Here is a 113,559-nt window from a genome sequence, read left to right as displayed (position 1 = left end):
CCGCGCCAGGGCGAAGGCCGCCGCCGAGGCGAAGCGCAAGGCCGAGGCCCGTGCCAAGGAGATCCGCGAGGCCAAGGAGCACGCCGCCCGTGAGGCCGAGCGCAAGCGCCTCAACGCCTTCCGGCTCCCCGTCGCCGGTTCGCACGTCACCACCGGCTACAAGGCCGGCGGTTCGCTCTGGTCCTCCGGCAGCCACTCCGGCGTCGACTTCCGTGCCGCGTCCGGCAGTTCGGTTGTGGCCGTCGGCGCGGGCACCGTGGTCGAGGCAGGCTGGGGCGGCGCGTACGGCAACAACATCGTGCTCCGGATGAAGGACGGCTCGTACACGCAGTACGGCCACCTGTCCTCCATCAGCGTCTCCGTCGGGCAGAGCGTCGCCGCGGGCCAGCGGATCGGTCTCTCGGGCTCGACCGGCAACTCCACCGGGCCGCACCTCCACTTCGAGGTCCGCACCACCCCCGAGTACGGCTCGGACATCAACCCGGTCGCGTACCTGCGCGCGCACGGCGTGAACGTCTGACCCCCTTGCGACGCGTCTGTTCCCGCGCACACACCGAAGGCCCCGGCCCCTCGCCGGGGCCTTCGGCGTTTGGGGCCTCCTGGCCAAAAGATATCCATGGATTCCGGCCTGCCATCGGAAAATGCGGCTCACTGCAATAGAGTCACTGAACAGACGTCAATCGGCTGCGTTTCGCGCGGATTAAAGCGGAGGTTCGGTCATGCGCATTCCCGCGCACTCGGTATGTACGGCGATCCGCGACGACATCGTCTCCGGTGTATTCGAGCGCGGCAGCCGGCTCACCGAGGAGCAGCTGGCCCGCCGCTACGGCGTCTCCCGCGTCCCGGTCCGCGAGGCCCTGCGCACCCTGGAGTCCGAGGGCTTCGTCACCACGCGCCGGCATGCCGGCGCGTGCGTCGCCGAGCCCACCGAGCAGGAGGCCGCCGACCTGCTGGACATCCGGATGCTGCTGGAACCGCTGGGCGCGGCGCGGGCCGCGCAGCGGCGCACCGAGGCGCATCTCAAGGTGCTGCGTGGCCTGGTCAGGCTGGGGCAGGAGCGGGCCAGACGCGGCCAGGGCGAGGACCTGCGCTCACTGGGCGGCTGGTTCCACGAGACGCTCGCCCAGGCGTCCGGCAGTCCGGGTCTGATCGCCCTGCTCACCCAGCTGCGGCACAAGATCGCCTGGATGTACTCCGTGGAGCAGCCGGCCAAGCCGGTGGAGTCCTGGGCCGAGCACGGCGCGATCGTGGACGCCGTGGCGCGCGGCGACGTGGAACGGGCGCGGGCGCTGGCCACGTTGCACACCGAGCGTGCGACGGCCGCGCACCGGCTGCGGATCCCCGAGCGGGTGAGGACTTCGCAACATGCCGTAAACACCTCCAGCGTCCGCAATTAACCATCGCGCCGTATACAAAGGGAAGCAATTCGCGGCCCGAGTGGCCTTCCTTTCGTGTGCCCGAATTCTCAGTGCGTTCTGCCGGGGGAAAGCAGGAGCCGCGGTCACCCGAATTCGGGCGGCCGCGGCTCCTGCTTTTCGATGACCAGATTCAGACGGTTTCCGGAAGCTCCTCGAGCCCCTCGGCGACCAGCTTGGCGAGACGGTCCAGGGCGGCGTCGGAGCCGTCCGCGTCGGAAGCCAGCACGATCTCCTCGCCGCCCTGCGCGCCCAGGCCGAGCACGGCGAGCATGGAGGCGGCGTTGACCGGGTTGCCGTCAGCCTTGGCGATCGTCACCGGAACGCCGGAGGCGGTGGCGGCACGGACGAAGATGGAAGCGGGGCGGGCGTGAAGGCCCTCGGCCCAGCCGACGTTGACGCGGCGCTCAGCCATGGTGTTGCCCTTCAAGTCTCAAGAGGTTGTCTAGACCAGTCTCTCATGCGCTGCGGCGTGCTCCCAGCGACCCCGCACACTGCCCGGGACACTGCCCGAGCGGGTGCGGGGTCACCTCAGACTGCCGCGCGCCAACGGCCCACGCGACCGGTGGGTGAGCCGTACGCTTTCAGGCATGCAGACCCAGCCGGACCACGCCTACCCCGATCACTGGGAAGCAGACGTGGTGCTGCGCGACGGCGGCACCGCGCGCATCAGGCCCATCACCGCCGATGACGCCGAGCGTCTGGTCAGCTTCTACGAACAGGTCTCGGACGAGTCGAAGTACTACCGCTTCTTCGCGCCCTACCCGAGGCTCTCCGCCAAGGACGTCCACCGGTTCACCCATCACGACTATGTGGACCGGGTGGGTCTCGCGGTCACGGTGGGCGGGGACTTCATCGCGACCGTCCGCTACGACCGGATCAACGCGGACGGCCGGCCCGCGAGCGCCCCGGCGGACGAGGCCGAGGTGGCGTTCCTCGTGCAGGACGCGCACCAGGGGCGCGGTGTCGCCTCCGCCCTTCTTGAGCACATCGCCGCGGTGGCCCGTGAGCGGGGAATCACCCGCTTCGCCGCCGAGGTCCTGCCCGCGAACAACAAGATGATCAAGGTGTTCCGGGACGCCGGCTACACGCAGAAGCGCAGCTTCGAGGACGGCTCCGTCCATCTGACCCTCGACCTGGAACCGACCGCCGAGTCCCTCGCGGTGCAGCGCGGCCGCGAGCAGCGCGCCGAGGCGCGCTCCGTCCAGCGCCTCCTCGCCCCCGGATCGGTCGCCGTGATCGGCACCGGCCGCGCGCCCGGAGGGGTGGGCCGGACCGTGCTGCGCAACCTCCTCGAAGGGGGTTACACGGGCCGTACGTACGCCGTGAACCGCGCCTTCGCCGAGGACCGGCGCGAGGTGGACGGCGTTCCCGCCTTCCGTTCCGTCGGCGAGATCGGCGAGCCGGTCGATCTCGCCGTGGTCGCCGTCCCGGCCGAGCGCGTGCCGGACGTGGTGGCCGACTGCGGCGAGCACGGCGTCCAGGGCCTCGTCGTCCTCGCGGCCGGATACGCCGAGAGCGGCCCGGAAGGCCGGCAGCGCCAGCGCGAACTGGTCCGGCAGGCACGCTCGTACGGCATGCGCATCATCGGCCCCAACGCATTCGGCGTGATCAACACCTCGCCCGGCGTCCGGCTCAACGCGTCGCTCGCCCCGCACCCTCCGGCGAGGGGCCGGATCGGTCTCTTCACCCAGTCCGGCGCGATCGGCATCGCACTGCTGTCCGGGCTGCACCGGCGCGGCGCCGGTCTCTCCTCCTTCATCTCCGCGGGCAACCGCGCGGACGTCTCCGGCAACGACTTTCTGCAGTACTGGTACGAGGACCCGGACACCGACGTCGTCCTGCTCTACCTCGAATCGATCGGCAACCCGCGCAAGTTCACCCGCCTCGCGCGGCGTACGGCGGCGGTGAAGCCGGTCGTCGTCGTCAAGGGCGCGCGCCACAGCGGCAGCGAGCCGCCGGGCCACGCGGTGCCGGTGACCAGGATCCCGGACGCCACGGTCGGCGATCTGCTCCGCCAGGCGGGCGTGATCCGCGTCGACACCGTCACCGAACTCGTCGATGCGGGCCTGCTGCTGGCGGGCCAGCCGCTGCCCGCGGGCCCGCGGGTGGCGATCCTCGGCAACTCCGAGTCGCTCGGCCTGCTGACGTACGACGCCTGCCTCGCGGAGGGCCTGCGCCCGCTGCCGCCGACCGACCTCACGACCGCGGCCACGCCGGCGGACTTCCGGGCTGCGCTCGCGCGGGCGCTGACGGACGAGGGCTGCGACGCCGTCGTGGTGACGGCGATTCCCTGGGTCGGGGACAACGGCGTGACGGAGTCCGGCGATGGCGAGGTCCTCGCGGCGGCCCTCCGCGAGGCGGCGGCGACGTCCCCGGCGAAGCCGGTCTCGGTGGTCCATGTGGAGCTCGGCGGCCTCGCGGACGCCCTGGCGGCGGCGGGCACCACGCGGCCCCGCGCTTCGGTACCCGCGGGTCTCGGGGCGCCCGTGTCCGCGGGTCGGCCGCCCGCGCCCGCGGCTGAACAGGCACCGGCCGCCGGCCGTGACCTGGCCGGCGGCGACGTGGCAGCCGCGCGTCGCGAACCCGGCGCGGAGTCCGGGGGAGTGCGGCCCCCAGCCAGCCCCCGCCCGCCCGTGGCGGCCGGACCGGCCCGGGGCGGCCCACCGGCTGCGAGCCCGGCTCCGGGCTCGAGCGGCCGGGCACCGGCAGGCGCCGAGGCTGATCGGCCCGGGGCCGATCAGCGCCGGATTCCCGCCTATCCCGCCGCCGAGCGGGCCGTGCGCGCACTCGCCGAGGCGGTGAAGTACGCGCAGTGGCGTCGGCACGCCGCCGAGCCCGGCAGAGTCCCCGAGTACGAAAACATCGACGAGGCCGGGGCTGCCGCCCAGATCGACGGTCTGATCGGGGAGGACACCGGCTCCCGGGGGATCACTCTCGCGGCCGGTGACGCGCGCGAGCTCCTCGGGCGGTACGGGATCCTCGTCCGGCACACCCTCCCCGCCCCCGGTCCCGACGACGCCGTGACCGCCGCCGAGGCGCTCGGCTATCCCGTCGCTCTCAAGACCACCGCCCCGCACCTGCGCCACCGCGCCGATCTCGGCGGCGTTCGGCTCGATCTGGCCAACGAGGCTCAACTCCGCCAGGCGTACGAAGAGTTGACCGAGGCCTTCGGCAAGCCCGAGGAGCTTCAGCCCGTCGTGCAGGCGATGGTCCCGCGCGGTGTGGACACCGTCGTACGGGCCGCGATCGATCCCGCCGTCGGTGCCGTGCTCTCCTTCGGTCTCGCCGGCGCCCCGTCCGAGCTGCTCGGCGACACCTCCCACCGTCTCGTTCCGGCCACCGACCGTGACGCCGCCGAGCTGATCAGGGCCATCCGGACCGCGCCGCTCCTCTTCGGCTGGCGCGGCTCCGCACCGGTCGACACCGCCGCGCTCGAGGAGCTGCTGCTGCGCGTGTCACGCCTGGTCGACGATCACCCGGAAGTGGTCGGAATCAGTCTCGAACCGGTCGTCGTCGCTCAGCGTGGCCTCTCCGTGCTCGGTGCGTCCGTACGACTCGCCCCGCCCGCCGCCCGCACCGATCTCGGACCGCGACGTCTCCCCAGCTACTGAGGGCGGCCGGAGCGTTCCCGCCCCGTAGGATGGGGCCCATGGCGAAGACCGGTACGACGACCCAGGGGCTGCGAGCGGCGATCGAGCGCAGCGGCTACTACCCGGCCCTCGTGGCCGAGGCGGTGGAGGCCGCTGTCGGAGGCGAGCAGATCGCGTCGTACCTGGTGCATCAGGAGACCACTTTCGACGCCAATGAAGTCCGCCGCCATGTCACCGTGCTCGTCCTGACGGCCAACCGCTTCATCGTCAGCCACACGGACGAGCAGGCCGCCGACTCCAGCTCGCCCACGCCGTACGCCACCACCTCCACCGAATCGGTCAAGCTCGGCCGGATCTCGTCGGTCGTGGTCAGCCGCGTCGTCGCCAACCCGGAGTCGTACACCCCCGGCACCCTGCCCCGCGAGGTCGTCCTCACCATCGGCTGGGGCGCCGTCTCCCGTCTCGACCTGGAGCCCGCCGCCTGCGGCGACCCCAACTGCGAGGCCGACCACGGCTACACCGGCAACTCCACCGCGGACGATCTCAGCCTGCGCGTCAGCGAGGCCGGCGACGGCCCCGACGCCGTCCGGCAGACCCTCACCTTCGCCCAGGCGCTCTCCGAAGCCACGGCAGCCACGCGCTGATGGCTCAGCCCGCTGCCTGGTCGGACGACCCCATCCCGCTCGCCGTCGGTTCCGCGCCCGTCCCCGAGTACGGCTTCGGATCACTCTCGGAACTGCTGCCGACGCTCGCCGCCGGACAGGGCGTGCCGGATCTCGCGTACTCCATGCCGGAGCTCACCCCCGCCGACCGGAACTGCGTCTTCCTGATCGACGGTCTCGGCTGGGAGCAGATCAAGAACCACCCGGACGAGGCCCCGTATCTCACCTCGCTGCTCGGCACCTCGCGCGGCGGCACCGGGCGGCCCATCACCGCCGGCTTCCCGGCCACCACGGCGACCTCGCTCGCCTCTGTCGGCACGGGACAGTGCCCGGGCGCGCACGGCCTGCCCGGCTACACCGCGCGCAACCCGCAGACCGGTGAGCTGATGAACCAGCTCCGCTGGAAGCCGTACACCGATCCGAAGACCTGGCAGCCGTACCCGACCGTCTTCCAGCTCGCCGCCGAGGCGGGCGTGCACACCGCGCAGGTGTCCTCACCGGGCTTCGAGCAGACCCCGCTGACCCAGATCGCACTGAGCGGCGGAACGTTTCACGGGCGGCTCTCCGCCGAGGAGCGGATGGACCTCGCGGCCGAGCAACTGGCCGCGGGCGACCGGTCGCTGGTCTACACGTACTACAGCGAGGTCGACGGCAAGGGCCATCGCCTCGGCGTCGACTCCGACGCCTGGCGCGGCCAGCTGATGTACGTCGACCGGCTGGTGCAGCGGCTCGCCGAGCAACTGCCGCCGCACGCGGCGTTGTACATCACCGCGGACCACGGCATGATCGACATTCCCTTCGACGAGCAGTCGCGCATCGACTTCGACGAGGACTGGGAGCTGCGCGCCGGAGTCGCGCTGCTCGGCGGCGAGGGCCGGGCCCGCCATGTCTACGCCGTCCCCGGGGCCGAGGCCGATGTGCTCACCGTCTGGCGCGAGGTGCTCGGCGAGCAGTTCTGGGTGGCGAGCCGCGACGAGGCGATCGCGGCGGGCTGGTTCGGCCCGCGGATCGACGAGCGCGTGTACGGCCGGATCGGCGATGTCGTCGCCGCGGCTCACGACGATGTGGTGATCATCGCGTCCGTCAACGAGCCGAACGAGTCCGCGATGGTCGGGATGCACGGCTCCATGACCCCCGTCGAGCAGCTCGTCCCGCTCCTCGAAGTACGCTCGTAACCTCCCGCCTCCCGGCCGCCCGACCCGAAAGGTCCTCAACTTCCCATGCCCGAGCTGGTGTTCTTCAGCGGAACGATGGATTGCGGGAAGTCGACCCTGGCTCTCCAGATCGAGCACAACCGCTCGACCCGCGGCCTGCAGGGCATGATCTTCACCCGGGACGACCGTGCGGGCGAGGGCAAGCTCTCCTCCCGGCTCGGCCTGGTCACCGATGCCGTCGAGGCCGCGGAGGGCTTCGACTTCTACGCGTATCTCGTCGACAGCCTCTCCCAGGGCGGTCGTTGCGACTATGTCATCGCCGACGAGGCGCAGTTCCTCGCCCCCGAGCAGATCGACCAGCTCGCTCGCGTCGTCGACGACCTCGAACTGGACGTCTTCGCCTTCGGCATCACCACCGACTTCCGCTCCAAGCTCTTTCCCGGCTCGCAGCGGCTGGTGGAACTGGCCGACCGGGTCGAGGTGCTTCAGGTCGAGGCGCTGTGCTGGTGCGGGGCGCGCGCCACGCACAACGCCCGTACGGTCGGCGGCGTGATGGTCGTCGAAGGCGCACAGGTGGTGGTCGGCGATGTGGGCGCGGGCGACGAGGTCGGCTACGAGGTGCTGTGCCGGCGTCACCACCGTCGGCGGATGACCGCCGCGTCTGCCCGCGCGGCGGCCCTCTCACCGGACGTGCTGCCCGTCGAGGTCACCGATCGGGCGAACGGCCGGCCGACCGTACGATCGTGAACACCGCGCCCTCCGGGTCCGCGACCGTCGCCAGCCGCCCCGCGGCCTCCTGCCTCGGCGGTTCGATCACATGCCCGCCGAGCGTGGCGACCTTCTCCGCGGCCTGATCGGTGTCCTCGACCTCGAAATACGTCATCCAGCGCGTGCCGCGGTGGCGCGGCAGCGCGGTGCCGACGCCGCGCAGGGCGGCCACCGGGCGGTCGTCGAGCAGCAGCGTCACATAGTCCTCGTCGGCGTCCTCGTCGGCGTCCTTGTCGGACGGGGCGGCCGGCTCGGCCTTGTAGCCGAAGACCGCCTGGTAGAACTTGACGACCGACGAAGTCTCCGCGGTCACCAGCTCGTTCCACACCGGCGTGCCGTGTGTGCCGTGGATCGCGATGCCGCTGTGCGCGGCGGCCTGCCAGATGCCGAACACCGCGCCTGTCGGGTCGGTCGCGATGGCCATCCGGCCAGCGTCGCCGGCGTCGAGCGGGCCGACGCCCACCGTGCCGCTGTAACTCCTGATCGTTTCCGCGGTGAGATCCGCGTTGTCGGTCGCCATGTAGGTCGTCCACGCGATCGGCAGATGCCGGTCGGCTGGCAGCCGACCGATGCCCGCGACCTCCTTGCCGTCGATCAAGGCGCGGACGTACGGGCCGAGCTGTTGCGGCCCTGGGGAGAACTCCCAGCCGAACAGCGCGCCGTAGAAAGCCTGGGTCGCGTCAAGGCCATGCACCATCAAGCTCACCCAGCAGGGTGTGCCGGGTGTCTGCCGAGTCGCCTCGGTCATTGTCACTCTCTCCTCGGACCATCGTCGTGGCCGTGCGGGGGGACCGGGTCCGCGCCGTTGTGCGGAACGGTCGCGTGCCCCGACAGATGCTTTCACCACCTGGCGTCCCGTGCGCCCCGGCCGCGCCGCTTTTGGCGGGTTCCCGATGGAGGATGCCCGTTTTGGCGCGGGACATCCGCTTCGACGGCGTTACGGGAGAGGCTCCTGCTGCGCGAGGATGGCTGTCATGAACCCCATCATCACCGCGGCCGATCTTGCGAACGAACTCTCCGGACCCCGCCCGCCGGTCGTGCTGGACGTCCGCTACCAGCTCGGCGGGCCGCACGGCCGGCCCGACTACGAGGCCGGCCACATCCCCGGAGCGGTCTTCGTCGACCTCGACGCGGAACTGGCCGACCTGCCCGGCGACCGCGGCCGCCACCCGCTTCCGGACCTGGCGGCCTTCGGCGCGGCGATGCGCCGCGCCGGAGTCTCGGCCGGGACGCCCGTGGTCGCCTACGACGCGGCGCAGGGCTGGTCCGCCGCCCGCGCGTGGTGGCTGCTGCGGTGGACGGGCCATGCGGACGTACGCGTCCTGGACGGCGGCCTGTCCGCCTGGACGGGTCCTCTGGAGACCAAGATCCCGGACCCGGCGGAGGGCGACTTCAGGCCAACTCCGGGCGCTCTCCCGCTGCTCGACGCGGACGCCGCGGCGGACCTGGCCCGTACGGGCCTGCTCCTGGACGCCCGCGCGGCCGAGCGCTACCGCGGTGAGGTCGAGCCGATTGACGCGGTGGCGGGCCACATCCCCGGCGCGGTCTCGGCCCCGACGACGGAAAACCTCGACGAGAGCGGCCGATTCCTCCCGCCGGAGAGCCTGACGTCCCGCTTCCGCGCCCTGGGAGCCACGGACACGGCCCAGGAGGTCGGCGTCTACTGCGGATCCGGCGTCTCGGCGGCCCAACAGGCCCTGGCTCTGGAGATCGCGGGCTTCACCCCGGCGCTCTATGCCGGCTCCTGGTCCGAGTGGTCCCGCGACCCCGAGCGCCCGGTGGCAACAGGCCCCGAACGGGGCTGAGTCGGTCCGCCCGCGGCCGAGGCGCCGACCTCCCGCCCGAGCGGGTTGGGCGGCGGCTTGAGCGTGAGCGCCGCGCCGGCGCAACGCCCGCACCAGCAAGGCCCGGCACGCTCAGCGTGCCGGGCCCTGTCGTCCTGCGAAGCGGCTAGTCCTGCTTCTTGCGGCGCGTGCCGAAGACGATTTCGTCCCAGCTCGGGACCGCCGCGCGGCGGCCCGGACGGACGCCGTCGGCCTCCGCCTGGCGGTCCGTCGTGCCGGTCAGACGGTCGCGGTGGCCCGCAACCGACCGCGGCATCAGCACATCCGCGTACGCCGATCCCGCACCCGCCGACGCCGCAGGAGCAACCGGCTCCTCCGCCTCGGGTTCCTGCACGGGCTCCGCGGCCGGCGGCTCCGGCGGGGCCGGGCGTTCCGGCACCACCATGTCGCCGCGGAAGCTCGGCACCGCCTCCAGCAGACTCGTCAGCGAGTCCCGCTCACTCGTCCCGTTCCCGTTCCCGTCCGCGGGCGCCGGCTCCGCCGGGCGCTCAAGTGCCCGGTCCAGCGGCCGGTCCCGCGGCAGCCGTGCGATGCGCGGCACGAACGGAAAGCTCGGCTCCGCGGCCGCGATCGTGTCGTCCGTCTCGCCGATCAGCGCGCGCGCCTCGTCGTCGACGGCCTGGACCAGCCGCCGCGGCGGGTCGTAGGTCCAGCTCGCCGAGTGCGGTTCGCCCGCCACCCGGTAGACGAGCAGCACCTCCCACGTGCCGTCGTCACGGCGCCAGGAGTCCCACTGCACGGTGTCCTTCTCCGCGCCGCGCAGTGTCAGCCTCTCCTGCACCGCCTCGCCGAGCTGCGGCCCCGTGTTCTCACCGGGCCTGCGTACGGGAGTCTTTCGGGCCCGCTCCGCCATGAAGGCCCGCTCCGCGAGCACCGGACCCTCGAAGCGCCGCACCCGGTCGACCGGAATTCCGGCGAGCTGTGCGACCTCTTCGGCGGAGGCTCCTGCGCGTATACGTGCCTGGATGTCCCGGGGGCGGAGATGGCTCTCCACCTCGATCTCGATCTGGCCGAGGCGGGCGCGGTCATTGCGCACGGCAGCGCGCAGCCGCTCGTCAATCGGAAGGGTGTACTCCGTGCTGTCCGCAGCTTTGAGCACCAGTCGTGTGCCGTCGTTGGAGACGGCCACGACACGCAGTTCGGGCATGGGGACCTCCCGGGTGGTGCCTGCCGACGTCACGTGCGTCGCTGCTTCCGCTAGTCGAGTGTGGCCTGCCCGGGTGCAGCCTGCCACAACCTTGCCGAGTTGCCCGGCGTGTCGGGCACAGGCCCTGGATCGCCGTTATGGCACGGTTACCTATTTGCCACTCAGTGTGACGAGTTGGTCACTCTGAGTGCAGGCATCCGTGCGGTACCGCGACGCCGCCGGATCGAGCGCCGCTTTCGGCCCCCTACCTGGGGTCCGAACGCCCGAGAGGGAGGCCGGGCCCAGGGCTCGCCACAGTACTCCATTCGGGCGTTCGGGGTGGACCGCCGCGCCGCCGAACTTCTCGCTGCGTACGGGAGTTGGGCGCGGGGACATGGTGACAGGCGTCTTGATTCACAGAATCTTCGCAAAGGGAATTATTCGCTTCGCTCATTCGCCCCTCTGTTACAGGAGTGACAGAAGGGCAAGTAGCGACCGCGAATGCTCAGTCGCCCAGCACCCGCCGCAGGTAGTCGTTGCCGAACAGCCGTTCCGGGTCCAACCGGTCGCGCAGCGCGGTGAATTCGCCGAACCGCGGATACGCCTCGGCGAAGTACTCCGCGTCCCGCGTGTGCACCTTGCCCCAGTGCGGCCGGCCGCCGTGCGCCGTCATGATCCGCTCCACCGCGGTGAAGTACGACTGATACGGCGTGCCGCGGTACAGATGCACCGCGATATAGGCGCTCTCCCGGCCCGACGCAGTGGACAGTGTGATGTCGTCGGCCGGCGCCGTCCGCACCTCCACCGGGAAGCCGACCCGCAGCGGCGAACGTTCGATCATCGCCTTCACCTCCCGCAGCGCCCCGACCACGGCCTCCCGCGGCAGCGCGTACTCCATCTCCACGAACCGCACGCGGCGCGGAGAAGTGAAGACTTTGTACGGGATGTCGGTGTAAGTACGGGCGGAGAGCGCGCGGCTGGAGATCTTGGCGATCGTCGGGATGGTCGCCGGGACCGCCCGGCCCAGCGAACTGACCACCTGGAACAGGCCGTTGGAGAGGAGCTCGTCCTCGATCCAGCCGCTGATCGCTCCCGGCGGCGCGGCCGGTCCGGCGCTGCGGTTGTTGCGCTTGGTGTTGCAGTTGCCGGTGTGCGGGAACCAGTAGAACTCGAAGTGCTCGTTCTCCGCGTGCAGGGCGTCGAACTCGGCCGTGACTCTGTCGAAGGCCATCGGCTCCTCGCGGGCCGTCAGAAAGAAGATCGGCTCCACGGCGAAGGTGATCGCGGTGACAACGCCGAGCGCGCCGAGCCCGATCCTGGCCGCCGCGAAGACCTCGGGATTCTCCTTCTCCGAACAGGTCAGCAGCGAGCCGTCGGCGGTGACCAGCTCAAGTTCCCTGATCTGAGCGGCAATCGAGGCCGAGTCGCGGCCGGTGCCGTGCGTGCCGGTGCTGGTAGCGCCGGCGACCGTCTGCTCCATGATGTCGCCCATGTTCGTGAGCGACAGTCCTTCTCGGGCGAGCGCCGCGTTCAGCCGCTTCAGCGGAGTGCCCGACTCGACGGTCACCGTCATCGCCGTACGGTCGATCCGCCGGATTCCGGTGAGCAGTTCGGGACGTATCAGCAGTCCGTCGGTGGCGGCGATGGCGGTGAAGGAGTGACCGGCGCCGGCCGTCTTCACCCTGAGGCCGGCCTCTGCCGCCTGCCGTACCGCGTCGGCCACCTCTTCGGCGGAGGCCGGCGAGACCTCCCGGGCCGGACGGGCGGTGACGTTCCCCGCCCAGTTACGCCACGTGCGCGTCGTGCTCGTCGTGCTGATGGTGCTCATCGGCCCGCTGCCCCTCCCGCGTCGGCACCGGCCTGCTCAGCCGGCGGTACCCCAGGAACGCCACTCCGGCCGCGACCGCACCCGCAACAGCGGGCACCACATACCCCGCGTCCGCCCCGGACGCGTCGACGACCCAGCCGGCGGCCGAGGAGCCCAGCGCCACGCCGACCGCGAGCCCGGTGCTGGTCCAGGTCATGCCCTCGGTCAGTTTGGTGCGCGGTACGTGCGCTTCGACGAGGGCCATCGTGGTCACCATCGTGGGTGCGATGGACAGGCCCGCGACAAAGAGCGCCACGGCAAGGAACGGCAGGTTCCCGGCCAGTTGGAGGGGGATCATACTCACGGCCATCGCACACACTCCCACCAGCCACCTTCGTCCGGCCGGACCCTTGAGATGCAGCAGCCCGAAGACCAGTCCGGCCAGGCAGGAGCCGAGCGCGTACACCGCGAGTACCAGGCTCGCCGCGGCCTTGTGGCCCTGCTCCTCGGCGAAGGCCACGGTGACCACGTCCACCGCGCCGAAGATCGCGCCGGTCGCCACAAAGGTGACCACCAGGACCTGCAGGCCCGGGGAGCGCAGCGCGGAGCCGCCGCTGTGGGATTCGCGGGGATGCGGCACCGGCTCGGTCGCCCGCTGAGCGGTCAGCCAGAAGACGCCGATCAGCAGGAACGCGGCGGCGAGCAGCGGGCCCGCCTCCGGGAACCAGGCGGTGGAGAGACCGATCGAGACGATCGGGCCGAAGATGAAGCACACCTCGTCGACGATCGACTCCCACGAGTACGCGGTGTGCAGCTCGCGCGGCGAACCGCGGTAGATCTCGGCCCAGCGGGCGCGGATCATCGAGCCCACGCTCGGCACGCACCCGGCGGCCGCGGAGAAGACGAACAGCGTCCAGTCCGGAGCGCCTTGCTGCGCGCAGATCAGCAGGCCCGCGACCGCGGCGACCGCGGCGAGCGTGGCCGGCCGCAGCACCTTGGCCTGGCCGTGCCGGTCGATCAGCCGGGAGATCTGCGGACCCATCACCGCGGCCGACATCGCCAGCGTCGCGCAGAGCGCGCCCGCCAGCCCATAACGCCCCGTGAGCTGGGAAATCATCGTGACGATGCCGATGCCCATCATCGACAGTGGCAGTCGGCCGAAGAACCCTGCGGCGGAGAACCCCTTGGTGCCGGGGGCGGCGAAGATGGCGCGGTAGGGACTGGGCAAGGAGCGCTCCGGTAAGGCGTATCAGTGGCGTTGACAGGTTACGTCCGGGCACCCGCCGCGCGCACCGCGGTTTTCCGGCTGTCTGCGGCTGGTGGCAGGATCGTTGCCATGTCAGATCAGCGTGACCCAGTGCCTTACGACGCCCTGCTGCTGCTCTCCTTCGGCGGCCCCGAGGGCCCCGACGACGTCGTCCCGTTCCTGGAGAACGTGACGCGCGGCCGCGGCATCCCCAAGGAGCGGCTCAAGGAGGTGGGGCAGCACTACTTCCTGTTCGGCGGCGTGAGCCCCATCAACGACCAGAACCGCGCGCTGCTGGACGCTCTGCGCAAGGACTTCGCGGAGAGCGGCATGGATCTCCCGGTCCACTGGGGCAACCGGAACTGGGCGCCGTATCTGACCGACACCCTGCGCGAGATGGTCCAGGAGGGCCACCGGCGCATCGCCGTCCTCGCCACCAGCGCGTACGCCTCGTACTCGGGCTGCCGGCAGTACCGCGAGAACCTCGCGGACGCGCTGGCCACGCTCGAGGCGGAAGGCCTCCAACCGCCCCGCGTCGACAAACTCCGGCACTACTTCAACCATCCCGGCTTCGTCCGCCCCATGATCGACGGCGTCCTGAAGTCCCTCGGCGACCTTTCCGACGACGTGCGCGCCGGAGCGCATCTCGCCTTCACCACCCACTCCATCCCGACGGCGGCGGCCGACGCCTCGGGCCCGGTGGAGGGCCACGGTGACGGCGGCGCGTATGTGCGCGAGCACCTGGACGTCGCCCGGCTGATCGCCGACGCCGTACGGGACGAGACGGGCGTCGAGCACCCCTGGCAGCTCGTCTACCAGTCGCGCAGCGGCGCACCGCACATCCCGTGGCTGGAGCCGGACATCTGCGACCACCTGGAGGAGCTGCACGCCTCCGGCGCCCCGGCGGTCGTGATGGTCCCGATCGGCTTCGTCTCGGACCACATGGAGGTGCTGTACGACCTCGACACCGAGGCCACGGCCAAGGCCGCCGAAATCGGCCTGCCGGTGCGCCGCTCGGCGACCGTCGGGGACGACCCGCGGTTCGCCGCCGCCGTGCGCGACCTGCTGCTGGAGCGCGTGGCGGCAGAGCGGGAGCTGCCCGTCGAGCGCTGCGCGCTGGGCTCTCTCGGCCCCTCGCACGACCTCTGTCCGGTCGGCTGCTGTCCGGCCCGGGCGCCCAAGCCCGCGGCCGCCGGCGCCGACAGTCCGTACGCGTAAGGAATCGCTGTGACCGAGCCTCTCCTGTCCGAACTGCTCGACCTCGCGCTGGAGGCCGCCCGCCGGGCGGGAGAGCTGCTGCGCGACGGACGCCCCGACGATCTGGGCGTCGCGGCCACCAAGTCCAGCCCCATCGACGTCGTCACCGAGATGGACATCGCGGCCGAGAAGCTGATCACCGGCTTCCTGACCGAGCGCCGCCCGGACGACGGCTTCCTCGGTGAGGAAGGCGCGTCCGTCGCGGGCACGAGCGGCGTCCGCTGGGTCATCGACCCGCTCGACGGCACCGTGAACTACCTCTACGGCCTGCCGACCTGGGCGGTCTCCATCGCCGCCGAACGGGACGGTGAGACGGTCGTGGGCGTCGTGGAGACCCCGATGCGCCGCGAGACCTGCCGGGCGGTGCTGGGCGGCGGCGCGTATCTGAACGACAAGCCCGTCCGGTGCCGGCCCGCGCCGGAGCTGGACCAGGCCCTGGTCTCCACCGGCTTCAACTATGTGACGTCCGTCCGCGCCCACCAGGCCGACGTGGCCCAGCGGCTGATTCCGCGCCTGCGCGACATCCGCCGCAGCGGCTCGGCGGCCGTGGACCTCTGCGACGTCGCCGCGGGCCGCCTGGACGGCTTCTACGAGCGCGGGCTCAACGCCTGGGACTACGGAGCGGGTGACCTGATCGCGCGTGAGGCGGGGGCGCTGGTGGGAGGCCGGCCCGGTGAGCGTCCTTCGTACGAACTGACGGTGGCGGCGAGCCCGGGCGTCTTCGAGCCGCTGCAGTCGCTCCTGGAGGAGCTCGGGGCGTGGCACGACTAGAGGCAGCTGCCGCACATGACCTGCTGCGCATGAGCTGTACATGACCTGCTGCACATGAAAGGACCCCGGCGCCGTCCCGCGGCGTCGGGGTCCTTCCATGTCCGGGAAGGTGCCGGAAGTGCGGCGCTATACGGCGCCGACCTCCACACCATGCTCGGCGGCGAGGCGATGCAGGTCGTCCAGCTCTGCCTGCTCGACATCCGCCAGGAAGTCGTCGCCCGTTTCACGAGCGTGCGTGAGGTCGGTCTCCGCGGCCTTTATGCGCTGCAGCAGTCCTGCGGTGAATGCGTCCATGTGCGCCCCCTCGTCGTGGGTCGGTGGCACGGGGGTGTGCCTGGGGTCTTCTTCCCCTGCCGCAGCAGGGGACGGGTGATCAACCCTGGAACAGGTCGTGGTGTGCCACATACAGGGCGTGATCGCGGGTGTGAAGTCGTCCTCCCCAGCCCTTCCCTCAGAGAAACCTCAACTCCGCCGAGAATCCCGTTATTTCCCGGCCGCCCAGGTCGGGCGTTTGCGGGCCGCTTCGCCTTACCGCCGGTTTACGCGCGTAACGGGCAGGATGTATACGCACAGCCAGTGCACACACCTGCCCTGATCATGGCTTCATGGCCGACGGGCCCAGAGGAAGGAACGCGACGTGCGCGTACTCGTCGTCGAGGACGAGCAGCTGCTCGCCGATGCGGTGGCCACCGGACTGCGCCGGGAGGCCATGGCCGTCGACGTCGTGTACGACGGCGCGGCCGCGCTGGAACGCATCGGCGTCAACGACTACGACGTCGTCGTCCTGGACCGCGACCTCCCGCTCGTCCACGGCGACGACGTCTGCCGGAAGATCGTCGAGCTGGGCATGCCGACCCGGGTGCTGATGCTGACCGCGTCCGGGGACGTCAGCGACCGTGTGGAGGGCCTGGAGCTCGGCGCCGACGACTATCTGCCGAAGCCGTTCGCCTTCACCGAGCTCACCGCCCGGGTACGTGCGCTCGGCCGGCGTACGACGGTGCCGCTGCCGCCCGTGCTGGAGCGCGCCGGGATCAAGCTCGACCCCAACCGTCGCGAGGTTCACCGCGATGGCAAGGAGATCCAGCTCGCGCCCAAGGAGTTCGCCGTCCTGGAGGTCCTGATGCGCAGCGAGGGCGCGGTCGTCTCGGCCGAGCAGCTGCTGGAGAAGGCCTGGGACGAGAACACCGACCCGTTCACCAATGTCGTGCGCGTGACCGTGATGACCCTGCGCCGCAAGCTCGGCGAGCCCCCGGTGATCGTCACCGTGCCCGGCTCCGGCTACCGGATCTGACCCGGTGACCGCCGCCCCGGCGCCACCCGCGGCGCCTCCGAAACCGACCTGGGACCCCAGGGACCCGGTCCGTCCCCTGCTCCGTCCGACGATCCGGATACGCCTGACGCTGCTGTACGGCGGCATGTTCCTGATCGCCGGCATCCTGCTGCTGTCGATCATCTATCTGCTCACCGCGCAGGCGCTGCAGGTCAGAGTCAGTGATCTGCCATTCGAGATCCAGTCCGGCCAGGTGGCGGCCACCACCGACTGGTGCGTGCTTCCCCGGCAGGGAACCGGGGAGCAGTTCAACCGCGCCATGGTGGCCTGTCTGCAGCACCAGCGCGAGATGGCGCTGGACGATCTGCTCCGCCGCTCGCTCTTCGCACTCCTCGGGCTGAGCATCATTGCCTTCGCCTTCGGCTACGCCATGGCCGGGCGGGTGCTCTCGCCGCTCGGCCGGATCACCCGCACCGCCCGCCAGGTGGCCGGCTCGGACCTGTCCCGGCGCATCGAGCTGGACGGCCCGGACGACGAGCTCAAGGAACTCGCCGACACCTTCGACGAGATGCTGGACCGCCTGGAGCGCGCCTTCTCCGCGCAGCAGCGGTTCGTCGCGAACGCCTCGCACGAGCTGCGTACCCCGCTCGCGATCAACCGCACGCTGCTGGAGGTCCATCTCTCCGACCCGGGAGCGCCGGTCGAGCTCCAGCAGCTCGGCAAGACCCTGCTGGCCACCAACGAGCGCAGTGAGCAGCTGGTCGAGGGCCTGCTGCTGCTCGCCCGCAGTGACAACGAGATCGTCGACCGCAAGCCGGTGGACCTGGCCGAGGTCGCGTCCCGCGCCGTCGACCAGACACGGGCCGAGGCCGAGGCGAAGGGCGTGGAGATCCGCGGCGAGCGCGCACCCGCCGTCGTACAGGGCAACGGCGTCCTGCTGGAGCGGATCGCGCTGAACCTGGTGCAGAACGCCGTGCGCTACAACGTCCCGGACGGCTGGGTCGAGGTCACGACGGAGACCGAGCAGGGCCAGGGGGTGCTGGTGGTCTCGAACACGGGACCAGTGGTTCCCGCGTACGAGATCGACAACCTCTTCGAGCCGTTCAGACGGCTGCGGCAGGAGCGCACGGGCAGCGACAAGGGCGTCGGCCTGGGCCTTTCGATCGCCCGCTCGGTTGCCAGGGCCCACGGAGGCCGTATCATCGCGGAGCCTCGCGAGGGCGGAGGCCTCGTGATGCGTGTCACCCTTCCTGTCTGAGATGCTGATCGGCATCGCGCGCTTTGTTCGCTTTACGCGGAATTACCGGGACCCGTGCCCGAGTAGGGCGTGTGGAATCGATCACATGGGCGAATTTCAGGCCATCTACTCTCCGTGATCAAGAACCTTGCCAAAAAACCGGGAAAAGTCCTGGTTTCCGGGGGTCGAGATCACGGGAAGTACACGGGGTGGCGCTTGTGAAGTGCGACGTTCGGACCGTGTACGGTCCCCATCGCCAGCCAACTCGATCACTCTCGAGGGATCCGGTTGGGTGTCGATTGAGTAACAGACCTTGATGTGAGGCAAAATCTCCGCCTCGGGTCGGGCACAAGTCCGGCCTCTCACGCGTTACGTGCGCTGGAGACACCGCAACCACCCAGAGGGGGAGAGCGACATGGCAACGGATTACGACACCCCACGCAAGACCGATGACGACGTCGATTCCGACAGCCTTGAAGAACTGAAGGCCCGGCGGAACGACAAGTCCACCTCGACCGTCGATGTCGACGAGTTCGAGGCCGCCGAGGGCATGGAGCTGCCTGGCGCGGACCTGTCCAATGAGGAGCTGGCCGTCCGGGTGCTGCCCAAGCAGGCGGACGAGTTCACCTGCATGAGCTGCTTCCTCGTCCACCACCGCAGCCAGCTGGCTCGTGAGAAGAACGGCCAGCCGATCTGCCGCGACTGCGACTGAGGACAGGTCGGCCGTGGCAGGCGAGACACCGTCCAGGAAGCGGCGTTTCCGGCGTCTGAAACCGCCGGAGACGCACCGGGGCGGTACGGGAGCGGCAGAAGGCGCCACGGCCTCTGCCGAGCACTCGGCCGCCCTCCTGCCCCACGGCGCAGGAGCCGACGACGAGCGGGGCCACCCGGCCTCGCTCGAAGCTCTCGAGGCCCGCTCGGCACTCGAAGCCCTTGAGGCGGCGGACCGGGCCGAGCCCTCGGTCAGGGCCCGGCGTCTCGAGGCAGTGCGCCGGGGCATCCGTAAGAGCGGCGCGAGCGCCAAGGCGGTGCTCGGCTACATCGCCGACCGGATCATCGAGAACGCGCCGCGCGTCCCGGTGCGCGATCTCGCGACCCTGCGCAGGCAGTTTCCCGGCCTGGGCCCCGAGGAGCTGGCCGACAAGCTGGTGGCGGGCGCTTCCAACGCCACCTCCACCGTGGGCGCGGGCATCGGCGCCGCGGTGATGATGCCCGTACCGCCGGCGATGCCGGCCGCGCTGGCGACGGAGATCGTCAGCGTCGCCGTGATCGAGCTGAAGCTCGTCGCCGAGCTTCACGAGGTCTACGGGATGCGACCGCCCGGCTCGCTCAAGGAACGCAGCAGCGCGTATCTGATGGCCTGGACGGAGGAGCGCGGAATCGACATCACCAAACCGGCGAGCATCAACGCCGCGCTCGGCGGGCAGGTCAATCGCGAGCTGCGCCAGCAGATCATGAAGCGCACGGTGCGCAATCTGCCGAACCTGATGCCGTTCCTGGTCGGCGCGGCCGTCGGCGCCGTGATGAACCGGCGGGACACCAGAAAGCTCGCGGACCGGGTCCGTAAGGACATGCGGCGTCGCCAGGTCCCCTGGGACGCGCTGCCATCACTCCCGCCGCTGGAGCAGCCCCAGAAGCCGCTGGACACCGGTCAGGGGCCGCAGGAGCTGGGTCACTGAACCTCAGGCCGCCAGTGCCGCGGCCAGCGCCTTCGGATTGCGCGTCGACAGATAGAGATACGGCGTCGGGTCCTCGGGGTCCGTGACCTCGACCCGCAGCGCCGTAGGGACATAGCTGCGCAGCAGCATGAAGGCCCGCGCGTCGGCCTTGTACGAGCGCCAGGCCCGCGCTTCCTCCGCGTCCAGGACCTCCACCGGGCCGAGCGCGCTGAGCGGGATCCGGGCGTCGCCCGCGACCAGCGAACCGGCCACCACGCGGATGCGGACCGAGCCGTAGGCGCTCACCAGGACCGCGGCCAGCGCCGTCGCGCCGATCAGACCGCCCAGCATCGGCAGCGTGCCGAGCGGCAGCGTGATCAGACCGCCCGAGAAGCCCACGAGTGCGGTGATGAGCCACCACGAACGGGGTGCGGTCAGACGTTCTTCGTAGCGCGGGGCGGAAGGCTGCATGTGCCCAAGCTTGGCACGGTGCGGCCAGGTGGCGGCCGCGCGGGTAAGGTCTGCGCCTGTGAGCAATGCGAAATCCCAGGGGGAGGCCCCCGGACCGTCGCGCCGGGCCGCGACCATGATCCCTCCGGCCAACGCCATACCGCCGGTACGGCACCCCGAAGCCCCCGCCCCCGGCGAACTCCTCGGGGCGCACTACGAGCACTGCTTCGGCTGCGGCGAAGGCCAGCCCCACGGACTGCACCTGCAGGCGCGGGCCGGCGAAGGCGTGAGCGTCAGTGCCGAGTTCACCGTGAAGTCCGCCCACCAGGGCGCGCCGGGACTCGCGCACGGCGGCGTGCTGGCCACGGCCCTGGACGAGACGCTCGGCTCACTGAACTGGCTGCTGCGGAAGATCGCGGTCACCGGCCGGCTCGAGTCCGAATTCGTACGGCCGGTGCCCGTCGACACCGTGCTGCATCTGCAGGCCGAGGTGACCGCGGTCGCCGGACGCAAGATCTACTCCAGCGCCGTGGGCCGGATCGGCGGCCCCGACGGACCCGTCGCCGTCCGCGCCGACGCGCTCTTCATCGAGGTCAAGGTCGACCACTTCATCGACAACGGCCGCCCCGAGGAGATCCGGGCAGCCATGGCCGACCCCGACCAGGTCCGGCGCGCACGTGCTTTCGAGGTGAACCCCTGATGCGTAACCCTGTCGATGTGCTGATCCGCCGGGTGGACCCCGAGGTGCCGCTCCCGGCGTACGCACACCCCGGCGACGCCGGCGCCGATCTGGTGACCTGTGAGGCCGTCGAACTCGCGCCCGGCGAGCGTGCCGTGCTGCCCACCGGGGTGTCCATCGCGCTCCCGGACGGATACGCGGCCTTCGTGCACCCGCGCTCCGGTCTCGCCGCCCGCTGCGGAGTAGCCCTCGTGAATGCCCCGGGGACGGTGGATGCCGGGTACCGTGGGGAGATCAAGGTGATCGTGGTCAATCTCGACCCGCGTGAGAGCGTGCGGTTCGACCGCTTCGACCGGATTGCCCAACTGATCGTCCAGCAGGTCGAGAAGGTGCGCTTCCACGAGGTGGCGGAGCTTCCCGGCTCGGCACGGGCCGAGGGGGGCTTCGGGTCCACCGGCGGTCATGCCGCTGTGGATGGCTCAACGGGTGGGAATCGATACGCTTCGGCCGTATCCGACCGGGAAGGACAGTGACGTGTTCGGACGTCGCAAGAAGAGTGGTTCCGCGGGGGACGCGGACGCAACGGGCGAGGCCGAGCAGGTCGTCGACGAGCGCGACACGTCGTACGCCGACGACGACGCCGAGGAGGGCGAGACCCGCAGGGCGAACCTTCCGCCGGCTCCCCGGCCCGACGGCCCATGGGACGTCTCCGAGGTGTCCAAGCCCGGCGAGGGCCGGGTCGATCTGGGCGGTCTTTTTGTGCCCGGAGTCGAAGGCATGGAGCTGCGCGTCGAGGTAGCGGGTGACGCGATCGTCGCCGCGACCGTGGTGCTGCGCGACAGCGCCGTACAGCTGCAGGCGTTCGCAGCGCCGAAGAAGGAAGGCATCTGGGGCGAGGTCCGCGAGGAGATCGCCTCGGGGATCACGCAGCAGGGCGGCATCATCGACGAGGTCGAGGGCCCGCTCGGCTGGGAGCTGCGGGCCCAGGTGCCCGTGCAGCTGCCGGACGGCACCGGCGGCGTCCAGCTGGTGCGCTTCGTCGGCGTCGACGGGCCGCGCTGGTTCCTGCGCGGAGTGATCTCCGGTCAGGGCGCGGTGCAGCCGGAGGCCGCCGGGCTTCTGGAGACGATCTTCCGGGACACCGTCGTCGTACGCGGCGAGGGACCGATGGCGCCGCGCGACCCGATCGTCCTCAAGCTGCCCGAGGACGCGCAGATGGTGCCCGAGGGCGTCCAGCAGGAGGAGCAGGAAGGCTCCCGCTTCTCCGGTGGCATGGGACAGCTGCAACGCGGCCCCGAGATCACCGAGGTGCGCTGACGCGTCCGCTTCACCGCCTTTCAGGTGGGCCGCACTCCCGCAGCGGGAGTGCGGCCCACCTGCCGTTTCACGCGTCAGAATCGCGTCAAATACGCAGCTGATGCCCACCCTGCGCCCGATTTGCCCGAATCTCTGGCCGTAAGGTCGACGCAGGGTAAGAGCTGTTCCTGAAAGACAATGGGGCCATGGGACGCGGCAGGCTAAGGATCTATCTCGGTGCGGCGCCGGGCGTCGGCAAGACGTACGCCATGCTGTCCGAGGCGCATCGGCGCCTGGAGCGTGGCACCGACTGCGTCGTGGGCTTCGTGGAGCACCACGGGCGGCCGCGTACCGAAGTGATGCTGCACGGCCTGGAGCAGATCAAGCGGCGCGAGATCGAGTACCGGGACACCGTCTTCACCGAGATGGACGTGGACGCCGTCCTGGAGCGCAAGCCCGCCGTCGCTCTGGTGGACGAGCTCGCGCACACCAATGTGCCCGGCTCACGCAACGCCAAGCGCTGGCAGGACGTCGAGGAACTGCTGACCGCCGGGATCGACGTCATAACGACCGTCAACATCCAGCACCTCGAGTCCCTCGGTGATGTCGTCGAGTCGATCACCGGCGTACGGCAGCGCGAGACGGTCCCGGACGAGATGGTCCGGCGGGCCGACCAGCTCGAACTTGTCGACATGTCGCCGCAAGCGCTTCGGCGGCGGATGGCCCACGGCAACATCTACAAGCCGGACAAGGTCGACGCGGCCCTCTCCAACTACTTCCGCCCGGGAAACCTCACCGCACTGCGCGAGCTCGCGCTCCTGTGGGTCGCCGACCGGGTGGACGAATACCTTCAGCAGTACCGCGGCGAGCACAACATCCAGTCCACCTGGCGGGCCCGTGAGCGCATCGTCGTCGGCCTCACCGGCGGACCCGAGGGCCGTACGCTGATCCGCCGCGCGGCCCGGATGGCGGCCAAGGGCTCCGGCAGCGAGATCCTCGCCGTCTACATCGCCCGCAGCGACGGACTGACCTCCGCGTCGCCCAAGGAACTCGCCGTCCAGCGGACCCTGGTCGAAGACCTCGGCGGCACCTTCCACCATGTCATCGGCGACGACGTACCGGCCTCACTGCTGGAGTTCGCCCGTGGCGTCAACGCCACCCAGATCGTCCTCGGCTCCAGCCGCCGCAAGGCCTGGCAGTACATCTACGGCCCCGGCGTCGGCTCCACCGTCGCCCGTGACTCCGGACCCGACCTCGACGTGCACATCGTCACGCACGAGGAGGTCGCCAAGGGCCGCGGACTGCCGGTCGCACGCGGCGCGCGGCTCGGCCGCTCCAGGATCATTGCGGGCTGGCTGGTCGGCATCGCAGGCCCCGCCCTGCTGACGCTGCTGATCTCCCGGCTCGACGACTCACTGGGCCTGGCCAACGACGTACTGCTCTTCCTCTTCCTGACCGTCGTGTCCGCCCTGCTCGGCGGACTGCTTCCGGCACTGGCCTCCGCGGCCGTCGGCTCGCTGCTGCTGAACTACTACTTCACGCCTCCCACCCACACGCTGACGATCGCCGACCCGAAGAACATCGTCGCCATCGTCGTCTTCTTCGCGGTGGCCGTCGCGGTGGCGTCGGTGGTCGACCTGGCGGCCCGGCGTACGCATCAGGCGGCCCGGCTGCGTGCCGAGTCGGAGATCCTGTCCTTCCTGGCCGGCAGCGTGCTGCGCGGCGAGACGACGCTGGACGCCCTGCTCGAACGGGTCCGCGAGACCTTCGGTATGGAATCCGTGGCCCTCCTGGAACGGGCCGGCGACGTCGACCCGTGGACCTGCGCGGGCAGCGTCGGGCCGAACTCCGTCGTACGTCCCGAGGACGCGGACGTCGACATGCCCGTCGGTGACCACATGGCGCTCGCGCTCTCCGGCCGGGTACTGCCCGCCGAAGACCGGCGGGTGCTGTCCGCGTTCGCCGCGCAGGCCGCCGTCGTACTGGACCGGCAGCGGCTGGTCGGCCAGGCGGAGGAGGCCCGCAGACAGGCTGAGGGCAACCGGATACGCACTTCGCTGCTTGCGGCCGTCAGCCACGATCTGCGCACCCCGCTGGCCGCCATCAAGGCCTCGGTCTCCTCGCTGCGCTCCGACGACGTCGCCTGGTCCGACGACGACGAGGCCGAACTCCTCGAAAGCATCGAGGAGGGCGCAGACCGGCTCGACCACCTCGTGGGCAACCTCCTCGACATGTCCCGGCTCCAGACCGGCACTGTCACCCCGCTGATCCGCGAGACCGACCTCGACGAGGTGGTGCCGATGGCGCTCGTCGCGGTGCCCGAGGACAGCGTCGAGCTGGACATCCCGGAGACGCTGCCGATGGTGGCCGTCGACCGCGGACTTCTGGAGCGGGCCGTCGCCAACATCGTCGAGAACGCCGTCAAGTACAGCCCCGACGCCACACCCGTCACAGTGGGCGCGAGCGCGCTCGGCGACCGCGTCGAGGTGCGGGTCGCCGACCGCGGCCCCGGCGTCCCGGATGACGAGAAGGACCGGATTTTCGAGCCGTTCCAGCGTTACGGTGACGCTCCACGAGGTGCCGGAGTGGGCCTCGGACTCGCCGTCGCCCGCGGCTTCGTCGAGGCCATGGGCGGCTCCATCACGGCCGAGGACACACCGGGCGGCGGTCTCACCATGGTCCTCACCCTCAAGGCGGCGCCCGGGTTCGCACCGGCAAGCCCCGATCTTTCCGCCCAGGTCACGTCATGACCGGCCGGACAGCAGCAGAGACGACAGTGCAGAAAGGCAGGCCATCAATGACCCGGGTGCTCGTGGTCGACGACGAGCCGCAGATCGTACGCGCCCTCGTGATCAACCTGAAGGCGCGCAAGTACGAGGTGGACGCGGCTCCCGACGGTGCGACCGCGCTCCAGCTGGCCGCGGCACGCCACCCTGATGTCGTCGTTCTCGACCTCGGTCTGCCGGACATGGACGGTGTCGAGGTGATCAAGGGCCTGCGCGGCTGGACCCGCGTCCCGATCCTGGTCCTCTCCGCCCGCCAGACCTCCGACGAGAAGGTCGAGGCGCTGGACGCCGGCGCCGACGACTATGTCACCAAGCCCTTCGGCATGGACGAGCTGCTGGCCCGGCTGCGTGCCGCGGTCCGCCGCGCGGAGCCGGTCGGCGGCGGTGACGACGACCTGGTGATCGTCGAGACGGACGGCTTCACCGTCGATCTCGCGGCGAAGAAGGTCAACCGCGACGGCCGCGACGTCCGGCTGACCCCCACCGAGTGGCATCTGCTGGAAGTCCTCGTACGCAACACCGGCCGGCTGGTCAGCCAGAAGCAGCTGCTGCAGGAGGTCTGGGGCCCGTCGTACGGCACCGAGACCAACTATCTGCGGGTCTACATGGCGCAGCTGCGGCGCAAGCTGGAGGCCGACCCCTCGCACCCCAGACACTTTGTCACCGAGCCGGGCATGGGCTACCGCTTCGAGCGTTCCTGAGCCGCGAGGAGCGCCACGCACCGACCTCCGTTGCTGTGGGCGTGGCCGGTACGCTTTCTGTATGAGTGCTGCACCCCGTTCCGGGAAAGCTGACAAGGCGCCGAAGCCGGCCGGCCGCTTCCGCCGCATGCTCGACCGGCTGTCGACCTCCCAGCAGGACCTCGAGTCCGAGGAGCTGCAGGAGGACGCGGAGGCGTCCGGGTGCACGCGCATCGCCGAGTGCAACGACCGCCAGATAGTCCGGGTGACTGGTACCTTGCGCACGGTCACCCTGCGTCCGCGGGCCGGGGTGCCCGCGCTGGAGGCGGAGCTTTTCGACGGCACGGCCCCGCTGGACGTCGTCTGGCTGGGCCGCCGGTCCATCGTGGGCATCGAACCGGGCCGCAGGCTCATAGCCTCGGGCCGGATCTCCGTCGACCACGGCCGCCGGGTGCTGTTCAACCCCAAATACGAACTCCGACCACTCGGACAGGAGTAGCCGGTGACGTCTCTCGACAAGCCGACCCCCACGCAGACAACACCGCACGACCAGCAGAAGCAGGACAGCGACGCCAAGGCAGTCACGGAGGCGGCGCTGTTCGAGGCCTTCGGCGGCATGCGCGGCATGGTGGAGACGGTCCTGCCCGGGCTGCTGTTCGTCACCATCTTCACGATCAACAAGAACCTGCACGTCTCGGCCATCGCGGCGCTGGCGGTCTCGCTGCTCCTGGTGGCCGTACGGCTGATCCGCAAGGACACGGTGAAGCACGCCTTCAGCGGCGTCTTCGGAGTGGCCTTCGGTGTGATCTTCGCGATGATGACGGGCAATGCCAAGGACTTCTATCTGCCCGGCATGCTCTACACGCTCGGCCTGGCGCTCGCGTACATCATCACGACCATCGCAGGCGTGCCGCTGATCGGCCTGATCCTCGGCCCGGTCTTCAAGGAGAACCTCTCCTGGCGGACCCGTAACCCGGGCCGGAAGAAGGCGTACGCGAAGGCAAGCTGGGCCTGGGGCCTGATCCTGCTGGCCAAGTGCGCGATCCTGTTCCCGCTCTACTGGTGGGCGGACACGGAACAGCTGGGCTGGGTGCTGGTCGCGCTCAAGATCCCGCCGTTCCTGCTCGCGGTGTATCTGACCTGGGTCTTCCTGGCCAAGGCGCCCGCGCCGATCGATGTCTTCGCCGAGATGGAGGCGGAGGAGCGGGCCGAGAAGGAGCGCAAGTCCGCGACGGCGACGCCGCAGCGCGAGGCCTGAGGCCTGTCCGACCACGTGGGGCCCGGGACCGATTCGGTCCCGGGCCCCACGTCGTGCATACGGTTGCCTCAGTCGGAGGTGTCCCCGCGGCGCACCGAGAGCAGGTCCTCCAGCTGCTCCTCACGCGCCTGCGCCGCGACGAACAGCAGCTCGTCGCCGGCCTCCAGCGTCTCCTCCGTGCTCGGCGTCAGGACCCGCGAGCCGCGGATGATCGTGACCAGCGAGGTGTCCTCCGGCCACGCCACATCGCCGACCTGCGTGCCCGCGAGCGCGGACTCCGGCGGCAGCGTCAGCTCGACCAGGTTCGCGTCGCCGTGGCTGAAGCGGAGCAGCCGTACGAGATCGCCGACGCTCACCGCCTCCTCCACCAGCGCCGACATCAGACGCGGCGTGGAGACCGCGACGTCGACGCCCCAGGACTCGTTGAAGAGCCATTCGTTCTTGGGGTTGTTGACCCGGGCCACCACCCTCGGCACCCCGTACTCGGTCTTCGCGAGCAGCGAGACGACCAGGTTGACCTTGTCGTCGCCGGTCGCCGCGATCACCACGTTGCACCGCTGGAGCGCCGCCTCGTCGAGCGAGGTGATCTCGCACGCGTCGGCCAGCAGCCACTCCGCCTGCGGCACCCGCTCGACCGAGATCGCCGTGGGCGCCTTGTCGACCAGGAGCACCTCGTGCCCGTTCTCCAGCAGTTCGCCCGCGATGGAACGGCCCACCGCGCCGGCGCCGGCAATAGCGACCCGCATCAGTGACCGCCCTCCTCAGGGCCCTCGGAGAAGGCCGCCTCGACCTTCTCGATCTCGTCCGTACGCATCATCACGTGGACCAGATCGCCCTCCTGCAGCACGGTCTGCGACGTCGGCAGCACCGCTTCCCCCAGCCGGGTGAGGAAGCCGACGCGTACGCCGGTCTCCTCCTGAAGCTTGCTGACCTTGTGGCCGATCCACGACGACGAGATGTGCACCTCGGCGAGCTGCACACCGCCGCTCGGGTCACGCCACAGCGGCTCCGCGCCGGACGGCAGCAGCCGCCGCAGCATCTGGTCGGCCGTCCAGCGGACCGTGGCGACGGTCGGGATGCCGAGCCGCTGGTAGACCTCGGCGCGCCGGGGGTCGTAGATCCGGGCCGCGACGTTCTCGATGCCGAACATCTCGCGCGCGACCCGCGCGGCGATGATGTTCGAGTTGTCGCCGCTGCTGACCGCGGCGAAGGCCCCGGCCTCCTCGATCCCCGCTTCACGCAGCGTGTCCTGGTCGAAGCCGACTCCGGTGACGCGACGGCCGCCGAACCCGGAGCCCAAGCGGCGGAAGGCCGTGGGGTCCTGGTCGACCACGGCGACCGTGTGCCCCCGCTGCTCCAGGGTCTGCGCGAGAGCGGCTCCCACTCGCCCGCATCCCATGATGACGATGTGCACGCCCGTCCTTCCGGCTGTCAATTGTTTTTCAGTGGTCTTGGCTCAGGGTTAACAGGGTCTCAGACCGTGGCCAAAGCTACACACGCGCGGTCCGCAGAGGCAGTCCCCCTGCGTACGGAGCATGTGACTCCGCCGTGGGACGGGGGTGGGGGTGGGACGCGTTCATACGCAACGCTTACGATCCTGTGCGTGTCCAAACTGACCGACGTGCCCAAACGGATCCTCATCGGCAGGGCGCTGCGCAGCGACCGATTGGGAGAAACGCTCCTCCCGAAGCGCATCGCGCTCCCCGTCTTCGCCTCCGACCCGCTGTCCTCGGTGGCGTACGCGCCAGGTGAAGTCCTGCTGGTTCTCTCCATCGCGGGTGTGTCGGCCTACAGCTTCAGCCCGTGGATCGCGGCGGCGGTCGTGGTGCTGATGTTCACGGTGGTCGCCTCGTACCGGCAGAACGTGCACGCCTATCCGAGCGGCGGCGGCGACTACGAGGTCGCCAACACCAACCTCGGCCCCAGGGCGGGCCTCACCGTCGCCAGCGCGCTGCTCGTCGACTATGTCCTGACGGTGGCCGTTTCCATCTCCTCCGGAGTGGAGAACCTCGGCTCCGCGGTCCCGTTCGTCGTCGAGAACAAGGTCCTCTGCGCGGTCGTGATCATCGTCCTGCTGACGCTGATGAATCTGCGCGGTGTGAAGGAGTCGGGCAAGCTCTTCGCGATCCCGACGTATGTCTTCGTCGCCGGCGTGTTCGTCATGATCGCGTGGGGCGCGTTCCAGGGGTTCGTACTCGACGAGACCATGAAGGCCCCGACCGCGGACTTCGAGATCAAGGCCGAGCACGAAGGCCTCGCGGGCTTCGCCTTGATCTTCCTGATGCTGCGCGCCTTCTCCTCCGGCTGTGCCGCGCTCACCGGCGTCGAGGCGATCAGCAACGGCGTCCCCGCCTTCCGCAAGCCGAAGAGCAAGAACGCCGCGACCACCCTGCTGCTCATGGGCGGCCTGGCCGTCACCATGTTCTGCGGCATCATCGGCCTGGCCATGGCCACCGACGTGAAGATGGCCGAGCAACCCGCGCACGACCTGCTGCGCAACGGCGTGCCGGTCGGCGGCGACTACGTCCAGAACCCGGTGATCTCGCAGGTCGCGGCCGCCGTCTTCGGCGACGGGACGTTCTTCTTCGTGCTCATCGCCGCGGCCACCGCGCTGGTCCTGTTCCTGGCCGCCAACACCGCGTACAACGGCTTCCCGCTGCTCGGCTCGATCCTCGCGCAGGACCGCTATCTGCCGCGCCAGCTGCACACCCGCGGCGACCGGCTCGCCTTCTCCAACGGCATCGTGCTGCTGGCCGGCGCGGCCATTTTGCTGGTCTGGCTCTACGGGGCCGACTCGACCAAGCTGATCCAGCTCTACATCGTCGGTGTCTTCGTCTCCTTCACGCTCAGCCAGACCGGCATGGTGCGGCACTGGAACCGCCATCTGAAGACCGAGAGGGACCCGGCCAAGCGCCGCCACATGATCCGCTCGCGGGCCATCAACACCTTCGGAGCCTTCTTCACCGGCCTGGTGCTGGTGGTCGTGCTGGCCACCAAGTTCACGCACGGCGCCTGGGTGGCGCTGCTGGGCATGGTGATCTTCTACGGAACGATGAGCGCGATCCGCAAGCACTACGACCGGGTCTCGGACGAGCTCGCGGCGTCGGACGAGCCCAGCGACGACAGCGTGCGGCCGTCCCGGGTGCACGCCATCGTGTTGGTCTCCAAGATCCACAAGCCCACGCTGCGCGCGCTCGCGTACGCCAAGCTGATGCGGGTCGACAAGCTCGAGGCGGTGAGCATCAGCGTGGACACGGCCGAGACCAAGGCGCTGCGGGCGGAGTGGGAGCGGCGCGGGATCAATGTGCCGCTGAAGATCCTCGACTCGCCCTACCGCGAGATCACCCGGCCGATCATCGAGTATGTGAAGGGGCTGCGGCGCGACAGCCCGCGCGACGTGGTCAGCGTCGTCATTCCCGAGTACGTGGTCGGCCACTGGTACGAGCATCTGCTGCACAACCAGAGCGCGCTGCGGCTCAAGGGGCGGCTGCTGTTCACGCCCGGCGTGATGGTGACGTCGGTGCCGTACCAGCTGGAGTCCTCGGAGGCGGCGAAGCAGCGCGCCCGCAAGCGGCAGGATTGGAACGCGCCGGGTTCGGTACGCCGCGGTCCGGTGGACGAGCGGCCGAAGGAACCGACCACCAAGCGTCCGAGCAGCGGGACCTGAGGGTCCGCGCACGCACGTAGACTGGGGGGCTGTCGTCCGCACTCGGACGGCGGCCCCCTCTCTCATCCCTGGAGTCACCCCGCCATGCAGAACGCATCAGAGTCTTCGCTGGTCGGGGAGGAGTACGAGGTCGAGGTCGGTCCGGTGGCCCACGGCGGCCACTGCATCGCCCGCACCGAGGAGGGGCGGGTGCTGTTCGTACGGCACACGCTGCCCGGCGAGAAGGTCGTCGCCCGTGTCACCGAGGGCGAGGCGGACTCCCGCTTCCTGCGCGCCGACGCGGTAAGGATCATCGACCCGTCCAAGGACCGCATCGAGGCGCCCTGCCCCTACTCCGGCCCCGGGAACTGCGGCGGCTGCGACTGGCAGCACGCCAAGCCGGGAGCCCAGCGCCGGCTCAAGGGCGAGGTGATCGCCGAGCAGCTGCAGCGGCTCGCCGGTCTCACGCCGGAGGACGTCGGCTGGGACGGCACGGTCATGCCGGCGCCGGGCGACAAGCTGCCGCAGGGCGAGGTGCCGGCCTGGCGCACGCGGGTGCAGTACGCGATCGACACGGAGGGCCGCGCGGGGCTTCGCAAGCACCGCTCGCACGACGTCCAGCCGATCGACCACTGCATGATCGCCGCGCCGGGGGTCACCGAACTCGGCATCGAGAACCAGGACTGGTCGCAGATGGCCACGGTCGAGGCGATCGCCGCCACGGGATCGAGCGACCGCCAGGTGGTCCTCACCCCGCGCCCGGGCGGCCGGCTTCCGCTGGTCGAACTGGACAAGCCGGTCTCGGTGTTGCGCGTCGAAGAACGTGACGGCGCGGTGCACCGGGTGCACGGCCGGGACTTCGTACGGGAGCGGGCCGACGAGCGCACGTACCGCGTCGGCATGGGCGGCTTCTGGCAGGTGCATCCGCAGGCGGCCGACGTCCTGATGAAGGCCGTGATGCAGGGCCTGCTGCCGCGCAAGGGCGACATGGCGCTCGATCTGTACTGCGGCGTGGGCCTGTTCGCGGGCGCGATCGCGGACCGGGTCGGCGACCAGGGCGCGGTGCTCGGCATCGAGTCGGGCAAGCGCGCGGTGGAGGACGCCCGGCACAACCTCGCGTCCTTCGACCGCGTACGCATCGAGCACGGCAAGGTCGAGTCCGTCCTGCCGCGCACCGGCATCACCGAGGTCGACCTGATCGTCCTCGACCCGCCGCGCGCGGGTGCGGGAAGGCAGACGGTGAAGCACCTGTCGGGGCTCGGCGCGCGGCGGATCGCGTACGTGGCCTGCGACCCGGCGGCGCTGGCGCGGGACATTGCGTACTTCGGCGAGAACGGGTACCGGGTGCGGACGCTGCGGGCGTTCGACCTGTTTCCGATGACGCATCACGTCGAGTGCGTCGCGATCCTTGAGCCCGCCGAAAAGGGCCGCTGACCTGCGGGTTCGGTAGGTGTGCGTTATGTGCGCTACGTGCGTTACGGGCGATATCTCGACGCATGTTCGACGCACGTGACGCACGCTTGACGTACATTCTGGCGGGGCGTCACTCGGCTGATCGCGCAGGTCGCGTGGGGCGGGAGATGCAGTTCCTGAGGTCTGCCCGATTCCCGAACACCGCTGAGAAGCGGCGGACGGCCCGGCCGGCGCACCACGAAGGCATGGACGACGCCCACCTGATCTGTGCCGCAGTCTGCCGGACATTGATGCCGTTCAGAAAGACCTCCGCAAGTCCGGTCGTTCGCGCGTGTACGACCGGCCCCGCGGTCCGCTGCGGATGATGCCGTCCACGCCGACGTGAGAGTCGGCAGCGACAGCGGGGACTGCTGTTTCCCGACTGCAACTGGCCTCCCGTCGGCAACCACTAGCTCTACGACTGGAGAACCAGGTAACCGTCCGAATAGGGGAGAGCCTTCGCGCGCGGTAGATGCACCAGGAATTCGCCGATCGCAGGAACCCCGTCCTCTCGCGGCACCTTCGCCTTCATGGGCTGGCCGGCCACGTCGATCTCGAGCACGTGCTGAGGGCCGTGATCCTGGACGCCGCGAAGCCTGGCGGCAAAGGTGTTTGGCCCGGGTTCCGTGACGACCTTGACGTATTCGGGCCGGATTCCCACCTGGACCGCGCCGGTGCTCTCCGGGATGTCCCACGCCACGCCCAGGGTCCGGCCTCCAAGGGTGAACTCCTGGTGCGCCCGGTCCAGGGTGAGGAAGTTCATGGCCGGTGATCCGATGAAGTAGCCGACGTACGTTGATGAGGGTGCCTCGAAGAGCTGCTCCGGAGTGCCCTGCTGCATGGCCTGGCCGTCCTTCATGACCAGCACTTCCTGCGCAATGCTCATGGCCTCGTACTGGTCGTGGGTAACGTAGATCACCGTCGGCTGGAACTGCTCAGTGATCTCACGGATCTTGCGCCTCAGCGAGTGCTTCAGCTGCGGATCGATGACGGTCAGGGGCTCGTCCATCAGCACGGCCGCCACGTCGTCACGGACGAGACCACGGCCGAGCGAGATCAGCTGCTTGTCATCCGCGGTGAGCCGCCGGGCGGGCTGCCCCAGCCGGTCGTCCAGATCCAGCGCCTCGGCCACCTGATGGACCTTGGCATCGATCCTCGCCTTGTCCCACCGGCGGCACTGCAGCGGGAAAGCGAGGTTCTCGTACACCGTCATCGAGTGGTAGATGACAGGGAACTGGAAGACCTGGGCAATGTTCCGCGCCTTCGTCGGCAGAGCCGTGACGTCCACGCCGTCGAACAGGACCTGGCCCTGTGACGGTTTGACCAGCCCGGACAGGATATTCAGCAGCGTTGTCTTGCCGCAGCCCGACGGCCCGACCAATGCGTACGTCTTGCCGGCCTCGAAGGTCAGCCTCAGTGGCTTGAGGGCCCACTGCTTCCCTTCGGCGCCGGGCGTGTAGCTGTGCCCGACGTCGACGATGTCCAACTGCGCCATCTCAACGCCCTCCCACTGAAACAAGATCGTACGAAGGTGTCCGCACGAGCGAGCCCTTCTCGTCGAAGGCGTACAGCCGCTCGGGGCGTAGCCGGAGTTTCACAAGATCACCGAGAGCGACGTCATGGATGCCCTCGATCTGTATGACGAACGGAGTCTTGCCGACAGCCGCGTGAACGAAGGTCTCCGAGCCGGAGATCTCCACGAAGGTGACCTCGCCTTCGACACCGGCGGAGGCCAGGCTGACATCCGTTGCCCGCAGGCCGAACTGGTAGGCGCCGTCGGGCAGGTCGGCGAGATGCGCGGATACGTGTGTGGCCTGGAAGCCGGCCACCGTGACCTGACCGCCCTCGATCCGGCCGGGGAAGATGTTCATGGGCGGGTCGTTGATGATGGATGCCACGGTGGTCGTTGCGGGGCGCTCGAAGACCTCCTGCGGGGGGCCGACCTGGAGGATTCGTCCCTCGTGCATGACCAGCACCACGTCACCGAGCATCATCGCCTCGGCGGGCTCGGTCGTCGTATAGACCACTATCGTGTCGCCCTGGTCCGAGAAGAGGGTCTTGAACTCGTCGCGCAGTTGTTCGCGCAGTTTGTAGTCGAGGTTGGCCAGTGGCTCGTCGAGCAGGAGAATCCGCGTGCCGCGTGCGAGGGCGCGCGCCACGGCGACGCGTTGCTGCTGTCCGCCGGAAAGCTGGGACGGCTTGCGCCGCTCGAAGCCGGTCAGGCCGACAAGCGCCAGGCTTTTGCTGACCCGTCGTTGGATCTCGTCCCGGGACAGCCCCTGCCGCCGGAGTGGGAAGGCCACGTTGCCGAACACGCTGAGATGTGGGTAGTTGATGAACTGCTGGTAGACCATGGCGGTGTCGCGCCGCCAGACCGGTGTTCTCAGGAGGTCGGCTCCGTCCCTGGTCAGGGAGCCGGAGTCCACCTCCTGCAGGCCGGCCAGGGCCCGCAGCAGCGTCGTCTTTCCCGCCATGGTGCGGCCGATGACCGTGTGGAGCCGTCCCGGTTCAAATAGTGCGGTCACATTCTTGAGATGGTCGACGCCATCGACGTTCAGGCACAGATCAGTGGCACTCAGATTCATCGGACTGCTCCCGACAGGTTGCCTTTTGACAGATAGCGCTCCACCCAGATGGCGAGCAGGACCAGCGGCGCCACACCGAACAGGGCAGCCGCGGACAGGGTCCACCAGGGCGGGATGGAGGAGTTGAGGGCGACGACCGCCTGGGGCAGGGTCTGGACCTCGGTGAAGGTCAGCCTGAAGGCGAAGAAGAAGTCGTTCCAGCCGAACACCGCGCAGAACATCGCGGCCACGGTCAGCCCAGGCAGCGAGTTCGGCAGGATCGCCCGCACGAAGGTCTGCAACGGCCCGCACCCGTCGAGCATGGCCATCTCGTCGATCTCGCGCGGGATGCCGTTGAAGAAGTCCACCATCACCCAGACCGCGATCGGCAGCAGCAGGGCGACCGTCACGATGACCAGTCCCGGGATGCTGTCCAGGAGGCCCGCCCACTGCAGCAGGTAGAAGAAGGGGATCACCAGGACGACGGGCGGCATGATCCGTTGTGACACGAAGAAGAAGACGATGTCGCTGTTCTTGATGAAGCCGATCTTGAACCGGTAGCGGGACAACGCGTAGGCGGCCAGGGATCCGAGGACGAGGCTGATGGCCGAGGCGGCGATGGTGACGATGGCGCTGTTGAGGAAGGGCTGGATCACATCGATGCCACCGGCTCCGCCGAATATGTTGTGCCAGCCGGTGGCGGTGGGCTGGTACTGGATCCAGGGAAGATATGTGGCGCCGCCCTGCACTGCGTTGGCGTCCTTGAAGCTGGTCGTCATGGCCCAGAAGAACGGTCCCGCGACGAAGCAGGCCCACAGTGCGATCACGGTGTACTTGAATACGGGGTAAAGGCGTGGCCTCATGAGTGCCCCTTCAGCTTGAGGGCCCTGGTGAGCAAGGCGGCGACAACGGTGAGCGTGACGATCATCAGGACCAGGTAGGTCAGGGACATCGCCCCGCTGTAGCCGGTCTGCTGATCCCGGAGCCCCTGGATGTAGAGGTAGTAGCCCGGAGTCTCCGTGGAGGAGCCCGGTCCGCCGGAGGTCAGCACGTAGACGCTGTCGGAGAGCTTGGAGGCCTCGATCAGCCGGATGATGACCGCCGCTACCGACACCGGCGCCATGAGCGGGAAGGTCACCTTCCAGAACGTGCGCCACACGTCGGCGCCGTCGATCGCGGCGGCCATGAACGGTTCCTTGGGAAGGCTCAGCAGGCCGGCCAGCAGCAGCAGGAACATGAACGGCGTCCACTGCCAGACCTCCACGGTCATCAGCGCGACCAGCGCCGGCCCGGACTCGGTGAGCCAGGCAACCTTGGTCAGGCCCAGCATCCCGAGCAGATCGTTCAGCGGCCCAAGTGACTCGTGGAAGATCATCTGCCAGATGGCGGCCATCACGACGGGAGTGGTCATCATGGGGACGAGGAACAGCACCCGCCAGAACCTGCGGCCGCGTACATCGCGCCAGACGAGCAGGGCCATGCCGAATCCGATGACGTACTGGATCAGGACTGTGCCGCCCGCCAGCAGGATCAGGCGCATGATCGCGGACCAGAAGCGGCTGTCGTGCAGCATCGCGGCGTAGTTGGCCCCTGCGATGAAGTCCATCTGAGGGCTGCTGACGTTCCAGCCGGAGAAGCTGACGCGGATGGTGAACAGAAGAGGGAAGATGATGATCAGTAGGAGTGTGAGCAGTCCTGGGAGCAGGAACATGCTCTTGTGCCGGCGCAGGCCGTACATGGTTCTCCTTGCGGAAAGGGGCGGTCGCCCCCGGGTGGCCGGCCGGGGCCGGGCGGCCACCCGGGGCGTCCTGCGGTCGGGTCAGCGGTAGTCCTCGAGTGCGACCACGTTGCGATAGGCGTCGCGGACCTTGTCCTCACCGATCTGCTTGGTGATCTTGGACCATTCCCGGGCCGCCTCGTCCAGTGCCTGCTGCGGCGCCTTCTGCCCCGCCAGAGCCGCGGCGACGCCGTTGGCCAGCGCGGACATGTACTGGTTGACACCGGGGACACGCAGGTCGAAGACGCGGTTGGTGCTCTTCTCCATGCCGGAGAGCGTCTGCACGTACGACTTCGCGACGTCCTTGTCCCAGCCCTGCTTCTCCCAGAACGCCGCATCGAAGTGGGCGTTGCGGTAGGGATTCACGCCGAAGCGGCCGATGGTCAGATCGAGCGCGGTATTCGCCTCGTTGCTGAAGAAGCACAGATAGTCGAAGGCCATCTTCTGGTGGCCCGAGGCCTTGGACACCGCCGAGGTCCACCCCCAGGTGAAGTAGGGAGCCTGGTTCGGCTTCTTGTCCCACGCCTGTGTGGTGCGGTTGTAGACCTCGGTGGAACCGGGCAGCGCCGCTGCTTCGATCTTGTTGCGTATCCTGCTGTCCGGCTGCTGGGCCTGGATGAACGCGTCGTCCCACGAGTAGGACATCAGCGTCTGACCGCCTCCGAAGGAGAAGATCTCGTCACCCAGACCGAAGTTGGCGCCACCGGGAGCCCAGGTCGACTTGGCCTTCACCATGTCGTCGAGAGCGCGTACGAAGCCTGGGGTGTTGATCAGAGGCTTCATGGTGTCGAGGTCGAAGAAGAGGCCGCCCTTGACGTCCGGGTGCTTCACATACGGTGCGGCACGGCTGATGAATGCTGAGAACGTCAGGTCATCACGCTTGGTCACCTCGGCACTGCCGAAGTTGGGCTTGCCGTCGCCGTCCATGTCCTTGCCGCTGAAGAAGGCGGCGACCTCCTGGTATTCGGCCCACGTCCTGGGCGTGCGCAGATCCTTGCCCGTGGCCGCCTTGTACGCCGCCTGGCGCTTCGGGTCCTTCAGGACGTCCGTGCGGACCTTGAGGTAATGCCGGTCACCGTCCACGGGGTACTGCACGACCTTCCCGTTCCAGGTCGCCACGTCCATATAGGCCTTCGTGACGTCCTTCATGCCCGGGGAGTCCAGATACTCCTTCGGCACCGGGGCCAAGTAAGGGGCCATGTCGCCTATCCACAAGGAGGGGTAGAACATGACGTCGTACGCCGGCTGACTCGCTTGCAGGGGCGTGAGGATCTTCTGGTGCAGCTCCCCGAACGGGACGTTGACCACCTCCACCTTCGCCCCGGTGATCTCCTCGAACTGCTCGGCATGCAGCTGGGTCGGCTCGCCGATGACGGGTATGGCGTGGCTGATGATCTTCAGTGTCTGTCCGGAGTAGTCCTTACGGCTGATCGCCTCGTAGCTGCAGGGCCCCGGGACGTCCTTGACCGTCGTCGTCGGGTAGTTCTTGCTGTACTTCCCGTAGCTGATCTCCGAACCCGGCTTGAACAGCGCCGGCTTGTCAGGCTTGCTCTCCACCGGATCCTGACCGGTGCATCCCGTGGCGGTGAGGGCCACGACGGCAGCGGCGGCGATCATGCCCTTGTACGAGTTGTTGCGCATGGGGCTGCTCCTTCGACTCACGGGATCAAGATCGCTCGGCCGCGGACGGCACCGGCGGACAAGTCGTCGAGGGCGTCGCGGAAGGACGCCAGGGGGTACCGCTGGGTGTGCAGGCTGACCTTGCCCTGGGCCGCCAGGACCATCAGCTGGGAGAGGTCGTTGTAGGACCCCACGAGGTTGCCGATGAAGTTGATCTCGGTGGAGATGACGTCGATCGTGGGAACGTCGAGACGGCCGCCGTAGCCGATGACGTAGTAATGGCCGTTGCGGCGCAGGCAGGCCACGCCGGTCTCGACGGCACCGCCCTCGCCCACGAAGTCCAAAACCGCCTCGGCTCCGTGCCCGCCGGTGAGTTCCAGGACGCGTTCGCTCTCACTCCCGTCCGCGACCAGCGTGTGTTCGGCGCCCAGTTCCTTGGCGAGGGCAAGAGCGTCCGGGCTTCGGTCGATCACGATCATCTCGACCGGCGACAGGGCCCGGAGCACTTGGATGCCGATGTGCCCGAGACCTCCGGCGCCGATCACCACGGCTCGATCGCCCGGTCGCAGGACCCGGGCCGCCTTGGCGACAGCGTGGTACGCCGTCAGCCCGGCATCGGCCAGTGCCGCAACCGACGCCGGCTCAAGGGACGGGTCGAGTGCCACCACTGAGCGGGCGGTGGTCTTCAGGTACTCCGCATAGCCCCCGTCGGTGTCGATGCCCGGGAAGGCCGAGTTCATACAGTGCACGTCGTCGCCTGCTCGGCAGGCACGGCACAGACCGCAGGTCACGAGCGGGTGCAGGATGACCGGGTCGCCGACCTTCACATTGGTGACGGCCTGTCCCACCTCCTGCACCCAGCCGGCATTCTCATGACCGATGGTGTAGGGCAGGACAACCCCGCTCTTGTCGCTCCACTGCCCTTCGAGAATGTGCAGATCGGTGCGGCAGACCCCCGCGCCCCCGACCTTCACGATCACATCCAGCGGACCGGTGATCTGCGGGTCCGGCACATCCACGAGCACTGGCGGCTCGTCGTACTCGATGACCTGCACGGCTTTCATGGCGCTCCCTGCGAATCGGCGGGTGGGGTGCGCCGATTACACAGCCCGCCGCGCGCAGGCCGATGTCTCACAAGCGGTCCGCGGATGTATCAATGTGATACAGGCCATAGGCGCGGCGTCATCGAGCTGTTCCAATCACTCCACCGAGGGATGACGCGTGCGATACGGGAGTGTTAAATGCCCCGACGTCAACCTGGCAGCGCGCTGACAGCAGCCAGAGAGCTTTACCAGGAAGCCACCAAGGATCCGAACGCACGCCCGCTCGTGGTCGCGTCGTGGCAACGCTCGATCGAGTACGAAGTGAAGTCGAGCTGCATCGACGCCCCCTACTTCGAGAACCCCAATCTGGACAGCCCGCTCGCCAGAGCGGCGCTACCGATCGTGAACAGGCTGCACGAGCAGCTTGCCGACGACCCGGTGTCCACGATGGTCACCGACCGGAACGGCGTGGTGCTGTCCCGCATGGTCTCCCACGAAGCTCTGACGACGCGGCTCAACCGAGTGCAACTGGCTCCGGGCCACGTGTTCGCCGAGCGCTACGTGGGCACCAACGGCATCGGGACCGCATTGGCCAGCGGACGCCCTGTCATGATCGCCGGAAGTGAGCATTACGTTGAGGCGCTGCGGGACTTCCATTGCGCGGCCGTGCCGATTCTGCATCCCATCCGGCGCACGACGCTGGGAGCCTTCAACCTGACCACGGTCCGGCAGGGTTCTGCCGGCATGCTCATGGCCTTGGCCCGCTCTGTCGCAAACCAGATCGAAAGTGAGATCGCCGCGATCAGCTCGCGACGGGAGCGGGCTCTGTTCCATGACTACATGGACGCGTGCTCCTCGGTGCGCCCGGGACCCGTCCTGGCCCTCAACCGTGATGTCGTCATGATGAACGAGCAGCTGAGATCGGCCGTGACAGGGCCGGATCACCACGCACTGCTCGACCACGCACGTGAGGTGGCCGACGACCCCCGGTTCCAAGGGACCCGGAGCATCGCCCTCCCCTCCGGACGAGTCGCCGAACTCCGGGTCAGCCGTAGCCGTCGCGACGACAGCGACGCGGGCACGATCTTCCGAGTCCGAGTCATCGGACGTCCCCAGCCCGGACCGGTCGTCGCCTCCGGGCCTACGCGATCGGGCCTGGGCCTGGTGGGCTCCTCGCCGCAATGGCTGAGCGCGGTCGCCGAAACCGAGGCGGCGTTCGTCGCCGGGTCCTGGCTGCATCTCGTGGGCGAAGCCGGGGTCGGCAAGAGGGCGCTGATCGAAGCCATCCACCGAGCCCGCGGTGCCGGGCGTCGACTCGAGAGGACGGAGGCGCCGCTGTCGGAGTCACCGCACGCCGCCGAGCACTGGCTGGGCAACGTCCGCGAGCTGCTGGCCGAGCCGTCGAACGTGGTCGTCCTGCGGGATGTCCACCTTCTGGGCGACCTCCTGCGCCAACAGCTGCGGAGCCTCCTTACGCAGCTCGACGGGACCGCCACCGGGCAACTGATCATGACCAGTCAGCCGTCCATGGTCACGACTGAGGACGAGCTCGACCGTCTGTGCGGCGCCTCGGTGGAGGTGCCGCCCCTCCGCCATCGCTATGGCGACATCGAGCACCTGGTCCGGTTCTTCCTGCTCAAATACCGGCCGAGCGGAGAGACCAGCTGCTCCCCGGATGCGCTTGCGCTGCTGCAGCGCTGCTCCTGGCCGGAGAATGTCCGGCAACTCGAGTCGGTGATCCGTGGACTGGCACGGCGGCCGTCCGTCCGGATCCTGCGAGTGGAGGATCTCCCACCGGAATGTCGGGTGTCCTCGCACAAGGTCCTGACCACCATCGAAGCGCTGGAACGGGATGCCATTCTCCGCGGCCTGATGGACCGCAACTCCAACGTCCAGCGCACCGCGCAGGATCTCGGTATCTCCCGCGCCACCATGTACCGCAAGATGCGCCGTTACGGGATCGTCCCGTCGAGCCTCACCTAGGGCCTGTCGTCTGGATCTTGCCGGGCTCGCGTGCCCTGGCAGCGCGCCTCGCTGCGTTGTCGTCGGTCGGCATGGCTCCGCCATGCCTCCCTCCTCCGCCTTGCGATCCACGACACCAGACCCCGCTCACTGATCCGGCCTGATCCAGACGACAGGCCCTAGGCCTCCCACCGGCTTTCCCCAGTGGCGTACACATCCAGTTGTCGCGCCATCCGGATGGGAACAGACGAATCGTATGCGCGACAGCACCGCTCCATCAGCGGGAGGCTGCCGAGTTCCTCACTCGTCTTTCAGGTGCGCGAGCGTGGTGATCATGCGTTCGGCGATGTCCGGCGGCCACGGGTAGGCAACTGTCACCGACCGCTGGTGGGCGAGCCCGTGCAGGCCCAGCCACAACGCCACCGAGTCGGCGACCAGGTCGGTGCTCGTGGCGCAGCCCGCCGTGACGCAGTCGCTGAGGGTGCCGCTGAGCAGCGTCATGTTGGCATCGCCGAGGGAGGAGATGTCGGTGTCGGTCAGGGTGCTCTTGCTCAGATCGGGCATCCAGAGTCCACCGAACATCGTGCGGTAGCGCCCGGGATGGTCCTCTGCGAATTTCAGGTAGGCCGTGCAGACGGCGAACAGCCGTTTCCGAGGATCGTTGTCGGCGGCGTCCAGGGCGGCGCGCAGTTGCGCTTCCAGCTCGGCGAAGGCCTGCTGCGCGACGGCCAGCATGATGGTCGGCTGGTCGGGGAAGTGGCGGTAGATCGAGGGGGCGGCGATCCCGACGCGGCGGGCGACGGATCGCAGGGTGACGGCGCTTTCGTCGCCGGTCTCTTCGAGTAGTTCGACCGCCGCAGCCACGATGTCGTCGCGCAGGCGGGCGCCCTCCCCCCGACGATTGCGAGCGCGAGCGGGCGGCGGTGCGGTCGTCGCGGTCCTGTCTTTTTCCATCCCGTTATCTTACGCCAAAAACCTTACAGGTGTTTCCTCTTGTCCTCATGAGTTCGCGGGCGTAGCCTTACGACTGTAAGCACACGGCCGGATTTGGAGCCCACCATGAGCAGCAGAGCCCTTGCCACCACCGTCACCGAAGTCCTTCTGCCCGGGAAGGTCGAGCCGAGCGGCCTGCGGGTTCAGACCCGCGACCTCCCGGCCCCGGCTGCGGGAGAGGTCGTTCTCCGGATGGATGCGACCGGCGTGTCCTTCGCCGAGCAGCAGATGCGCCGCGGCAAGTACTACGACCAGCCGCCCTTCCCCTTCGTGCCCGGTTACGACGTGGTCGGCACGGTGACCGCTGTCGGCTCGGATGCGGATGCCGCGATGGTGGGGCGCCGGTTCGCCGCGGTCACCAAGGTGGGCGGCTGGGCCAGTTCTCTGCTGGTCGACGCCGCGGACCTGGTGGCCGTGCCGGACGAGGTGGGCGCTGCCGCCGCGGAGACCATGGTGGTCAACGGGATCACGGCCTGGCAGATGCTGCACCGGACCGCCAAGGTGCGCTCCGGCGCGACGATCGTGGTGCTGGGCGCCAACGGCGGCGTCGGTTCCACGCTCGTGCAGCTGGCCCGGCATGCCGGGATCAGGGTGATCGGCACGGCGTCGGTGCGTCACCATGAGACTGTGCGCGAGCTGGGCGCGATCCCGGTCGACTACCGCGACCCGGACATGTACCAGCGCATCCGCGAGATCGCGCCGGACGGTGTGGACGCGGTGTTCGACCACGTCGGCGGGTCCGGCCTGAAGGAGTCGTGGCGGATGCTGCGCCGGGGCGGGACGCTGGTGTCCTACGGCACCGCGGCCACGAAGAACGAGGACGGCAACTCGCAGTTGCCTGTGCTGAAGTCGTTCGCGCGGCTGGCGATGTGGAATTACCTGCCCAACGGCAAGGGCGCGCACTTCTACAACTTCTGGGCGGGCAGGCGTCGCCTGGCCGTCTTCCGGGACCGGCTGCGCGAGGACCTCACCCAGGTGCTGCGGCTGCTGGCCGACGGTGTGCTCACCCCGCAGATCGCCGCGGAGTTCCCGCTGGCCGATGCCGGTTCGGCGCTGGCGCTGGCCGAGTCGCGCACCGTCGCCGGCAAGGTCGTCATCGTCCCGGGCGTGCCCCAATCGTGAGTGTGGCAGCAGATTGCCCTCGCCCTCGCGGGGGGACCGTCGCGGCGAGGGCCGCCCGCTGCGCGCGAAGATCCTGGCCATCGACGGCGACGTCACCACAGATGATCTGGCCGTTGTCGGCATCGAAGTGATGCGGATCCTCTCCGACGCCCCGGCCGCCGACGCGCTCGCGTTGTGGTCGGCGCTGCTCGGCTTGCCCGCCAACGCGCCGTCGCCGCTGTCTTCCCCTGGCCCGCCGATACCGGCGGGCCGGCGCGCTGATCATCTCCCTTGCCCGCCTCGTCGCCGCTTGAAAGTCGCGCCAAAAACGGCGCCGGGACTCCTCACGCACCGTTGACGCCCGTTAGGTAACGACTGTAAGTTTTGATGTGTAAGGCCATGCTGCAACACGCCCACAACGGAGGTATCCAGCCATGACCATCACCGCTCTCACCGCCCCGATCGCCACCACCGCGACCGACGACACCGCCCGCACCGCCGAGGTCGACAACCGCGCCACCTACGTCAGTTTCGGGCTCGCGTACGTCTTCGGCCACGGCGCCTCGGCCCTGTCCCAGGGCGCCAACCCGCTGGTCAGCATGCCCGGTTGGCTGCCGACGGTCATCCTCGGTATCGGCCTCGCCGCCGGTACCGTCCACGCCACCATCGCCGCCACCCGCGCTCAGCGCGGTGCCAGCACATCCGACGTCCGCTCCGCCAGGCTGCTCGGCCTGTCCTGGCTGAGCGCCTTCGCCGCCCTCTTCCTCGCCATCACCGGCCTCACCGCCACCTTGGACATGCCCGAACTGCAGACCACGCTCTGGCCCACCGGCGCCGGCCTAGTCGTCGGCCTGCTCTACCTCGGCGAAGGCGCCGCGCGCCGCAACGTCCTGCACTACAGCCTCGGCACATGGCTCGCGCTGATCTCCACGGCCGCGCTCTTTCTCAGCACCCCGGGCCTCTTCTGGGTCCTGGCTGTCGCCGGTGGCGGCGGTTATGCGGTCGCAGCCGTCCTCGAGCGCCGCCGCCTCACCGCCGGCAACCACGCGCTCCGCTGATCCACGCGGATTCCGTACGCGGCCTCTGGCATGCCGCCTGCCCGCATTCCTGACCGCACGGACGCGGCGAGCGGCTCAGGTGTGCCGCGGTTCAGAGGGACGTCTGTCCGTCGGCGCGGTAGACGGCATACCCGAAGCCGTCGAGGCGCACCCGCCCGTCGGTGAACGAGGCGCCCCGGCCGATGAGCAGCGCACCTGGGTTGGCGCCGACCTCGGTTTCGGCGGGCTCCGCGCCGGGGTTGACGGCGACGAGGAAGCGTCCGCCTCCGCGCCGGTAGACGAACGGATAGCCGGCGTGGACGACTTCGACGTCGCCGGCCGTGCCCAGCCCCGGGTTGGCCCTGCGCAGGGCGATCAGGTCGCGGACCAGATGGAGCACGGATCCGTGGTCCGCGCGCTGGGCGGCGACGTCGGGGCGGTCCGGGTCGGGATCGGGCGGGAGGTAGGTGATGCCGGGGTCGTCGGCGTCCCACTGGATCGGGGTGCGCGAGCCCGCGCGGTTGTAGTCCGGCCCCACTTGGCTGCCTTCGACGTTGGGCAGGCCGGGGACGTACCGCATGCCGATCTCGTCACCGTTGTAGACGGCGGGAAGCGTGGGCCAGGTCAGCTGGAGGGTGAAGGCGGCGTGCAACTGGTCGCCGGTGCGCGCGCCGCAGGCCAGACGCGGGAAGTCGTGGTTGGAGGTGGGCAGCGAGATGTGTCCGCGGTCCCCGACGGCGTGGGTGGCCTGGCGCCATTCTTCGACGAAGGCGGTGGGAGAGCCCTTCGCGGCCGCGTCGAAGAAGCAGGGACCGACCTCCACCCAGCCGTCCGCCGTGATGCCGCCGTTGTCCCACAGCGAGCGGAAGGCCCTGCCGGTGTAGTGGAGGAAGAAGTCCGCGTGGAAGCCCGCCTCGACGGCCGTTCTCGGATCGCCCCACTCACTGAGCAGGATCGCGTCGGGATGAGCCCTGTCCAGCCAACTCCTCAGTTCCTGCCACAGCTTGACGGTCTCCGCCGTGCCGGGATCGTCCTTGACGAGAGAGGCGGCCATGTCGACCCGGAAGCCGGAGACCCCGGTCGACAGCCAGTGATCCATGATCTCGCGCAGGGCCCGGCGGTTGTGCCGCGGGCCTTCGGCGTCGACGGGCTGCCGCCACGGCTCGTCCGGGTTCTGCCGGGCGTAACCGAAGTTCAGGGCCGGCTGGAAGGCGAAGAAGTTCGGCAGGTAGTAGCCGGGACGGCTGCCGGGCGACGGCTCGAAACGCTCGGCCCGGCGCTCCGCCCAGATGTACCGGTGGTCGTCCGGGGCGTTCGCGGAATGAACGAACCATGCGTGCTGGTCCGAGGTGTGCCCGGCCACCAGGTCAAGGAGGATCCGGATACCCCGGCGACCGGCCGCTGCCACCAGCCCGGCCAGGTCGTCCTTGCTGCCGTAGCGCGGGTCGATCGCGTAGTAGTCGGAGATGTCGTAGCCCGCGTCGCGCATCGGCGAGGCGAAGCACGGATTGATCCACACCGTGTCGATGCCGAGCCAGGCCAGATGATCGAGGTGCGACTCGATGCCGGCGAGATCACCGATCCCGTCGCCGTTGGAGTCCGCGAAGCTCTGCGGATAGATCTGGTAGAGCACGGCATCGGCCAGCCATGCGGGCGGACGGTTCATCTCATCCCTCGCCTTGCCCTCGGTGGAACGTAGTAGCCGTACCCTCATGAGCCGTTCCGCACTCCGGATCGGTCCGCGAGGAACAGCGGCCGGCTTGGCGGCGCTTCGAGACGGTGCAGCGGACGAGGAGCACACGGCGAACGGCCGATCCGGCCCTCTCGCGGCGGCATCGTACGGTGGGCACCGGCATGGTGCAGGAGCCGTACGGATGGACGGGAGCGAGCGGATGGACGGTGACGCCGCCCGGGGGCGGGTGCTGGTCGTGGACGACGATCCGGCCATCCGGCGTTCGCTGGAGCGAGGACTGCGGCTGGCCGGTTTCGCGGTCGCCCTCGCGGACGGCGGACGGCCCGCGCTCGCCCATGTACGTCAGCGTCCTGCCGATGTCGTCGTGCTCGACATCTCCATGCCGGACCTCGACGGGATCCAGGTGTGCCGGACGCTGCGCGACGACGGAAACGACGTGCCCGTGCTGATGCTGTCGGCGCTCGACGAGACGGCGGACCGGATCGCCGGGCTCCAGGCGGGCGGCGACGACTATCTGGTCAAGCCGTTCGCGCTGCAGGAGCTGGTGCTGCGCCTCGAGGCGCTGCTGCGCCGGCGGCCGCCCAAGGCCACCGACGTGGTGCGCATCGGCCCGCTGGTGCTCGATCCGGCGGCCCGTGAGGCACGGCTGGACGGCGAGCAACTGCCGCTGACCCGGCGAGAGTTCGAGCTGCTGGAGGTCCTCGCGCGCAACGCGGGGATCGTGCTCACCAGGGACCAGCTGCTCGACCGGGTCTGGGGGTACGACTTCGAGGTACGCACCGACGCCGTCGACACCTTCGTCAGCTATCTGCGGCGGAAGCTGGAGAGCGGCGGCCGCCCGCGGTGCATCCACACGGTGCGCGGAGTCGGCTTCGTCCTGCGCTGCGACGACTGGGCGGGCGAGATGAAGGGACAGGGCATATGAAACTGTCCACACGGATCGCGCTCGCGGTCGCCGTCACCGTGCCGGTGCTGGTCCTCGCGGCCGGATGGCTGCTGCTCCAACTGGTCGCTCGCGATCTGCACGCCGAGCAGGACGCGCATCTGCGCGAGCGCGCGACGCAAGTGTCCGGCGATGCGCGCCGGCTGCTCCGGGTCACCGCCGCCGACCGGTCGGCGGCCGTCGAGCAGGCACGTGAGCGGCAGTTGTACGCCTCGGCCCTCGACGTCGGCATCCGGCTGACCGGACCAGAGGGAACCGTCTCCGGCGGCCCTCAGCCACGTGCATCCGTACCGCTGCCGGCCAGTGCCCCCAGACCGGTGACCGTCGAGGAGGGCGACAGCAGCTGGCGCGTCATGTCGGTCCGCGTCCGAGGAGCGCGGGTGGGCGTCGACGGCACGCTGTGGCTGTTCTCTCCCGACGCCGCGAGCCAGGCCCAACTGACGCTCGTCCGCAGGCGCGTGGTGACCGTGGCGCTGCTGGCCGCTCCGGTGGCCGGACTGCTCGGCCTGGCCGTCGCCTCCCGGGCCGCCCGGCCGCTGCGTCGGCTGCAACAACGCACCAGCGGACTCGACCCGACGGCCGACTCGGCACGTCTCGACCACGCATCCACCGGGGTCACGGAGGTGGACGACCTCGCACGAACCCTGCAGACCGTGCTCGCCCGCTACGACGAACAGGCCGCCAGAACCGCCGACGCCCTGGCAACCGCACGGTCCTTCGCGGCCGCCGCCGCCCATGAACTGCGCACCCCGCTGATGAGCATGCGGACCAACCTGGACATCCTGACCGAGCACCCGGACCTTGGACCTTCGGACCGTACGGAGGTCCTCGACGACCTCCACAGCGAGCACGGGCGGATGCTCGGCCTGCTGGTGATGCTGCGCGAACTCGGCCGGGGCGACCTCGTGGAGGCCGACGCCTTCGGCCCGGTGGACCTCGCGGAGGTGATCGACGCTGCGGTCGCCGACGCCCGGCGCAGACAGCCCGACGCGGAGATCGGCGTGCCCGAGATGCCGCGCCTGAGCGTGTACGGATGGGAGCCGGGGCTCCGTACCATCGTCGACAACCTCCTGGCCAACGCGCTGATCCATGGACGCAGCGACGACGGGCGGGCCCGAGTCGAAGTCGGACTGCGAGCCGGCGGGCACGCGGCGGAGCCGGTCGCGGTACTGACGGTGGACGACCTGGGACCCGGGATCCCGCACGCACAGCGAGCCACGGTGTTCCAGCGCTTCCGGCGCGGACCGGACAGCCCGGGCTCCGGACTCGGCCTCACTCTGGTCGCACAGCAGGCGGCCCTGCACCGGGGCGGCGTGCAGGTCCAGGACCGGCCGGCGGGCGACGGGCGGTCTGGTGAGGTGCGGTCTGGTGACGGGCGGTCGCCGTCGGGCACACGGTTCGAGGTGCGCATCCCGCTCCGCGGAGCGACACCCCTGCCGGCCGACCGGGACTGGCTGATCGGCACCGCCCGGCACCCACAAGGTTTCCACAAAGTCGGCTCCTAACTTCTGGCTGCGCGCAGGCACATGGGCCGCGCCACGCTCCAGGAGGTACACCGTCATGAGGACCGCCAAGACCGCCGCCCTGGCTCTCACCGCCGCCGTCGGCCTGCTGGCCGCGACCGGCACAGCCTTGGCCGACACCGGGAAGCCGTCGCCGCGCGCGACACCGACCGGCGACGGCGCGCAGGCGCTGTGCAAGCGGGTGCCGAAGATCGAGAAGCGCCTCGACCGCGTACTGGACCGGCTGGGCGGCGACGCGACCCGACCGGGGTCCATCAGCCGCTTGGAGAAGCGCGTCGAGAACGCGAAGAAGGCCGGTCACACCGAGATCCAGACCTACCTCAACGACAAGCTCACCTTCCGCCGCTCACTCGTTCCGACGCTGGAGAAGCGCCAGAAGGACCTCGCCGGCGTGAAGACCTGGTGCAAGGCGAACAACAACGGGAGCGAGAAGTGACGGCCGCCGCACGCCGACGTACGGCCGTCGCGGTGGCGGCCGGTCTTCTCGCTGTTTCCTGCCTCGCAGGCTGCGGCGAGAGCGACGGGCCGAGCACCGGGACGGGAACCGCGACCACGGGTCCGTCCGATCTCGCGGAGATGCAGAAGCTCGTGGATGCGGCCGAATCGGCCGCCGCCGAGGCGGAATCCGCCGCGGCCGACGACGGAAACTGACCCTGTGCGCGTACGTCCGGGACGCCCTCGCGGGCGTCCCGGATCCTCCTCTCGGAGGGACGAGTCACGCCGGCGGGGAGAGGAAGTCCCTCGGAGCCAGCGCCCGGTTGACGATGCGAGTGTCGCCGATCCACCCGTAGAAGCCCTGCCCGAAGCGCTCGTCGAACTGCGTGCCGCCGATGACGAACGGCTTGCCGAGCGTCGCGATGCCGGTCGACGGCTGCGACGGATTACGGGCGATCTTCGAGCCGTCCACGTACATCACCGTCCGGCGGCCGTTGTTGACCACGGCGATGTGCATCCAGCGGCCGACCGGAACGGCGTGGCTCCACGAGGTGGGATCGGCGTCCTGCTTGTGCGGATAGACCACGAACTGCAGAAATCTCTCCGGCGACAGATTGAGGCTGCACGTCGGCTCCAGCGGCGACCAGCCGGTGGTCTTGCCCGCGTCGCCGTTGCGCCCCTCCCAGCTGAGGATGCCCATCCAGTTGTGATCGCCCTCGAACGGCTCCGGCAGCCGGACGAAGGTCTCGATGGTGTAGCCGTACGGGAACTTCTCGCTGTTGAGCGCCGCACGGGCCGCCGTCCTCAGCACCGCACCGCGGTCCGGGCTCTTGCCGCCGTCGAAGCGGAGACTGGCGTGCGCGGGCTGTCCCGGGTGGTGGTCCGCGGACCAGGTGAGCGCCTCGGGTCCGCTGGAGTGCAGCCGGCCGACGGTCAGATCGTTGCCGTTGCCGGTGAGATCGCGTACGACCGCACCGTCCGTCACAGGGGCGCCGGTGGTCCTCCCGGCCTCGTCGAAGCGCCAGTACGCGACGGTGCCGCGCGGCATCACGGCGGAGGCGGGACGCGGCTTCGGCGGTACGACCGGGTCGAAGCCCTTGAACCGTTCGTCGAAGTCGATGCTCAGGCTGAACCGGTCGGTGGGGCCGGTCAGTTCGACGGTCTCGGCCTCCAGCGGTGTCCGCTTCTCCGGGTCGCGGTCCAGGAACCACGGCGAGAAGGTCTCGACGTCGACGACCTTGCGGACCAGGTCGAATCCGTACAGCCGGATCATCCCGGCGCCGCCGTAGTAGCGGTCCTGGTAGTTGGTGATGTGGACGTGGACATCGTTGTCAGCGTCGTTGGTGAGAACGGTGCGCCCCGGCGGCCAGTAGTGGCCGCCCAGCGCGAGGAAGATCTGGTCGTTGCCGCGGATGAGCCCGTCCCACAACCGCTGTCCGTTGCCGGACAGTTGCGCCTTGCCGTCGTCGTCCGACCAGGCGATGTCGTGCGTGGTGAGCACGGCGGGCAGCGTCGGGTGCGCGTCGAGCACTCCCTGCGCCCAGCCCAGCCCCTTGTCCGACACCCGCCAGTCCAGGGCAAGCACCAGCCACTCCCGGCCCGCGGCGCTCAGCACGTGGTAGCTGTTGTAGCCGTCGGGCGAGGCGCCGCGGAAGGTCGGCATGGAGGCGTAGCGCCTGGGCCCGAACGCCTTGAGATAGGCTGAGTCGCCGCGCTGGTCGTCCGTGGACGAACGGATGTCGTGGTTGCCCGCGAGGACGCTGTAGGGCACCTTGCCGTGGATGGTCCGGAAGGTGTCCGCGGCGAGCTCGATCTCTTCCTGGGTGCCGTGTTCGGTGACGTCACCGAGGTGGGTCATGAAGGCGATGTTCGCCTCCGCCCGCTCGGTGGTGAGATGGCGGAACGTCGCACGCAGGGGCTCCGGGTCGGAGCTGTCGGCGTCGAAGAGGTACTGCGTGTCGGGAAGGACGGCCAGCGCGAAGCGCGGGCTGTCGCTGTCGAACCGTCCTCCGTGGGGCGCGGCGGCCTGAGCAGGCGCCGCGTCGAGGGCGGTGGCCACCGCACCGGCGGCCGGTATGGCGACCGCGGCCTGCAACAGGGCGCGTCTGTCGAGCCGGTTCTGCGTTCCTGTCTGCGGTCCTGTCTTCTTTTCTGCGGTACTCATCTGCACTCCAATGACGGGACGCTCGGGTTGTTCGCAGACTGCTGGCCCGCCATGGCTCGGTGATGTCCGGAAGCTGAACGCCGACTTTTGTGTGCGGCAAGAGGCCCATGTGAAGCTTCACAGGCGCTGTTCACGCGCACTGTTCGCGATCACGGAGGCTGAACGACCATGACCGACCGGCGAGTTCTGATCGTCACCGGCGGCGGCACGGGCATCGGCGCGTCCACCGCCCGCCTGCTGCGCGAGACCGGCCACGACGTCGTCGTCTCCGGCCGCAGGCCCGAGCCGCTCCACCGCATTGCGGAGGAGACAGGTGCCCTGGCCCACCCGTCGGACATCGGCGACGCTGACTCCGTCCGCTCGCTCGTGGACGCGGCGGTGGACGCGTACGGCCGGCTGGACGGACTCGTACTCAACGCGGGCACCGGCCGAAGCGGAGCGGTCGGCGACCTGTCCGACGAGGACTGGGAAGCGGTCATGCGCACCAACCTCACGGGCCCCTTCCTGCTGCTCCGCGCCGCACTCCCGCACCTGCTGGAGTCCCGTGGCTCAGTCGTCGCCGTCGCCTCCGTGTCGGCCCTGCGCAACGGACTCGCCAACGCCGCGTACGCGACGTCCAAGGCGGCACTGCTCCAGCTCTGCCGCTCGGTCGCCGTCGACTACGGGCGTCACGGGCTGCGCGCCAACACGGTGTGTCCCGGCTGGGTCCGCACCGAGATGGCCGACCGGCGGATGGCCCGCTTCGCCGATGAGGCGGGCCTCGGAGGTGGTGTCGACGAGGCCTACGAGGAGGCGACCAGACTGTCGCCCGAGGGCCGGCCCGGAGAGCCGAGGGAGGTCGCCGAGGCGATCTGCTGGCTGCTCTCACCGGCGGCGTCGTATGTGAACGGCTCGGTGCTGACGGTGGACGGCGGGGTTTCGGCGCTGGACCCGGGGACGGTGGGGTTCGACTTCCGCGTGGAGCGGCGGGGCGGGCACGAGTAGGCCGGTCACCGCCCTGACGTTTGTCAGGACCGGACACCGGTCCCGGCCGGTTAGTTTCCTCCCGCAGCATCCCGAAAGGCGAAGCAGCGGGGGACATCGGTATGAAGCGCAGGTTCGTCGTCGTGGGTGTGGCACTGGCCGTCATGACGGTCATGGCCGGGTGCACCAGCGGCAACACTCAGGGCAAGCCGGACAACGCTCCTGTGTCGGCAGGCAGGTTGAAGCCGCTGACGGACGCCGAGCAGCTGCGCATCTCGGACGCCCAGCAGCAGCTGATCACCACCTGTATGGCTCGCCAGGGCTTCGCGTACTTCGAGGCCCAGAAGCTGAGCCTGGAGGAAAGCCGCACCCTCGGTTACGTGTCGGACGACATCGCCTGGGCGCGCAAGCACGGTTACGGCAGCCGGATCCGGGCCAAGGAGGACCGGGTGCGCCGTAGCAATCCCAACATCGCCTACCGCAAGTCGCTGCCCGAGGAGCGGCGAAAGGCGTGGGACAGAGCTCTGGACGATGCGCTCGACGCGCCGGTCATGGTGGCCGACGTTCCGGGCGGCGGCACCTACCGCAAGCAGGTGGGCGGCTGCGTGGCGGAGTCCGAGAGGAAGCTGTACGGCGACCCCAAGGCGTGGTTCCAGGCAGAGAAGACCTCCGGCAGCCTCCGGCCGATGTACGTGCCGAAGGTGCTGGCCGACAGGCAGTTCGCCGCGGCGCTGAACGCATGGGCGCAGTGCATGAAGCGGGCGGGCCACCCCTACAAGGACCCGGGTGAGGCCCGTCAGGCAGCGATGACACGCGCCGGGCAGAGCTCCACCGACGAGAGCTTCGCGGCCGAGCGGAAGCTGGCCGTCGCCGATGCCACCTGCGCCCGCGACACCGAGCTCCGCTCGATCGGCAACGAGCGGGAGACCCACTATGTGAACCGGCTGCGCCCCCAGTACGGAGAAGCCCTCGACGCGTACGCACGGATGCAGCACCAGGCTCTGGCCCGCGCGGTCGAACTCGTCGCGCCCCGCACCTGACAGAACCTCTCCCGCACTTCCCGGCCACCCGCCGTGAATCAGTACGCCTCCGACGAGGCAGACAAACAGGAGTGAAGTATGCGCAAGTTGGGCACGATCCTCGCAACTCTGGGACTGACGGCCCTCGGCCTCGCCGTCCCCGTCACATCCGCACAGGCAGCGACGGCTGATGGCAATCTCTGCGCCTCCAAATGGCCCGGGCGGGACGGAAACGTCCGAGCCTGGGAGCACTGGGGCTGCAACGGGGAGCTCCTCGGAGTGACCGGAGGCTCCGACACCAACTGGAGTGACGCTCTGGGCGATTTCCAGTACGGGGATGCCTACAAGGCATCATCGGTCATGAACAGCGGCTTCGCCGGCGCGGGTATCAAGGACGTCGTCGCCTTCTACTTCAACTGGGACTACAAGTGGCAGGACGGGTACGTCTGCCTCGCGCCCGGCGAGAAGTGGGCGGACAACCTCACCGACAACAACTTCACCGCCGGTCAAGGCGTCGTGAACGACCGGATCGGATCCCACACCTGGGTGTACTCCACCGGTTGCGCGGCGGACAGCTGGCTGACCTGACCTGACCTGACCTGTCGCCCGGCACCTGCGGCCCGTCGGCGCTCTGCCGACGGGCCGCACGCGTAGGAACGCGAGTTGAACACGTAATGCACGGGATCAGCTGCCGGGCCGGATCACCGCCGCCACCGTCTCGACGCGGCCGCTGTCGCGGAAGTGCAGGACGAACGGGATGGTGTCGCCCACGCGCCAGCGGCCTTTCGTCCGCACCATCACGTCCACACCGGACGGGGACATCGTCAGCGTGCCGCCCGCGGGGACGTCGGCCGAGTCGATCATGCGCATGAAGCCCGCGCCGTCGTCCGTGTTCACATGACGGCTCAGCATCGCCCGGTCCACGGCCGGAGAGGTCACCGCGGTCAACAGGTCGTCGGAGCCTCCGGTGTTCGTGATGCGGAAGAACGCGGCGGTTTCCGTCCGGCCGCCGTACGGCAGGAAGACGCGCGAGTCGCCGACCTCGATCCTTGGCGGGCTGCCGGCGGCTCCTGAGGCGGTCCAGGTTGTCAGGCCTGCCAGGGTCAGGGAGCAGGCAGCCAGGGGTACGAGTGCGGTGGTGAGAGCGCTGCGTATGCGCGTCGTCATGCCTGAACGCCCTCTCGGACACGGCGAGTTGTCGCCGGGCGCTTGTGGGACGGGTGCCAGGAACGGAGGCGCAGGCTGTTGGCGGTCACGACGAGGCAGCCTGCGTATGTGGTCACGGCAGCGAGCGTCGGGGTGAGCAGGCCCACGGTCGCCGGCGGGAGGGTGACCGCGGTGCAGGCCAGCGACCACGCCAGGTTGAAGCGGATCGTCGACACCGTGCGCCGGTCGAGCCGGATGGCCTCTTCGGCCGCCTCCAGGCTGCCTCGAACGTCGCCGATCACGACGACGCGACGGTTCACTTTCTGGAGCTGCGCCATCAGGCCCACCTTGTCCGTGCAGTCGGCGTGGACTTCGGTGATGCCGAGATCCGAGGCGACTGCGGCGGCGGACGATTCGGGGGCACCCGTCGCCAGGACCGGTGTGATGCCCGAGCGGCGCAGGCGGTCCACCACGCGGTAGCCGCCGGTGTCGGTCGTGTCCAGGACCACCGTGTCGATGTGGCGCACCGCCTCCAGCCCTTGAGGCCGGTGGACCGGGAGGCCGAGCTGTGCACCGCGTTCGGCCGCCGCCCACAGCGCCGTCGTGGCCGCCAGACCGAGCGCGGCCGGGCAGGCGGCCACCAGCACCGAGACACTGGCGGCGACCGCGGGCTGAAGGTCGGCACCGGCGCCCAGCCAGAAGCCGAGGACCGTGACCGCGACCGCAGGCGCGGCGAGGACCGGATAACGAGTCACACTGTCGGCCACATCCTGCGCCCGGGCCAGGAAGCGCCCGGTGAGGACGCACAGCGGCACGACGACCGCCGCGTTCAGGTAGCCCGTGTCGCTTGCGCCGCCGAGGAACAACCCGTACGCCGACCAGCAGAAGGCAGCCGCCACACTCAGCGACACCAGCGTGTCCAGGGTCGCTCCGCGCAGCGCACGGCGGTGGAAAGGCCATGCGCTCCAGACGGCCACCGGCGCTGCCAGGACGAAGCACAGCCACTGCCAGTTGCGGAACTGCACGGCGGGGATCAGGGACAGGACCAGTACGGGGGCGGAGAGCAGCGCCGTGACGATCAGCCGTTCGCGCTCATCGTCCTGACGGTCCGTCGTCGGGCGGACTGTCGTCGGGCGGACTGTCATCGGACGCCGTCCGCATGGGAATGGCCCGGGCTGTCGGTGGCCGGAGCGTTGTCCGTCGAGCGCATGCCCGGTGCCACCGGGCCGAACGCCGAACCCACGACATACGACCCGGCGAACAGCAGCACCAGCAGCGCCACGAACCGCAGCACGGAAGAACGGCCCGCGCTCACGCTGCCGCCTCGAGGGCCTGTGTCCCCTCGCAGACCGGCAGTTCGTCGCGCACCCAGGTCGGCTCCGCCGCCGGACACTCCGCCTCCGTGATCATGTCGATCAGCGTGGCCCGCGCCCGCGCCACCCGCGAGCGCACCGTGCCGATCGGGCAGCCGATGGTCACCGCCGCCTCGGCGTACGGAAGGCCGAGCAACTGGGTGAGGACAAACGCCTCACGGCGTTCGGCCGGTATCGCCGCGAGGAGTTCGGCGAGCGCGATCCCGTCCTCGAAGCCCGGCAGACCGTGCGGCTGCGCCTGCTCGGCCGCGGTCTGCCAGTCGTCCCGGTCGGCGACTCGGGGGCGGGCGGCGGAATAGCGGAGGCTGTCGACGACGGTGCGCCGTGCGATGGAGAGCAGCCAGGTCCGCGCCGATGAGCGGCCTTCGAAACGGTGCAGGCTGCCCAGCGCGCGCAGAAACGTGTCCTGGGCGAGGTCGTCGGCCGATTGCGGATCGGCGCTGAGATGGGCCACATAGCGCCACACGTCGCGGTGCAAGGCGCGTACGAAGTGCTCCACGGCCTCGGCGTTGCCGTCGCGTGCGGCGAGTGCGAGACGGGTGACTGATTCGTCGGCGGAATCCGTGTGCCGCCAACGCGGCGCCGGACAGGAAGAAAGGGACATGGAAAGGGCAGGGGTAAGGACAGCAGTCATCGCCTGAATTCCTTTGAGGGGAAGCCGGATTCCGGCCGGAGGTCAGCCCGGCCGGTGAGAGAGGTACGGCCCCGCTGACGTGCGGGGACGATGCCCGAGGCGCGCGTGAGGCACCGAACGGCGGCGCGCGGTCGGGGAGCAGCTGTCAGACGACAGCGATCCCGGCGGGCGGTCCTCTTGAGACGATGGCGTGGACGAGCAGAAGCTGCCGCAGCGTGCGAGCGCGGCGGTCCGGGCGTACGCGGACGCGCGGACGGTCAAGTGGCCGCGGCAGGCGGAGAATCAGCCGCAGCGGAGCGGCGAACCAGCCGGCGAGCGCGCGTCCGATGCGGTACGCGGCCTGCTCGCCGTATGCGAGCCACAGGCCGCACAGCAGCGCGGAGAGCAGGTGGGCGGCAAGCATTCCGGACGGCGACATACCGTCCATGTCCCCGGCCATGCCACCACTGCCGGTCATGGCACCACTGCCGGCCATGCCACCCATGTCGCCGCTGTCCATGTGGTGGAGGTGTCCCGGAGGCACGACGGCAACAGCGGGCCCGGCGTCGGACGGTGACGCGGATCCCGTCGCACCGCACAGCAGGTATCCCACCCACTGCCGCATGAATGACGCACCGTCGGAGACCGCCGGGTCGACCGCGGCCTGCGCGAATGAGAATCCCGAGTGCATCGCCGCCTGAGCGGCGACGGCCGCCGACGTGACCATCAGCAGCCCGCGCTCGCGGTGTGCGAGCAGCCACGCCGCCGCGGCGGTCGGGGCGAAGGCGGCGGTCACGACCCACCAGGGCACCGTGGCACCGGACATGAAGGCGTGGCCGGCGGTTGCGAGCAGCACACAGGCGGCCGCGAACACCGCAGCCCGTAACGCGCGACAGCACCCGCTCCCAGTCATGGCGGGCTCATCCTCGCATCCGCTTCGCGCCCGACACAGCTGGGTCCGGAATGTTCTGATGAGGTCATACCCCGGCCAATGAGTGGCGCAGGCCACATCGCGGATCGGGAACTCCGAGGCGCTTTCAGCCGACTGCTGACGTGATCCACACGACGCGGCGCACGGGAACGGAGACATCAGGTGGTGGCCGAGCAGCAGGCAACCGAGGCGCGTCCCGCGGCGGACGGCCGGCTGACCGTGCTGCTCACCAGCGCCATGGCGTTCTCCATGCTCCAGCTGTTTCTGCTCGGCGCTCTCGGCCCGCGTCTGGTCGACGAGTTGGGCATCTCGCCGACCGTGCTCGGGCTGACGACCACGATCGGCTTCGGAACCGCGGCCGTGCTGTCGCCCGTCGGCGGTCGGATCGTGGACCGGTTCGGCCCGCGTCGCGCGCTCGTCACGTTGCTGCTCGTGTCCGCCGCCGCGCTCGGGCTGATCGGCGCGGCTCCCGGCGCCGCGGTCCTCCTCACGGCGGTGGCGCTCGGCGGTCTGCCGCAGGCGCTGGCCAACCCGGCGACCAACAAGGCGATCCTGGCGGTCGTCCCGCCTGCCCGGCGTGGTTCGGTGACGGGCATGAAGCAGTCGGGCGTACAGCTCGGTGCTTTCGCGGCCGGGCTGCCGCTGGCGGCGCTCGCCGGGGGGGTGGGCTGGCGCGGCGCGGTGTGGACGGCCGCCTGTTCGGCGGTGGTTGTCGCGCTCTGGGCCCGGCGCGCACTGCCTGCCGACCCTCCGGCGACGGCCAAGCCGAAGGCCAGGACTGCGTCGGAGACGGCGACGGGAGCCTTCCGCTCGTCGCTGCTGCCTCGCGGCACGATCGCCTGGCTGGCGGTCTTCTCGCTGCTGCTGGGCTCCGGCATCGCCTCCGTCAACACCTATCTCGCGCTGTTCGGCGCGCAGAAGCTCGGCATGGGACCCACGGCCGCCGCCGCTCTGGTGGCGGTCCTCGGCGTGACCGGAATCGCCGGCCGGGTCGGCTGGTCCAGGGCCGCGGTCCCAGGAAGGGCCGAATGGCTGCCGGGTGTACTGGCGTTGGGCGCGGTCGGCGCTGCCGCTCTCCTTGCGGTGGCGCTCGCCGTGCACCCGCTCGCCTGGGCGGGAGCCGTGGCGGTGGGCGTGTTCGCCGTGTCCGGCAACGCGGTCTCGATGGTGCTGGTGATGCAGCGCGCCGCACCGGGACGGGCCGGGCAGGACTCCGCGCTCGTCTCGGCAGGGTTCTTCGCCGGTTTCGCCGTGGGGCCGCCGCTGTTCGGCCTGTTCGCGGAGGCGGACCGGTATGGCTTCGGCTGGACGCTGGTCGCCGTGGAGTTCGCGGCTGCGGCTGCCGTCGGGTTCGCCTGGTGCGTACGGGACCGGCGGCGGCGGACGCGTACGGCGGCGGCGTGACGGGCGGCGCGGACCGGACCGAGCGCGCGCTGGCGGCCGTACTCGAGCGGGTGGCCGTCACCCGGGCCGAGGTCGGCGACCGTTTTCCGCTGTTCGCCGATCCGCTCACGGGCCGGTGGACGACCACCGGCCGCGGTTCGTGGACCGGCGGATTCTGGGCCGGACTGCTCTGGCTGCGCGCGCGGCACACCGGCAGCGCGGACGACCGGGCCGCGGCTTCGGCCTGTACGGCGAGGCTGGCCGACTGGGCCGAGGCCGACACCGCCACACGCGGTCTGATCTTCTGGTACGGCACGGCTCTGGCGTCCTGCGACGCCGGGGCCTCCGAGCTGCGGGTCCGCGCGGCCAAGGCCGCTCTGGCGGCCCTGGACCCCGAACTCGGCCTGGTGCCCTGGGGATCGGCCCTCGGCGGACCCCGCCTGCTCGCCCGCGCGGACGCGGTGCCCGGGATGGTCCCGCTGCTCGCCACCGCGGGACCCGAAGGAGCTGCGGCGGCCCACTCGCATCTGCACCGCCATCTCGACCTCTGCCTCGGCGACGGCCGACTGATCCCGGCCTGGCGTTATGACGCGGCAGACGCGGCAGAGGCGGCAGGCGAGACCGCCGGCTGGCGTCCGTGCGACGAGCCGCCGTCCGGCTGGAGCAGGGGACGGGCGTGGCTGCTGCTGGCGGTCGCCGACGCACTGCACTCCCCGGGCCCCTGCCGGTGGGAGGAGCGGCGTCGACTGGAGTCCGCGGGGCGCCAGTTGGCGGCCACCGGGCATCTGGCGAGTCTGGTTCCGCCCGCCGACGAGGCGGTCCCGGACGGGCCTCTCGACACCTCCGCCGCCGCGATCACGGCCGTCGCCCTGCTGAAACTCGCCCGCCGTCCCGGGCCTTGGGCAGCCGAGTACCAGCACCGGGGCGAAGCGATCCTGCACCGTCTGATCAGCGTGCATCTGAGCGGGCACGGCGAAGGCCGTCCGTCCGGAATGCTGCTGGACGGCTGCTACGACGCGGGCCGCGGGACCGCCGTACGGCACGAACTGATCTGGGGCGACTTCTTCCTGGCCCTCGGTCTGGCCGCGCTCACCGGTCTCGTGGACATCCGCGACGAGTGAGCTGGATCGTGTCGTCCAGCCAGTCGAAGATCCGTGCCAGCGCCAGCCGTTGTGCACCGGCATGGCAATGAGCGCCCGCTCCCTCCTGCTCCGTGAACGTCAGCAGCGTCTTCGGGCCGGTCAGATGCTCGTACAGCCGCGCGTCGTCGGGGTTGCCGTGCAGGAAGTGCTCGGCGGACCTGTAGTAGGTGGACGCACGGAGGAAGCCGTCGCGCGCGCTGACCGGGTGTGCTGTCGCGGCCTCGGCCGAGACCCGGTCTGCCGTCTCGAGCCAGGCGTCGTGCCAGCTGTCGTAGTCGCCGGGTGCGATACGGGACGCCGTGGCCACGATCTCGCCGAAGTCCGAGCCGCCATAGCTCGCGTGCCCGAACAGCCGCAGCGTCTCGAACCAGAACTGGACGTCGTCCTCGAAGAGCAGTTGCTTCATCCGAGGTGCTCCTCGGCGAACGCGCGGAAGCTGCGCGGTGGTCGGCCCGTGATCGCCGCGACCGTGCCGGTGACGCGGTCCTCGGCGCCTTCGGCGACGGCCCGGTCGAGTCCGGCCAGCAGTTCGGCGAACTCCTTCGGGATGCCGGCCGCCGCCAGGCGGTCGCGCATTTCCTCGTACGTGAGCGGCTCGTGGCGTACGGTCCTGCCGGTGATCCGCGAGACCGTCGCGGCGATGTCGGCGTAGCTCAGCGCCTGCGGACCGGTGAGCACCAGACCGGTGTTGGGAGCGGTCGCGCCGGTGAGGGCGTGCACGGCGACCGCGGCGATGTCGTCCGCGTCGATGAACCCGACGCGGCCCTCGTCGGTCGCGGTCATGATGACGTCCGCGTCGCGGATGGTGGCCGCGTGCATATGGCTGTCGGTGAAGTTCTGCATGAACCACGACGGCTGCAGGACCGCCCACTCGTCGAACAGACCGGGAAGGGCCTCATGCACCTGCCCGACACCGGGACCTCCGGCGGGGATCGCCGATGAGCTGAGGAGCACCACGCGGCGCACACCGGCCGTACGCGCCTGATTCAGGAAGGGGACCATCACGGCGGCCGGGTCCGGCTCGCCGATCGGCGGCACGAGATAGAGCCGGTCCGATCCGAGCAGGGCCGGGGCGTGCGTGGCGGAGTCGTACCAGTCGAAGCGGACGGCCTGCGCGCCGTCCTGCTCGGTGGCGCGGCGGCTCGCGGCCCTGACGGTGTGCCCGAGCGCGGCGAGCCGGGGCACGATTCGGCTGCCGGTGTTGCCCGTGGCCCCGGTGACCAGGACGGTGTTGATGTCGGTCGTCATCTGAGGCCCCTTCGGGATGCGGCGGACGACGACTTTGCGTCGTCCATGGAAGCCGGGATCCCGAGCGGGTTCCAGTAGTCGCGCCAGTTCGTGATGCGGCCGTTCCTGGCCGTCATCACCACGATGTACCGCATCTCGTACGGCTCACCGCTGGCGACGAACAGGCCGACGGCACGCATCTCCGCGACGATCGTGTCCGGGTTCGTCGTCTCGTGGATCTCCAGGTCGGGGAAGGCGTGGATGTCGATGTGGTCGGGATAGTCGCGCATGTACTCACCGAGAGCGGCCCGGCCTGCCAACCGCTTCGGAAAGCCGTCCGGCGCGAAGGGGAACTCGACGACCACGTCCTCGTCGGACAGGGCCACCCAGCCCTTGATGTCATAGTCCAGCAGCAGCTGCAGTCCGTGGCGGTACAGATCCGCCGGTGTCATCGTTCCGGTCATCGTAGGCTCCGTCTCTGAGCAATGTGGACCACGAGTCCGTTTAAAGATATGGACTGCCGGTCCGTTTTGCAAGCGTGACCCGGTTCACCGGTAGCCGCGCAGCACCCGTCTCGCCACCGACGTGATGTGCAGCTCGTCGGGACCGTCGAGGATCCGGGCCGCGCGGCCCGTGCGGAAGAGCGCGGGCAGCGGTGTGTCAGGTCCCAGCCCGGCGGCCCCGTGCACCTGGATCGCGGCGTCCGTGACCTGCTGGAGCATGCGTGCCGCGGCGACCTTCGCAAGACCGACCTCCGTGTGCGCGTCGCCGCCGGCGGCGATCAGCGCCATGGCCTCGTGGACCAGCGGGCGGGTGGTCCGCAGCGCGAGCAGCGCGTCGAAGACATGCAGCTGGACTAGCTGGTGGCGGGAGAGCGGGCCGCCGGAGCCGGTGCGTGAGACGGCCCGTTCGCACATGAGGTCAAAGGCGCGCTGGGCCTGGCCGAGCCAGCGCAGACAGCGCAGCGTCCTGCCCAGCTGGAGCCGCTCCCCGGCGACGGCGAGCGCGTCGCCGCGCCCGCCGATCAGATGGCCGGCGGGCACGGCGACCCGGTCGAGCTCGATCTCCCACTGGCCGCCGGCGCCGAGCACCGGCAGTTCGCGCACGACGCGGAAGCCCGCGGAGTCGGTCGGCACCAGCAGCAGGCTCAGGCCTTCGCGGTCGGACGGTGCCCCGTCGGTGCGCGCGAGCACGGTGACCAGGTCGGCGTCGCCCGCGTTCGAGGTGAACCACTTGCAGCCGGTGACGATCCAGCTGCCGTCCGCCTGCTGTTCGGCGCGGGTCCCGGTCAGCAACGGATCGGTGCCGGGGACGTCCGGCTCGGTCATGGCGTAGCAGGTGCGGATCTCACCGGCCACCAGCCGCTTCAGATACAGGTCGCGAACCGTGGCCCCGCCGTGCCGCCGCAGCATCGTTACGTCCAGCAGCGGCGCCGAGCCGAGCGCGGCGGGCCCGTGATCGCTGGCGCCCTCGGCCTCGGCGAGTGCCGCGTACTCGCTCAGGGCCAGGCCCTGGCCGCCCAGTTCGGCGGGCAGCGGCAGCGCCCACAGCCCGTGCTCCTTCGCCTCGCCGCGCAACTTCCGCAGCGTGGCCGCCGCGGCCGGTCCGCCGGCGTCCAGCACCGGCTCGTACGGCATCACCCGGCCGCGTACGAAGTCCGCCACCCGGTCCCGCAACTCCGCCGAACCGGACCGGCCTTCAGGGCCGCCGCGTACCGCCGTGCCTCGACTCGACACCGCTCTCCTCCACTCCGCCGGGAACCCATGGGAACGACAGTCCGACTGTCTGTCCGTGGAACTGGTCGGCTGCCACCGCTCCCGGGTTCCCGCGTACCGGACAACCCCGGCGACGGCCCCGGCCGCGTCAGGAGAGGAGAGGCATGGCGTCACCAGCAACCACGCAGACGGACCGGCCGCTCGGCACACTGCGCTTCGACACCTCGGGACCGCCCGAGCTCACCGGCGTCGTCGCCGAGCATCTGCGGCTGCTCGGCGCACGTACGGACGCGTCCGGCGCGGGAGCCACCGCGCTCGGTCGGACCGTCGTGACCGGCGCAGACTTCCAGCCGGCCGAGGCGCACACGGCCTGGTCATCGCCCGCGAGCGAGATCGTCGACGAGGCGACGGCGCAGGCCGCCACCGGCATCATGGCGGTCCACGGCCGCCGCGACGGAAGCCCGCGCGGCCTCGCCGCCGACTACGCGGCCACCGCCGCCGCAGTCCTCACCGTGCAGGGGCTGCTGGCCGGACTGCTCGCCCAGGCACGCGGCGCGGCCCCGGCACCAGTCACCACAGGCGCCGACCGGGCCGGGCTGCTGGCCGTCTCGCAGTACTTCGCGGCGACCGGAGCCGACGAGGGCGAGGCGGCCGAACTGGACGCCGGCGGACCGCCGTTCACCGCGGCCGACGGCAGGCTCTTCGAGCTGGAGACCCTCGACCCCGGTGCCTGGGCCGCGTTCTGGCGGGCCCTGGACGCTCCGGCCGATGCGATACGGGCCGGCTGGCGGCCCTTCCAGTTCCGCTACGCCACCGCCTGCGCACCCTTCCCCGCAGCGCTCCACAGGACCACGCGCGACAGCGGCTGGCAGCGCATCCATCAGGCGGCGTCCGTCTCCGGGGCCGAGGTGTGCGCGCTGCGCACGCTCGCCGAGCGCGCCGCCGAACACGACGGCGCCGCGCCCTGGACCCTGACACCGCACGGCTCTGGACACAGCTCTGCGGGCATCACGGCCGCACGACCGCTGAGCGGGCTGACCGTGCTGGAAGCGGGACGCCGCATCCAGGCCCCGCTCACCGCACATCTGCTGCGCATCCTCGGCGCCGATGTGATCCGCATCGAACCGCCGGGCGGCGACCCGCTGCGCGGCATGCCGCCCGCCTGTTCCGGCGTCTCCGCCCGCTGGCTCGCGCTCAACCGCGGCAAGCAGGCCGTCGAGGTGGACATCAAGGCCGAGTCGGGCCGGCGCCGGCTGCGCGAACTGGCGGCGCAGGCCGATGTCTTCCTGCACAACTGGGCACCGGGCAAGGCGGCCGAACTCGGCCTCGACTGCGACGACCTCACCGCGGCCAACCCGGCGCTCGTCTACGCGTACACCAGCGGCTGGGCCGGACGGCTCGCGGACGCACCGATGGGCACGGATTTCATGGTCCAGGCCCGCACCGCGGTGGGCGAGGCCGTACGGCCCGCGGACGAGGCCCCGGCGCCGTCGCTGATGACGCTGCTCGACGTGCTCGGCGGACTGCTCGGTGCCGAGGCCGTGCTCGCGGGCCTGCTGCTGCGTGAACGCACCGGCCGGGGCGTACGCGTGGACTCCTCGCTGCTCGGCGCCGCCGACGTCCTCACCGGCCCGGCGCTGCGCCGAGCGGCCCGCGGCGAGGAGGCCAGACGGCCCGCCGGGTTCCGCCGGCCGCTGCGTACGGCCGACGGCTGGGTGGCTCCCGCCGACGCGTGCGCCGCCGCTGCCGCCGCGTACGACCTGCGCGAACTCTCCACCGGCCAGGCCCTCGCGCAGCTGCGCACCCATGGACTGACCGCGACCGCGGTCACCACAGACCTTGCCGACCTGCACCACGACCCGCGCTTCGCCGGCTCGATCAGCCGCGACGCGCACGGCGCCCCCGCAGTCCCCGACCCCTGGAGCTTCGCGTGACCGTCGCCCTGCACGATCTGCTGCCCGCCGAACTCCGCCGATCCTGGGTGATCGACGGAACCTGCCCCGACCTCGACCTCTACAGCCTGTTCCGGGCCCGCCAGATCGCGGATCTGCACCGTACGGCCGTGATCGACGCCAAGGGAAAACTCTGTTACACCGCGCTGGACCGCAAGGTCCGATGTCTGGCCACCGGCCTCAGATCCCTGGGCATCGCCGAGGGCGACGTGGTCGGTGTCCAACTGCCCAACGGGCGCAATGCCGTCATCGCGGATCTCGCACTGGCGGCGATCGGCGCGGTGGCGCTGCCGTTCCCGGTCGGCCGGGGCAGCCTGGAGGCCGAGTGCCTGCTGCGGCGCGCGGACGCGGTGGCCGTCATCGCGCCCGTCGAGCACCGCGGCAGCCACCACGCGGCCGGCCTGAAGGTCCTGTCAACTGCCCTGCCCGCGCTGCGCCATGTGATCGCCGCCGGGCCCGGCACAGCGCCGGACGGGACGGTACCGCTCTCGGACCTGCTGCGCTCCGACGCGAGCGGCTTCGTCGCCGCACGGCCGGACCCGGAGAACGCGGCCCGCATTCTGGTCTCCTCCGGCTCCGAGGCGGAGCCGAAGATGGTCGCGTACTCCCACAACGCGCTCGCCGGCGGACGCGGGAACTTCCTCGCCTCCCTGATGCCCGACAAGACACCGCCGCGCTGTCTCTTCCTGGTGCCGCTCACCACGGCGTTCGGCTCCAACGGCACCTCGGTCACGCTGGCCCGGCACGGCGGGACGCTGATCCTGCTCGACCACTTCACCCCGGAGGCGGCGCTGGCGGCGATACGTGAGCACGAGCCGACGCACATCCTGGGTGTGCCGACCATGGTGCGCATGATGCTCGACCGGCTCGAAGGCACTGACGACAAACTGCCGGCGCCGACCGCTCTCGTCCTCGGCGGCGCCCCGCTCGACGAAACCACGGCGGCCGACGCCGCGGACGCCTTCGGCTGCCCGGTCGTCAACCTGTACGGCTCGGCCGACGGCGTCAACTGCCATACGGGACTGGGGCATCAGACCCCGCGGACGGACGGGTCCGGCGTGGTTGCCGGCGTTCCCGATCCCCGGGTCGCCGAGATACGCATCACCGACGCCGAGACAGAGCAGCCGCTGCCGGACGGACGGCTCGGCGAGATCACCGCGCGCGGCCCGATGACCCCGCTGTGCTACGTCGGCGCTCCCGAGCTGGACGCCCGCTACCGCACGGCCGACGGCTGGGTGCGCACCGGCGATCTCGGCTTCCTCGACGAGGACGGCGTCCTGCATGTCGTCGGCCGGCTCAAGGACGTCGTGATCCGCGGTGGTTCCAACATCAGCCCGGCGGAGGTGGAGCGGGAACTGACGGCGCATCCGCTCGTACGCGACGTGGTGTGCGTCGGCGTCCCGGACGAGCTGATGGGGGAGCGGCTCGCGGCCTGCGTGGTGGCCCGCACCACGGACGGCCTGACGCTCGACTCGCTCTGCGCCCATCTGACGGCCCGCGGCCTGGAACGCCGCAAGCACCCGGAACGCCTGCTGCTGGTGGACGAACTCCCGCTGACCCCGGCGGGCAAGCCGGACCGGGCGGCGCTGCGGGAGCGCCTGACGGCGGGTCCGTCCGCGACGGACGGCGACATTCCGATGCCGGAGGCGAGCTGACACGGCTTGACCGCCCGCCGGGCGGGGTTCCCGCCCGGCCGGCGGAACTCCGCGCCGGTCGGGCGGGAGCGCATGCCCGCGTGGCGTCTGCGGCGCGGGGTCCGGGGCCGCGCCCCGGGTTACGAAGCCATCGCCTTCTTCAGCTCCGTCGCCGCACCGCGGTACACGGCCACCAGATCCAGGTCCTCACCCGGGTAGTTGACGACCTGCACCTGCTTCGCGCCCGAGTCCGGCAGCACCTTCCCCGTCGACATGTGCGCGTTGTCCAGCACGTACGCGGGCTTCTTCTTGGACAGCTCCGCCAGCTGCGCCGGAGTCACCGCCTCCGGCCCGTACGTGCCGAGCGTCGTCGCGCCCGCCATCTTCGCGGACCAGGCGGTGAACACCTGGGTGACGACGGCCGGGCTCCTGCCGCCGGGCCACGCGGCCCTCAGGTCCTTGGAGAGGCCTGCGTACTGGGTGTCGAAGGACTTCTGCCACGTCGCCGCGGCATCCTCCGTGCCGAACAGCTTGCCGAGCCGCGCCACTTCACCCGACACCTTCTCGGCGTCGTTGTCGAGGTTCACCTCGACCAGCTCGGCCTTGGAGCCCGCGGCCTCCTTGATCTTCTCGGCGTACGGCTCGAACGGCGCGTACAGCACGAAGTCGGCCTTCGCGACCGCCGCGAGGTCCGAGGGCTTGGGGTCGTAGTCGGGCGCGTGGTGCACCGACTGGGGCACGATGACCTTGATGTCCTCCGCGCCCGCGGCCTTGGCGAAGGCTCCCTCCCAGGTGGTGGTGACCACGACGACGGGCTTGTCCTTGCCGCTGCCCTCGCCGCCCGCGTCCTTGGAGCCGGTGTCGCTGCCGCAGCCGGCGGTCAGCGTGAGCGCGGTGCTCAGTGCGAGGAGAGAGAGGACGGAACCGATGCGGCCGCGGGTGCGTGCCATGAGCTGATTCTCCGTTCGGGTATGAGATGGACGGCGAGGACGACCGCCCCCGCCGTCAGGACGAGGACCGGGCCGGGCGGCCAGTCCAGCCAGAGAGCCGTGAGGAACCCCGTCAGATTGACGACGACGCCGATGGCGACCGCCCACAGCGTGATCGACCCGAGCGAACGCCCCAGCCGCCGCGCGGCCAGCGCGGGCAGCAGAGTCAGCGCGTCGACCAGCAGTGCGCCGGTGAGCTTGATCGCTCCGGCGACGGAGACCGCGACGAGTACCAGCAGCACCAGCGTCAGTCCGCGCACGGGCACGCCGGAGACCTGCGCGAGTTCGCGGTCGTACAGCAGCAGCGCCACATCGCGCCGACGCCACCAGAACAGAGCCGGTACGACGACGGCGAGCATCGCGAGCACGGTGAGGTCGGCCGCCTCCACCGACAGGATCGAGCCCCACAACAGGGCGAACGCACCGGAGGCGTTGACGCCGGAGACGGCGAGCGTGAGGAGCGCCGCCGCGATGGCCATGCTCATCAGCAGGCCCATCGCGCCGGACAGACCGTCCGGCGTGCGGGCGAGCGGTGCGACGCCCGCACCGGCCAGGGCACAGGCCACCAGCGCGCAGACCATCGGGTCGAGGCCGGTCAGCAGGCCGATCGCGATGCCGAGCAGCGCGACATGCATCATCGCGAAGCGCACCGGCATGATGTCGAGGCCGACGATCACCACGCCGATCACCGGCAGGCCGATCGCGGCCAGTAGCAGCGCGAGCCCGGCTCGCTGCACGGGCAGCAGCTGGAGCAGTTCGCCGACGTCGGCGGTGGCCAGGGTCGTCAGCGAGGTCATGTGACCCGTCACTTGACCTCCCGCAGCCGGCCGGCGGCCATCTCCATGACCCGGTCGCAGCGGTCGGCCAGTGCCCGGTCGTGCGTCACGACGACCAGCGTGACCGGCAGCGAGAGCAGTACGTCCGCCGCCTCCTCCTGGCCCGAGAAGTCGAGGGCGGCGGTGGGTTCGTCGGCGAGCAGCACCTCGGCCCCGGCCGCGACACAGCCCACGGCCCGGGCGAGATACATGCGTTGCAGCTGACCGCCGGAGAGGGTGTGCAGCGGCCGTGCCGTCAGCGCTCCGACGCCGAGGCGCTCCGCGGCTTCACCGGCCGCGGCGGGTGCGGCGCTGCTGGCCAGCAACTCCCGGCCGAGGAGCGGGAAGCGGCCGGCCGCGGGCTTCTGCGGGATCCATGCGCAGGCCCGTCGTCGCCAGGCCCAGTCGGTGGCCGACCGGGTGTCGCGGCCGCCGACCAAAATCGTGCCGGTCGTCCGGCGGTGCAGCCCGAGGACGGCGCGGACCAGCGTGGTCTTGCCGGAGCCATTGGTTCCGGTCAGTGCGACGTGCTCGCCGGCCCCGATCTGAAGGTCCACGTCGGCGACGGCGTCGACCCGCCCATGGCGGCAGGCGACGCCGCGCAGTTGTACATCGAGCCCGCCCATCACACGCCCCTCGTCCGTCCGTTGCCGTACGGGAGGGGGCGAACTGCGTGCCCTCCCGCGCGGCAGTAGTCGGATACGAGGCGGCTCTGGTTCCCGCGACCCGCGCTCCGGGTCAGTGCGCGGCGTCCAGCCGGGCCCGCTGATCGGCCGTGAGCTCCAGGTCCACCGCCGCCAGACTCTCGTCGAGCTGAGCCACCGACGACGCGCCCACCAGCGGAATCATCGGGATGTCGCCTCCGATCAGCCAGGCGAGCACCACCTGATTGACGGTCGCACCCGTCTGCTGGGCCACCTCGCGCAGTGCGGCCCTGCGGACCGGCGTGCCGGAGTGGTCGAAATCGCTGCCCAGGGGCTTGTCCTCGCGTACGTATCCACCGGCAAGCAGCGGCGAATAGGTGACCAGCGCGAGTTCCGGCTCCGCCCGCAGATAGCTGAGCAGCTCGCCGCTCACCACACCTTCCTGGCCGTCCGGCGAACGCCGGCTCGGCATGTCGGTGCGCCGCCGCAGATAGCTGTGGTGGTACTGCAACACCTCGTAGCCGGGAAGTCCCGCGGCCTTGGCCAGGCTCCGCGCCCGCTCGACCTGCCAGGCCCAGTGGTTGCTCACTCCGAGCAGCCCGACCGTGCCGTCGGCGACAAGACCGGCGAACGCCTCGACCGTCTCCTCCATCGGCACGCTCCTGTCCTGAACGTGCGCGTACAGCAGATCCAGCTTCTCGACGCCGAGATGATCGCGGCTGCGCTCCGCGGACTCCCGGATCACCTTCGCCGAGAGGCCCTCGATGTCGAGCGAGAAATCACTGCTCGGCCGGTTCGGCCGTCCGCCGAGCTTGGTGGCGATAACGACCTCGTCCGTGACACCGCGGCTGCGCCGCCAGCGGCCGAGGAGCCGCTCGCTCTCGCCGCCCTGGCTGCCGTTGAACCAGAACGCGTAGTTGTTGGACGTGTCGATGAAGGTGCCGCCGGCCTCGACATAGCGGTCGAGGATCGCGAAGGACGTCGCCTCGTCGGTCGCCGTGCCGAACAGCATGGCGCCGAGGCTCAGCACGCTCACCTCGCGGCGGGTCTTCGGGTCCTGGCCGATCATGCGGTACTTCATGCGGACTCCCCTCATGTCCTGCGGCCGTGGATTCACGCGGCCGTCTCGGAGGAGTCTGGATCTTGGAGCGCGCTCCAAGTCAACCACCCAGGGCTCTACCAAAGATAGTGATCAGTCACTATCTTGAGTACGGATCCTGAGTACGGATCTTTGGTTGTCGAGAAGCACAGGAGGAGACATGGAGAACGCGCAGCGCTTCCGCGCCGCCGTGGAGGGACGCGATCTTGCCGCTCTGGAGGATCTGTTCACCGAGGACGTGCGCTTCTACAGCCCGGTGAAGTTCAGCCCGTTCGAGGGCAGGCCCATGATGCTGGGCCTGCTGCGCGTCCTGCTGCGCACCTTCGAGGACTTCCGCTACGTCGGACACCTCGACGGCACGGCCGAGACCAGCACGGACGGCAAGGAGGCGCCGTCGGAGATCCTCGCCTTCCGGGCCAACGTGAACGGCAAGGAGATCCACGGCATCGACCTGCTGCAGTTCGACGAGGCCGGCCTGATCAAGGAGTTCACCGTGATGGTCCGCCCGCTGTCGGCGGTGGAGGCGATGCGGGACGCGGTCTTCGCCGGGCTGGTCGCCGACGGTCTCGTCCCCGCACCCGCCGAGGGCTGAGCGGCGGGCGGCCGCAATCCCGCGCCGATCCCCGGCCGACTCACCCGTGTCGCTGTTGGGCCGAACGGGTGAGGGGCGCGAGGATGGGGCGCATGAGTAGGTACGAGAGGTACGACGTCACCGACGAGCAGTGGGAGGGCCTGGCTCAGGTCGTCCCGCTGCGCAGCCGTAACGAGTGGCCGTCGCGGGTCGACCACCGCACCGTTCCGCAGGACTACGCGGCCGTGGAGCAGCGTCGCTTCGTCGTGCTGAGGGTGCAGGTCTTCGCCGACGCGCGCGAGGTCGCCGAGTATCTCATCGCCCGGATTCCGGTGCTGCTCGACCTCACCGGCGCCGACACCGATGTTGCCAAGCGCATCCTGGACTTCAGCAGCGGTGTCGTCTTCGGACTCGGCAGTGCCATGCACCGGGTCGACCGCAATGTCTTCCTGCTCGCCCCTGAGGGTACGGAGGTGGAGGGCATCGCGGCGGCCGCCGTCCCTCATTCGTAGGAAGGTCATCGAGACGGAACGGTTCGGCGTGTCGCGCGCTGCATACGGTCCGGATCATGGAAGCACACACCTTGCTCAAAGCCGTGAACACACCGTTCGACGGCGCGAATGCCCTGGTCAACGCAATTGACGGAGCGCGACCCGCGGTCACAGAACTACGGCTCTCCGCCTTCAGGACGCACCGGGGAGCGGCCTTTCCGGTCGGCCCGCTGACGCTCTTCGCGGGTACGAGCGGCAGCGGCAAGTCGAGCGTCCTGCAGGCGTACGAAGCGCTGGCGCGGCTGGGCGCCGGCGACGATCTCGCGACCGCCTTCCCTGATCCCGCCGGCTGCGTGCCGGAGTGGGCGGCGGCCGACGGACAGGGTCGGCGCGGATTCCGCATCGGCTGCACGGTCGGCGGCCCGGTCGGTCCCGTACGGCTCGATCTCGCCGTGCAGGCCGAGCCCGAACTGCGCATCGTCGGCGAACGGTTGACCTGTGCCGGGCAGACGCTGCTGAGCACCGCGCTGCGCGATCCGGGACGGTCCTCGGTGCAGGCCGCCTGGCACACCGCCGGCTCCGTGCCGGTGACGCGCGCACCGCTTCCGGACGATCTGCTCGGTACGGCGCTGCTGCCGCTGCGCGTGGCGGGCAAGACGGAGGGCCAGTTACTGGTTCTCGCCGCAGCCGAGCAGGTCGTGGTGGCACTGCGGTCGGTGTTCGCCTGCGATCCCCAGCCGCAGGTGATGCGCAAGCCGGTGGCCACGGGGGAGGGGCGGCTGCACAGGAGCTGCGGCAACCTCGCCGAGGTGCTGCACCGCACCCGGAGCCAGTGCGCCAAGCGGCATGCCCGGCTGGCCGCGGCGGCGCGGGTGGGGTGTGCGGGGGAGGTGGCGGACCTGGCGGTCGAAGAGCTGGCCGACGGAACTGTACGGGCGCTGCTGGCCCGCGGCGGCAGGCGCGGCGCGACTCCCGTGGGGCGGCTCGGCGAGGGCGAGTTGAGGTATCTGGCGCTCGCGCTGGTGCTGCTGACCGGGCCCGGCGTGCTCGCCATGGAACAGGTGGCCGAGGTTCCGGCGGCGTATCAGTCGCTGACCGTCCTCGCGGACGGCTTCGACCGCTGTCTCGACCCGCGGCAGGCCCGCGAACTGGTGTCGCTGGCCGCCGAGATGTCCGCGCGCGGCCATGTCCGGCTGGTCGGGGCGGTCGCCGACGCCTCGTTCGCGCGCGGGCTGGACGGCGTGACGGTGGTAGATCTGGTGCCGTGACGAGACAAGACGGACTGGATGTGGCGGGCCTGCAGCGCAGACTGGCCGAATTTGCGGCCGAGCGCGACTGGGAGCCGTACCACACACCCAAGAATCTGGCGGTGGCGCTGAGCGTCGAGGCGTCCGAACTGGTGGAGATCTTCCAGTGGTTGACGCCGGAGCAGTCGGCGCGGGTGATGGAGGAGGAAGGGTCCGCCCACCGGGTGCGGGACGAGGTCGCGGACGTGCTGGCGTATCTGCTGCAGTTCTGCGAGGTGCTCGGGATCGACGCGCTGGCGGCCCTCTCCGACAAGATCGACCGGAACGAGATCCGTTTTCCGCCGAAGTGACCGCGGGTGCAACGGTTGTTGGCCGGAATCAGTGGGTCCGGTACGTCGCTCATCGTGGCATCGTCACTCTATGGAGTCATCAAGTTATCCACAACGGCCTTGCTGTCCACAGATTTCCGAATTCCTCTGGCGTTCGGGCTCAAGCGCATTCACTCTGGGTAATGAACTGAGTGGGCAGTAGTCGTACGAACGGGGGCGGCGTACATGGAAGCGGAGCGACTCATCAGCATCAGCCGGCACGCCTTGGCGCAGAGCCAGGAAGTACCGGACATCGTGGCGGAGGCCTGGCAGGCCCAGGCCCTCGCGCAGGCGATCGGAAGTCGCCTTGCGGCACACGGACCGCCGGAGCTGAGAGGCGAGGCACGAGGGCTCAGCGAGATCGGCGGACGAGGGAACGGAGCGCTGGATCATCCCGCGGTGCGCAGCTGCGGCGTCAGAGCCGCGCAGCTGTCCGAAGTGGCGGACGCGCGCGTGACGTTGACCGCGCTCGGCGTGCTGCTGGGCGATGTGGGCATCGCGCTGGTCGGAGTGGCGTGTGCCACGGATGAGGAGGGTTTGTACTGGCAGTGCATCGAGGCGATAGACGCGGCCGACGAGTCGAACGACAGGGTGCGCGGCATGCTGCGCCGGCTCGCGGCGCGGGAGGCGGACCGGCCTCCTGATGCCTTCCGCGAGAGGGCCGGTCCTCCGGCGGCTCTCCGGGAGAGAGCTTTACCTCAGGAAGCGATCCGGGAAAGGGCCGAACCTCCCACCGCGATCAGGGGAAAGGCCGAACCTCCCACCGCGATCCGGGAAAGGGCTGGTCCTGTCCCGACGCCGGCCGGATCGGCGGGCGGCAAGAGGGTGCCGGACGTGGCTGATGCGGTCGACACGGTGGACTCGGCGGCGGGTTCATCGTGATCGGCGCCCACGCACGGGGCACGGTGGGCACGGTCGCGGGTTGACGGCCGTTCGAAGGTGCAGGATGGAATCATGGATCTTCGAATCTTCACCGAGCCCCAGCAAGGGGCGAGCTACGACACCCTGCTGACCGTTGCCAAGGCCACCGAGGACCTGGGCTTCGACGCCTTTTTCCGTTCCGACCACTATCTGGCCATGGGCAGCGCCGACGGGCTGCCCGGGCCGACCGACGCCTGGATCACACTGGCCGGTCTTGCGCGCGAGACCCGGCGTATCCGTCTCGGCACGCTGATGACCGCCGGCACCTTCCGGCTGCCGGGCGTGCTCGCCATCCAGGTCGCACAGGTCGACCAGATGTCGGGCGGCAGGATCGAGCTGGGGCTTGGCGCCGGATGGTTCGAGCAGGAGCACAAGGCGTACGGCATCCCGTTCCCCAAGGAGAAGTTCGCGCGGCTGGAGGAGCAACTGGCGATCGTCACCGGGCTGTGGTCCACCGAGCCCGGCAAGACGTTCTCCTTCGACGGCGCGTACTACGAGCTGTCCGACTCGCCGGCGCTGCCGAAGCCCGCCCGGGGAAAGGTGCCGGTGCTGATCGGCGGACACGGCGCGACCCGCACGCCGCGGCTCGCCGCGCAGTATGCCGACGAGTTCAACATTCCGTTCGCCTCTGTCGAGGACACTGAGCGGCAGTTCGGTCGGGTCCGGGACGCCGCGAAGGCCGCCGGGCGCGGTGCGGACGACCTCGTGTACTCGAATGCGCTGGTCGTGTGCGTGGGCAAGGACGACATGGAGGTGGCGCGCCGCGCCGCCGCCATCGGACGGGATGTGGACGAGCTGAAGGCGAACGGGCTGGCCGGCTCGCCCGACGAAGTGGTCGACAAGATCGGCCGATACGGCGCCGCCGGGGCGTCCCGGATCTATCTCCAGCTCCTGGACCTGGACGACCTCGACCATCTGGAACTGATCTCCTCCCAGGTCCAGTCCCAGCTGAGCTGATCCCCGTGCAGCCCGCCCGTACGCTCGCCGCCGCTCTCGCCGAAGGGCTCGTCGTCCTCGACGGCGGGCTCTCCAACCAGCTGGAGGCGCAGGGCTGCGACCTGTCCGACGAGCTGTGGTCGGCGCGCCTGCTCGCCGACGATCCGCGGCAGATCGAGGCAGCGCACGCGGCCTATGTACGGGCGGGCGCGCAGGTGCTCATCACCTCCAGTTACCAGGCCACATTCGAGGGGTTCGCGCGGAGAGGAGTCGGACAGGAAGAGGCCGCGAGGCTGCTCGCGCGCAGCGTTGAACTGGCGCGCGCAGCAGGCGAGATGACGGCGAGCGAGGTGTGGGTGGCGGCCTCGGTGGGGCCGTACGGCGCGATGCTCGCGGACGGCAGTGAGTACCGGGGCCGGTACGGGCTGTCGGTGCGGGAGCTGGAGCGTTTCCACCGGCCCAGGGTCGAGGCTCTGGCGGCGGCGGGCCCCGATGTGCTGGCGCTGGAGACGGTGCCGGACATGGACGAGGCGGAGGCGTTGCTGCGCGCGGTCGACGGATGCGGGGTTCCGGTGTGGCTCTCGTACAGCATCGCCGGCGAGCGCACCCGGGCCGGTCAGGAGCTGGCCGCCGCCTTCGAGCCGGCCGTGGGCAGTGACCAGGTGATCGCCGTCGGGGTGAACTGCTGCGAGCCGGCGGACGCGGACCGCGCGGTGGAGCTCGCCGCCGCGGTGACCGGAAAGCCGGTGGTGGTCTATCCGAACAGCGGAGAGCGGTGGGACTCGGAAGGGAGGAGATGGCTGGGCGGGGCCACGTATGACCCGGCCAGGGTCGGCGACTGGCTGGCCTCGGGTGCCCGGCTGGTCGGCGGCTGCTGCCGGGTGGGCCCGGACCGGATCGCGGAGCTCGCGGCCCTTGCCGGCGGCGGTCGGCAGGAATTCCCTGGTCGGAGCGGGTGAATGCGACCATACTCGGACGCGTGTTCTTGACGATCAGTACGACCGGCGACCTCGGACGTCCCGCCACCGACCTCGGTTTTCTGCTGCACAAGCATCCCGACAAGGCGCAGACGTTCTCCACCTCGCACGGCACGGCGCATGTCTTCTACCCCGAAGCGTCCGCCGAGCGGTGCACCGCCGCGCTGCTGCTGGAGGTGGATCCGGTGGCACTGGTGCGGCGAGGCAAGGGCAAGGGCCGCGGCGGCGCGCCCGATTCGGCGCTCGCGCAGTACGTCAACGACCGGCCGTATGCCGCGTCCTCGCTGTTGGCGGTGGCGCTGAGCACCGTGTTCAAGAGCGCCCTGCGCGGAGTGTGCGCCGCTCTGCCCGAGCGCGCCGAGGCCCCGCTGCCGCTGCGCATCGAGGTTCCGGCGATGCCCGCCCGCGGCGGCGCCGAGCTGGTCCAGAAGCTGTTCGGGCCGCTCGGCTGGGCGACGGTCGAGGCGGAGCCGGTGGCGCTGGACGAGCAGTTCCCGGAGTGGGGCGACTCGCGCTATGTGCGGCTGGTGCTGGAAGGAGAGCTGCGGCTCGCCGACGCGCTGCGGCAGCTGTACGTCCTGCTGCCGGTCCTCGACGACGCCAAGCACTACTGGGTCGCGCCGGACGAGGTGGACAAGCTGCTGCGGGCGGGCGAGGGCTGGCTGGCCGAGCACCCGGAGCAGAAGCTGATCACCAGCCGCTATCTGTCCCGCCGCTGGGGTCTGACCCGGCAGGCGATGGAGCGGCTCGAGCTGGTACGGCTGGCCGAGGCCGACGACCTGGTGATCGAGGACGTCGACAACGCCGTGGACGAGACGACCGACACCGAGGAGAAGCCGGTGCCGCTCGCCGAGCAGCGGCGGGACGCGATCCTGGCGGCGCTGCGCGCGGCCGGCGCGATCCGGGTGCTCGACCTGGGCTGTGGGCAGGGCCAGTTGGTGCAGGCGTTGCTCAAGGACGTGCGCTTCACCGAGATCGTCGGGGTCGACGTGTCCGTACGGGCGCTGGCCATCGCCGGACGCCGGCTGAAGCTGGACCGGATGGGCGAGCGGCAGGCGGAGCGGATCAAGCTGATGCAGGGTTCGCTCACCTACACCGACAAGCGGTTGACCGGCTATGACGCGGCCGTGCTGAGCGAGGTCATCGAGCATCTCGACCTGCCGCGGCTGCCCGCACTCGAGTACGCGGTGTTCGGCTCGGCCAGGCCACAGACGGTGATCGTGACGACGCCGAACGTCGAGTACAACGTGCGCTGGGAGACGCTGCCCGCCGGACATGTGCGTCACGGCGACCACCGCTTCGAGTGGACGCGCGAGGAGTTCCGCAGCTGGGCGGGGGCCGTCGCCGAACGGGACGGCTACGGCGTGGAGTTCGTGGCCGTCGGGCCCGACGACCCCGAGGTCGGTCCGCCGACGCAGATGGCCGTGTTCACCAGGACCGACAAGCCCGGAGCAGACAAGCCCGGGAAGGCCAAGCGCGGTACCGACAAGCCCGAGGCCCACAAGCCCGAGACCCGCAACACCGAGACCGAGAAGGAGGCGAAGGCCGCATGACCAGTCCTGAGACAAGCACCGCCGGCACCAGCAACAACGCCCGCAAGCTGCCGGTGACCGACCTGTCCCTCGTCGTCCTCATCGGCGCGACCGGATCCGGCAAGTCCACCTTCGCCCGCAAGCACTTCAAGCCGACCGAGGTCATCTCCTCCGACTTCTGCCGCGGGCTCGTCGCCGACGACGAGAACGACCAGAGCGCGAGCGGCGACGCCTTCGACGTACTGCACTACATCGCGGGCAAGCGGCTCGCGGCCGGCCGGCTCACTGTCGTCGACGCCACGAGTGTGCAGTCGGAGAGCCGGAAGCAGCTGGTGCAGTTGGCGCGCCAGTACGACGTGCTGCCGATCGCGATCGTCCTCGACCTGCCCGAAGAGGTGTGCGCGGAGCGCAATGCCGAGCGGCCGGACCGGGCCGGGATGCCGCGCCATGTCATCCAGCGCCACCGGCGCGAACTGCGCCGCTCGCTGCGCGGCCTCGAGCGCGAGGGCTTCCGCAAGGTCCACATCCTGCGCAGCGCGGAGGAGGTCGAGGCCGCCGAAGTCGTCCTGGAGCGCCGCTACAACGACCTCACGCATCTGACGGGGCCGTTCGACATCATCGGCGACATCCATGGCTGCAGTTCCGAGCTGGAGACCCTGCTCGCCCAGCTCGGCTATGTGGACGGCGCACACCCCGAGGGCCGTACGGCCGTGTTCGTCGGTGACCTGGTCGACCGGGGACCGGACAGCCCCGGCGTACTGCGCCGCGTCATGTCAATGGTCGCCTCAGGCACCGCCCTGTGCGTGCCCGGAAACCACGAGAACAAGCTCGGCCGCTACCTCAAGGGCCGGAACGTGCAGCACACCCATGGACTCGCCGAGACCATCGAGCAGCTGGACAAGGAGGACGACGCCTTCCGCGAGCAGGTGCGGGAGTTCATCGACGGACTCGTCAGCCACTACGTCCTCGACGAGGGCAAGCTGGTGGTCTGCCACGCCGGGCTGCCCGAGAAGTACCACGGCCGCACATCCGGCCGGGTGCGCTCGCACGCGCTGTACGGGGACACCACGGGCGAGACCGACGAGTTCGGGCTGCCCGTGCGTTACCCGTGGGCGGAGGACTACCGGGGACGGGCCGCTGTGGTCTACGGCCACACACCTGTGCCCAACACCTCATGGATCAACAACACCATCTGCCTGGACACCGGAGCCGTCTTCGGCGGCAAGATGACCGCGCTGCGCTGGCCCGAGCGCGAGCTGGTCGACGTACCGGCCGAGAAGGTCTGGTACGAGCCTGTCCGCCCGCTCAGCACGGAGGCGCCCGGCGCCCGCGAAGGCCGGCCGCTGGACCTGGCCGATGTGCAGGGACGGCGGGTCGTGGAGACGCGGCACATGGCGCGCATCGGCGTGCGCGAGGAGAACGCGGCCGCGGCGCTGGAGGTCATGAGCCGGTTCGCGATCGACCCCCGGCTGCTCACCTATCTGCCGCCGACGATGTCGCCGACCGCGACGTCGCGTGCGGAAGGCTTCCTGGAGCACCCGGCCGAGGCGTTCGCCCAGTACCGCGCGGACGGCGTCGCCAAGGTCGTCTGCGAGGAGAAGCACATGGGCTCGCGCGCGGTCGCCCTGGTGTGCCGTGACGCCGAGGCCGCACGTGAGCGGTTCGGAGTGGACGGACCGACCGGAGCGCTGCACACCCGTACCGGACGGCCCTTCTTCGACGACGCCGCCGTGACGGAGGAGATCCTGGACCGGCTGCGTACGGCCGTCACCGCGGCGGATCTCTGGCAGGAACTGGACACGGACTGGCTGCTGCTGGACGCCGAGCTGATGCCGTGGTCGCTCAAGGCGTCCGGGCTGCTCCGTTCGCAGTACGCGGCGGTCGGCGCGGCGTCCGCTGCGGTCTTCCCGGGTGCCACGGCGGCGCTCGAGGCGGCCGTCGCGCGCGGGGTCGAGGTCGACGGACTGCTCGCCGTCCAGCGCGAAAGGGCCGCCGACGCGGCGGCGTTCACCGAGGCGTACCGGCGCTACTGCTGGACGACCCAGGGCCTGGACGGAGTGCGTCTCGCGCCGTTCCAGATCCTCGCCGTGCAGGGCCGGTCGCTGGCGGCCGTACCGCACGACGAGCAACTGGCGTGGCTGGACCGGCTGGTGGAGCACGACCCCACCGGCCTCCTCCAGGTCACCCGGCGGCTGGTCGTCGAGACCGCGGACGAGGACTCGGTCGCGGCCGGGGCCGACTGGTGGCTGGAGATGACCGGCAGGGGCGGCGAAGGCATGGTCGTCAAGCCGCTCCAGGCGCTGGCGCGCGACGGCAAGGGCCGGCTGGTGCAGCCGGGCATCAAGGTCCGCGGCCGCGAGTACCTGCGGATCATCTACGGCCCGGAGTACACGCGTCCGGAGAACCTGGAGCGGCTGCGCAACCGCTTCCTCAACCACAAGCGGTCGCTGGCGCTGCGCGAGTACGCGCTGGGGCTCGAGGCGCTGGACCGGCTTGCCGAGGGTGAGCCGCTGTGGCGGGTGCACGAGGCGGTCTTCGCGGTCCTCGCGCTGGAGTCGGAGCCGGTCGACCCCCGGCTGTGAGCCGCAGCTGAGAGAGGATCGGCCACACGGCCGGGGACTCCTGGAAAAGAAGTGGATCGTTCGCCGGGTGAACGGCGCGCCGCGCGGTGAGGATGGGGGCATGGGATTCCATGTCGACTCCGAGACCGGGCGGCTGCGCCGGGTCATACTGCACCGGCCCGATCTCGAGCTGAAGCGTCTCACCCCCACCAACAAGGACGCGCTGCTCTTCGACGATCTCCTGTGGGTGCGCCGCGCCCGCGCGGAGCACGACGGGTTCGCGGACGTGTTGCGCGACCGCGGGGTGGAGGTGCATCTCTTCGGTGATCTCCTGCGCGAGTCGCTGGAGATTCCGGAGGCCAGAAAGCTCGTCCTCGACCGGGTCTTCGACGAGAAGGAGTACGGTCCGCTCGCCGCCGACCACCTCCGGACCGCGTTCGACGAGCTGCCCACCGCCGCTCTGGTCGAGGCGCTGGTCGGCGGGATGACCAAGCGGGAGTTCCTCGCCGGTCATCCCGAGCCGACGTCCGTCCGTTTCCATGTGATGGACCTGGATGACTTCCTGCTCGGCCCGCTGCCCAACCATCTCTTCACCCGCGACACCTCCGCCTGGATCTACGACGGAGTCTCGATCAACGCGATGCGCTGGCCGGCCAGGCAGCGCGAGACCGTGCACTTCGAGGCGATCTACAAACACCATCCGCTGTTCACCGGTCCGCTGGCGGGCGATTTCCACCACTGGTCGGAGGGGCAGGACGACTACCCGTCCACCATCGAGGGCGGCGACGTGCTGGTCATCGGCAATGGCGCCGTGCTGATCGGGATGAGCGAGCGCACCACTCCGCAGGCCGTGGAGATGCTGGCCCGCGGGATGTTCGCGGCCGGATCGGCGCGCACCATCGTGGCGCTGGACATGCCCAAGCGGCGGGCCTTCATGCATCTCGACACGGTGATGACGATGGTCGACCGGGACATCTTCACCCAGTACGCGGGGCTCGGCATGCTCCGCTCGTACACCATCGAACCGGCCGAGGGCTCGCAGGCGCTGAAGGTGAGCGACCATCCGCCGGAGCAGATGCACAGCGCGATCGCCGCCGCGCTCGGCCTGAAGGAGATCCGGGTGCTGACCGCGACCCAGGACGTGCACTCCGCGGAGCGCGAGCAGTGGGACGACGGCTGCAACGTCCTTGCGGTCGAGCCGGGCGTCGTCGTCGCGTACGAGCGCAATGTCACCACCAACACGCATCTGCGCAAGCAGGGCATCGAGGTGATAGAGATCCCAGGCAGCGAGCTGGGACGGGGCCGGGGAGGACCCCGTTGCATGAGCTGTCCGGTCGAACGTGACGCCGTCTAGCCACCTCGGGGCCCCCGCACAGCCCTCTCGCGGCCCCCGAACAGCCCCTGTATAGCAATGCAGAGCGTCGTATACACTTCCACGGTCACCGCAGTCGCGACCCAGGAGCAGCCCCCATGGCGATACATCTCGCAGGCCGCCATTTCCTCAAGGAGCTGGACTTCACCGCCGAGGAGTTCCGCGGCCTGATCGAGCTGGCCGCCGAGCTCAAGGCGGCGAAGCAGGCCGGTGAGGAGGTCCAGCGGCTGCGGGGCAAGAGCATCGCGCTGATCTTCGAGAAGACCTCCACCCGCACCCGCTGCGCCTTCGAGGTCGCGGCCGCCGACCAGGGGGCCTCGACGACCTACCTCGATCCGGCCGGCTCGCAGATAGGGCACAAGGAGTCGGTGAAGGACACCGCGCGCGTGCTGGGCCGGATGTTCGACGGCATCGAGTACCGGGGCCACGGTCAGGGCGTGGTGGAGGAGCTCGCCGTGCACGCCGGGGTTCCGGTCTACAACGGGCTCACCGACGAGTGGCACCCGACCCAGATGCTCGCCGACGTGCTGACGATGACCGAGCACACCGACAAGCCGCTGGACCAGGTCGCGTACGCCTATCTCGGCGACGCCCGCTACAACATGGGCAACTCGTACCTGGTCACGGGCGCGCTGCTGGGCATGGACGTACGGATCGTCGCGCCCCGCCTGCTGTGGCCCGACGACACGATCGTGGCGCTGGCGCGGCGGCTGGCCGAGGTGTCCGGGGCGCGCGTCGCTCTCACCGAGGACGTCGCCGACGGCGTGCGCGGTACGGACTTCGTCGCCACCGATGTATGGGTGTCGATGGGGGAGCCGAAGGAGGTGTGGGACGAGCGGATTGCGCTGCTCGGTCCGTACGCCGTGACGATGGACGTCCTGCGTGCCACGGGCAATGCGAACGTGAAGTTCCTGCACTGCCTCCCGGCCTTCCACGACCTGGGCACCAAGGTCGGCCGTGAGATCCACGAGCGGCACGGTCTGACCGAGCTCGAAGTCACTGACGAGGTCTTCGAGTCGGACCACTCGGTCGTCTTCGACGAGGCGGAGAACCGGATGCACACGATCAAGGCGGTCCTGGTCGCCACGCTCGCGGCACCCTGAGGTGTGACGGTCCGGGGCCGTCAGCTGCGCGACGGGAGGGTGAACCAGACCGCCTTGCCCGCGGCGGTCTGGCGGTGACCGCAGTCCGAGCTCAACGCGCGGATCAGCAGCAGGCCGCGGCCGTCCTCCTGCCAGGGGTCGGGCCGCGAGCCCGCGGCGGGACGGTGCAGATCGCCCGGCGGTGCCGGGTCGCCGTCATGGACCTCGACCTGGCAGCCCGTGGGCAGCAGCTCGACCACGAGTTCTATGGGTGACTCGCGGTGGGTGTGCTCCACCGCGTTGGCGACCAGTTCCGCGGTGAGCAGCTCCGCGGTGTCGCTGTCCGCCGCCGCCTCGATGTCCGCCAGCGCCGTACGGATCAGGGCGCGCGCGATGGGCACCGCGGCCGCGGTGTGCGGCAGCGCGATGCGCCAGGAGGCGGGTCCGGAAGCTTCGAGCACGGCGGGTCCATTTCGGCGGTCGGTACGGTTTCTGCCCGATTTTTACGGGATCAGGCGGTATTCGTTCGTGGTGTGACGTCCTGCTTTCAACCTTATGGAGCGAGAGACGCCTAACAAGGGGCCGGGTACCCCACTGGGTGGGACCTGTGCCACAACCGTGGCAGGACCATTGCCGTGTACCGGACCGGCACCGGTTGGCGTATCGCGCACTCGTGACGGCAGTCACGTAAGGGTGATAGCTTCGGAGGGAGGCGGCAGACCACTCGCCAGAGGAGGCCACACCCGATGAGCCCCTTTCTCAGCTCCGCGCAGCGCACCGAGAACTGGCGTCATCTGCGGCTGACCGTGGACGACGGGGTCGCGACCGTCACACTCGCCCGCCCGGAGAAACTGAACGCGCTCACCTTCGGCGCATACGCCGACCTGCGCGATCTCCTCGCCGAGCTGGCGCGCGAGCGGTCCGTCCGGGCGCTGGTGCTCGGCGGCGAAGGACGCGGCTTCTGCTCCGGCGGCGATGTCGACGAGATCATCGGCGCGACGCTGTCCATGGACACGGCTCAGCTCGTCGACTTCAACCGGATGACCGGCCAGGTCGTACGGGCTCTGCGCGAATGCCCCTTCCCGGTGATCGCGGCCGTGCACGGCGTCGCGGCCGGCGCCGGTGCGGTGCTCGCGCTCGCCGCGGACTTCCGGGTCGCGGATCCGACCGCCCGATTCGCGTTCCTGTTCACCAAGGTGGGGCTCTCGGGCGGCGACATGGGCGCGGCGTATCTGCTGCCGAGGGTCGTCGGCCTGGGCCATGCGACCCGGCTGCTGATGCTCGGAGAGCCGGTCCGCGCGCCCGAGGCCGAACGGATCGGCCTGATCAGCGAGCTGACGGACGAAGGCCGGGCGGACGCCCGGGCCGCCGAGCTGGCCCGCCGCCTCGCCGACGGCCCGGCGCTGGCGTACGCACAGACCAAGGCGCTGCTCACGGCCGAACTCGACATGCCACTCGCGGCATCGGTCGAGCTGGACGCCTCGACGCAGGCGCTGCTGATGACGGGCGAGGACTACGCGGAGTTCCACGCCGCGTTCACGGAGAAGCGCGAGCCGAAGTGGCAGGGACGCTGACGATGTCCCCGCGCCCCGGTCCCGCAGGTCCCCCCGGCAGCAGCCTCCGCGTCGCCGTCATCGGCGGCGGACCCGGCGGGCTGTACGCCGCCGCCCTGCTCAAGCGGCTCGACCCCGCCCGCGAGATCACCGTCTGGGAGCGCAACGCTGCCGACGACACCTTCGGCTTCGGCGTCGTCCTCTCCGACGAGACTCTCGGCGGCATCGAGCACGCCGACCCCGTCATCTACCGGGCGCTCCAGGACGAGTTCGTACGCTGGGACGACATCGACATCGTCCACCGCGGCCACACCCTCACATCCGGCGGCCACGGTTTCGCCGCGCTCGGCCGCCGCCGGCTCCTCGAGATACTCCACGAGCGCTGCACCGACCTCGGCGTACGGCTCCGTTTCCGCTCGCCCGCCCCGCCCGCCGCCGAACTCGCCGCCACCCACGATCTGGTCATCGCCGCCGACGGCGTGAACAGCCTCACCCGCGAGGCGCACGCCGACGCGTTCGCGCCGCACATCACCACGCACCGCTGCCGCTACATCTGGCTCGCCGCCGACTTCGCCTTCGACGCCTTCCGGTTCGAGATCGCGGAGACCGAACACGGCGTGATGCAGCTCCACGGCTACCCCTTCTCGTCCGACGCGAGCACCGTGATCGTCGAGATGCGCGAAGAGGTCTGGCAGGCCGCCGGGTTCGACGACTGCGACGAGCAGGAGTCCATCGACCGGTGCGCGAAGATCTTCGCCGACGCCCTCGACGGCCACCCGCTCAGCGGCAACAACTCCACCTGGATCGCCTTCCGCACCGTCGTCAACGACCGCTGGTCCCACGGCAATACGGTGCTCCTCGGCGACGCCGCCCACACCGCCCACTTCTCCATCGGCTCCGGCACCAAGCTCGCCGTCGAGGACGCACTCGCGCTCGCCGCCTGCATCGACGAACAGCCGACGCTTCAGAGCGCGCTCGCCGCATACGAGAGCGAGCGCCGCCCGGTCGTCGAGTCGACCCAGCGGGCGGCCGCGGCCAGTCTGCGCTGGTTCGAGGAGCTCGCGAACGTTCTCGACCAGCCGCCGCGCCAGTTCGCCTTCAATCTGCTCACCCGCAGCCGCCGGGTCACCCACGACAATCTGCGGCTGCGCGACCGCGCGTTCACGGACGCCGTCGAACACGACTTCGGCTGCCGGCCCGGCACACCGCCGATGTTCACCCCCTTCCGGCTGCGCGGTCTCGAACTGCGCAACCGCGTCGTCGTCTCGCCGATGGACATGTACTCCGCCGTGGACGGCGTTCCCGGCGACTTCCACCTCGTCCACCTCGGCGCGCGGGCGCTCGGCGGCGCCGGGCTGGTGATGACCGAGATGGTCTGCGTGAGCGCGGAAGGCAGGATCACCCCCGGCTGCACCGGCCTCTACACCCCGCAGCAGGCCGCAGCCTGGAGCCGTATCACCGACTTCGTGCACTCCCAGTCGCCCGGCACCGCCATCGGAGTGCAGCTCGGCCACTCCGGCCGCAAGGGCTCCACCCGGCTGATGTGGGAAGGCATCGACGAACCGCTCCCGGACGGCAACTGGCCGCTCGTCGCGGCCTCACCGCTCCCGTACAAACCGGGCGTCAACCAGGTCCCGCAGGCGCTGGACAGCACCGGACTCGCCGAGATCCGCGAGCAGTTCGCCGCCGCGACCTGGCGCGCCGCCCGCAGCGGATTCGACCTGCTCGAACTCCACTGCGCCCACGGCTATCTCCTCTCCGGCTTCCTCTCACCGCTCACCAACCGGCGCACCGACGCCTACGGAGGCTCGCTCGAGAACCGGCTCCGCTTCCCGCTCGAGGTCTTCGACACCATGCGCGGCATCTGGCCCGACGACCGGCCCATGACCGTGCGCATCTCCGCCACCGACTGGGCGCAGGGCGGCAACACGGCGGACGACGCCGTGGAGATCGCCCGCGCCTTCGCCGCCCACGGCGCCGACGCGATCGACGTCTCCACCGGCCAGGTCGTCGCGGACGAACAGCCGGAGTACGGCCGCTCGTACCAGACTCCGTACGCCGACCGGATCCGCAACACCATCGGCATTCCGGTCGTCGCGGTCGGCGCGATCTCCTCCTGGGACGACGTCAACTCGCTGCTGCTGGCGGGCCGCGCCGATCTCTGCGCGCTGGCCAGGCCGCATCTGTACGACCCGCACTGGACGCTGCACGCGGCGGCCGAGCAGGAGTACGCGGGAGAGGGCGCGGTCTGGCCGGAGCCGTACCGGGCGGGTAGCCGCAGGCCTCCCACCGGCCGCACGGACGCGCCGAAACCCCGGCTCACCCTGCGCTGACCACGGCGCGCCCTTACGACTGCACGAACGCCGCGCCCGCGTCCCTCAGCAGCTCGTGCAGCCGCGCGAAGACCTCCGCCGACCGTCCGCCCGGCCAGCCCTCAGGCAGCAGCTCGGCCGGCAGTCCGGGATCCACGTACGGCAGCCGCCGCCAGGAGTCCAGCGCCAGCAGATAGTCCCGGTACGCGTCCTCCGGAGTCCCCGTGTGCCCCGCCGACCAGGCCCTGAGCACCGGCTCGTGCACATCGAGGAACTCATCGTGCTCCTTGGCGATCGCGCCGAGGTCCCACCAGCGCGCCACCGCCTCCTCCGTCGCCGCGAAGCCGAGGTGCTCGCCGCGGAACAGTTCGACATACGGGTCGAGTTGAAGGCGGCGGAGCGTGTGCCGGGTCTCCTCGTGCAGCCGCGCCGGCGCGATCCACACTCCGGGCGCGGCCGAGCCGAAGCCGAGCCGTCCCAGCCGCGAGCGCAGCAGATGGCGCTTGTGCCGTTCGGCCTCGGGCACCGAGAAGACGGCGAGCACCCAGCCGTCGGACAGCAGCGGCGAGCCCCGGTCGTAGATGCGCCGGTCGCCGTCGTCGAGGAGCTGTCGGGCGTCGTCGGACAGGGCGTAGCCGGCCGAGCCGTCGTCGGTGCGGGCGGGAACCAGCAGGCCCCGGCGTTTGAGGCGGGAGACCGAGGAGCGCACGGACGGCGCGTCGACGCCGAGTACCGCCAGCAGACGGATGAGTTCGGACACGGGGACGGGCCCCGGCCGTTCGCGTCCGTACGCGCCGTAGAAGGTGACGATCAAGGAACGAGGGGTGTGCTGCTCAGCCACGTGATCACTTTAGGGCCCTCAGGCGGAAGCGCTGCAGCTTGCCGGTCGCGGTGCGCGGGAGCGCGTCGAGGAAGACGATCTCGCGCGGGCATTTGTACGGAGTCAGTCGCTGTTTGACCGACTCTGTGAGCGCGTCCGCGGTGTCGGTGCCGTCCGGCACGCCTTTGCGCAGAACGACATACGCCACCACGATCTGGCCGCGGAGCGCGTCCTCATGGCCGACGACCGCCACTTCCGTCACATCCGGGTGGTGCAGCAGCGCCTCCTCCACCTCGGGTCCCGCGATGTTGTACCCGGCCGAGATGATCATGTCGTCGGCGCGGGCGACATAGCGGAAGTAGCCGTCCGGCTCACGCACATACGTGTCACCGGTGAGATTCCAGCCGTCGTGCACGTACTCCAGCTGGCGCGGGTCGGCCAGATAGCGGCAGCCGACCGGGCCGCGCACGGCCAGCAGGCCCGGCTCGCCGTCCGCCACAGGAGTGCCGGAACGATCCACCACGCGCGCCTGCCACCCCGGCACCGGCACACCGGTGGTCCCCGGCCTGATCGCCTCGTCGGCGGCGGAGATGAAGATGTGCAGCAGCTCGGTCGCGCCTATGCCGTTGATGATGCGCAGACCCGTGCGTTCCAGCCAGTCCTGCCAGGTCGCGGCCGGCAGATTCTCGCCGGCCGACACACATCTGCGCAGCGAGCCGATGTCGTGCGTGCCGAGGTTGTCCAGCATCACGCGGTACGCGGTCGGCGCCGTGAACAGGACGGACACCCGGTGCGCGGCGATCGCGGGCAACAGCTGTGTCGGACCCGCCTGTTCGAGCAGCAGCGCCGAGGCGCCCGCCCGCATCGGGAAGATCACCAGACCGCCGAGCCCGAAGGTGAAGCCGAGCGGCGGGCTGCCCGCGAAGACGTCGTCCGGCTCCGGCCGCAGCACCTGCGCGGAGAAGGTGTCCGCGACGGCCAGCACGTCCCGGTGGAAGTGCATGCACCCCTTCGGCCGGCCGGTCGTGCCGGAGGTGAAGGCGATCAGCGCTACATCGTCGGCCGCGGTCTCAACGGCCGGGTACGGCTCCGAGGCCCGGGACGCGGCCAGCCGCAGCAGATCGTCGGGGGAGTCGCCGCCGTACGACGTGATGCGCAGCCCCGGCACCTCGGCCTTCGCCAGATCGTCGAGCGAGCGGATGTCGCACAGCGCATGGCTGACGGCCGCGATCTCGCACACGGTCGCCAGTTCCCTGGCCCGCTGCTGGGCCAGCACGGTGACCGCCACCGCTCCGGCCTTCAGCACCGCCAGCCAGCAGGCAGCGAGCCAGGGCGTGGTGGGGCCGCGCAGCAGGACGCGGTTGCCGGGGACGATCCCCAGCTCGGAGGTGAGGGTGTGGGCTATTCGGTCGACCTGTTCGCGCAGTTCCGCGTACGTCCAGATCTCGCCGCCGCCGGTGCGGAAGACGGGCCGGTCCGCGCCGAAGCGCTCGATCGTACGGTCCAGCAGCTCGGCTCCGCAGTTGAGCCGCTGCGGATAGTCGAGCGCGGGCAGCTCGAAGAGGAGTTCCGGCCATTGCCCGGCGGGCGGGAGATGGTCGCGCGCGAAAGTGTCGAGGTGGGCCGAGGGTGACAGCGCCATTGTTCGCCCCCTTCTCGTGGTGGGGTCGCGAATCGAGCGTATCGTGAAGGTGACGACAGTCAACGGTGCGCGATACCGTGCTTTTCCCGGGGGCACCCCCGGACCCCCGGCCAGCCGAAGTGGGGGCACGAATGTCCGTATTTTCGCTCGATCCGGCACAAACCGCCCGGTGTGCGCAGCTGCGCACGCTGGCCGCCGAGACGCTGCGGCCTCTCGCGGAGAAGGCGGAGCCGGGACGCGTCAACCGCCCACTGATCGCGGCCCTCGGCGAACTCGGCCTGCTGGAGCGGCTGTTCGAGGCCGGAGCGCTGGAGCTCTGTCTGCTGCGCGAATCGCTCGCCCACGGCTGCACGGAGGCCGAGACCGCGCTCGCGCTGCAAGGCCTCGGCAGCTACCCCGTCGCCCAGTCCGGCACCGCGGCCCAGCGCGACCGCTGGCTTCCCGAGGTCGTCGCGGGCCGGGCCGTCGCCGCCTTCGCGCTGAGCGAGCCCGACGCCGGATCGGACGCGGCGGCGCTGGCCCTCAGAGCCGTGCCGGACCAGGGAGGCTGGCGGCTCAGCGGCGAGAAGCGGTGGATCTCCAACGCGCCCGAGGCCGACTTCTACACCGTCTTCGCCCGTACGACCGAGGGTGCGGGCGCCCGCGGCGTCACCGCCTTCCTCGTGCCGGCCGACCGCGCGGGGCTGACCGGCACCGCACTGGAGATGCTCTCGCCGCATCCCATCGGCGCGCTGACCTTCGACGGCACGCCCGTGACCAGGGAGGACGTCCTCGGTGAGCCGGACCGCGGCTTCCGCGTCGCGATGAACACGCTGAACCTCTTCCGGCCGAGCGTCGGCGCCTTCGCGGTCGGCATGGCACAGGCCGCACTGGACGCGACGATCGCCCACACGGCCGGCCGCACCGCCTTCGGCGGGCCCCTCAAGGACCTCCAGGCCGTCGCCCACCAGGTCGCCGAGATGGCCACCCGCACCGAGGCGGCCCGCCTTCTGGTCTACGCGGCGGCCGCGGCGTACGACGAGGGCGCGGCCGACGTGCCGAAACGGTCCGCGATGGCGAAGCTGCTGGCGACGGAGACCGCGCAGTACGTCGTGGACGCCGCGGTGCAACTGCACGGGGCCCGCGCGCTCCAGCGCGGTCATCTGCTGGAACATCTCTACCGTGAGGTGCGCGCCCCGCGGATCTACGAGGGCGCGACCGAGGTCCAGCGTTCGATCATCGCCAAGGAGCTGTACGCATGAGCTTCTCGAAGGAGCGGTCCGCATGAGCCTGCACCGGCACAATCCTGCCGAGCTCTCGCCGCCGACCGGCTTCTCGCACGCCGTCACGGCCACGGGCACGCGCATCGTGTTCCTCGCCGGGCAGACCGCGCTGGACATGGGCGGCAAGGTGGTGGGCCGGACGCTGCCGGAGCAGTTCGAGACGGCGCTGGCGAATCTTCTCACCGCGCTCGCGGCCGCCGGCGGAGCCCCGCAGGACCTGGCGCGTGTCACCGTCTATGCCACCGATGTCGCGGACTACCGCGCCAACGCGCCCGAACTGGGCCGGATCTGGCGGCGGTTGGCGGGCCGCGACTATCCGGCGATGGCGGTGATCGGCGCGGTACGGCTGTGGGACGAGGAGGCGCTGGTGGAGCTCGACGGAGTGGCCGTACTGCCGTGACGCAGCAGCGTGACCTACTGGCGGACCGTTCCCCTCCGGCATAACATCGTTATGACCTGACCGAGGGGAGCGGCCATGCCCGAGATCGAGCTGAGCGCGGGGACGATCGCGTACGAGGACACCGGCGGCCCCGGCCCCGTCGTCGTCCTGCTGCACGGACTGGTCCACGACGCGACGGTCTGGCGCAAGGTCGTCGCCGACCTCTCCCGGGACCACCGCTGCATCGCGCCGACCCTCCCGTACGGCGCGCACCGCACGCCGATGCGCCCCGACGTCCCTCTCACCCCCGACTCCGTCAACGAGCTGATCGCCGAGTTCCTGGACCGCCTGGAGCTGCGCGACGTGACCCTCGTCGAGAGCGACTGCGGCCGTGCCCAGACCGTCGCGGGCCGCCATCCCGAGCGGCTCGCGCGGCTGGTCCTCATCTCCTGCGAGGCCTTCGACAACTACCCGCCGGGCGCTCCCGGCAAGATGATCGCGTTCGTCTGCAAAGTGCCGGGCGGCATCGCGCTGATGGTGCGGATCCTGGCGCTGAAGTCGCTGCGGCGGCTGCCGATCGGCCTCGGCGCGCTCACCAAGCGCCTGGTGCCGCCCGAGATCGCCGACGCCTGGCTGCGCCCGCTGCTCACGGACAAGGCGATCAGGGCCGACTTCCGGCGCTACGCCGTGGCCGTACGGAAGACCGAACTGCTCGAGGCGGTTGACGGGCTGCGGAAGTTCGACCGGCCCGCGCTGGTGATCTGGGCGACGGAAGACTTGATGATGCCGCGCGAGCACGGCCGGCGGCTGGCCGAACTGCTGCCCCAGGGACGGCTGCTGGAGATCGAGGACAGCCGCACGCTCATTGCCGAGGACCAGCCTGAGCAGCTGTCCGCGGCGCTTCGCGCCTTTGTCACGGAGCCCTCAGGCGGGGGATCTTGATCGACTGGTGGCCCGTGAGGACCGGGTTTACCGTCGACTAGTGGACGGAACCGTCTACCGACCCTCCCGTGAGGGCACGATGCGCCATGACGAGCCCGCAGCCGACACCCACGTCCCAGAGCACCGCCCCGAAGAAGAAGGGCGGTGGCAATGGCATCGCCCTTCTCGTCATCGCCTCGTGTCAGCTGATGGTGGTCCTCGACATCACCATCGTGAACATCGCACTTCCGGACATCCAGAGCTCGCTGGACTTCTCCACCACGAGCCTGTCCTGGGTGATCAACGCCTATACGCTCACCTTCGGCGGGCTGTTGCTCCTCGGTGGCCGCGCCGGTGACATCCTCGGCCGCCGCCGGGTCTTCATCTTCGGCGTACTGCTCTTCGCGCTCGCGTCGCTGCTCGGCGGACTCTCCCAGAACTCCGGCCAACTGCTCGCCGCCCGTGCCCTGCAGGGCGTCGGCGGCGCCATCGCGTCTCCGACGTCGCTCGCGCTGATCGCCACCACATTCACCGAAGGCCCGGCCCGCAACCGGGCGTTCGGCGTCTTCGCCGCCGTCTCCGCGGGCGGCGGCGCGATCGGCCTGCTCATGGGCGGCATCCTTGTCGAGTGGCTCGACTGGCGCTGGGTGTTCTTCGTCAATGTGCCGATCGCGCTGCTGATCGTGCTGGCGACTCCCCGCCATATCAAGGAGTCCGAGCGCCATCCCGGACACTTCGATCTGCTCGGCGCGCTGACCTCGACCCTCGGCATGGTGGCGCTGGTCTATGGCTTCATCCGGGCCGCGCAGGAGGGCTGGCGCGATCCGTGGACGATTGCGTCGTTCTGCGCCGCGATCGTACTTCTCGGCACGTTCATCATGATCGAGCGGCGCTCCAGCCAGCCCATCACGCCGCTGCACATGTTCGCCGACCGTAACCGGGCAGGCACGTACGGAATCATGCTGAGTCTCGCCGCCGCGATCTTCGGCATGTTCTTCTTCCTCACGCTGTTCGTGCAGAACGTGCTGGACTTCAGCCCGCTCGAGGCCGGTCTCGCCTTCCTGCCGGTGAGCGCGGTCATCGCGGTCGGCGCGGGCATCGCCTCCCAACTGCTCCCGAAGTACGGTCCGAAGCCCTTCATGGTGACCGGCTCGATCCTCGCCGCCGTGGGTCTGTCCTGGCTGACCCTGACCGACATCCACTCCACCTATCTGGGCAGCGTCCTGGGCCCGATGCTCGTCTTCAGCCTCGGCATGGGCCTGAACTTCGTCTCGCTGACGCTGATGGCCGTCTCCGGAGTGCCCACGCACGAGTCGGGCGCGGCGTCCGGCATGCTCAACGTCACCCAGCAGGTGGGCGGTTCGCTCGGTCTCTCCATCCTGGTCACGGTCTTCGGCACGGCCAGCCGCAACGAGGCCGACGACCAGATCTCCCAGTTCATGAGCCAGGCGACCCCGGCGGAGCAGCTGCGCTTCGAACAAACCGGCCAGCTCCCGAAACCCTTCTCCGACGAGGTGCTCACCTCCGGAGTCTCGGCGGCCTTCATCGTGGCCGCGATCTTCACGGTGATAGCGGCGGTGATCGCGCTCTTCGCCATCCAGGTCCGCCCCTCGGACCTGGAGCGGCTCAAGGGCGGGGTCACCCCGGGGCCCTGACGTCCACCTTGACCTCCGCGCGCGGCGCCGCCGCCTGCGGGCCGGCGCATCACCATGACTCCGCAGGCGGCGGCGGACAGGTGATGCGCGTAGCCCTGGGGCGCACGAGACTGGGGGCATCGCCCGTGAGGGAGGAGGTGATCGTGTGCGTGCCGACTCGCCTGACGGAAATCCGGACGCGTTCTCGAGAGACGCGGCCACGTGGGACGCCGCCTCGCGGGACGAACCCCTTGAGGACGACCCTCCGCAGGGCGCATCGGGCGGCGTCTCGGAGGATTCCGCGGAGGCAACGTCCTCCGCGGCGGGGCTCGCCGTCCTCGGCACCGACACGAAATACCTCTACGCGGATCCCGTCTACTGCCGGGTGTCGGGCGAGACGCGTGCGGGCCTCGACGGCCGCACTGTCAGCTCCCGCGCCGAGCTGAGCGTCGGCCCGGCGCCGCTCCTGGCGGCCGTGCTCGCCGACGGGAACTCGCGTACGCATGTGACCCCGGTCAGCCGCTGCACCTGGCAGCGGCTCACCCTCCACGGAGAGGTCATCGGCCTGGTGGGGCTGCTGGTGGAGACCCTCACGGATGCCGAACGCCACCACATCTCGGACGCGGTCGACCGGATCGGGACGACGCTCGACGAGAAGACGACCTGTCTGGAGGTCGTGAGCTTCCTCCACTCCCAACTGGCCGACGCCGCGGCCATCGACCTGCTGCCGGAGGAGCCGCCTGCCTTCGGGGGCCCCGCGGTGGAGCGCGCCGCCGTGGCCGGCCACGGCGAACTGCTCCCCACGCACCTGCCGGATGCCGTACTGCGCGGCCGCCCGGCCCTCGACGAACAGCGGCTCTCGCTCCCGCTCACGCTCCACGACCGGGTGCTGGGCGCGGTGTCCGTCGCGCGGGCGCGTGGCGGCTTCGGCGCCCGCGACGTGCTGATCGCCCAGGCGGTGGCGCGCCGGGCCGCGGTCGCCGTCGAACACGCCCGCATGCTCGGCCAGGCCCAGCGGACGGCCGTCGAACTCCAGCGTGCGCTGCTGACCGACCCCGGCCGCCCGCACCCCAACCTCCAGCTGGCCACGCGCTATCTCCCCAGCGGCGCGGGCACGTTGGTCGGCGGCGACTGGTTCGAGACCGTACGCCTGCACTTCGGCCGGACGCTGCTGGTGATGGGCGATGTGATGGGCCACGGCGTGGACGCGGCGGTCGACATGAACAGCTACCGCTCGGCCCTCCGCGACGTCGCCGCCGCGGACCTCCCGCCGCACCGCGTCCTCCGCCTCCTGGACCAGGACATCTCCGACTCGTCGTTCCGCCGTCCCGCCACCTGCCTGCTGGTCCGTGTGGACCCCGCGCGCGACCTCGCAGCCTTCTCCAGCGCGGGCCATCTGCCGCCCGCGGTGTTCAGCCGGGAGGGCGCGGCCGAGCTGGTCCGCGTCCCGGTGGGCCCGCCGCTCGGCACGGGTCTCGGCGGCTACGACATCATCTCCCGCACCCTGAACCCCGGCGACACCCTGCTGATGTTCACGGACGGTCTGGTGGAGCGCCGCGGCGAGGACATCGACGCATCCCTGGCCCGCCTGGCCCAGGTCCGCCCGGACCCGGGAGGCACGCTGGACGACCTGGTTGAGACGGTGCTGAACGAACTGGACGCGGCGCATGCGGAGGACGACGTGGCGCTGATGGCGGTGCGGATCCGGGGCAAGGAGGCGCCGGGGGAGGAGTGAGCGCCTCCGGTACGGGTGCGAGCGCTGGGTCGCGAACCTAAACTGACAAAGGCCTCAAAATTCCCCAATAGGTCTCATAAGGGAGATGCACTCCATGGCGAAGCGAGGAAACAAGCGCCGCGCGCGCAAGAAGAAGAAGGCCAACCACGGCAAGCGCCCCAACGCCTGAACAGCCCGAGAAACAGCTCCGAGAGAACAGCCCGGAGAAGCAGCCCCGAGAACCCGGCCGCGGCCCACAGCCGCCGGCCGGGTTTTTGGTGTGCGCGGGACCGGGCCTGCGGGCAGCAGGTCAGTCGGACGCGCTTCTTTGTCTTCGCTGCGGATGAAGATGGGGTCACTGGCATGAAAGGGGGTTACGGAACCGGACCAACCCCGCTAACTTCCTTGAAATGAACCGGTCATGCTCCGCATGGCCGATGTGCCACGGGCGCGACGGCGCGCGCCTGCGCTTGCCCGGCATGCCCTGTTCCGGCTGTCGGACCTCTCGACCCCACCGGGAGCACCCGTGCGCAACAAACCGTTCAGATCCCGCCGATTGACCGCGTCAGTCCTCAGTGCGCTGCTGTCCGCCACCCTGCTCACACCGGCCGCCTCGGCTGCCGAAGCACCCTCGGCACAGTCGGCACCGCCGGCAACCGAACCACGCCAAGCACCCGAACCCACCGCCCTGGCCGAGGAGTTCCAGCAGGTCACCCTCGCCAAGGGAGTGGAGGAGACCGGCGAGCCGATGACCATGGCAGTGCTTCCCGACCGTTCCGTCCTGCACACCTCCCGCGACGGCACGCTCCGCCTCACCGATGCCGTCGGGACCACCAAGGTGGCCGGGAAGCTTGACGTGTACGCCCACGACGAGGAGGGCCTGCAAGGCATCGGCGTCGACCCGGGCTTCGCCTCGAACCGGCATGTCTACCTGTACTACGCGCCAAAGTTGGCCACCCCGGCCACGGACGCCCCGTCCGACGGCACCGACGCGGACTTCGCTCCCTTCGACGGGGTGAACCGCCTCTCCCGCTTCGTCCTGAAGCCGGACGGGACCCTTGATGCCGCCACCGAGAAGAAGATCCTCGACGTGCCGGCGAACCGCGGTATCTGCTGCCATGTGGGCGGCGACATCGACTTCGACAAGGACGGCAACCTGTACCTGTCGACCGGCGACGACTCCAATCCGTTCGCCTCCGACGGATACACCCCCATCGACGAGAGGCCCGGCCGCAACCCCGCCTACGACGCGCAGCGTTCCTCCGGCAACACCAACGACCTGCGCGGCAAGATCCTGCGGATCAAGGTCGCGGGCGACGGCTCGTACACCGTCCCCGGCGGCAACCTCTTCGCCCCCGGCACCGCCAGGACCCGCCCCGAGATCTACGCCATGGGCTTCCGCAACCCCTTCCGGATGAGCGTCGACAAGCCCACCGGAATCGTCTACGTCGGCGACTACGGCCCGGACGCGGGAACCGCCAGTGCGACGCGCGGACCCGCCGGGCAGGTCGAGTTCAACCGGATCACCAAGGCCGGCAACTTCGGCTGGCCGTACTGCACCGGCAAGAACGACGCCTACGTCGACTACGACTTCGCGAGCGGCACATCGGGCGCGAAGTTCGACTGCGGCGCGCCGCAGAACACCTCGCCCCGCAACACCGGTCTCACCGATCTGCCGGCCGCTCAGCCCGCCTGGATCCCCTACGACGGCGGCTCCGTGCCCGAGTTCGGCACGGGCTCGGAATCGCCGATGGGCGGACCCGTCTACCGCTACGACGCCGCGAGCACCTCGGACGTGAAGTTCCCGGAGGCGTACGACGGCGACTTCTTCGCCGGGGAGTTCGGGCGCCGCTGGATCAAGCGCATCGAACAGGGCACGGACGGCGCCGTGCAGTCCATCAACCCCGTCCCGTGGACGGGCACACAGGTGATGGACCTGGCCTTCGGCCCCGACGGTGCGCTGTACGTCCTCGACTACGGCACCGGCTACTTCAGCGGCGACCAGAACTCGGCCCTGTACCGCATCGAGCACGTCACCGGCGGCCACTCCCCACTCGCCCAGGCCTCGGCCGACCGCACCTCGGGGCAGGCGCCGCTGAGCGTGGCGTTCTCCTCGGCGGGCAGTTCGGACCCGGACGGCGATCCGCTCAGCTACAGCTGGAAGTTCGGCGACGGCGCCACCTCCACGGCCGCCAACCCGTCCCACAGCTACACGGCCAACGGCCAGTACACCGCCACACTCACGGTCTCCGACACCACCGGCAAGAGCGCCACCGCATCCGTACAGATCACTGTCGGCAACACCGCGCCGTCGGTCAGAATCGAGCTGCCCGTCGACGGCCGCATCATCGATCCCGGCGCGGCGGTCCCGTACAAGGTGACCGTGACCGACCCCGAGGACGGCAGCATCGACTGCTCCAAGGTGAAGATCACCTTCATCGTCGGGCACGACAGCCACGGCCACCCGCAGACGTCCAAGACCGGCTGTTCCGGCACGGTGCAGACGCTCGCGGACGGCGAGCACGATCCCAACGCGAACATCTTCGGCGTGTGGGACGCGGAGTACACCGACCGGGGCGCGGCCGGTCAGCCCCCGCTGACCAGCCACGACCAGCACATCAGCCAGCCCAGCCACCGGCAGGGCGAGCACTTCGGCGACTCCTCGGGCGTCGAGATCATCAGCAAGACGCCCGCGCACGGCGGCAAGACCGTCGGCGAGATCCACGACGGCGACTGGATCTCCTTCAAGCCGTACGCCCTTGACGACGCCACCCGTTTCACCGCCCGCGTCTCCTCCGGCGGCGTCGGCGGCACCCTCGAGGTACGGGCCGGTTCACCCACCGGAGCACTGCTGGGCACGGCCACGGTGCCGGTCACCGGCGGCTGGGAGTCCTTCCAGGACGTGAGCGCGGCCCTGTCGAACCGGCCGGCATCGACCACCACGCTGTACCTCGTCTTCAAGGGCGGCAGCGGCGCCCTGTTCGACGTGGACGACTTCGCCTTCACCACGGCAGCGGCGGGCACGCGGGCCGGCGAGGTGAAGGGGGCGGGCGGCACCTGCATGGATGTGGCCGGCGCCGACACCGCCGACGGCACTCAGATCCAGCTGTGGACCTGCAACGGGACTGCCGCGCAGCGCTGGAGCTTCCCTGGCGACGGCACGATCCGTGCGCTGGGCAAGTGCCTTGATGTCTCGGGCGGAGGTACGGCCGACGGCACCAAGGTCCAGCTGTGGACGTGCAACGGCACCGGCGCCCAGCAGTGGGCGCCACAGTCGGACGGCACCGTCCGCAACCCGCAGTCCGGCAAGTGCCTCGACGCCGAAGCAGGCAGTGGCACCGAGGGCACCCGCTTGATCCTGTGGCCCTGCCACACCGACCCCAACCAACGATGGTCCCTCCCGTCAGGACAGGAGGCACGACACCATGCGTAACAGCCTTGCCCGAGCCGGCTGCTGGCTCGCGGGCGCTCTGCTGTGTGTGGCCGCCACCTCGGCGTCCGCGGTGAGCGCACCGACCCGGACCGCACCGACCCAGAGCGCTCTGACGCAAACCGCACCGACGCAGACCGCACCGGAACAGGCCGCCCCGACACGGGCGGCCGCCGACCCCGCGTACGAGGTCCTGGTCTTCTCCAAGACCGCCGGCTTCCGGCATTCCTCGATCGACGACGGGATCGCCGCCCTGCGTGAGTTGGGCGCGGCGAACAACTTCACGGTGGACGCGACCGAGGACGCCCAGGCGTTCACCACCGGCAATCTGGCCCAGTACAAGGCCGTGGTGTTCCTGTCCACGACCGGGGATGTGCTGGACACGCCGCAGCAGGACGCCTTCGCGCAGTACATCCGTGGCGGAGGCGGCTATGTGGGCATCCACGCCGCCGCCGACACGGAGTACGACTGGCCCTTCTACGGCGGGCTGGCCGGGGCCCTGTTCCACTCCCACCCGCACAACCAGACGGCCACCGTCGAAGTTGAGGACCGGGCGCACGATGCCACCGCCCATCTGGGGGCCACCTGGCAGCGCTTTGACGAGTGGTACAACTACCGCACCAATCCACGCGCCACCGCGCACGTCCTGGCCTCGCTGGACGAGTCCAGCTACAGCGGCGGGAACATGTCCGGCGACCACCCGATCTCCTGGTGCAAGGACTACGAGGGCGGCCGTGCCTTCTACACCGGCGGCGGGCACACCGACGAGTCGTACGCGGAGGCCGGCTTCCGCCGGCACCTGCTCGGCGGCGTTCGCTGGGCGGCGGGCATGACCCACGCCGACTGCCGGCCGGAGACCGGCTACACGTCCTTGTTCGACGGCACCGGCACCACGGGCTGGAAGCAGGCGGGCCCCGGCTCGTTCACGCTGGCCGACGGGACGCTCACCTCGCAGGGCGGCCTCGGCCTGTTCTGGCACGAGGCCAAGGAACTGACCGGCGACTACTCGCTCAAGCTCGACTGGCGCATGGACGGCGACGACAACTCCGGCGTATTCGTCGGCTTTCCCGCGTCCGACGACCCGTGGTCGGCGGTGAACAACGGATACGAGATCCAGATCGACGCCACCGACAGCCCGGACCGCACGACGGGCTCCGTCTACGGCTTCAAGGCAGCCGACACCACGGCCCGGGACGCGGCGCTCAATCCGCCCGGCGAATGGAACACGTACGAACTCCGCATCACCGGTGAGCGGCTGGAGATCTTCCTCAACGGCGCGAAGATCAACGACTTCACCAACACCGACCCGGCGCGCAGTCTGCGCCAGGGCCACATCGGCCTGCAGAACCACGGCGCCGACGACCAGGTCTCCTTCCGCAACATCCGGGTCAAGACGGCGGACACGCAGCCCGGTCCGCGCGCCGGTGTGGTCAAGGGCGTGGGCGGCAAATGCATGGACGTGGCCGGCGCCGCCACCGCGGACGGCACTCAGATCCAGCTGTGGACCTGCAACGACAACAGTGCTCAGCACTGGAGTTTCCCCCGTGACGGCACGATCCGTGCGCTGGGCAAGTGCCTTGATGTCTCCGGCGGAGGTACGGCCGACGGCACCAAGATCCAGCTGTGGACGTGCAACGGCACCGGTGCCCAGCAGTGGGCGCCACAGCCGGGCGGCACCGTCCGCAACCCGCAGTCCGGCAAGTGCCTCGACGCCGAAGGCTCCACCTGGAACGACGGCACCCGCCTGACCCTGTGGACCTGCCACACCGGCCCCAACCAACAGTGGATCCTGCCCTGACCCACGGCGCACAGCGTCTCAGCCGCCGGCCGGCCTCGGTGTTGATCACGGGGCCGGCCGGTCTGCTGTGACGCGCTGCCCGACGGTTTCTTCGTCCAGCGGTGGTTACGCCGGTTCGATGCGGTAGACGCTGCCACCGATGTCGAGCACGTACAGCTCGCCGTCGCAGCCCTGCGCGAACGAGATGACCTCGCCGCCATTGACTCCGAGGTCGCTCTCGCCGGTCACCTTGCCGTTCTCCATCCGCAGAGCGCGGAGAGTGCCGTCGCAGTAGTCGCTGAACACGTACTGCCCCTTGAGGGCCGGGATCGCCTTGCCGCGGTAGACGTATCCGCCGGTCACCGAGCAGCCCAGTCCGTTACGGCCGTACTCGTGAGCCGGCGGCACATGGTTCGCGGGCTCCGTGCCGTCCCGGAAGGGATGGTTGCCCTCCATCTCGGACCAGCCGTAGTTCTCGCCGCCCTTGCTGGCTGCCGAGGCCCAGTCGATCTCCTCCCAGGCGCTCTGGCCCACGTCGCCGATCAGCAGGTCGCCCGTGCCCGCGTCGAAGGAGAACCGCCACGGGTTGCGCAGCCCGTACGCCCAGATCTCGTCCTTCGCGTTCGGGTCGTTCACGAACGGGTTGTCCTTCGGGATTGCGTACGGCTTTCCGCCGAGCGGGTCGATCCGGAGCAGCTTTCCGAGGAGCGTGTCGAGGTTCTGCCCGTAGCCGTGCGGGTCGCCGCCCGAGCCGCCGTCGCCGAACGCGATGTAGAGGTAGCCGTCGGGGCCGAACCGTATGTCGCCGCCGTTGTGGTTCGAGTACGGCTGCGTCTGGGTGAGGACGGTGCGCCGGGTGTTCGGCTGGAGCTTGCCGTTCCGCACGGCGAACTCGTCCACGGTGCTGGTGCCTTCGAGGTCCGTGAACGAGATGTAGAAGTGCGCGAACTTCTTGTCGAACGCGATGCCCAGCAGGCCGCGTTCGCCGTCGGTGGTGGTCTCGCCGGATATGTCGAGGACGGGCTCGCCGAGCCCCTTGGCGCCCAGGACCCGTACGGTGCCTGCGCGTTCGGCTAACCAGATCGTGCCACCGGGCCCGGCGGCGCCGGCGGTCGGATTCTGGGCTGTGGCCACTTTCTTGAGCGCGACCTTCGCCGCCTGACGCGGGGCGGCGGTCTCGTCGGCGGACGCCGTGGTCAGGGCGAGGGAAGCAATGAGGCAGATGGTGCCGATGATCGCCGAGCTTCTGGTGCGAACTTTCACCGTGATCCTCCTGGAGGCGGCGAATGGGGAGGTCACCCGGCTGCTTGGGGCAGAGATGTGTGGGTGTCGCCCGCGCCAGCACGCAACCTGGGTGGGGGGATTGTGTGCCACTGGCCACGGATGAGGATACTGGGACGGGGCGGCTTGGCCTAGACCAATGCTCCATCCATCTAACGCCGTTCCCGCCATTACCCCTGACGTAATCGACCGCACTCGCTTACTTAGGCACTGTGATGCACGTCAACGAGACCCCGACGAGGGTTCCGGCACCACAGGCCCGAGGAGCGCCCCATGCCCGTCAAGTCACCTGACACCACAACGAGTTCCGTCGCCTGCACCACTCGTCACGTCGTCCAGGAGTTCCTCGCCGCCCGGGTGGCCGGCGACATCGAGCGGCTCGTCGCCCTCTTCGCGGACGAAGTCGACTGGCTGCTTGCCGAAAGCCCCGCCGTCCCGTGGATCCGGCCGCGCTCCACCGGAGCCGAATGCGCCGCCCAGTTCACGGATCTGGCCGAGCACACGGTGGCCGAGGACGCGCGGGCCTCCGTCGACACCTTCCTCGTGGACGGCACCGATGCCGTCCTGATGGGTCACCTCTCGGGGACCGTGCGAGCGACAGGGAAGTCCCTCGAGGGCCCCTTCGCGCTGCGCCTCACCGTCGAGGAGGGCCGGATCACCCGGCATCACCTCTACGAGAACAGCGTGTCGATCGCCGAGGCGTGCGCCGCTTCCTGAGCGGACCTCGACGGCCCCGAAGGCGGCCCATCGAGGTCCGAACTCGAAACGCAGCGCGCTGGTAGGCATGCCACCAGCCGCTGATTGGCCCTCGCCCCGGGAACAGCGCGCCAGGGAGACTGCAGAGCTGACGCCGTACCTAAAGGAGTCGTGATGCAGGTAGCCGTGGTCACCTTCGACGGGTTCAACGAACTCGACAGCTTCATCGCTTCCGCGCTGATCAACCGATGCCGTAAGGACGGCTTGGAGGCCTTCATTACGACGCCGACGCCGGTGGTCACGTCGATGAACGGCGTCGAGGTGACAGGGCAGCGCCCGATGGAGTTCGTGACCGAAGCAGAGGTCGTGCTGATCGGCAGTGGCGTGAAGGCGCGAGAAGTGGTCGCAGACGACCGGCTGATTTCCAGGCTGCGGCTCGACCCTTCGCGACAGCTGATCGGTGCGCAGTGCTCCGGCGCGCTGGTGCTCGCCCGGCTCGGGTTGCTGCATGGCATGCCCGCCTGCACGGACATGAAGAGCCGGCCTTTTGTCGAAGCCTGCGACGTCACCGTGCTGGACGCGCCGTTCCACGCCGAGGGGAACATCGCCACAGCGGGCGGCTGCCTGGCGTCCCAGTACCTTGCCACGTGGGTGATCACTCGCACGCTCGGTGAGGACGCCGCGCGCGGCGTCCTCGACTACGTGGCTCCGGTCGGCGAGAACCAGGAGACTGTCGAGCGCGCCCTGCGTGCCGTCCACGCGGGCGAGGTCGCACTGCGCTGACGCCCGCGCGATCAGTATTCCGACGGCCCACCGGCCAAGGTCAGGAGGCAATGCCTCCTGACCTTGAGATGCCTCAGATGTCCCGGAAGATCTCGATCTGCGCCCCCACCGAGTTCAGCCGCTCCGCCAGTTCCTCGTACCCCCGGTTGATCACATACACATTGCGCAGCACCGATGTGCCCTCCGCCGCCATCATCGCCAGCAGGACCACCACCGCCGGGCGCAGTGCCGGCGGGCACATCATCTCGGCTGCGCGCCAGCGGGTGGGGCCCTCGACCAGGACGCGGTGCGGGTCGAGCAATTGGAGGCGGCCGCCGAGGCGGTTGAGGTCCGTCAGGTAGATCGCCCGGTTGTCGTAGACCCAGTCGTGGATCAGCGTCTGGCCCTGAGCCACCGCCGCGATCGCCGCGAAGAACGGGACGTTGTCGATGTTCAGGCCCGGGAACGGCATCGGGTGGATCTTGTCGATCGGCGCCTCCAGCTTGGAGGGGCGGACCGTCAGGTCGACCAGCCGGGTACGGCCGTTGTCGGCGAAGTACTCCGTCGTACGGTCGTGGTCGAGGCCCATCTCCTCCAGCACCGCGAGTTCGATCTCCAGGAACTCGATCGGGACGCGCCGGATGGTGAGTTCGGACTCGGTGACGACCGCGGCGGCCAGCAGGCTCATCGCCTCGACCGGGTCCTCGGACGGCGAGTAGTCCACGTCCACGTCGATGTTCTGGACGCCGTGCACCGTGAGCGTGGTGGTGCCGACGCCGTCGACCCGCACTCCGAGTGCCTCCAGGAAGAAGCACAGGTCCTGGACCATGTAGTTGGAGGACGCGTTGCGGATGACGGTCACGCCGTCGTGCCGGGCCGCGGCCAGCAGCGCGTTCTCGGTCACCGTGTCGCCGCGCTCGGTCAGCACGATCGGACGGTTCGGCACCGTCGCCCGCTGCACCTGCGCGTGGTAGAGCCCCTCCGTCGCCGTGATCTCGAGGCCGAAGCGGCGCAGCGCGATCATGTGCGGCTCGATCGTGCGCGTGCCGAGGTCGCAACCGCCCGCGTACGGCAGCCGGAAGGTGTCCATCCGGTGCAGCAGCGGACCGAGGAACATGATGATCGACCGGGTCCGGCGCGCGGCCTCCGCGTCCATCGCGTCCATGTCGAGACGGGCCGGCGGCACGATCTCCAGGTCCACGCCCTCGTTGATCCAACGGGTGCGTACGCCAATGGAGTTGAGGACCTCGAGGAGACGGAAGACCTCCTCGATGCGCGCCACCCGGCGCAGCACCGTGCGGCCCTTGTTGAGCAGCGAGCCGCAGAGCAGCGCCACACAGGCGTTCTTGCTCGTCTTGACGTCGATGGAGCCGGAGAGCCGGCGTCCGCCGACCACCCGCAGATGCATGGGCCCGGCGTAGCCGAGCGAAACGATCTCGCTGTCGAGCGCCTCACCGATGCGCGCGATCATCTCAAGGCTGATGTTCTGGTTGCCGCGCTCAATGCGGTTGACGGCGCTCTGACTTGTGCCGAGCGCCTCGGCAAGCTGAGTTTGTGTCCAGCCACGATGCTGACGGGCGTCACGGATGAGCTTGCCGATGCGTACGAGGTAGTCGTCTGCCATGGGGGAACGTTATCTCAGATATGAGATGTGTTCTCGCTGGGGTGGTCCATCAGGGTGAGAGGCTGTGGGCAACCGGGTGACGGGGTTGGTACAGCGGCAGTTCGGTCCCGCTGGGCATCCGTACCGCGGCCAGCACGCCCCAGCCCTCATCGCTCGGCTCCTGCGAAATCTCCACCCCGCGATTCGCGAGCCGGGCGAGGGTCACGTCCAGGTCGTCGCACATCAAATAGAACTCGTGCTTCGGCTCGCCGTCCGTCGGGTGTACGGCGACCTCCGCCGGCGGCAGCTTGAAGATGAGCCAGCCGCCTCCGGCGTCGACATGCGGAAAGCCGAGCACCTCCTGGACGAAGGCCCGGTCGGCATCCGCGTCCTGGCTGTAGAGGATCACATGCGCACCGCTGAACATGTTCCGATCCTCGGCCCTCACGGCGGCGGCGGGCAACCTCACCGCCGCCGTACGGGCACCACCCGGTTCAAAGGCCGCGCACCACTCGGCCGCCTTCTCGTCGATCTCCGAGGGCGACGGACCCGGCTGACGGACAACACCGCTGGCCGACGCCACGAGGTGACCGTATGGTCCCGATATGCCCACGCTTGGATCTGTGCCGTGAAGTCGAAGCCCGGCGTCACTCTCGCAGTCGTCATGGCGGCGCTCACGCTGACCACCGGGATGGTCGAAGCGGTCAGCTTTCTCGTGCTCGGCCCGGTCTTCACGGCAGTGCAGACCGGCAACCTGCTTCTCCTCGGCTTCGCCGCCGCCGGAGAGGGCGGACTGTCCGCGGCCGCGTCGGTCTCGTCGCTGGCCGGGTTCGTCGTAGGTGCGCTGCTCGGCGCCAGGTTCGAGTCGAGCGTGGACGCACACGGGCACAGGTGGTTCGTCGTCGCGCTCGTCGCCGAGGCCATGCTGCTGGGCCTCGCGGGGGTCGGGGCATGGGGAATCGGCGAGGGCGAGGACCTGGCGGGCCGCCACTTCGTGGTGATCGCAACGGTGGCCGCGGCCATGGGCCTGCGCAATGTGACGACGATGCGGGCGCATGTGCCCGATATGCCCACCACCGTGGCCACCCGGGCGTTGACCGCCTTCCTCGGTGTCGCGCCGATCACGGTCGACCCGAAGACGGCTTCCCGCGCGTTGATCCGGGGCCGCCGTGCGGCCTCGATCGGCGCGATGTTCGCCGGCGGCCTGCTCGGCGCGTGGCTGCTGGGCGAGGCCGTACGTCCAGCGGTGGTGCTGCTGCTCGTCGCCGGGGTCGTCCTCGTCACCGCGGCCGGCTTTGGATTCGTGTCGCGCCACCGCATCCTCGAACCGGCCGAGCGCGGCTGACCGCAGCCGTTCCCCGTCTGACGCAGCGAACACAGCGCCCCCTCACAACGCCCCTCACAACGCCCTCCGCTGCCAAGTGAGCACCTGTGAACGGACGTCTTACGGAGGAGAAACCGTCTCTGACCGGCCCTCCACCTAGCGTCACGGGACATGACGGGGAACCGATTCCACCGACCTGACCATGCCGTCCGCCTCCTCCGCTTCCTCCGCCTCCCGGGCTGGGACACCATCCGCGGCCGTGTGGCCATCGTTCTGGCCGTGCCCACCTGCCTGCTCCTCGCCCTGACCGGACTCGGCGTCGCCGACAGGGCCGCCGACTGGTCCACGGCGCAGGAGACCGAGGCCCAGGTCGGCGTCATCCTGAAGGTGCAGGAACTCGTACGTGAGTTGCAGCGAGAACGCGGTCTCACCAATGGGCTGTTAGGCGGCGCCAAGGAGTACGAGGACGACGTACGGGCGCAGCGGGAACACACTGACGACGCCCGCTCCGAACTGAATGCGACGCTCTCGGACTACAGCGGCGATCTGCCCAAGGCCGCCGCCTCCGCCCTCGACGACGCCCTGCTCCCGCTGGCCGAACTCACCGTCACCCGCACCCGCGTCGAGACCGGCACCGCCGGCCGCACCGACACGCTCCGCTTCTACACCAGTGCCGTCACCGCTCTGATCGACGCGGAGTCGGCCGGAGTGCCTGACAGCGACCGCAGTATCGCGGAGGGCGTGCAGGCTTTCCAGGCCCTGGCCCGCGCCACCGAGGCCGTCGCCCTCGAACGCGGCTTCCTGAACGGCGTCTTCGCGGCGCGACACTTCCAGGACGGCGAGTACCTCGACTTCACCGAGCTCCGGGCGACCCGCCTGGCCGCGCTCGGTCAGTTCGGTCAACTCGCCGGCCACCAAGAGCAGTCCGCGCTCGACGCTGCCTTCAAGACCGCCGCCGCCCGCCGCACCACCAACTACGAGCGGCAGGCCGAGCGGGGAGCGGACGGATCGCCGGTCCGTGTCGCCCCCGCCCGCTGGTGGGCCGACATGACAACCCTCGTCGACGACCTGCACGACGTGCAGAAGACCGTCGGCGACGGCGTCCGCTCCCGTGCGGACGAGACTGGGAGAGCGGCCACCCGGCAGCTCGGCGGTTTCCTCGGTCTCGGCGCGCTGATCCTCGCCATGGCCACCGCGCTCGCCGTCACCTCCGCTCGCTCCATCACCCGCCCGCTGGGCGCGCTCGCCGACGAGGCCGACGTGGTTGCGACCACCGGGCTGCCCGGCGCAGTCAAGCGCATCCAGGAGGCCGCCCCGGACAGCCCGCCCGCCGCGCAACCGGAGAAGCCCCATGTCCCAGGCAGCGCACGGGAGATCATCAGGCTCGCCGCCGCCCTGCGCAACGTCGAACGCACCGCCGTGGGCCTCGCCGCCGAACAGGCCGTCCTGCGCCGCAACAGCACCGAGTCCCTGGCCAGCCTGGGCCGCCGCAACCAGGCACTCCTCGGCCGACAGCTCGGTCTCATCACCACCCTGGAGCGCCAGGAGCTCGACCCGGACGCCCTCGCCGAACTCTTCGAACTCGACCACCTGGCCACGCGCATGCGCCGCAACGCCGAGTCCCTGCTCGTCCTCGCCGGCGAGGAACCCCCGGCCCGCTCCTGGCCCGGGACGGTCTCCGTCACCGAGGTGGTGCAGTCGGCCGTCTCCGAGGTCGAGCAGTACCAGCGGGTGGCCGCCGTGGACATCGAGCAGTGCCGCATCCGCGGCCACGCCGTCGCCGAGCTCTCCCATCTGCTCGCCGAACTCGTCGAGAACGCTCTGATGTTCAGCCCGCCCAAGCAGCCCGTCGAGATCTACGGCTGGCGCGACGCGGGCGAGTACTGCATGGCCGTCGTCGACCGGGGAATCGGCATGACCGCCGAGCGGCTCGCCCAGGCCAACGCCCTGCTGTCCGGCAGCGGGTCCCTGCTGGAAGCCCCCACCCGCTTCCTCGGGCATCACGTCGTCGGCACACTCGCGGCCCGCCTGAGTGCCCACGTGGAGCTGCGCCTCACCGAGGGATCGGGCGTGACGGCGTATATCGCGCTGCCGGCCACCCTCGTCGAGCAGCTGGAGTCGTCAACCGCCTCAGTTGGATGAGGAGTTGAACACAGACTCCAGCAGCAGCCGACTCCGGCGACAGGCGGCCGGAGTCGGCAGGCGAGCCCCAGACGGGGCCGAGGCGGCCCTCTCCGGGTTCAATCCTCGTAGGTGAATTCGGCGGCCGGGCCGGTGGGCGACGTGGCCACGCCGACCGTGACGGTGACGTCCACTGTCGGCGGCTCGCTCGTCGTCGGCTCGTCGAGCAGCCGGTGGGGCACCGTCGCCTTGATCCGGGTCGGGGACTCGACGTCGACCGAGTGCGCGGCCTTGTCCTTGAACTGCACGGTCGCTCCCTGGACGAAGCCCGAGCCGTTAATGGTGACCTGCTTGCCGGCCTTCTCCTTGCTCGGGGTGACCTCGCTGACCGCCACGGGCGCGGGTCCGTCGTAGGCGAACCGCCCCAGCGGGACGGCGGGCGAGGTACCGAGTCGGTTGGTGACGCGGACGTCGACGATGCCGGCCCCGTCGGGCACGACCGCCGCGATCCAGTTGCCGGTCAAGTTGACGAGGTAATCGGTGCACGGGATCGGGCCGAAGTCGACGACGCAGCCCGTGCTGAACCCGCTGCCGATGATGGCGACCTGGGTCCCGCTCTGCGCAGCGTTGGGGCTCACCGCGATCACCACCGGGCCTGGAGGGACGGGGGGCGCGCCCAGCAGGCTCAGGTACGTGGAGTTGGCGTGCTGGAACGCGATTTGGCCCAGGAAGTCGGCGGTGGATTTGTGGGTCAGGTTCGGCTCGAACAGCGAGTAGCCCCCGTTCTTCGCGATGGCACTGTCGGCCTGGGGCTGGACGTAGACGTTGTCCTTCCTGAGCAGGTCGATCTCCGACAGCAGGATCTTCACCGTCTCGTCCGCCGGTGGGCCCTTGGGGTCCGTCGGTGTGCCCACGGGGTACCACTTCTTGGCCGCAAGCAGGTCGGACCAGGCGAGCGGGACCACGTCGAATGCGTTGATGTGGCGCTCGTTCGCGGCCCACGACTGGCCGGTGGAGTCGATGTAGTCGGCGAAGCTCTGCAGGCCGGCGGTGGGGGCGGCGAAGGTGAAGAGGGCGAACTGCGGCGTGTTCGGCGTCCAGGCCTGGGCCTGGGCCTGAAGGTAGGGGGCCAGCATGGTGGCGATGCAGCCGCCGAGGCTGTGGCCGGTCACGTGGACCATCGGCTGAGGTGTGGACGGCACGGACTCGAGGAGCGCGGCGAGTGCCTGCGTAAGCGTTGTGCCCGAGGGGACGACGGTGTCCGGCCGGCCGGACTCGGCGGCCGGTTCCTGCTCGGCGGGAAACTCCTCGGCGGGAAACCCTGTGATGCCGCGTGCGTTGACGACCTGGGTGAACGCCGCCATGGCGCCGGCCGAGACGGCGACGTCCGCCGATCCGCCGGCGGTGAACGCCACCACCGTGCCGACGTCGAGGTCCTCCATCATGTCGATCGGACTGCTGACCGTGCCGCGCACGACCACGGCAATCTGGTTCGAGCCGTCGGAGTTCCAGGCGATGTAGACGAGGTTCGCGTTGTCCGGGCTGAGCGCCAGCCACTGCAGCTGCCACGTGCCGCCCGTGGCGAGTGAGGTGTTCTTCAGCTGGGCGGTGATGCCCGAACCGGCGCGCAGGGCCTGCTGTTGCAGGGTCTCACCCGACGGGCGCGGGGTCGCGGCCGTGGCGGCGATCGCGGAGAGGGTCATGGTGACCGGGGCGGGGGCCAGGGTCGGCTGGGCCGACGTCGTCATACGTGCTCCTTGGAGGTCAGCAGAGCCGAGTGGGCCGCGGCGGCCGCGTTGTACGGCATCCAGGGGCCTCGGCATCCGCCTCCGTGCCCCGGCGGGCAGGCGCCACCCAGCAGTTGCGTTGATCGCACTCATCCTGTTGCGCTGTGCGGCCGCCTGAAGCCTTGCGGCCCCGCGGAGCGACGGATTTCAGGCTCCTGGCCCAGCGCCGGGCCGGACGGCGTCCCGCCGCCGGTGCTGCTGTCGCCCGCCCGACGCCCCGTCGCCGTCCCGACGAACGGCGGTTGGTCTCGTGGGAATGGGAATCAGGGAGATCGTGCGTCGTCGGCGCGTCCTGCGAGGGCCGGAAGCTCCCGTCCCAGGCGGGCGAGCGGGGACAGGGCCATCAGGACTGGGGACAGCATCATGCCTGCGGCCGTCACCAGGAGGCTGGTGCGCAACCCCCATTCCTCCGCGAGGAATCCGCCGAGCAGGGAGCCGAGCGGGGTCAGCCCCATGCCGACAAACGTGATCGTCGCGGCCGCACGGCCTTGCATCCCGTCCGGAGTGACCGCCTGCCGGACGGCCATGACCGTGACATTCACCAACTGGCCGCCGGTCCCGAACACGAAGCTGACCGCAAGGAGAGCGGGAACCGTCACCGCAGCGGAACCGTGCAGCGCGGGCACGCACAGGAACGCGCCGTCGCCGAGTGCCGCCGCGGACAGGAGCACCGCACCATGACCGAACCGGCTCGGCAGGCGGGCGGCCAGCATCGAGCCCAGGAGCGCGCCCGGCCCCGTCGCCGCGAGCGCCAGCCCGACGGTGGTGCCCGACAGGTGCAGTTCCCGCGGCAGGAAGAGCAGATAGACGGTCATCATGGCCGCGAAGGAGAACTGGAAGGCGGCCGAGGCGAGGCACACGGTCCGCAGCGAGGTATCGCTGACGACAAAACGGAGGCCCTCATGGATCCGCCGCCATATGCGAGGTGGACGTTCCGAGCGCTCCGGGATCGATTCGTGGCGCCGGATCCGCCGGATCGACAGGAATGACAGCGCGAAGAACAGCGCGCTGGAGGCGGCAGCGATCGGCGCCGACAGCAGGGACACCAGCGCGCCGCCGAGGGCGGGACCGCCGATCTGCGCCGCGGACCGGCTGCCCTCGAGCGCGCTGTTGCCTCGCACCAACTGATCGCGTTTCACCAGCCGCACGAGAGACGCCTGGTATGCCACGTCGAAGAACACGGACAGGACCCCGACGGCGAAGGCGACCACGAACAGTGCGGGCAGGCCGAGCCAACCGAGGAGGCCTGCCACGGCGGCGGCGCCCAGTGCCAGGGTCCGGCCGATGTCCGTCAGCACCATCACCGTGCGGGTCCGCCATCTGTCCACCCACGCGCCGACGAAAAGCGAGAGCAACAGGATCGGCGCCTGCCCCATCGCGCGGAGGAGGCCCAACTGGCCGGCACCGGCGTCGAGTGTCAGGACGGCGAAGAGCGGCAACACCAACAGACCTGCATGTTCGCCGAGTTGGGAGGCCGTCTGACCCACCCAGAGTCTGCGGAAGTCACCATCGCGCCACAGACTTGAAGGGTCAGGTCGACTGGAATCGGATACAGCGGAGGAAGCAGACGGCACGGGATCCCTTGGATTGCCGACAACGAGGCCCGCCACCCGGCGCTCAAGAGGCGCACAGATGGCTCAGGCAGGGAAAGGCTCGCTGTGCCGCAACATCAAGGGCAGCACGCGATGACAGGCCGATCACGGCCTACAACGTCAACGCGCGCTCGGACGACCGAGCATCTCTTCACTCCTCGAGGGTCACTCGCCGAACCCGAACACTAGCCCTCGGCAACCAGGCAGGAAAGGCGATTGATGCCGAGGCGGACGGTCACAGTGACTCACGCCACTCAAACGTCGCCGGCCCGCGCTCAAGGTTCGATGGCATGGGACACAAGGGGGCTCGGGGCATGACCGATCAGCGGTCATGTACTAGAGTTATCTCGACATCGAGATATCTGCACAAGGCGTACCGTAGCCGCCATCCAGTAAGGGTGACCTAACTAAGTCTTACCTTAGCGGATGGGCGAGGAGCCGTGGCGGCAGCATTGCAGTAGTACGCGCACATTGATGAAGGAGACTGTCGTGTCGGCGAACAGCTTCGACGCCCGCAGCACGCTGCGCGTGGGCGACGAGTCTTACGAGATCTTCAAGCTGGACAAGGTCGAGGGCTCCGCGCGCCTCCCCTACAGCCTGAAGGTGCTGCTGGAGAACCTGCTCCGCACCGAGGACGGCGCGAACATCACCGCCGACCACATCCGAGCTCTCGGCGGCTGGGACTCCCAGGCCCAGCCGAGCCAGGAGATCCAGTTCACGCCGGCCCGCGTGATCATGCAGGACTTCACCGGCGTGCCCTGTGTCGTCGACCTCGCCACCATGCGCGAGGCCGTCAAGGAGCTCGGCGGCGACGCGGCGAAGATCAATCCGCTCGCCCCGGCCGAGCTGGTCATCGACCACTCCGTCATCGCCGACAAGTTCGGCACCAACGACGCCTTCGCGCAGAACGTCGAGCTGGAGTACGGCCGCAACAAGGAGCGCTACCAGTTCCTGCGCTGGGGCCAGACCGCCTTCGACGAGTTCAAGGTCGTCCCGCCCGGCACCGGCATCGTGCACCAGGTCAACATCGAGCACCTGGCCCGTACGGTCATGGTCCGAGGCGGCCAGGCGTACCCCGACACCCTCGTCGGCACCGACTCGCACACCACCATGGTCAACGGCCTCGGCGTGCTGGGCTGGGGCGTCGGCGGCATCGAGGCCGAGGCCGCGATGCTCGGCCAGCCCGTCTCGATGCTCATCCCGCGCGTCGTCGGCTTCAAGCTGACCGGTGAGCTCAAGCCCGGCACCACCGCCACCGACCTGGTGCTCACGATCACCGAGATGCTGCGCAAGCACGGCGTCGTCGGCAAGTTCGTCGAGTTCTACGGCGAGGGTGTGGCGGCGACGAGCCTCGCCAACCGCGCCACCATCGGCAACATGTCGCCGGAGTTCGGCTCCACCGCCGCGATCTTCCCGATCGACGGCGAGACCCTGAAGTACCTGCGCCTGACCGGCCGTGACGAGCAGCAGGTCGCGCTGGTCGAGGCGTACGCCAAGGAGCAGGGCCTCTGGCTCGACCCGGCCGCCGAGCCCGACTTCTCCGAGAAGCTCGAGCTGGACCTGGCCACGGTCGTCCCGTCGATCGCCGGTCCGAAGCGTCCGCAGGACCGTATCGTCCTCGCCAACGCCGCCGAGCAGTTCGCGCAGGACGTGCGCAACTACGTCGAGGACGACGACGAGGCGGGCAAGGAGTCCTTCCCGGCCTCCGACGCCCCGGCCGCCACCAACGGCGTGCCGACCCGTCCGACCACGGTCATGGCCCCCGACGGCTCGACGTACGAGATCGACCACGGCGCCGTCACCGTCGCCGCGATCACCTCCTGCACCAACACCTCGAACCCGTACGTCATGGTCGCCGCCGCGCTGGTCGCGAAGAAGGCCGTGGAGAAGGGCCTGACCCGCAAGCCGTGGGTCAAGACCACGCTCGCGCCGGGCTCCAAGGTCGTCACCGACTACTTCGACAAGGCGGGCCTGACGCCCTACCTGGACAAGGTCGGCTTCAACCTCGTCGGCTACGGCTGCACCACCTGCATCGGCAACTCCGGCCCGCTGCCGGAGGAGGTCTCCAAGGCGGTCAACGAGCACGACCTCGCGGTGACTTCGGTGCTCTCCGGCAACCGCAACTTCGAGGGCCGGATCAACCCCGACGTCAAGATGAACTACCTGGCGTCCCCGCCGCTGGTCGTCGCGTACGCCATCGCCGGTTCGATGAAGGTCGACATCACCAAGGACGCCCTGGGCATCGACCAGGACGGCAAGCCGGTCTACCTCGCGGACATCTGGCCCTCCGAGGCCGAGGTCAACGACGTCGTCGCCAACTCCATCGGCGAGGACATGTTCAACAAGTCCTACCGGGACGTCTTCGCGGGCGACGCGCAGTGGCAGGCGCTGCCGATCCCGACCGGCAACACCTTCGAGTGGGACCCGCAGTCCACCTACGTGCGCAAGCCCCCGTACTTCGAGGGCATGACGATGGAGACCACTCCGGTCTCGGACATCGCGAACGCGCGTGTGCTGGCCAAGCTGGGCGACTCGGTCACCACCGACCACATCTCCCCGGCCGGTGCGATCAAGGCCGACACCCCGGCCGGCACGTACCTGACGGAGCACGGCGTCCAGCGTCGCGACTTCAACTCGTACGGCTCGCGCCGAGGCAACCACGAGGTGATGATCCGCGGCACCTTCGCCAACATCCGTCTGCGCAACCAGATCGCGCCGGGCACGGAGGGCGGCTTCACCCGAGACTTCACGCAGGCCGACGCTCCGGTGTCGTTCATCTACGACGCCTCGCAGAACTACCAGGCCGCCGGCATTCCGCTGGTCATCCTGGCGGGCAAGGAGTACGGCTCCGGTTCGTCCCGCGACTGGGCCGCCAAGGGCACCGCGCTCCTCGGTGTGAAGGCCGTCATCGCCGAGTCGTACGAGCGCATCCACCGCTCGAACCTCATCGGCATGGGCGTTCTGCCGCTCCAGTTCCCGGAGGGCGCGTCGGCCCAGTCCCTGGGTCTGACGGGCGAGGAGACCTTCTCCTTCACCGGCGTGACCGAACTGAACAACGGCTCGACGCCGCGCACGGTCAAGGTCACGACCGACACGGGTGTGGAGTTCGACGCGGTCGTCCGCATCGACACCCCGGGTGAGGCTGACTACTACCGCAACGGCGGCATCATGCAGTACGTGCTGCGGAACCTGATCCGCAAGTAAGCACGGCAGTACGGCAGTACGGCGGATGGGGGGGGGGCCCCCGGCGGGGGGGGGGGGGGGGGGGGGGGGGGGTGGGTGGCGCGGGCGGGGGGGGGGGGGGTGGTGGTGAGGGCCGGGGGGCGGGCGGGGGGC

The 113,559-nt window shown here is 70.0% G+C and carries 100 protein-coding genes and 2 pseudogenes (1 of these 102 only partly in view); 63 read left to right on the top strand and 39 right to left on the bottom strand.

What is annotated here, in order from left to right; genetic code table 11:
* Both ACH4YL_RS19630 and ACH4YL_RS19625 read left to right on the top strand, forming a co-directional pair.
* A protein-coding gene (locus ACH4YL_RS19630; protein WP_398508631.1) for a M23 family metallopeptidase crosses the window boundary here: on the top strand, positions 1-520 show its 3' portion. Its footprint begins 263 nt before the window's first position; the window shows 520 of its 783 coding nt (coding positions 264-783); its start codon lies off the left edge, out of view; its stop codon occupies positions 518-520.
* A 199-nt stretch (positions 521-719) separates the two neighbouring features.
* Complete coding sequence (locus tag ACH4YL_RS19625) at positions 720-1,397, top strand: GntR family transcriptional regulator (protein WP_398508630.1); 678 nt, start codon at positions 720-722, stop codon at positions 1,395-1,397.
* 151 nt (positions 1,398-1,548) lie between these two features.
* Here the strand turns inward: ACH4YL_RS19625 and ACH4YL_RS19620 are convergent, their stop codons facing one another.
* The gene (locus ACH4YL_RS19620) at positions 1,549-1,830 is read right to left on the bottom strand and encodes an HPr family phosphocarrier protein (protein WP_398508629.1); all 282 of its coding nucleotides are present in this window, start codon (positions 1,828-1,830) and stop codon (positions 1,549-1,551) included.
* Between the two features lie 175 nt (positions 1,831-2,005).
* Between ACH4YL_RS19620 and ACH4YL_RS19615 the strand changes: the two genes are divergently transcribed.
* The 4 genes from ACH4YL_RS19615 to ACH4YL_RS19600 are packed head-to-tail and all read left to right on the top strand — an operon-like array spanning position 2,006 to position 7,571.
* Entirely contained in the window at positions 2,006-5,029 is a 3,024-nt protein-coding gene (locus ACH4YL_RS19615; RefSeq protein ID WP_398508628.1) for a GNAT family N-acetyltransferase, read from the top strand.
* A gap of 38 nt (positions 5,030-5,067) precedes the next feature.
* A complete protein-coding gene (locus ACH4YL_RS19610) occupies positions 5,068-5,652 on the top strand; it encodes a DUF5998 family protein (RefSeq protein ID WP_398508627.1) in 585 nt (194 codons plus the stop codon).
* Positions 5,652-6,845: an alkaline phosphatase family protein gene (locus ACH4YL_RS19605; RefSeq protein WP_398508626.1), complete on the top strand. Its 1,194-nt coding sequence runs from the start codon at positions 5,652-5,654 to the stop codon at positions 6,843-6,845. Before ACH4YL_RS19610 ends, ACH4YL_RS19605 begins: the two co-directional genes overlap by 1 nt.
* A gap of 45 nt (positions 6,846-6,890) precedes the next feature.
* Positions 6,891-7,571: a thymidine kinase gene (locus ACH4YL_RS19600; RefSeq protein WP_398508625.1), complete on the top strand. Its 681-nt coding sequence runs from the start codon at positions 6,891-6,893 to the stop codon at positions 7,569-7,571.
* Here the strand turns inward: ACH4YL_RS19600 and ACH4YL_RS19595 are convergent.
* The gene (locus tag ACH4YL_RS19595; RefSeq protein ID WP_398508624.1) at positions 7,531-8,340 is read right to left on the bottom strand and encodes a VOC family protein; all 810 of its coding nucleotides are present in this window, start codon (positions 8,338-8,340) and stop codon (positions 7,531-7,533) included. The genes ACH4YL_RS19600 and ACH4YL_RS19595 overlap by 41 nt on opposite strands.
* A gap of 226 nt (positions 8,341-8,566) precedes the next feature.
* Between ACH4YL_RS19595 and ACH4YL_RS19590 the strand changes: the two genes are divergently transcribed.
* The gene (locus tag ACH4YL_RS19590; RefSeq protein ID WP_398508623.1) at positions 8,567-9,397 is read left to right on the top strand and encodes a sulfurtransferase; all 831 of its coding nucleotides are present in this window, start codon (positions 8,567-8,569) and stop codon (positions 9,395-9,397) included.
* A gap of 145 nt (positions 9,398-9,542) precedes the next feature.
* Here ACH4YL_RS19590 and sepH read toward each other — a convergent pair whose 3' ends face one another.
* The 3 genes from sepH to ACH4YL_RS19575 form a co-directional block, all read right to left on the bottom strand.
* The gene (gene sepH / locus ACH4YL_RS19585) at positions 9,543-10,583 is read right to left on the bottom strand and encodes a septation protein SepH (RefSeq protein WP_398508622.1); all 1,041 of its coding nucleotides are present in this window, start codon (positions 10,581-10,583) and stop codon (positions 9,543-9,545) included.
* Between the two features lie 484 nt (positions 10,584-11,067).
* A complete protein-coding gene (locus ACH4YL_RS19580; RefSeq protein ID WP_398508621.1) occupies positions 11,068-12,390 on the bottom strand; it encodes a D-arabinono-1,4-lactone oxidase in 1,323 nt (440 codons plus the stop codon).
* Positions 12,347-13,597 carry an MFS transporter gene (locus ACH4YL_RS19575; protein ID WP_398508620.1) on the bottom strand — a complete coding sequence of 417 codons (1,251 nt, stop codon included), beginning with the start codon at positions 13,595-13,597 and terminating at the stop codon, positions 12,347-12,349. The genes ACH4YL_RS19580 and ACH4YL_RS19575 overlap by 44 nt, the downstream gene beginning before the upstream one ends.
* A gap of 108 nt (positions 13,598-13,705) precedes the next feature.
* On the opposite strand from ACH4YL_RS19575, the gene ACH4YL_RS19570 reads away from it, so the two are divergent.
* Together ACH4YL_RS19570 and ACH4YL_RS19565 are read left to right on the top strand one after the other, a co-directional pair.
* Positions 13,706-14,833 carry a ferrochelatase gene (locus ACH4YL_RS19570; protein ID WP_398508619.1) on the top strand — a complete coding sequence of 376 codons (1,128 nt, stop codon included), beginning with the start codon at positions 13,706-13,708 and terminating at the stop codon, positions 14,831-14,833.
* 9 nt (positions 14,834-14,842) lie between these two features.
* Positions 14,843-15,643: an inositol monophosphatase family protein gene (locus tag ACH4YL_RS19565; protein WP_398508618.1), complete on the top strand. Its 801-nt coding sequence runs from the start codon at positions 14,843-14,845 to the stop codon at positions 15,641-15,643.
* 126 nt (positions 15,644-15,769) lie between these two features.
* On the opposite strand, the gene ACH4YL_RS19560 is transcribed toward ACH4YL_RS19565, so the two are convergent.
* On the bottom strand, positions 15,770-15,937 hold the full coding sequence (locus ACH4YL_RS19560) for a hypothetical protein (protein ID WP_398508617.1): 168 nt from the start codon (positions 15,935-15,937) through the stop codon (positions 15,770-15,772).
* Between the two features lie 343 nt (positions 15,938-16,280).
* On the opposite strand from ACH4YL_RS19560, the gene ACH4YL_RS19555 reads away from it, so the two are divergent.
* The 4 genes from ACH4YL_RS19555 (at position 16,281) to ACH4YL_RS19540 (ending at position 19,829) form a co-directional block, all read left to right on the top strand.
* Positions 16,281-16,934 carry a response regulator transcription factor gene (locus tag ACH4YL_RS19555; protein ID WP_398508616.1) on the top strand — a complete coding sequence of 218 codons (654 nt, stop codon included), beginning with the start codon at positions 16,281-16,283 and terminating at the stop codon, positions 16,932-16,934.
* A 4-nt stretch (positions 16,935-16,938) separates the two neighbouring features.
* On the top strand, positions 16,939-18,171 hold the full coding sequence (locus ACH4YL_RS19550) for a sensor histidine kinase (RefSeq protein WP_398508615.1): 1,233 nt from the start codon (positions 16,939-16,941) through the stop codon (positions 18,169-18,171).
* Positions 18,172-18,565: 394 nt separating this feature from the next.
* Complete coding sequence (locus ACH4YL_RS19545; RefSeq protein ID WP_005310959.1) at positions 18,566-18,862, top strand: DUF4193 domain-containing protein; 297 nt, start codon at positions 18,566-18,568, stop codon at positions 18,860-18,862.
* 13 nt (positions 18,863-18,875) lie between these two features.
* Positions 18,876-19,829, top strand: coding sequence for a hypothetical protein (locus tag ACH4YL_RS19540; RefSeq protein WP_398508614.1), 954 nt, complete (start codon positions 18,876-18,878; stop codon positions 19,827-19,829).
* Positions 19,830-19,832: 3 nt separating this feature from the next.
* Here the strand turns inward: ACH4YL_RS19540 and ACH4YL_RS19535 are convergent, their stop codons facing one another.
* The gene (locus tag ACH4YL_RS19535; protein WP_398508613.1) at positions 19,833-20,279 is read right to left on the bottom strand and encodes a DUF3093 domain-containing protein; all 447 of its coding nucleotides are present in this window, start codon (positions 20,277-20,279) and stop codon (positions 19,833-19,835) included.
* 115 nt (positions 20,280-20,394) lie between these two features.
* Between ACH4YL_RS19535 and ACH4YL_RS19530 the strand changes: the two genes are divergently transcribed.
* The 7 genes from ACH4YL_RS19530 (at position 20,395) to ACH4YL_RS19500 (ending at position 26,957) form a co-directional block, all read left to right on the top strand.
* On the top strand, positions 20,395-20,958 hold the full coding sequence (locus ACH4YL_RS19530; RefSeq protein WP_398508753.1) for a PaaI family thioesterase: 564 nt from the start codon (positions 20,395-20,397) through the stop codon (positions 20,956-20,958).
* Positions 20,958-21,470, top strand: coding sequence for a dUTP diphosphatase (gene dut, locus ACH4YL_RS19525; protein WP_398508612.1), 513 nt, complete (start codon positions 20,958-20,960; stop codon positions 21,468-21,470). The genes ACH4YL_RS19530 and dut overlap by 1 nt, the downstream gene beginning before the upstream one ends.
* A 1-nt stretch (position 21,471) precedes the next feature.
* The gene (locus ACH4YL_RS19520) at positions 21,472-22,254 is read left to right on the top strand and encodes a DUF3710 domain-containing protein (RefSeq protein ID WP_398508611.1); all 783 of its coding nucleotides are present in this window, start codon (positions 21,472-21,474) and stop codon (positions 22,252-22,254) included.
* Positions 22,255-22,439: 185 nt separating this feature from the next.
* Complete coding sequence (locus ACH4YL_RS19515; protein WP_398508610.1) at positions 22,440-24,983, top strand: ATP-binding protein; 2,544 nt, start codon at positions 22,440-22,442, stop codon at positions 24,981-24,983.
* Between the two features lie 47 nt (positions 24,984-25,030).
* Positions 25,031-25,720, top strand: a complete 690-nt coding sequence (locus ACH4YL_RS19510; protein ID WP_398508609.1) for a response regulator — start codon at positions 25,031-25,033, stop codon at positions 25,718-25,720.
* 61 nt (positions 25,721-25,781) lie between these two features.
* Positions 25,782-26,198 (top strand): OB-fold nucleic acid binding domain-containing protein, encoded by a 417-nt coding sequence (locus ACH4YL_RS19505; RefSeq protein WP_398508608.1) that lies wholly within the window; start codon positions 25,782-25,784, stop codon positions 26,196-26,198.
* A gap of 3 nt (positions 26,199-26,201) precedes the next feature.
* Complete coding sequence (locus tag ACH4YL_RS19500) at positions 26,202-26,957, top strand: DUF3159 domain-containing protein (RefSeq protein ID WP_398508607.1); 756 nt, start codon at positions 26,202-26,204, stop codon at positions 26,955-26,957.
* 68 nt (positions 26,958-27,025) lie between these two features.
* On the opposite strand, the gene ACH4YL_RS19495 is transcribed toward ACH4YL_RS19500, so the two are convergent.
* Complete coding sequence (locus tag ACH4YL_RS19495; RefSeq protein WP_398508606.1) at positions 27,026-27,703, bottom strand: potassium channel family protein; 678 nt, start codon at positions 27,701-27,703, stop codon at positions 27,026-27,028.
* Positions 27,703-28,371, bottom strand: coding sequence for a potassium channel family protein (locus ACH4YL_RS19490; protein ID WP_398508605.1), 669 nt, complete (start codon positions 28,369-28,371; stop codon positions 27,703-27,705). Before ACH4YL_RS19490 ends, ACH4YL_RS19495 begins: the two co-directional genes overlap by 1 nt.
* Before the next feature lie 189 nt (positions 28,372-28,560).
* Here ACH4YL_RS19490 and ACH4YL_RS19485 point away from each other — a divergent pair, with 189 nt between their 5' ends.
* On the top strand, positions 28,561-30,624 hold the full coding sequence (locus tag ACH4YL_RS19485; protein WP_398508604.1) for an APC family permease: 2,064 nt from the start codon (positions 28,561-28,563) through the stop codon (positions 30,622-30,624).
* 84 nt (positions 30,625-30,708) lie between these two features.
* On the top strand, positions 30,709-32,037 hold the full coding sequence (locus ACH4YL_RS19480) for a class I SAM-dependent RNA methyltransferase (protein WP_398508603.1): 1,329 nt from the start codon (positions 30,709-30,711) through the stop codon (positions 32,035-32,037).
* 433 nt (positions 32,038-32,470) lie between these two features.
* On the opposite strand, the gene ACH4YL_RS19475 is transcribed toward ACH4YL_RS19480, so the two are convergent.
* From ACH4YL_RS19475 to ACH4YL_RS19450, 6 genes are all read right to left on the bottom strand, one after another.
* The gene (locus tag ACH4YL_RS19475; protein WP_398508602.1) at positions 32,471-33,550 is read right to left on the bottom strand and encodes an ABC transporter ATP-binding protein; all 1,080 of its coding nucleotides are present in this window, start codon (positions 33,548-33,550) and stop codon (positions 32,471-32,473) included.
* 1 nt (position 33,551) lies between these two features.
* Positions 33,552-34,640 (bottom strand): ABC transporter ATP-binding protein, encoded by a 1,089-nt coding sequence (locus ACH4YL_RS19470; RefSeq protein ID WP_398508601.1) that lies wholly within the window; start codon positions 34,638-34,640, stop codon positions 33,552-33,554.
* Positions 34,637-35,482: a carbohydrate ABC transporter permease gene (locus tag ACH4YL_RS19465; RefSeq protein ID WP_398508600.1), complete on the bottom strand. Its 846-nt coding sequence runs from the start codon at positions 35,480-35,482 to the stop codon at positions 34,637-34,639. The genes ACH4YL_RS19470 and ACH4YL_RS19465 overlap by 4 nt, the downstream gene beginning before the upstream one ends.
* Positions 35,479-36,357 (bottom strand): carbohydrate ABC transporter permease, encoded by an 879-nt coding sequence (locus tag ACH4YL_RS19460; RefSeq protein ID WP_398508599.1) that lies wholly within the window; start codon positions 36,355-36,357, stop codon positions 35,479-35,481. Before ACH4YL_RS19460 ends, ACH4YL_RS19465 begins: the two co-directional genes overlap by 4 nt.
* Positions 36,358-36,438: 81 nt before the next feature.
* Positions 36,439-38,037 (bottom strand): extracellular solute-binding protein, encoded by a 1,599-nt coding sequence (locus ACH4YL_RS19455; protein WP_398508598.1) that lies wholly within the window; start codon positions 38,035-38,037, stop codon positions 36,439-36,441.
* A 17-nt stretch (positions 38,038-38,054) separates the two neighbouring features.
* Complete coding sequence (locus tag ACH4YL_RS19450; protein WP_398508597.1) at positions 38,055-39,080, bottom strand: NAD(P)-dependent alcohol dehydrogenase; 1,026 nt, start codon at positions 39,078-39,080, stop codon at positions 38,055-38,057.
* A gap of 177 nt (positions 39,081-39,257) precedes the next feature.
* Here ACH4YL_RS19450 and ACH4YL_RS19445 point away from each other — a divergent pair, with 177 nt between their 5' ends.
* Positions 39,258-41,042, top strand: a complete 1,785-nt coding sequence (locus ACH4YL_RS19445; RefSeq protein WP_398508596.1) for a sigma-54-dependent Fis family transcriptional regulator — start codon at positions 39,258-39,260, stop codon at positions 41,040-41,042.
* A 279-nt stretch (positions 41,043-41,321) separates the two neighbouring features.
* On the opposite strand, the gene ACH4YL_RS19440 is transcribed toward ACH4YL_RS19445, so the two are convergent.
* The gene (locus tag ACH4YL_RS19440) at positions 41,322-41,975 is read right to left on the bottom strand and encodes a TetR/AcrR family transcriptional regulator (protein ID WP_398508595.1); all 654 of its coding nucleotides are present in this window, start codon (positions 41,973-41,975) and stop codon (positions 41,322-41,324) included.
* Positions 41,976-42,080: 105 nt separating this feature from the next.
* On the opposite strand from ACH4YL_RS19440, the gene ACH4YL_RS19435 reads away from it, so the two are divergent.
* From ACH4YL_RS19435 to ACH4YL_RS19425, 3 genes are all read left to right on the top strand, one after another.
* A complete protein-coding gene (locus tag ACH4YL_RS19435) occupies positions 42,081-43,136 on the top strand; it encodes a medium chain dehydrogenase/reductase family protein (protein WP_398508594.1) in 1,056 nt (351 codons plus the stop codon).
* Between the two features lie 13 nt (positions 43,137-43,149).
* Positions 43,150-43,473, top strand: coding sequence for a hypothetical protein (locus ACH4YL_RS19430; protein ID WP_398508593.1), 324 nt, complete (start codon positions 43,150-43,152; stop codon positions 43,471-43,473).
* A gap of 76 nt (positions 43,474-43,549) precedes the next feature.
* On the top strand, positions 43,550-44,173 hold the full coding sequence (locus tag ACH4YL_RS19425) for an ABC transporter permease (RefSeq protein ID WP_398508592.1): 624 nt from the start codon (positions 43,550-43,552) through the stop codon (positions 44,171-44,173).
* 91 nt (positions 44,174-44,264) lie between these two features.
* On the opposite strand, the gene ACH4YL_RS19420 is transcribed toward ACH4YL_RS19425, so the two are convergent.
* Positions 44,265-45,818: an alpha-amylase family glycosyl hydrolase gene (locus ACH4YL_RS19420; RefSeq protein WP_398508591.1), complete on the bottom strand. Its 1,554-nt coding sequence runs from the start codon at positions 45,816-45,818 to the stop codon at positions 44,265-44,267.
* Between the two features lie 208 nt (positions 45,819-46,026).
* Between ACH4YL_RS19420 and ACH4YL_RS19415 the strand changes: the two genes are divergently transcribed.
* Genes ACH4YL_RS19415 through ACH4YL_RS19400 form a run of 4 tightly spaced genes read left to right on the top strand, consistent with a single transcriptional unit; the run spans position 46,027 to position 48,962 of the window.
* A complete protein-coding gene (locus ACH4YL_RS19415; RefSeq protein WP_398508590.1) occupies positions 46,027-46,770 on the top strand; it encodes a response regulator transcription factor in 744 nt (247 codons plus the stop codon).
* On the top strand, positions 46,767-48,293 hold the full coding sequence (locus ACH4YL_RS19410) for a sensor histidine kinase (protein ID WP_398508589.1): 1,527 nt from the start codon (positions 46,767-46,769) through the stop codon (positions 48,291-48,293). Before ACH4YL_RS19415 ends, ACH4YL_RS19410 begins: the two co-directional genes overlap by 4 nt.
* A 55-nt stretch (positions 48,294-48,348) precedes the next feature.
* Positions 48,349-48,747 carry a hypothetical protein gene (locus tag ACH4YL_RS19405; protein ID WP_398508588.1) on the top strand — a complete coding sequence of 133 codons (399 nt, stop codon included), beginning with the start codon at positions 48,349-48,351 and terminating at the stop codon, positions 48,745-48,747.
* Positions 48,744-48,962, top strand: a complete 219-nt coding sequence (locus ACH4YL_RS19400) for a hypothetical protein (protein WP_398508587.1) — start codon at positions 48,744-48,746, stop codon at positions 48,960-48,962. The genes ACH4YL_RS19405 and ACH4YL_RS19400 overlap by 4 nt, the downstream gene beginning before the upstream one ends.
* 64 nt (positions 48,963-49,026) lie before the next feature.
* On the opposite strand, the gene ACH4YL_RS19395 is transcribed toward ACH4YL_RS19400, so the two are convergent.
* A complete protein-coding gene (locus ACH4YL_RS19395) occupies positions 49,027-50,910 on the bottom strand; it encodes a LamG-like jellyroll fold domain-containing protein (protein WP_398508586.1) in 1,884 nt (627 codons plus the stop codon).
* A gap of 168 nt (positions 50,911-51,078) precedes the next feature.
* Here ACH4YL_RS19395 and ACH4YL_RS19390 point away from each other — a divergent pair, with 168 nt between their 5' ends.
* The 3 genes from ACH4YL_RS19390 to ACH4YL_RS19380 all read left to right on the top strand — a co-directional run bounded on the left by ACH4YL_RS19390 (position 51,079) and on the right by ACH4YL_RS19380 (position 53,480).
* A complete protein-coding gene (locus tag ACH4YL_RS19390) occupies positions 51,079-51,894 on the top strand; it encodes an SDR family NAD(P)-dependent oxidoreductase (RefSeq protein ID WP_398508585.1) in 816 nt (271 codons plus the stop codon).
* Positions 51,895-51,995: 101 nt separating this feature from the next.
* A complete protein-coding gene (locus ACH4YL_RS19385) occupies positions 51,996-52,913 on the top strand; it encodes a hypothetical protein (protein ID WP_398508584.1) in 918 nt (305 codons plus the stop codon).
* A gap of 78 nt (positions 52,914-52,991) precedes the next feature.
* Entirely contained in the window at positions 52,992-53,480 is a 489-nt protein-coding gene (locus tag ACH4YL_RS19380) for a hypothetical protein (RefSeq protein ID WP_398508583.1), read from the top strand.
* Between the two features lie 96 nt (positions 53,481-53,576).
* Here ACH4YL_RS19380 and ACH4YL_RS19375 read toward each other — a convergent pair whose 3' ends face one another.
* The 5 genes and pseudogenes from ACH4YL_RS19375 to ACH4YL_RS19355 all read right to left on the bottom strand — a co-directional run bounded on the left by ACH4YL_RS19375 (position 53,577) and on the right by ACH4YL_RS19355 (position 56,937).
* On the bottom strand, positions 53,577-54,059 hold the full coding sequence (locus ACH4YL_RS19375; protein WP_398508582.1) for a copper chaperone PCu(A)C: 483 nt from the start codon (positions 54,057-54,059) through the stop codon (positions 53,577-53,579).
* 464 nt (positions 54,060-54,523) lie between these two features.
* A pseudogene (locus tag ACH4YL_RS19370) lies at positions 54,524-55,234 on the bottom strand (hypothetical protein); the annotation flags it as partial.
* Positions 55,180-55,353: a hypothetical protein gene (locus tag ACH4YL_RS19365; protein WP_398508581.1), complete on the bottom strand. Its 174-nt coding sequence runs from the start codon at positions 55,351-55,353 to the stop codon at positions 55,180-55,182. The pseudogene ACH4YL_RS19370 and the gene ACH4YL_RS19365, both read right to left, overlap by 55 nt.
* Positions 55,350-56,015 (bottom strand): sigma-70 family RNA polymerase sigma factor, encoded by a 666-nt coding sequence (locus ACH4YL_RS19360; protein WP_398508752.1) that lies wholly within the window; start codon positions 56,013-56,015, stop codon positions 55,350-55,352. The genes ACH4YL_RS19365 and ACH4YL_RS19360 overlap by 4 nt, the downstream gene beginning before the upstream one ends.
* A 175-nt stretch (positions 56,016-56,190) precedes the next feature.
* Positions 56,191-56,937, bottom strand: a complete 747-nt coding sequence (locus ACH4YL_RS19355; protein WP_398508580.1) for a hypothetical protein — start codon at positions 56,935-56,937, stop codon at positions 56,191-56,193.
* A gap of 255 nt (positions 56,938-57,192) precedes the next feature.
* Between ACH4YL_RS19355 and ACH4YL_RS19350 the strand changes: the two genes are divergently transcribed.
* Positions 57,193-58,359 carry an MFS transporter gene (locus ACH4YL_RS19350; protein WP_398508751.1) on the top strand — a complete coding sequence of 389 codons (1,167 nt, stop codon included), beginning with the start codon at positions 57,193-57,195 and terminating at the stop codon, positions 58,357-58,359.
* Positions 58,314-59,459: a sugar ABC transporter permease gene (locus tag ACH4YL_RS19345; protein ID WP_398508579.1), complete on the top strand. Its 1,146-nt coding sequence runs from the start codon at positions 58,314-58,316 to the stop codon at positions 59,457-59,459. The genes ACH4YL_RS19350 and ACH4YL_RS19345 overlap by 46 nt, the downstream gene beginning before the upstream one ends.
* On the opposite strand, the gene ACH4YL_RS19340 is transcribed toward ACH4YL_RS19345, so the two are convergent.
* The 4 genes from ACH4YL_RS19340 to ACH4YL_RS19325 form a co-directional block, all read right to left on the bottom strand.
* Positions 59,428-59,886, bottom strand: a complete 459-nt coding sequence (locus ACH4YL_RS19340; protein WP_398508578.1) for a hypothetical protein — start codon at positions 59,884-59,886, stop codon at positions 59,428-59,430. The genes ACH4YL_RS19345 and ACH4YL_RS19340 overlap by 32 nt on opposite strands.
* Complete coding sequence (locus tag ACH4YL_RS19335; protein ID WP_398508577.1) at positions 59,883-60,728, bottom strand: NAD(P)H-binding protein; 846 nt, start codon at positions 60,726-60,728, stop codon at positions 59,883-59,885. Before ACH4YL_RS19335 ends, ACH4YL_RS19340 begins: the two co-directional genes overlap by 4 nt.
* Positions 60,725-61,171: a nuclear transport factor 2 family protein gene (locus tag ACH4YL_RS19330; RefSeq protein ID WP_398508576.1), complete on the bottom strand. Its 447-nt coding sequence runs from the start codon at positions 61,169-61,171 to the stop codon at positions 60,725-60,727. Before ACH4YL_RS19330 ends, ACH4YL_RS19335 begins: the two co-directional genes overlap by 4 nt.
* Positions 61,172-61,255: 84 nt before the next feature.
* On the bottom strand, positions 61,256-62,443 hold the full coding sequence (locus ACH4YL_RS19325; protein WP_398508575.1) for an acyl-CoA dehydrogenase family protein: 1,188 nt from the start codon (positions 62,441-62,443) through the stop codon (positions 61,256-61,258).
* A 143-nt stretch (positions 62,444-62,586) separates the two neighbouring features.
* Between ACH4YL_RS19325 and ACH4YL_RS19320 the strand changes: the two genes are divergently transcribed.
* Positions 62,587-64,356: a CoA transferase gene (locus ACH4YL_RS19320; protein ID WP_398508574.1), complete on the top strand. Its 1,770-nt coding sequence runs from the start codon at positions 62,587-62,589 to the stop codon at positions 64,354-64,356.
* Positions 64,353-66,029 (top strand): class I adenylate-forming enzyme family protein, encoded by a 1,677-nt coding sequence (locus tag ACH4YL_RS19315; protein ID WP_398508573.1) that lies wholly within the window; start codon positions 64,353-64,355, stop codon positions 66,027-66,029. Before ACH4YL_RS19320 ends, ACH4YL_RS19315 begins: the two co-directional genes overlap by 4 nt.
* Before the next feature lie 119 nt (positions 66,030-66,148).
* On the opposite strand, the gene ACH4YL_RS19310 is transcribed toward ACH4YL_RS19315, so the two are convergent.
* The 4 genes from ACH4YL_RS19310 to ACH4YL_RS19295 form a co-directional block, all read right to left on the bottom strand.
* Complete coding sequence (locus ACH4YL_RS19310) at positions 66,149-66,958, bottom strand: metal ABC transporter solute-binding protein, Zn/Mn family (RefSeq protein WP_398508572.1); 810 nt, start codon at positions 66,956-66,958, stop codon at positions 66,149-66,151.
* On the bottom strand, positions 66,907-67,785 hold the full coding sequence (locus tag ACH4YL_RS19305) for a metal ABC transporter permease (protein WP_398508750.1): 879 nt from the start codon (positions 67,783-67,785) through the stop codon (positions 66,907-66,909). The genes ACH4YL_RS19310 and ACH4YL_RS19305 overlap by 52 nt, the downstream gene beginning before the upstream one ends.
* 17 nt (positions 67,786-67,802) lie before the next feature.
* Entirely contained in the window at positions 67,803-68,438 is a 636-nt protein-coding gene (locus ACH4YL_RS19300) for an ATP-binding cassette domain-containing protein (protein ID WP_398508571.1), read from the bottom strand.
* 112 nt (positions 68,439-68,550) lie between these two features.
* Positions 68,551-69,537 carry an aldo/keto reductase gene (locus ACH4YL_RS19295; RefSeq protein ID WP_398508570.1) on the bottom strand — a complete coding sequence of 329 codons (987 nt, stop codon included), beginning with the start codon at positions 69,535-69,537 and terminating at the stop codon, positions 68,551-68,553.
* A 178-nt stretch (positions 69,538-69,715) separates the two neighbouring features.
* On the opposite strand from ACH4YL_RS19295, the gene ACH4YL_RS19290 reads away from it, so the two are divergent.
* The 11 genes and pseudogenes from ACH4YL_RS19290 (at position 69,716) to argF (ending at position 81,634) form a co-directional block, all read left to right on the top strand.
* Positions 69,716-70,147, top strand: coding sequence for a nuclear transport factor 2 family protein (locus ACH4YL_RS19290; RefSeq protein WP_398508569.1), 432 nt, complete (start codon positions 69,716-69,718; stop codon positions 70,145-70,147).
* Between the two features lie 92 nt (positions 70,148-70,239).
* Positions 70,240-70,638 carry a cell division protein SepF gene (locus tag ACH4YL_RS19285; protein WP_398508568.1) on the top strand — a complete coding sequence of 133 codons (399 nt, stop codon included), beginning with the start codon at positions 70,240-70,242 and terminating at the stop codon, positions 70,636-70,638.
* Positions 70,639-70,694: 56 nt separating this feature from the next.
* A complete protein-coding gene (locus ACH4YL_RS19280) occupies positions 70,695-71,885 on the top strand; it encodes an AAA family ATPase (protein ID WP_398508567.1) in 1,191 nt (396 codons plus the stop codon).
* Positions 71,882-72,214 carry a nucleotide pyrophosphohydrolase gene (locus tag ACH4YL_RS19275; protein WP_398508566.1) on the top strand — a complete coding sequence of 111 codons (333 nt, stop codon included), beginning with the start codon at positions 71,882-71,884 and terminating at the stop codon, positions 72,212-72,214. The genes ACH4YL_RS19280 and ACH4YL_RS19275 overlap by 4 nt, the downstream gene beginning before the upstream one ends.
* Positions 72,215-72,418: 204 nt before the next feature.
* Positions 72,419-72,931 (top strand): annotated as a pseudogene (locus tag ACH4YL_RS19270) (DUF6099 family protein); the annotation flags it as partial.
* 255 nt (positions 72,932-73,186) lie between these two features.
* Positions 73,187-74,110, top strand: coding sequence for an LLM class F420-dependent oxidoreductase (locus ACH4YL_RS19265; RefSeq protein ID WP_398508565.1), 924 nt, complete (start codon positions 73,187-73,189; stop codon positions 74,108-74,110).
* 5 nt (positions 74,111-74,115) lie between these two features.
* Entirely contained in the window at positions 74,116-75,048 is a 933-nt protein-coding gene (gene mmuM / locus ACH4YL_RS19260; RefSeq protein ID WP_398508564.1) for a homocysteine S-methyltransferase, read from the top strand.
* 20 nt (positions 75,049-75,068) lie between these two features.
* Entirely contained in the window at positions 75,069-76,619 is a 1,551-nt protein-coding gene (locus ACH4YL_RS19255; protein ID WP_398508563.1) for a 3' terminal RNA ribose 2'-O-methyltransferase Hen1, read from the top strand.
* Complete coding sequence (locus tag ACH4YL_RS19250) at positions 76,616-79,180, top strand: polynucleotide kinase-phosphatase (RefSeq protein ID WP_398508562.1); 2,565 nt, start codon at positions 76,616-76,618, stop codon at positions 79,178-79,180. The genes ACH4YL_RS19255 and ACH4YL_RS19250 overlap by 4 nt, the downstream gene beginning before the upstream one ends.
* 100 nt (positions 79,181-79,280) lie before the next feature.
* On the top strand, positions 79,281-80,513 hold the full coding sequence (locus ACH4YL_RS19245; protein ID WP_398508561.1) for an arginine deiminase: 1,233 nt from the start codon (positions 79,281-79,283) through the stop codon (positions 80,511-80,513).
* Between the two features lie 116 nt (positions 80,514-80,629).
* On the top strand, positions 80,630-81,634 hold the full coding sequence (gene argF, locus ACH4YL_RS19240; protein WP_398508560.1) for an ornithine carbamoyltransferase: 1,005 nt from the start codon (positions 80,630-80,632) through the stop codon (positions 81,632-81,634).
* Between the two features lie 20 nt (positions 81,635-81,654).
* Here argF and ACH4YL_RS19235 read toward each other — a convergent pair whose 3' ends face one another.
* Complete coding sequence (locus ACH4YL_RS19235) at positions 81,655-82,074, bottom strand: ATP-binding protein (RefSeq protein WP_398508559.1); 420 nt, start codon at positions 82,072-82,074, stop codon at positions 81,655-81,657.
* 285 nt (positions 82,075-82,359) lie between these two features.
* On the opposite strand from ACH4YL_RS19235, the gene ACH4YL_RS19230 reads away from it, so the two are divergent.
* Together ACH4YL_RS19230 and ACH4YL_RS19225 are read left to right on the top strand one after the other, a co-directional pair.
* On the top strand, positions 82,360-83,187 hold the full coding sequence (locus ACH4YL_RS19230; protein ID WP_398508558.1) for an enoyl-CoA hydratase family protein: 828 nt from the start codon (positions 82,360-82,362) through the stop codon (positions 83,185-83,187).
* A gap of 2 nt (positions 83,188-83,189) precedes the next feature.
* Positions 83,190-85,499, top strand: coding sequence for a bifunctional salicylyl-CoA 5-hydroxylase/oxidoreductase (locus tag ACH4YL_RS19225; protein ID WP_398508557.1), 2,310 nt, complete (start codon positions 83,190-83,192; stop codon positions 85,497-85,499).
* 13 nt (positions 85,500-85,512) lie between these two features.
* On the opposite strand, the gene ACH4YL_RS19220 is transcribed toward ACH4YL_RS19225, so the two are convergent.
* Together ACH4YL_RS19220 and ACH4YL_RS19215 are read right to left on the bottom strand one after the other, a co-directional pair.
* Positions 85,513-86,319, bottom strand: coding sequence for a PaaX family transcriptional regulator C-terminal domain-containing protein (locus ACH4YL_RS19220; RefSeq protein ID WP_398508556.1), 807 nt, complete (start codon positions 86,317-86,319; stop codon positions 85,513-85,515).
* Positions 86,320-86,323: 4 nt separating this feature from the next.
* Positions 86,324-87,940, bottom strand: a complete 1,617-nt coding sequence (locus ACH4YL_RS19215; protein ID WP_398508555.1) for an AMP-binding protein — start codon at positions 87,938-87,940, stop codon at positions 86,324-86,326.
* A gap of 131 nt (positions 87,941-88,071) precedes the next feature.
* On the opposite strand from ACH4YL_RS19215, the gene ACH4YL_RS19210 reads away from it, so the two are divergent.
* From ACH4YL_RS19210 to ACH4YL_RS19175, 8 genes are all read left to right on the top strand, one after another.
* Positions 88,072-89,181, top strand: coding sequence for an acyl-CoA dehydrogenase family protein (locus ACH4YL_RS19210; RefSeq protein WP_398508554.1), 1,110 nt, complete (start codon positions 88,072-88,074; stop codon positions 89,179-89,181).
* A 22-nt stretch (positions 89,182-89,203) separates the two neighbouring features.
* Entirely contained in the window at positions 89,204-89,602 is a 399-nt protein-coding gene (locus tag ACH4YL_RS19205) for a RidA family protein (protein ID WP_398508553.1), read from the top strand.
* A 75-nt stretch (positions 89,603-89,677) separates the two neighbouring features.
* Entirely contained in the window at positions 89,678-90,523 is an 846-nt protein-coding gene (locus tag ACH4YL_RS19200) for an alpha/beta fold hydrolase (protein ID WP_398508552.1), read from the top strand.
* Positions 90,524-90,609: 86 nt separating this feature from the next.
* Positions 90,610-92,157 (top strand): MFS transporter, encoded by a 1,548-nt coding sequence (locus tag ACH4YL_RS19195; RefSeq protein WP_398508551.1) that lies wholly within the window; start codon positions 90,610-90,612, stop codon positions 92,155-92,157.
* 145 nt (positions 92,158-92,302) lie between these two features.
* On the top strand, positions 92,303-93,871 hold the full coding sequence (locus ACH4YL_RS19190) for a PP2C family protein-serine/threonine phosphatase (protein ID WP_398508550.1): 1,569 nt from the start codon (positions 92,303-92,305) through the stop codon (positions 93,869-93,871).
* A gap of 94 nt (positions 93,872-93,965) precedes the next feature.
* A complete protein-coding gene (locus ACH4YL_RS19185; RefSeq protein ID WP_100661309.1) occupies positions 93,966-94,040 on the top strand; it encodes a 50S ribosomal protein bL37 in 75 nt (24 codons plus the stop codon).
* 366 nt (positions 94,041-94,406) lie between these two features.
* On the top strand, positions 94,407-97,283 hold the full coding sequence (locus tag ACH4YL_RS19180) for a lectin (protein WP_398508549.1): 2,877 nt from the start codon (positions 94,407-94,409) through the stop codon (positions 97,281-97,283).
* Positions 97,276-99,078 (top strand): ThuA domain-containing protein, encoded by a 1,803-nt coding sequence (locus ACH4YL_RS19175; RefSeq protein WP_398508548.1) that lies wholly within the window; start codon positions 97,276-97,278, stop codon positions 99,076-99,078. The genes ACH4YL_RS19180 and ACH4YL_RS19175 overlap by 8 nt, the downstream gene beginning before the upstream one ends.
* A 105-nt stretch (positions 99,079-99,183) precedes the next feature.
* Here the strand turns inward: ACH4YL_RS19175 and ACH4YL_RS19170 are convergent, their stop codons facing one another.
* Positions 99,184-100,320: a PQQ-dependent sugar dehydrogenase gene (locus ACH4YL_RS19170; RefSeq protein ID WP_398508547.1), complete on the bottom strand. Its 1,137-nt coding sequence runs from the start codon at positions 100,318-100,320 to the stop codon at positions 99,184-99,186.
* Positions 100,321-100,611: 291 nt separating this feature from the next.
* Here ACH4YL_RS19170 and ACH4YL_RS19165 point away from each other — a divergent pair, with 291 nt between their 5' ends.
* Together ACH4YL_RS19165 and ACH4YL_RS19160 are read left to right on the top strand one after the other, a co-directional pair.
* A complete protein-coding gene (locus ACH4YL_RS19165; protein WP_398508546.1) occupies positions 100,612-101,055 on the top strand; it encodes a nuclear transport factor 2 family protein in 444 nt (147 codons plus the stop codon).
* A 153-nt stretch (positions 101,056-101,208) separates the two neighbouring features.
* Positions 101,209-101,817: a DJ-1/PfpI family protein gene (locus ACH4YL_RS19160; RefSeq protein ID WP_398508545.1), complete on the top strand. Its 609-nt coding sequence runs from the start codon at positions 101,209-101,211 to the stop codon at positions 101,815-101,817.
* 73 nt (positions 101,818-101,890) lie between these two features.
* Here the strand turns inward: ACH4YL_RS19160 and ACH4YL_RS19155 are convergent, their stop codons facing one another.
* Both ACH4YL_RS19155 and ACH4YL_RS19150 read right to left on the bottom strand, forming a co-directional pair.
* The gene (locus tag ACH4YL_RS19155; protein WP_398508544.1) at positions 101,891-103,420 is read right to left on the bottom strand and encodes a helix-turn-helix domain-containing protein; all 1,530 of its coding nucleotides are present in this window, start codon (positions 103,418-103,420) and stop codon (positions 101,891-101,893) included.
* A 49-nt stretch (positions 103,421-103,469) separates the two neighbouring features.
* Positions 103,470-103,982, bottom strand: a complete 513-nt coding sequence (locus ACH4YL_RS19150; RefSeq protein ID WP_398508543.1) for a VOC family protein — start codon at positions 103,980-103,982, stop codon at positions 103,470-103,472.
* A 45-nt stretch (positions 103,983-104,027) separates the two neighbouring features.
* Here ACH4YL_RS19150 and ACH4YL_RS19145 point away from each other — a divergent pair, with 45 nt between their 5' ends.
* Both ACH4YL_RS19145 and ACH4YL_RS19140 read left to right on the top strand, forming a co-directional pair.
* Positions 104,028-104,744: a YoaK family protein gene (locus tag ACH4YL_RS19145; RefSeq protein WP_398508542.1), complete on the top strand. Its 717-nt coding sequence runs from the start codon at positions 104,028-104,030 to the stop codon at positions 104,742-104,744.
* Positions 104,745-104,894: 150 nt separating this feature from the next.
* A complete protein-coding gene (locus ACH4YL_RS19140) occupies positions 104,895-106,865 on the top strand; it encodes a nitrate- and nitrite sensing domain-containing protein (protein WP_398508541.1) in 1,971 nt (656 codons plus the stop codon).
* A gap of 98 nt (positions 106,866-106,963) precedes the next feature.
* Here the strand turns inward: ACH4YL_RS19140 and ACH4YL_RS19135 are convergent, their stop codons facing one another.
* Together ACH4YL_RS19135 and ACH4YL_RS19130 are read right to left on the bottom strand one after the other, a co-directional pair.
* Positions 106,964-108,592, bottom strand: coding sequence for an IPT/TIG domain-containing protein (locus ACH4YL_RS19135; protein ID WP_398508540.1), 1,629 nt, complete (start codon positions 108,590-108,592; stop codon positions 106,964-106,966).
* Positions 108,593-108,894: 302 nt separating this feature from the next.
* Entirely contained in the window at positions 108,895-110,205 is a 1,311-nt protein-coding gene (locus ACH4YL_RS19130) for an MFS transporter (protein WP_398508539.1), read from the bottom strand.
* 492 nt (positions 110,206-110,697) lie between these two features.
* Between ACH4YL_RS19130 and acnA the strand changes: the two genes are divergently transcribed.
* Positions 110,698-113,427, top strand: a complete 2,730-nt coding sequence (gene acnA / locus ACH4YL_RS19125) for an aconitate hydratase AcnA (protein ID WP_398508538.1) — start codon at positions 110,698-110,700, stop codon at positions 113,425-113,427.
* The last annotated feature ends 132 nt before the right edge of the window (positions 113,428-113,559 follow it).

The sequence above is a fragment of the Streptomyces sp. NPDC020681 genome (assembly GCF_044334895.1).
Lineage (GTDB): Bacteria > Actinomycetota > Actinomycetes > Streptomycetales > Streptomycetaceae > Streptomyces.
This window is presented reverse-complemented; position numbering and strand designations above follow the sequence as displayed.

What these genes read in the sequence shown, in the direction of transcription:
- ACH4YL_RS19175 (WP_398508548.1), top strand. Translation starts at nt 97,276, where the DNA reads ATGCGTAACAGCCTTGCCCGAGCCGGCTGCTGGCTCGCGGGCGCTCTG.
- ACH4YL_RS19385 (WP_398508584.1), top strand. Translation starts at nt 51,996, where the DNA reads ATGAAGCGCAGGTTCGTCGTCGTGGGTGTGGCACTGGCCGTCATGACG.
- ACH4YL_RS19610 (WP_398508627.1), top strand. Translation starts at nt 5,068, where the DNA reads ATGGCGAAGACCGGTACGACGACCCAGGGGCTGCGAGCGGCGATCGAG.
- ACH4YL_RS19615 (WP_398508628.1), top strand. Translation starts at nt 2,006, where the DNA reads ATGCAGACCCAGCCGGACCACGCCTACCCCGATCACTGGGAAGCAGAC.
- ACH4YL_RS19450 (WP_398508597.1), bottom strand. Translation starts at nt 39,080, where the DNA reads ATGAAAGCCGTGCAGGTCATCGAGTACGACGAGCCGCCAGTGCTCGTG.
- ACH4YL_RS19435 (WP_398508594.1), top strand. Translation starts at nt 42,081, where the DNA reads ATGAGCAGCAGAGCCCTTGCCACCACCGTCACCGAAGTCCTTCTGCCC.
- ACH4YL_RS19330 (WP_398508576.1), bottom strand. Translation starts at nt 61,171, where the DNA reads ATGACCGGAACGATGACACCGGCGGATCTGTACCGCCACGGACTGCAG.
- ACH4YL_RS19620 (WP_398508629.1), bottom strand. Translation starts at nt 1,830, where the DNA reads ATGGCTGAGCGCCGCGTCAACGTCGGCTGGGCCGAGGGCCTTCACGCC.
- ACH4YL_RS19250 (WP_398508562.1), top strand. Translation starts at nt 76,616, where the DNA reads ATGACCAGTCCTGAGACAAGCACCGCCGGCACCAGCAACAACGCCCGC.
- ACH4YL_RS19215 (WP_398508555.1), bottom strand. Translation starts at nt 87,940, where the DNA reads ATGGCGCTGTCACCCTCGGCCCACCTCGACACTTTCGCGCGCGACCAT.
- ACH4YL_RS19425 (WP_398508592.1), top strand. Translation starts at nt 43,550, where the DNA reads ATGACCATCACCGCTCTCACCGCCCCGATCGCCACCACCGCGACCGAC.
- acnA (WP_398508538.1), top strand. Translation starts at nt 110,698, where the DNA reads ATGAAGGAGACTGTCGTGTCGGCGAACAGCTTCGACGCCCGCAGCACG.
- ACH4YL_RS19440 (WP_398508595.1), bottom strand. Translation starts at nt 41,975, where the DNA reads ATGGAAAAAGACAGGACCGCGACGACCGCACCGCCGCCCGCTCGCGCT.
- ACH4YL_RS19300 (WP_398508571.1), bottom strand. Translation starts at nt 68,438, where the DNA reads ATGGGCGGGCTCGATGTACAACTGCGCGGCGTCGCCTGCCGCCATGGG.
- ACH4YL_RS19535 (WP_398508613.1), bottom strand. Translation starts at nt 20,279, where the DNA reads ATGCAGCCTTCCGCCCCGCGCTACGAAGAACGTCTGACCGCACCCCGT.
- ACH4YL_RS19460 (WP_398508599.1), bottom strand. Translation starts at nt 36,357, where the DNA reads ATGTACGGCCTGCGCCGGCACAAGAGCATGTTCCTGCTCCCAGGACTG.
- ACH4YL_RS19245 (WP_398508561.1), top strand. Translation starts at nt 79,281, where the DNA reads ATGGGATTCCATGTCGACTCCGAGACCGGGCGGCTGCGCCGGGTCATA.
- ACH4YL_RS19495 (WP_398508606.1), bottom strand. Translation starts at nt 27,703, where the DNA reads ATGCGGGTCGCTATTGCCGGCGCCGGCGCGGTGGGCCGTTCCATCGCG.
- ACH4YL_RS19160 (WP_398508545.1), top strand. Translation starts at nt 101,209, where the DNA reads ATGCAGGTAGCCGTGGTCACCTTCGACGGGTTCAACGAACTCGACAGC.
- ACH4YL_RS19455 (WP_398508598.1), bottom strand. Translation starts at nt 38,037, where the DNA reads ATGCGCAACAACTCGTACAAGGGCATGATCGCCGCCGCTGCCGTCGTG.
- ACH4YL_RS19590 (WP_398508623.1), top strand. Translation starts at nt 8,567, where the DNA reads ATGAACCCCATCATCACCGCGGCCGATCTTGCGAACGAACTCTCCGGA.
- argF (WP_398508560.1), top strand. Translation starts at nt 80,630, where the DNA reads ATGGCGATACATCTCGCAGGCCGCCATTTCCTCAAGGAGCTGGACTTC.
- ACH4YL_RS19405 (WP_398508588.1), top strand. Translation starts at nt 48,349, where the DNA reads ATGAGGACCGCCAAGACCGCCGCCCTGGCTCTCACCGCCGCCGTCGGC.
- ACH4YL_RS19515 (WP_398508610.1), top strand. Translation starts at nt 22,440, where the DNA reads ATGGGACGCGGCAGGCTAAGGATCTATCTCGGTGCGGCGCCGGGCGTC.
- ACH4YL_RS19510 (WP_398508609.1), top strand. Translation starts at nt 25,031, where the DNA reads ATGACCCGGGTGCTCGTGGTCGACGACGAGCCGCAGATCGTACGCGCC.
- ACH4YL_RS19390 (WP_398508585.1), top strand. Translation starts at nt 51,079, where the DNA reads ATGACCGACCGGCGAGTTCTGATCGTCACCGGCGGCGGCACGGGCATC.
- ACH4YL_RS19420 (WP_398508591.1), bottom strand. Translation starts at nt 45,818, where the DNA reads ATGAACCGTCCGCCCGCATGGCTGGCCGATGCCGTGCTCTACCAGATC.
- ACH4YL_RS19475 (WP_398508602.1), bottom strand. Translation starts at nt 33,550, where the DNA reads ATGGCGCAGTTGGACATCGTCGACGTCGGGCACAGCTACACGCCCGGC.
- ACH4YL_RS19395 (WP_398508586.1), bottom strand. Translation starts at nt 50,910, where the DNA reads ATGAGTACCGCAGAAAAGAAGACAGGACCGCAGACAGGAACGCAGAAC.
- ACH4YL_RS19135 (WP_398508540.1), bottom strand. Translation starts at nt 108,592, where the DNA reads ATGACGACGTCGGCCCAGCCGACCCTGGCCCCCGCCCCGGTCACCATG.
- ACH4YL_RS19560 (WP_398508617.1), bottom strand. Translation starts at nt 15,937, where the DNA reads ATGGACGCATTCACCGCAGGACTGCTGCAGCGCATAAAGGCCGCGGAG.
- ACH4YL_RS19410 (WP_398508589.1), top strand. Translation starts at nt 46,767, where the DNA reads ATGAAACTGTCCACACGGATCGCGCTCGCGGTCGCCGTCACCGTGCCG.
- ACH4YL_RS19605 (WP_398508626.1), top strand. Translation starts at nt 5,652, where the DNA reads ATGGCTCAGCCCGCTGCCTGGTCGGACGACCCCATCCCGCTCGCCGTC.
- ACH4YL_RS19360 (WP_398508752.1), bottom strand. Translation starts at nt 56,015, where the DNA reads ATGTCCCTTTCTTCCTGTCCGGCGCCGCGTTGGCGGCACACGGATTCC.
- ACH4YL_RS19200 (WP_398508552.1), top strand. Translation starts at nt 89,678, where the DNA reads ATGCCCGAGATCGAGCTGAGCGCGGGGACGATCGCGTACGAGGACACC.
- ACH4YL_RS19545 (WP_005310959.1), top strand. Translation starts at nt 18,566, where the DNA reads ATGGCAACGGATTACGACACCCCACGCAAGACCGATGACGACGTCGAT.
- ACH4YL_RS19310 (WP_398508572.1), bottom strand. Translation starts at nt 66,958, where the DNA reads ATGGCACGCACCCGCGGCCGCATCGGTTCCGTCCTCTCTCTCCTCGCA.
- sepH (WP_398508622.1), bottom strand. Translation starts at nt 10,583, where the DNA reads ATGCCCGAACTGCGTGTCGTGGCCGTCTCCAACGACGGCACACGACTG.
- ACH4YL_RS19340 (WP_398508578.1), bottom strand. Translation starts at nt 59,886, where the DNA reads ATGAAGCAACTGCTCTTCGAGGACGACGTCCAGTTCTGGTTCGAGACG.
- ACH4YL_RS19155 (WP_398508544.1), bottom strand. Translation starts at nt 103,420, where the DNA reads ATGGCAGACGACTACCTCGTACGCATCGGCAAGCTCATCCGTGACGCC.
- ACH4YL_RS19600 (WP_398508625.1), top strand. Translation starts at nt 6,891, where the DNA reads ATGCCCGAGCTGGTGTTCTTCAGCGGAACGATGGATTGCGGGAAGTCG.
- ACH4YL_RS19290 (WP_398508569.1), top strand. Translation starts at nt 69,716, where the DNA reads ATGGAGAACGCGCAGCGCTTCCGCGCCGCCGTGGAGGGACGCGATCTT.
- ACH4YL_RS19225 (WP_398508557.1), top strand. Translation starts at nt 83,190, where the DNA reads ATGTCCCCGCGCCCCGGTCCCGCAGGTCCCCCCGGCAGCAGCCTCCGC.
- ACH4YL_RS19375 (WP_398508582.1), bottom strand. Translation starts at nt 54,059, where the DNA reads ATGACGACGCGCATACGCAGCGCTCTCACCACCGCACTCGTACCCCTG.
- ACH4YL_RS19350 (WP_398508751.1), top strand. Translation starts at nt 57,193, where the DNA reads ATGGCGTTCTCCATGCTCCAGCTGTTTCTGCTCGGCGCTCTCGGCCCG.
- ACH4YL_RS19445 (WP_398508596.1), top strand. Translation starts at nt 39,258, where the DNA reads ATGCCCCGACGTCAACCTGGCAGCGCGCTGACAGCAGCCAGAGAGCTT.
- ACH4YL_RS19165 (WP_398508546.1), top strand. Translation starts at nt 100,612, where the DNA reads ATGCCCGTCAAGTCACCTGACACCACAACGAGTTCCGTCGCCTGCACC.
- ACH4YL_RS19415 (WP_398508590.1), top strand. Translation starts at nt 46,027, where the DNA reads ATGGACGGGAGCGAGCGGATGGACGGTGACGCCGCCCGGGGGCGGGTG.
- ACH4YL_RS19480 (WP_398508603.1), top strand. Translation starts at nt 30,709, where the DNA reads ATGCAGAACGCATCAGAGTCTTCGCTGGTCGGGGAGGAGTACGAGGTC.
- ACH4YL_RS19280 (WP_398508567.1), top strand. Translation starts at nt 70,695, where the DNA reads ATGGAAGCACACACCTTGCTCAAAGCCGTGAACACACCGTTCGACGGC.
- ACH4YL_RS19195 (WP_398508551.1), top strand. Translation starts at nt 90,610, where the DNA reads ATGACGAGCCCGCAGCCGACACCCACGTCCCAGAGCACCGCCCCGAAG.
- ACH4YL_RS19505 (WP_398508608.1), top strand. Translation starts at nt 25,782, where the DNA reads ATGAGTGCTGCACCCCGTTCCGGGAAAGCTGACAAGGCGCCGAAGCCG.
- ACH4YL_RS19210 (WP_398508554.1), top strand. Translation starts at nt 88,072, where the DNA reads ATGTCCGTATTTTCGCTCGATCCGGCACAAACCGCCCGGTGTGCGCAG.
- ACH4YL_RS19570 (WP_398508619.1), top strand. Translation starts at nt 13,706, where the DNA reads ATGTCAGATCAGCGTGACCCAGTGCCTTACGACGCCCTGCTGCTGCTC.
- ACH4YL_RS19335 (WP_398508577.1), bottom strand. Translation starts at nt 60,728, where the DNA reads ATGACGACCGACATCAACACCGTCCTGGTCACCGGGGCCACGGGCAAC.
- ACH4YL_RS19580 (WP_398508621.1), bottom strand. Translation starts at nt 12,390, where the DNA reads ATGAGCACCATCAGCACGACGAGCACGACGCGCACGTGGCGTAACTGG.
- ACH4YL_RS19625 (WP_398508630.1), top strand. Translation starts at nt 720, where the DNA reads ATGCGCATTCCCGCGCACTCGGTATGTACGGCGATCCGCGACGACATC.
- ACH4YL_RS19470 (WP_398508601.1), bottom strand. Translation starts at nt 34,640, where the DNA reads ATGAATCTGAGTGCCACTGATCTGTGCCTGAACGTCGATGGCGTCGAC.
- ACH4YL_RS19595 (WP_398508624.1), bottom strand. Translation starts at nt 8,340, where the DNA reads ATGACCGAGGCGACTCGGCAGACACCCGGCACACCCTGCTGGGTGAGC.
- ACH4YL_RS19530 (WP_398508753.1), top strand. Translation starts at nt 20,395, where the DNA reads ATGATCCCTCCGGCCAACGCCATACCGCCGGTACGGCACCCCGAAGCC.
- ACH4YL_RS19380 (WP_398508583.1), top strand. Translation starts at nt 52,992, where the DNA reads ATGCGCAAGTTGGGCACGATCCTCGCAACTCTGGGACTGACGGCCCTC.
- ACH4YL_RS19140 (WP_398508541.1), top strand. Translation starts at nt 104,895, where the DNA reads ATGACGGGGAACCGATTCCACCGACCTGACCATGCCGTCCGCCTCCTC.
- dut (WP_398508612.1), top strand. Translation starts at nt 20,958, where the DNA reads ATGCGTAACCCTGTCGATGTGCTGATCCGCCGGGTGGACCCCGAGGTG.
- ACH4YL_RS19320 (WP_398508574.1), top strand. Translation starts at nt 62,587, where the DNA reads ATGGCGTCACCAGCAACCACGCAGACGGACCGGCCGCTCGGCACACTG.
- ACH4YL_RS19465 (WP_398508600.1), bottom strand. Translation starts at nt 35,482, where the DNA reads ATGAGGCCACGCCTTTACCCCGTATTCAAGTACACCGTGATCGCACTG.
- ACH4YL_RS19355 (WP_398508580.1), bottom strand. Translation starts at nt 56,937, where the DNA reads ATGACTGGGAGCGGGTGCTGTCGCGCGTTACGGGCTGCGGTGTTCGCG.
- ACH4YL_RS19285 (WP_398508568.1), top strand. Translation starts at nt 70,240, where the DNA reads ATGAGTAGGTACGAGAGGTACGACGTCACCGACGAGCAGTGGGAGGGC.
- ACH4YL_RS19205 (WP_398508553.1), top strand. Translation starts at nt 89,204, where the DNA reads ATGAGCCTGCACCGGCACAATCCTGCCGAGCTCTCGCCGCCGACCGGC.
- ACH4YL_RS19295 (WP_398508570.1), bottom strand. Translation starts at nt 69,537, where the DNA reads ATGAAGTACCGCATGATCGGCCAGGACCCGAAGACCCGCCGCGAGGTG.
- ACH4YL_RS19265 (WP_398508565.1), top strand. Translation starts at nt 73,187, where the DNA reads ATGGATCTTCGAATCTTCACCGAGCCCCAGCAAGGGGCGAGCTACGAC.
- ACH4YL_RS19230 (WP_398508558.1), top strand. Translation starts at nt 82,360, where the DNA reads ATGAGCCCCTTTCTCAGCTCCGCGCAGCGCACCGAGAACTGGCGTCAT.